This window comes from Providencia sp. AGC89 (genome assembly GCF_053543535.1).
The window spans coordinates 1-104,025 of sequence record NZ_JBIXLP010000004.1 but is presented as its reverse complement, the minus strand read 5'-3'; the positions used below and the strand labels follow the sequence as shown (position 1 = coordinate 104,025).

At 40.3% G+C, this 104,025-nt stretch carries 86 protein-coding genes, 1 tRNA gene, 1 other RNA gene and 1 pseudogene; 45 read left to right on the top strand and 44 right to left on the bottom strand.

Features of this window, described 5'->3' with window-relative positions:
- Window positions 1-420: 420 nt before the first annotated feature.
- The 3 genes from ACIPUA_RS01655 to panE form a co-directional block, all read right to left on the bottom strand.
- Window positions 421-564, bottom strand: coding sequence for a Hok/Gef family protein (locus ACIPUA_RS01655; RefSeq protein WP_004914564.1), 144 nt, complete (start codon window positions 562-564; stop codon window positions 421-423).
- A 268-nt stretch (window positions 565-832) separates the two neighbouring features.
- On the bottom strand, window positions 833-1,426 hold the full coding sequence (gene yajL, locus ACIPUA_RS01650) for a protein deglycase YajL (RefSeq protein WP_042846926.1): 594 nt from the start codon (window positions 1,424-1,426) through the stop codon (window positions 833-835).
- Window positions 1,389-2,300, bottom strand: coding sequence for a 2-dehydropantoate 2-reductase (gene panE, locus ACIPUA_RS01645; RefSeq protein WP_042846925.1), 912 nt, complete (start codon window positions 2,298-2,300; stop codon window positions 1,389-1,391). Before panE ends, yajL begins: the two co-directional genes overlap by 38 nt.
- 189 nt (window positions 2,301-2,489) lie before the next feature.
- Between panE and ACIPUA_RS01640 the strand changes: the two genes are divergently transcribed.
- Window positions 2,490-2,981 carry a YajQ family cyclic di-GMP-binding protein gene (locus tag ACIPUA_RS01640; protein WP_042846924.1) on the top strand — a complete coding sequence of 164 codons (492 nt, stop codon included), beginning with the start codon at window positions 2,490-2,492 and terminating at the stop codon, window positions 2,979-2,981.
- A gap of 61 nt (window positions 2,982-3,042) precedes the next feature.
- Here the strand turns inward: ACIPUA_RS01640 and ACIPUA_RS01635 are convergent, their stop codons facing one another.
- The 9 genes from ACIPUA_RS01635 to ACIPUA_RS01595 form a co-directional block, all read right to left on the bottom strand.
- Window positions 3,043-4,407 carry an MFS transporter gene (locus ACIPUA_RS01635; RefSeq protein WP_042846923.1) on the bottom strand — a complete coding sequence of 455 codons (1,365 nt, stop codon included), beginning with the start codon at window positions 4,405-4,407 and terminating at the stop codon, window positions 3,043-3,045.
- Window positions 4,408-5,489: 1,082 nt separating this feature from the next.
- Window positions 5,490-6,377: a heme o synthase gene (gene cyoE / locus ACIPUA_RS01630; RefSeq protein ID WP_042846922.1), complete on the bottom strand. Its 888-nt coding sequence runs from the start codon at window positions 6,375-6,377 to the stop codon at window positions 5,490-5,492.
- Between the two features lie 12 nt (window positions 6,378-6,389).
- The gene (locus ACIPUA_RS01625) at window positions 6,390-6,722 is read right to left on the bottom strand and encodes a cytochrome o ubiquinol oxidase subunit IV (RefSeq protein ID WP_042846921.1); all 333 of its coding nucleotides are present in this window, start codon (window positions 6,720-6,722) and stop codon (window positions 6,390-6,392) included.
- A complete protein-coding gene (locus tag ACIPUA_RS01620; RefSeq protein ID WP_042846920.1) occupies window positions 6,723-7,337 on the bottom strand; it encodes a cytochrome o ubiquinol oxidase subunit III in 615 nt (204 codons plus the stop codon).
- Window positions 7,327-9,318: a cytochrome o ubiquinol oxidase subunit I gene (gene cyoB, locus ACIPUA_RS01615; RefSeq protein WP_042846919.1), complete on the bottom strand. Its 1,992-nt coding sequence runs from the start codon at window positions 9,316-9,318 to the stop codon at window positions 7,327-7,329. The genes ACIPUA_RS01620 and cyoB overlap by 11 nt, the downstream gene beginning before the upstream one ends.
- Window positions 9,319-9,322: 4 nt before the next feature.
- Window positions 9,323-10,294 (bottom strand): cytochrome o ubiquinol oxidase subunit II, encoded by a 972-nt coding sequence (gene cyoA / locus ACIPUA_RS01610; protein ID WP_042846918.1) that lies wholly within the window; start codon window positions 10,292-10,294, stop codon window positions 9,323-9,325.
- 428 nt (window positions 10,295-10,722) lie between these two features.
- Window positions 10,723-11,493: a nucleoside-specific channel-forming Tsx family protein gene (locus tag ACIPUA_RS01605; RefSeq protein ID WP_042846916.1), complete on the bottom strand. Its 771-nt coding sequence runs from the start codon at window positions 11,491-11,493 to the stop codon at window positions 10,723-10,725.
- A gap of 272 nt (window positions 11,494-11,765) precedes the next feature.
- The gene (ampG, locus tag ACIPUA_RS01600; protein WP_042846915.1) at window positions 11,766-13,268 is read right to left on the bottom strand and encodes a muropeptide MFS transporter AmpG; all 1,503 of its coding nucleotides are present in this window, start codon (window positions 13,266-13,268) and stop codon (window positions 11,766-11,768) included.
- A gap of 145 nt (window positions 13,269-13,413) precedes the next feature.
- Complete coding sequence (locus ACIPUA_RS01595) at window positions 13,414-13,995, bottom strand: YajG family lipoprotein (protein ID WP_042846912.1); 582 nt, start codon at window positions 13,993-13,995, stop codon at window positions 13,414-13,416.
- A gap of 265 nt (window positions 13,996-14,260) precedes the next feature.
- Between ACIPUA_RS01595 and bolA the strand changes: the two genes are divergently transcribed.
- From bolA to ACIPUA_RS01550, 9 genes are all read left to right on the top strand, one after another.
- Complete coding sequence (gene bolA, locus ACIPUA_RS01590; RefSeq protein WP_042846910.1) at window positions 14,261-14,599, top strand: transcriptional regulator BolA; 339 nt, start codon at window positions 14,261-14,263, stop codon at window positions 14,597-14,599.
- A 350-nt stretch (window positions 14,600-14,949) separates the two neighbouring features.
- Window positions 14,950-16,254: a trigger factor gene (gene tig / locus ACIPUA_RS01585; RefSeq protein ID WP_042846908.1), complete on the top strand. Its 1,305-nt coding sequence runs from the start codon at window positions 14,950-14,952 to the stop codon at window positions 16,252-16,254.
- Between the two features lie 695 nt (window positions 16,255-16,949).
- Window positions 16,950-17,570: an ATP-dependent Clp endopeptidase proteolytic subunit ClpP gene (gene clpP / locus ACIPUA_RS01580; RefSeq protein WP_042846907.1), complete on the top strand. Its 621-nt coding sequence runs from the start codon at window positions 16,950-16,952 to the stop codon at window positions 17,568-17,570.
- 116 nt (window positions 17,571-17,686) lie between these two features.
- Entirely contained in the window at window positions 17,687-18,964 is a 1,278-nt protein-coding gene (gene clpX, locus ACIPUA_RS01575; protein WP_042846906.1) for an ATP-dependent protease ATP-binding subunit ClpX, read from the top strand.
- A gap of 205 nt (window positions 18,965-19,169) precedes the next feature.
- Entirely contained in the window at window positions 19,170-21,608 is a 2,439-nt protein-coding gene (gene lon / locus ACIPUA_RS01570; protein ID WP_042846905.1) for an endopeptidase La, read from the top strand.
- A 226-nt stretch (window positions 21,609-21,834) separates the two neighbouring features.
- Window positions 21,835-22,110: a nucleoid-associated protein HU-beta gene (gene hupB / locus ACIPUA_RS01565; protein WP_004914513.1), complete on the top strand. Its 276-nt coding sequence runs from the start codon at window positions 21,835-21,837 to the stop codon at window positions 22,108-22,110.
- 175 nt (window positions 22,111-22,285) lie between these two features.
- Window positions 22,286-24,157, top strand: a complete 1,872-nt coding sequence (gene ppiD / locus ACIPUA_RS01560) for a peptidylprolyl isomerase (protein ID WP_042846904.1) — start codon at window positions 22,286-22,288, stop codon at window positions 24,155-24,157.
- A 144-nt stretch (window positions 24,158-24,301) separates the two neighbouring features.
- Complete coding sequence (locus ACIPUA_RS01555) at window positions 24,302-24,673, top strand: ComEA family DNA-binding protein (protein WP_042846902.1); 372 nt, start codon at window positions 24,302-24,304, stop codon at window positions 24,671-24,673.
- A gap of 195 nt (window positions 24,674-24,868) precedes the next feature.
- On the top strand, window positions 24,869-25,297 hold the full coding sequence (locus ACIPUA_RS01550) for an acyl-CoA thioesterase (RefSeq protein ID WP_129466855.1): 429 nt from the start codon (window positions 24,869-24,871) through the stop codon (window positions 25,295-25,297).
- A gap of 41 nt (window positions 25,298-25,338) precedes the next feature.
- Here the strand turns inward: ACIPUA_RS01550 and queC are convergent, their stop codons facing one another.
- The gene (gene queC / locus ACIPUA_RS01545) at window positions 25,339-26,040 is read right to left on the bottom strand and encodes a 7-cyano-7-deazaguanine synthase QueC (protein WP_042846900.1); all 702 of its coding nucleotides are present in this window, start codon (window positions 26,038-26,040) and stop codon (window positions 25,339-25,341) included.
- Window positions 26,041-26,318: 278 nt separating this feature from the next.
- Between queC and ACIPUA_RS01540 the strand changes: the two genes are divergently transcribed.
- The 5 genes from ACIPUA_RS01540 (at window position 26,319) to amtB (ending at window position 32,187) form a co-directional block, all read left to right on the top strand.
- Complete coding sequence (locus ACIPUA_RS01540; protein WP_042846899.1) at window positions 26,319-26,780, top strand: Lrp/AsnC family transcriptional regulator; 462 nt, start codon at window positions 26,319-26,321, stop codon at window positions 26,778-26,780.
- Window positions 26,781-26,855: 75 nt separating this feature from the next.
- Complete coding sequence (locus ACIPUA_RS01535; protein ID WP_042846897.1) at window positions 26,856-28,601, top strand: SmdA family multidrug ABC transporter permease/ATP-binding protein; 1,746 nt, start codon at window positions 26,856-26,858, stop codon at window positions 28,599-28,601.
- Entirely contained in the window at window positions 28,598-30,382 is a 1,785-nt protein-coding gene (locus ACIPUA_RS01530) for a SmdB family multidrug efflux ABC transporter permease/ATP-binding protein (RefSeq protein WP_042846896.1), read from the top strand. The genes ACIPUA_RS01535 and ACIPUA_RS01530 overlap by 4 nt, the downstream gene beginning before the upstream one ends.
- Window positions 30,383-30,554: 172 nt before the next feature.
- The gene (locus ACIPUA_RS01525; RefSeq protein WP_042846895.1) at window positions 30,555-30,893 is read left to right on the top strand and encodes a P-II family nitrogen regulator; all 339 of its coding nucleotides are present in this window, start codon (window positions 30,555-30,557) and stop codon (window positions 30,891-30,893) included.
- Window positions 30,880-32,187: an ammonium transporter AmtB gene (gene amtB / locus ACIPUA_RS01520; RefSeq protein ID WP_306804624.1), complete on the top strand. Its 1,308-nt coding sequence runs from the start codon at window positions 30,880-30,882 to the stop codon at window positions 32,185-32,187. The genes ACIPUA_RS01525 and amtB overlap by 14 nt, the downstream gene beginning before the upstream one ends.
- A 140-nt stretch (window positions 32,188-32,327) precedes the next feature.
- Here amtB and tesB read toward each other — a convergent pair whose 3' ends face one another.
- Window positions 32,328-33,194: an acyl-CoA thioesterase II gene (gene tesB / locus ACIPUA_RS01515; RefSeq protein WP_042846893.1), complete on the bottom strand. Its 867-nt coding sequence runs from the start codon at window positions 33,192-33,194 to the stop codon at window positions 32,328-32,330.
- A gap of 239 nt (window positions 33,195-33,433) precedes the next feature.
- On the opposite strand from tesB, the gene ACIPUA_RS01510 reads away from it, so the two are divergent.
- On the top strand, window positions 33,434-33,892 hold the full coding sequence (locus ACIPUA_RS01510) for a YbaY family lipoprotein (protein WP_042846892.1): 459 nt from the start codon (window positions 33,434-33,436) through the stop codon (window positions 33,890-33,892).
- A 143-nt stretch (window positions 33,893-34,035) separates the two neighbouring features.
- Window positions 34,036-34,132: signal recognition particle sRNA small type (gene ffs, locus ACIPUA_RS01505), an RNA gene on the top strand.
- A gap of 343 nt (window positions 34,133-34,475) precedes the next feature.
- Here ffs and ACIPUA_RS01500 read toward each other — a convergent pair.
- The 4 genes from ACIPUA_RS01500 to gloB form a co-directional block, all read right to left on the bottom strand.
- Window positions 34,476-34,679, bottom strand: a complete 204-nt coding sequence (locus tag ACIPUA_RS01500; RefSeq protein ID WP_042846891.1) for an HHA domain-containing protein — start codon at window positions 34,677-34,679, stop codon at window positions 34,476-34,478.
- 74 nt (window positions 34,680-34,753) lie between these two features.
- On the bottom strand, window positions 34,754-35,122 hold the full coding sequence (tomB, locus tag ACIPUA_RS01495) for an Hha toxicity modulator TomB (protein WP_042846890.1): 369 nt from the start codon (window positions 35,120-35,122) through the stop codon (window positions 34,754-34,756).
- A gap of 529 nt (window positions 35,123-35,651) precedes the next feature.
- Window positions 35,652-37,022, bottom strand: coding sequence for a murein transglycosylase D (gene mltD, locus ACIPUA_RS01490; protein ID WP_048608373.1), 1,371 nt, complete (start codon window positions 37,020-37,022; stop codon window positions 35,652-35,654).
- Window positions 37,023-37,103: 81 nt separating this feature from the next.
- Entirely contained in the window at window positions 37,104-37,856 is a 753-nt protein-coding gene (gene gloB / locus ACIPUA_RS01485) for a hydroxyacylglutathione hydrolase (protein ID WP_042846888.1), read from the bottom strand.
- Window positions 37,857-37,889: 33 nt separating this feature from the next.
- Here gloB and ACIPUA_RS01480 point away from each other — a divergent pair, with 33 nt between their 5' ends.
- Window positions 37,890-38,624 (top strand): class I SAM-dependent methyltransferase, encoded by a 735-nt coding sequence (locus tag ACIPUA_RS01480; protein WP_042846887.1) that lies wholly within the window; start codon window positions 37,890-37,892, stop codon window positions 38,622-38,624.
- Here the strand turns inward: ACIPUA_RS01480 and rnhA are convergent.
- A complete protein-coding gene (gene rnhA / locus ACIPUA_RS01475; protein WP_042846886.1) occupies window positions 38,621-39,091 on the bottom strand; it encodes a ribonuclease HI in 471 nt (156 codons plus the stop codon). The two genes, ACIPUA_RS01480 and rnhA, sit on opposite strands and share 4 nt — an antisense overlap.
- Window positions 39,092-39,145: 54 nt before the next feature.
- Here rnhA and dnaQ point away from each other — a divergent pair, with 54 nt between their 5' ends.
- From dnaQ to fbaA, 12 genes are all read left to right on the top strand, one after another.
- On the top strand, window positions 39,146-39,907 hold the full coding sequence (dnaQ, locus tag ACIPUA_RS01470) for a DNA polymerase III subunit epsilon (protein WP_449059217.1): 762 nt from the start codon (window positions 39,146-39,148) through the stop codon (window positions 39,905-39,907).
- 152 nt (window positions 39,908-40,059) lie between these two features.
- Window positions 40,060-40,136, top strand: a tRNA-Asp gene (locus ACIPUA_RS01465).
- A 1,015-nt stretch (window positions 40,137-41,151) separates the two neighbouring features.
- Window positions 41,152-41,472, top strand: a complete 321-nt coding sequence (locus ACIPUA_RS01460; protein ID WP_042846884.1) for a helix-turn-helix domain-containing protein — start codon at window positions 41,152-41,154, stop codon at window positions 41,470-41,472.
- A 131-nt stretch (window positions 41,473-41,603) separates the two neighbouring features.
- Window positions 41,604-42,209 (top strand): common pilus major fimbrillin subunit EcpA, encoded by a 606-nt coding sequence (ecpA, locus tag ACIPUA_RS01455; protein WP_042846883.1) that lies wholly within the window; start codon window positions 41,604-41,606, stop codon window positions 42,207-42,209.
- A gap of 91 nt (window positions 42,210-42,300) precedes the next feature.
- Window positions 42,301-42,984 (top strand): EcpB family pilus assembly chaperone, encoded by a 684-nt coding sequence (locus tag ACIPUA_RS01450; protein WP_042846882.1) that lies wholly within the window; start codon window positions 42,301-42,303, stop codon window positions 42,982-42,984.
- A gap of 18 nt (window positions 42,985-43,002) precedes the next feature.
- On the top strand, window positions 43,003-45,501 hold the full coding sequence (locus ACIPUA_RS01445; RefSeq protein WP_449059216.1) for a TcfC E-set like domain-containing protein: 2,499 nt from the start codon (window positions 43,003-43,005) through the stop codon (window positions 45,499-45,501).
- 7 nt (window positions 45,502-45,508) lie between these two features.
- Window positions 45,509-47,125, top strand: coding sequence for a fimbrial protein (locus tag ACIPUA_RS01440; RefSeq protein WP_253941475.1), 1,617 nt, complete (start codon window positions 45,509-45,511; stop codon window positions 47,123-47,125).
- Between the two features lie 34 nt (window positions 47,126-47,159).
- Window positions 47,160-47,849 carry a fimbria/pilus periplasmic chaperone gene (locus ACIPUA_RS01435; RefSeq protein ID WP_449059215.1) on the top strand — a complete coding sequence of 230 codons (690 nt, stop codon included), beginning with the start codon at window positions 47,160-47,162 and terminating at the stop codon, window positions 47,847-47,849.
- A gap of 603 nt (window positions 47,850-48,452) precedes the next feature.
- A complete protein-coding gene (gene tkt / locus ACIPUA_RS01430; protein WP_042846880.1) occupies window positions 48,453-50,447 on the top strand; it encodes a transketolase in 1,995 nt (664 codons plus the stop codon).
- Window positions 50,448-50,938: 491 nt separating this feature from the next.
- Window positions 50,939-51,967, top strand: coding sequence for an erythrose-4-phosphate dehydrogenase (epd, locus tag ACIPUA_RS01425; protein WP_449059214.1), 1,029 nt, complete (start codon window positions 50,939-50,941; stop codon window positions 51,965-51,967).
- A gap of 96 nt (window positions 51,968-52,063) precedes the next feature.
- Window positions 52,064-53,227 carry a phosphoglycerate kinase gene (gene pgk, locus ACIPUA_RS01420; RefSeq protein WP_048608323.1) on the top strand — a complete coding sequence of 388 codons (1,164 nt, stop codon included), beginning with the start codon at window positions 52,064-52,066 and terminating at the stop codon, window positions 53,225-53,227.
- A gap of 60 nt (window positions 53,228-53,287) precedes the next feature.
- Window positions 53,288-54,364 carry a class II fructose-bisphosphate aldolase gene (gene fbaA, locus ACIPUA_RS01415; protein WP_042846877.1) on the top strand — a complete coding sequence of 359 codons (1,077 nt, stop codon included), beginning with the start codon at window positions 53,288-53,290 and terminating at the stop codon, window positions 54,362-54,364.
- 64 nt (window positions 54,365-54,428) lie between these two features.
- Here the strand turns inward: fbaA and ACIPUA_RS01410 are convergent, their stop codons facing one another.
- On the bottom strand, window positions 54,429-55,304 hold the full coding sequence (locus tag ACIPUA_RS01410) for a LysR family transcriptional regulator (protein WP_042846876.1): 876 nt from the start codon (window positions 55,302-55,304) through the stop codon (window positions 54,429-54,431).
- Window positions 55,305-55,585: 281 nt separating this feature from the next.
- Here ACIPUA_RS01410 and ACIPUA_RS01405 point away from each other — a divergent pair, with 281 nt between their 5' ends.
- On the top strand, window positions 55,586-56,806 hold the full coding sequence (locus ACIPUA_RS01405; RefSeq protein ID WP_048608321.1) for a sodium/glutamate symporter: 1,221 nt from the start codon (window positions 55,586-55,588) through the stop codon (window positions 56,804-56,806).
- Window positions 56,807-56,844: 38 nt separating this feature from the next.
- On the top strand, window positions 56,845-57,810 hold the full coding sequence (locus tag ACIPUA_RS01400) for an agmatinase (RefSeq protein WP_048608319.1): 966 nt from the start codon (window positions 56,845-56,847) through the stop codon (window positions 57,808-57,810).
- Window positions 57,811-57,861: 51 nt separating this feature from the next.
- Here the strand turns inward: ACIPUA_RS01400 and ACIPUA_RS01395 are convergent, their stop codons facing one another.
- Both ACIPUA_RS01395 and ACIPUA_RS01390 read right to left on the bottom strand, forming a co-directional pair.
- The gene (locus ACIPUA_RS01395; RefSeq protein ID WP_071547725.1) at window positions 57,862-58,230 is read right to left on the bottom strand and encodes a nuclear transport factor 2 family protein; all 369 of its coding nucleotides are present in this window, start codon (window positions 58,228-58,230) and stop codon (window positions 57,862-57,864) included.
- 2 nt (window positions 58,231-58,232) lie between these two features.
- Window positions 58,233-59,087: a LysR family transcriptional regulator gene (locus ACIPUA_RS01390; RefSeq protein WP_048608316.1), complete on the bottom strand. Its 855-nt coding sequence runs from the start codon at window positions 59,085-59,087 to the stop codon at window positions 58,233-58,235.
- 83 nt (window positions 59,088-59,170) lie between these two features.
- On the opposite strand from ACIPUA_RS01390, the gene ACIPUA_RS01385 reads away from it, so the two are divergent.
- Genes ACIPUA_RS01385 through ACIPUA_RS01375 form a run of 3 tightly spaced genes read left to right on the top strand, consistent with a single transcriptional unit; the run spans window position 59,171 to window position 61,505 of the window.
- Window positions 59,171-59,857, top strand: a complete 687-nt coding sequence (locus tag ACIPUA_RS01385; protein WP_042846869.1) for an ankyrin repeat domain-containing protein — start codon at window positions 59,171-59,173, stop codon at window positions 59,855-59,857.
- Window positions 59,857-60,321, top strand: coding sequence for a nucleoside deaminase (locus ACIPUA_RS01380; RefSeq protein ID WP_042846867.1), 465 nt, complete (start codon window positions 59,857-59,859; stop codon window positions 60,319-60,321). The genes ACIPUA_RS01385 and ACIPUA_RS01380 overlap by 1 nt, the downstream gene beginning before the upstream one ends.
- Complete coding sequence (locus ACIPUA_RS01375; protein ID WP_449059213.1) at window positions 60,321-61,505, top strand: cyanate transporter; 1,185 nt, start codon at window positions 60,321-60,323, stop codon at window positions 61,503-61,505. The genes ACIPUA_RS01380 and ACIPUA_RS01375 overlap by 1 nt, the downstream gene beginning before the upstream one ends.
- Window positions 61,506-61,525: 20 nt before the next feature.
- Here ACIPUA_RS01375 and ACIPUA_RS01370 read toward each other — a convergent pair whose 3' ends face one another.
- The 17 genes from ACIPUA_RS01370 to ACIPUA_RS01290 form a co-directional block, all read right to left on the bottom strand.
- Window positions 61,526-61,924: a hypothetical protein gene (locus ACIPUA_RS01370; RefSeq protein ID WP_042846863.1), complete on the bottom strand. Its 399-nt coding sequence runs from the start codon at window positions 61,922-61,924 to the stop codon at window positions 61,526-61,528.
- A complete protein-coding gene (locus ACIPUA_RS01365) occupies window positions 61,921-62,463 on the bottom strand; it encodes a LemA family protein (protein ID WP_071547726.1) in 543 nt (180 codons plus the stop codon). Before ACIPUA_RS01365 ends, ACIPUA_RS01370 begins: the two co-directional genes overlap by 4 nt.
- Before the next feature lies 1 nt (window position 62,464).
- Window positions 62,465-63,505, bottom strand: a complete 1,041-nt coding sequence (locus tag ACIPUA_RS01360; RefSeq protein WP_173424827.1) for a hypothetical protein — start codon at window positions 63,503-63,505, stop codon at window positions 62,465-62,467.
- 30 nt (window positions 63,506-63,535) lie between these two features.
- Window positions 63,536-64,093, bottom strand: coding sequence for a LemA family protein (locus tag ACIPUA_RS01355; RefSeq protein WP_071547727.1), 558 nt, complete (start codon window positions 64,091-64,093; stop codon window positions 63,536-63,538).
- Between the two features lie 227 nt (window positions 64,094-64,320).
- A complete protein-coding gene (gene hpaC / locus ACIPUA_RS01350) occupies window positions 64,321-64,839 on the bottom strand; it encodes a 4-hydroxyphenylacetate 3-monooxygenase, reductase component (RefSeq protein WP_042846858.1) in 519 nt (172 codons plus the stop codon).
- Window positions 64,840-64,858: 19 nt separating this feature from the next.
- A complete protein-coding gene (gene hpaB, locus ACIPUA_RS01345) occupies window positions 64,859-66,421 on the bottom strand; it encodes a 4-hydroxyphenylacetate 3-monooxygenase, oxygenase component (protein WP_042846857.1) in 1,563 nt (520 codons plus the stop codon).
- 513 nt (window positions 66,422-66,934) lie between these two features.
- Entirely contained in the window at window positions 66,935-67,825 is an 891-nt protein-coding gene (gene hpaA, locus ACIPUA_RS01340; protein ID WP_042846856.1) for a 4-hydroxyphenylacetate catabolism regulatory protein HpaA, read from the bottom strand.
- A gap of 189 nt (window positions 67,826-68,014) precedes the next feature.
- Window positions 68,015-69,382: a 4-hydroxyphenylacetate permease gene (gene hpaX, locus ACIPUA_RS01335; RefSeq protein ID WP_042846855.1), complete on the bottom strand. Its 1,368-nt coding sequence runs from the start codon at window positions 69,380-69,382 to the stop codon at window positions 68,015-68,017.
- 163 nt (window positions 69,383-69,545) lie between these two features.
- On the bottom strand, window positions 69,546-70,352 hold the full coding sequence (gene hpaI, locus ACIPUA_RS01330) for a 4-hydroxy-2-oxoheptanedioate aldolase (protein WP_042846854.1): 807 nt from the start codon (window positions 70,350-70,352) through the stop codon (window positions 69,546-69,548).
- A 9-nt stretch (window positions 70,353-70,361) separates the two neighbouring features.
- The gene (gene hpaH / locus ACIPUA_RS01325; RefSeq protein WP_042846853.1) at window positions 70,362-71,165 is read right to left on the bottom strand and encodes a 2-oxo-hept-4-ene-1,7-dioate hydratase; all 804 of its coding nucleotides are present in this window, start codon (window positions 71,163-71,165) and stop codon (window positions 70,362-70,364) included.
- A gap of 192 nt (window positions 71,166-71,357) precedes the next feature.
- Window positions 71,358-72,821, bottom strand: a complete 1,464-nt coding sequence (locus ACIPUA_RS01320) for an NAD-dependent succinate-semialdehyde dehydrogenase (RefSeq protein WP_042846852.1) — start codon at window positions 72,819-72,821, stop codon at window positions 71,358-71,360.
- Window positions 72,818-74,044 carry a Bcr/CflA family multidrug efflux MFS transporter gene (locus ACIPUA_RS01315; RefSeq protein ID WP_080750906.1) on the bottom strand — a complete coding sequence of 409 codons (1,227 nt, stop codon included), beginning with the start codon at window positions 74,042-74,044 and terminating at the stop codon, window positions 72,818-72,820. Before ACIPUA_RS01315 ends, ACIPUA_RS01320 begins: the two co-directional genes overlap by 4 nt.
- A gap of 40 nt (window positions 74,045-74,084) precedes the next feature.
- Entirely contained in the window at window positions 74,085-74,468 is a 384-nt protein-coding gene (locus tag ACIPUA_RS01310) for a 5-carboxymethyl-2-hydroxymuconate Delta-isomerase (RefSeq protein WP_042846851.1), read from the bottom strand.
- A 9-nt stretch (window positions 74,469-74,477) separates the two neighbouring features.
- Complete coding sequence (gene hpaD, locus ACIPUA_RS01305; RefSeq protein WP_210790629.1) at window positions 74,478-75,359, bottom strand: 3,4-dihydroxyphenylacetate 2,3-dioxygenase; 882 nt, start codon at window positions 75,357-75,359, stop codon at window positions 74,478-74,480.
- Window positions 75,360-75,582: 223 nt separating this feature from the next.
- Window positions 75,583-77,049: a 5-carboxymethyl-2-hydroxymuconate semialdehyde dehydrogenase gene (hpaE, locus tag ACIPUA_RS01300; protein WP_042846849.1), complete on the bottom strand. Its 1,467-nt coding sequence runs from the start codon at window positions 77,047-77,049 to the stop codon at window positions 75,583-75,585.
- On the bottom strand, window positions 77,049-77,828 hold the full coding sequence (locus ACIPUA_RS01295; protein WP_042846848.1) for a fumarylacetoacetate hydrolase family protein: 780 nt from the start codon (window positions 77,826-77,828) through the stop codon (window positions 77,049-77,051). The genes hpaE and ACIPUA_RS01295 overlap by 1 nt, the downstream gene beginning before the upstream one ends.
- Complete coding sequence (locus tag ACIPUA_RS01290; protein WP_042846847.1) at window positions 77,828-78,457, bottom strand: fumarylacetoacetate hydrolase family protein; 630 nt, start codon at window positions 78,455-78,457, stop codon at window positions 77,828-77,830. Before ACIPUA_RS01290 ends, ACIPUA_RS01295 begins: the two co-directional genes overlap by 1 nt.
- Before the next feature lie 428 nt (window positions 78,458-78,885).
- Between ACIPUA_RS01290 and hpaR the strand changes: the two genes are divergently transcribed.
- From hpaR to ACIPUA_RS01270, 4 genes and pseudogenes are all read left to right on the top strand, one after another.
- Complete coding sequence (hpaR, locus tag ACIPUA_RS01285; protein WP_042846846.1) at window positions 78,886-79,341, top strand: homoprotocatechuate degradation operon regulator HpaR; 456 nt, start codon at window positions 78,886-78,888, stop codon at window positions 79,339-79,341.
- Window positions 79,342-80,294: 953 nt separating this feature from the next.
- Window positions 80,295-80,498: pseudogene (locus tag ACIPUA_RS01280) on the top strand (DUF637 domain-containing protein); the annotation flags it as partial.
- A 24-nt stretch (window positions 80,499-80,522) separates the two neighbouring features.
- Window positions 80,523-81,626 (top strand): hypothetical protein, encoded by a 1,104-nt coding sequence (locus ACIPUA_RS01275; protein WP_449059212.1) that lies wholly within the window; start codon window positions 80,523-80,525, stop codon window positions 81,624-81,626.
- A complete protein-coding gene (locus ACIPUA_RS01270; protein WP_048608298.1) occupies window positions 81,623-82,228 on the top strand; it encodes a hypothetical protein in 606 nt (201 codons plus the stop codon). Before ACIPUA_RS01275 ends, ACIPUA_RS01270 begins: the two co-directional genes overlap by 4 nt.
- 98 nt (window positions 82,229-82,326) lie before the next feature.
- On the opposite strand, the gene ACIPUA_RS01265 is transcribed toward ACIPUA_RS01270, so the two are convergent.
- The 4 genes from ACIPUA_RS01265 to ACIPUA_RS01250 form a co-directional block, all read right to left on the bottom strand.
- Window positions 82,327-84,333: a BCCT family transporter gene (locus ACIPUA_RS01265; RefSeq protein WP_042846844.1), complete on the bottom strand. Its 2,007-nt coding sequence runs from the start codon at window positions 84,331-84,333 to the stop codon at window positions 82,327-82,329.
- Window positions 84,334-84,752: 419 nt separating this feature from the next.
- Window positions 84,753-85,019, bottom strand: a complete 267-nt coding sequence (locus ACIPUA_RS01260; RefSeq protein WP_042846843.1) for a DksA/TraR family C4-type zinc finger protein — start codon at window positions 85,017-85,019, stop codon at window positions 84,753-84,755.
- Between the two features lie 71 nt (window positions 85,020-85,090).
- Window positions 85,091-85,534 carry a GNAT family N-acetyltransferase gene (locus ACIPUA_RS01255; RefSeq protein ID WP_071547730.1) on the bottom strand — a complete coding sequence of 148 codons (444 nt, stop codon included), beginning with the start codon at window positions 85,532-85,534 and terminating at the stop codon, window positions 85,091-85,093.
- Between the two features lie 215 nt (window positions 85,535-85,749).
- Window positions 85,750-86,073 carry a hypothetical protein gene (locus tag ACIPUA_RS01250; protein WP_042846841.1) on the bottom strand — a complete coding sequence of 108 codons (324 nt, stop codon included), beginning with the start codon at window positions 86,071-86,073 and terminating at the stop codon, window positions 85,750-85,752.
- A 308-nt stretch (window positions 86,074-86,381) separates the two neighbouring features.
- On the opposite strand from ACIPUA_RS01250, the gene ACIPUA_RS01245 reads away from it, so the two are divergent.
- Window positions 86,382-87,068 carry a DUF421 domain-containing protein gene (locus ACIPUA_RS01245; protein ID WP_042846840.1) on the top strand — a complete coding sequence of 229 codons (687 nt, stop codon included), beginning with the start codon at window positions 86,382-86,384 and terminating at the stop codon, window positions 87,066-87,068.
- A 44-nt stretch (window positions 87,069-87,112) separates the two neighbouring features.
- Here the strand turns inward: ACIPUA_RS01245 and cptA are convergent, their stop codons facing one another.
- Window positions 87,113-88,822 (bottom strand): phosphoethanolamine transferase CptA, encoded by a 1,710-nt coding sequence (gene cptA, locus ACIPUA_RS01240; protein WP_042846839.1) that lies wholly within the window; start codon window positions 88,820-88,822, stop codon window positions 87,113-87,115.
- A 329-nt stretch (window positions 88,823-89,151) separates the two neighbouring features.
- Here cptA and ACIPUA_RS01235 point away from each other — a divergent pair, with 329 nt between their 5' ends.
- The 5 genes from ACIPUA_RS01235 to ACIPUA_RS01215 all read left to right on the top strand — a co-directional run.
- Window positions 89,152-90,330 (top strand): ion channel, encoded by a 1,179-nt coding sequence (locus ACIPUA_RS01235; RefSeq protein WP_042846838.1) that lies wholly within the window; start codon window positions 89,152-89,154, stop codon window positions 90,328-90,330.
- A gap of 29 nt (window positions 90,331-90,359) precedes the next feature.
- On the top strand, window positions 90,360-90,992 hold the full coding sequence (gene ccmA / locus ACIPUA_RS01230) for a cytochrome c biogenesis heme-transporting ATPase CcmA (protein ID WP_042846837.1): 633 nt from the start codon (window positions 90,360-90,362) through the stop codon (window positions 90,990-90,992).
- Complete coding sequence (ccmB, locus tag ACIPUA_RS01225) at window positions 90,977-91,642, top strand: heme exporter protein CcmB (protein ID WP_042846836.1); 666 nt, start codon at window positions 90,977-90,979, stop codon at window positions 91,640-91,642. The genes ccmA and ccmB overlap by 16 nt, the downstream gene beginning before the upstream one ends.
- A gap of 453 nt (window positions 91,643-92,095) precedes the next feature.
- Window positions 92,096-93,805 carry a ShlB/FhaC/HecB family hemolysin secretion/activation protein gene (locus ACIPUA_RS01220; RefSeq protein ID WP_042846835.1) on the top strand — a complete coding sequence of 570 codons (1,710 nt, stop codon included), beginning with the start codon at window positions 92,096-92,098 and terminating at the stop codon, window positions 93,803-93,805.
- Between the two features lie 11 nt (window positions 93,806-93,816).
- The coding region (locus tag ACIPUA_RS01215) for a two-partner secretion domain-containing protein (RefSeq protein ID WP_449059211.1) at window positions 93,817-104,025 on the top strand (10,209 nt) is incomplete at its 3' end.

Below are 104,025 nucleotides of genomic sequence, written 5' to 3'. Positions count from 1 at the left end.
CACAACACCGTAAGACACACGGTAACTAGCCCCAGAAGGGCAATTTTGGCCATTCCTCTTGACTCCTTTTCTAAAAGGAGACAGAATCAAATTGTGAGGGTTTGAGACTGCCTCGGATTAAGATTAACATCTAAATTCGGGGCTTTCGTCTTTTTGGCTTTGGCAAATGCTTGAACCAAAATGATCCAAGCACCCACGGCAATCATAGCAAAGATCCACTCGAAATAAATCTATTTACAGTCAGTTTTTATAATAAAAATATTTAAATTCAATTGGTTATAATGATTTTGATATCATTGGTATTATTATGATTATTGATTGAACTGAAGTAAGAATGGCAAAGAGTGTAGATTCAAAACAGGGTGCTTGTATCACCAACGCACAATTAGAGAGAAATGTGGGGGAAATTCCCCCACAAGACTAGTTATCGCAAGATAACGTCGCTTGAACCAGCGTGCTTCCGCTGCTGATACTGAAAGAGCATAGCCTTTCTTGCATTAACAATGAAAAACACAACACCGTAAGACACACGGTAACTAGCCCCAGAAGGGCAATTTTGGCCATTCCTCTTGACTCCTTTTCTAAAAGGAGACAGAATCAAATTGTGTGATTTGGAAACTGCCTCGGATTAAGATTAACATCTAAATTCGGGGCTTTCGTCTTTTTGGCTTTAGCAAATGCTTGAACCAAAATGATCCAAGCACCCACTATGATAATAGCAAAAAAGGGCTATAAACGAAGTCTTTTTACTGATGATTTTATTTGATAATCATTATTATTCAGTGGGTTAATGTTAGCTGATAACCTATTATGCGATGTTATAAATTTCCATTTAATCTTCTAAATAATCGTTGATCCCATTCGGCAAAACTAGCTGGCTGGCAACATTCCCTGCAATTTCACGACCAACTAAGAGTTCGATTAATTTTAAGGCGAAATCAAAAGATGTTGCGGGACCTTGGCTCGTTAGCAAATTAACTCGCTCATCAAAATAAACTCGGCGGTCAACCCATTTATTGGCTGAAATTTTATCTTTCATGGCAGGATAACCCGTCATATTGCCAAGTGGGAATAGTTGATGGTACTCCAATACAATGGCTGGCGCTGCACAAATAGCTGCGACAATTTTGCCATCAAGATGCATGCGGCGAACCTTTTCGACAACCAGAGGGCTATCACGGAAAGTCTCAGCGCCAGCAAGCCCTCCTGGAAGTACGATTGCGTCAAAAGGTTCATCTGCGACTTTAATTAATGGTGTGTCTGCGACAATTTTCATTCCTCTAGAAGCAGTAACCTGTAAGGAGCTATCCTCAGTTACACTGGCTAAAGTAACATTAATACCGGCTCTGACTAATAAATCTGCGCTAGTCACGGTTTCTATTTCTTCACTACCATGAGCGATGCAAATTAGAACGGAAATCGTCATATTGTTGTTCTCTATTTTTGACTAAATGATAAAGGCGGTCATTTTCAGGAGTACTAAGCCCATGAGCTCGCGCTTGTTTGATTAAAAAACCCGTAATGTAATCAATTTCGGTACGGCGGTTATTGCGCACATCTTGCAGCATAGAAGAATAGTTAGCCGAAGTATTATAAATAATGCTGTATATATACTCAGTTAGCTCTGATTTATCGGTATGTAGCCCTTCTGCTTCCATAACAGCGCAGATTTCATCTATGATTTGTGAAATTTGTTTTGGGTAATCAATTAGCTGCCCATTTTTACAGTCATATTCAACCGTAAGCGGGTTAATCACGCAGTTTGCGATAAGTTTGCGCCAACAGGTTGTTTGAATATGGTTATGCCAAGCGACGTCTGGTAAAGCTTCATGTAAAATATCTGCAATTGGGTAGTAAGCTTGTGCTTGTGAATTAATTGCACCGATATGCGTAATACCATGAGCGACATGGAATACTTGGTTATTTTTTTGCCAAGCAGCGTGTGTTGTGACACCCGCTAAAATTGGGTGGCGTATAGGGGCGAGTTCTTCGATTGTCCCCATTCCATTGTGGAGCAATAAAATTGGCGTATTCTCAGGGATATTACCAAGTAAGGGGAGTAGGGCATCGGAAACTTGCCATGCTTTTAAACACACGATAACAAGCTCACTTGTTTGCAGATGGTTAATATTATTGCAAGGAATAAGTTCTCGGAAAGTACGCCCACTGGGGTCATTAACATCGACAAATAAATCAGACTGAGCAACACGTAACCAACCTTGTGTTTCGTGCCCTTGCAAGGTTAGTGAGGAAAGCCACAATTTACCTATTGCACCACAACCAATTAGGGTTATTTTCATTGTTTCCCCTTTCATATCGGATCTCTAACGTCTTATAAGGTAAGGCGGAAGTGATTTTTTCTTAGTATATACTGTTAATACGTTGAGTTGTAGTAAACGAAATCTAGTGGTCCTTGATAACTTGAAGTAGGGGGAGCAAAGACGGTATTATGCGGGCAACCTAAAAAATAATTAGTCGAGGTTTTAGTTATGCCATCGTTTGATATTGTATCTGAAGTTGAAATGAATGAAGTGCGCAACGCAGTGGAAAATGCACAGCGTGAGCTAACAAGCCGTTGGGATTTCAAAAATGTTGAAGCCAGCTTTGAACTAAATGACAAAAATGAGTCAGTGAAAATCACCAGTGAGTCTGATTTCCAAGTACTTCAGTTAGTCGATATTTTAAGAGAAAAAATGGCAAAACGCGGTATTGATGGTGCGGTATTAAATGTACCAGATGATATTGTACATAGCGGGAAAACCTATAGTGTTGAAGTGACATTCAAACAAGGGATAGATGCTGCTATTGCTAAGAAGATAATAAAATTGATCAAAGACAGCAAGCTAAAAGTACAAGCGCAAATTCAAGGCGACCAAGTTCGTGTGACAGGTAAAGCTCGCGATGACTTACAATCGGTTATGGCGCTCGTGCGTGGTGGTAATTTAGGTCAACCTTTCCAGTTTAATAATTTTCGCGATTAATTATTGTGAAACTTACATGTTAAATAGTTAGCCCATTTATTATGGGCTAACTATTTATTGCTTATTGTGAGTTGATAATCGCTTCGAGTTGTTCCCTGTTAATAATCTTTCTATCAACTTTAACGTAAGCACTTAACTCTTCATCTACAACGAGCGCTTCCATGACTCCATTTTGTGCCTGTAATTTTTGCTCAAGAGCGCGACTATCTTCAATGTGTTTTGGTAATTCGATGCGAATACTGCTGACATAAGGCGGTTGTTGCATTGTTAAGCTAATAACAAACCAGATAACCGTTAAAATTAAGCCACCAATAAAGACAGTGCTTGCCCCTTCAAAATTGTATAACCACCCACCGACAATACCACCGATAGCGACACCTAAAAATTGGCTAGTGGAGTAAACACCCATTGCGGTTCCTTTGTAACCAGCGGGAGCTTCCTTACTAATCAGTGATGGTAAAATGGCTTCCATAATATTAAAGGCAATAAAAAACAGTTGAATACCTAAGAAAATAACCCATAAGTGATTACCTGAAAGCCATAATGTCACTTCAGCAGCAGCGAGCAGTACGATGCAAAATAGAAAGACTTGCTTCATCTTGCGGTATTTTTCAGCATAAATAATGAAAGGCAGTACTGTTACAAAGGCAATTAGCATGGTAACTAGGTAGGCTTTCCAATGATCGGGGGCTAAAAAACCAGCTTTTGTCATAATGAGTGGCAAGGCAACAAAACTCGACATTAACAAGGTATGTAAACATAAAATACCTATATTCAATTTCAGTAATTGTGGCTGAGCAAGAACGGTTTTTAAGTTACCTTGAACAAAGGCTGACTCACGGTTTAAAACATGGGTATTGGTGTCTGGAACAACAAAAATAGTGAGTGCGATAGCGCCGACAGCGAGAAGTGCGATCCCCCAGAATAGGCCATTTAACCCAATCATATGGGTAATAATAGGGCCCAAAACTAATGCGATGGCAAATGTTAAGCCAAAGCTAATGCCTAGAAATGCCATAGCCTTGGTTCGATTTTGTTCGCGGGTTAAGTCAGAAAGTAATGCCATTACAGCCGCAGAAATCGCCCCAGCTCCCTGAAGGGCCCGACCGATAATAATTCCCCAAATAGAATCACTTAATGCAGCAATAATGCTACCGAGAATAAAGATCACTAACCCAATAATAATGAGTGGCTTACGGCCTATTTTGTCTGACATTAAGCCAAAAGGAACTTGGAAAATGGCTTGGCTAAGGCCGTAAATACCGATAGCAACACCAACTAAAAATTCGCTAGCGCCCTGTAAATGCATCCCATAGCTGGTCAAAATGGGTAAAACCATAAACATTCCAAGCATGCGCAAGGAAAAAACAGAACCTAACCCCCAAGTGGATCTAAGCTCTGTGGATGTCATTTTATTATCATTCATTTTTATTCTTCATATTTCGTGCTGTAGCGGTGTTGGCTTCTCTCGGCTCCTTAGGTCACATACTGATGTATGCTCCCTAAGATATCCTCGTTTGCCGCCTTGCTACAACACGAACTATTTTGAATAAAAAAGTGATGTTGTAGCAAAATAATTTAAACCAAACTATCAGTATGTTAGCTGTAGCGGTGTTGGCTTTTCTCGGCTTCTTAGGTCACATACTGATGTATGCTCCCTAAGATATCCTCGTTTGCCGCCTTGCTACAACACGAACTATTTTGAATAAAAAAGTGATGTTGTAGCAAAATAATTTAAACCAAACTATCAGTATGTTAGCTGTAGCGGTGTTGGCTTTTCTCGGCTTCTTAGGTCACATACTGATGTATGCTCCCTAAGATATCCTCGTTTGCCGCCTTGCTACAACACGAACTATTTTGAATAAAAAAGTGATGTTGTAGCAAAATAATTTAAACCAAACTATCAGTATGTTAGCTGTAGCGGTGTTGGCTTTTCTCGGCTTCTTAGGTCACATACTGATGTATGCTCCCTAAGATATCCTCGTTTGCCGCCTTGCTACAACACGAACTATTTTGAATAAAAAAGTGATGTTGTAGCAAAATAATTTAAACCAAACTATCAGTATGTTAGCTGTAGCGGTGTTGGCTTCTCTCGGCTCCTTAGGTCACATACTGATGTATGCTCCCTAAGATATCCTCGTTTGCCGCCTTGCAATAATATTCTTCATATTTCGAGTTGTAGCGGTGCTGGCATCTCTTAGCTACCTAGGTCACATATTGATGTACGTTCTCAAGGATATCTTCGTGTGTCGCTTTTCTATAATTCAATCTATTTTGAATCTTTATAAGTAGAACTGATATTTTTAATGTATAAAATCAATGGATTATAGCTTTTAATAGTGCGTTTTATATCTAGCTTATAATAGCAAGGGGCTATTTAACCATAAAATTGCGTCATAAGGGTAGGCAGAATAAGTAAAAATGGGTCATTAACGCAAGGAATGGTAAATGAAAACGGCGGGGGAAACCCCGCCGTTTAGGCATAGTTATCATCAGTAACTAGAAAAGTTATCTGACGAGAGCTATAACAGTATCGCTTGAAACAATAGGATCAACAGACATCATCACGCTCAATGAGGTTATAGCTACGATTGAGAAGATGAATAATTTTCTAGCCCAAACACGGTCGTCATTTTCGGTTTTAAAACCGGAAATAGCCATACCGAGCCACCACAGGCTAACTGCTGCACCTACGATTAAATACTTATAGCCCGCATATCCACTGATAGCTAACATTAGTGTTGCGACCATGAATGCTAGGATATATAGGAAAATATGTGTCTTAGCGACAGATATCCCCTTGATAACCGGTAACACAGGAATGTTTGCGGCTTTATAATCCTTGAAGCGGAAAATAGCAATGGCATAAGAGTGAGGCATCTGCCACAAGCTGAAAATTAATAGCAGGATCAATGCACCTGTATCAAATTCATTTGTGACAGCGCAGTAGCCGATAACTGGTGGTGCTGCACCAGATAGACTACCAATCAACGTGCCATAAACTGATTTACGTTTCATATAGAGGCTATAAACGCCTACATAAACAATGAAACCGATAACTGCAAGTAGCATTGCCAAAGCATTGGCTGCTACAAGTAGTAGCAGCATACCCGCAATACCTAATACAGTTGCGTAAATCAGGCTAACTTTCGGGTCAATCAGCCCTTTAACTAACGGGCGATTCTTTGTTCTTTCCATGATACGGTCGATATCACGGTCGATGTAGTTGTTAAAAACACAACCAGAAGCCACGACCAGTGATACACCCAGCAAAGTCGCAACGAACAGCGGGTAATCTATCGAGCCTTTAGAGGCTAATAAAAAACCGCCGATCACAGAAATCAAGTTTCCGAATATAATTCCTGGTTTGGTCACTTGCAGGTATTGCTTAAACATATCGGCAACTCTTTAGTCGAGCATCATATTGATGTTCAGGTTGTACATAATCCACAGCGAGCCGACAACAACAATGCCGACAATTAGCATGGTGAACAGAAATGCAACCAGGTTCCAACGCTCATCTGATGAGGTATTCATATGTAAGAAACATACTAAGTGAACCAGTATTTGCACAACTGCCATGCCAACAACAGTCCAGAGGATTGTTGATGTTGACGCCGTGCCTTCCATCACCATCCAGAACGGAATGACGGTCAGGATAACTGATAGAATAAAGCCAATCAGGTATGTTTTAACGCTACCGTGGCTTGCTCCAGTGTGAGCATCTTTTGCATGACTCATTTAAATAGCCCCCAGAAGATAAACAACGGTAAATACACAAATCCAAACCACGTCTAAGAAGTGCCAGAACAGGCTTAGACAATTCAAACGTGTTTTGTTTACATCAGTCAGTCCACGACGAGTAACTTGGATCATCATGATAATAATCCAAATGAGACCCGCAGTTACGTGTAAACCATGCGTTGCAACTAGTGCAAAGAAGCCAGATAAGAAACCGCTACGGTCAGGACCAAAACCTTCAGCAATCAGCTCATGGAATTCATAAACTTCCATGATAACGAAGCCAAGACCTAACAAAAACGTTGCAAACAGCCATAAGTTAACGGCAGCAATCTTACCTTTATGCATCGCAATCATTGCGAAGCCGTAAGTGATACTACTTACCAAGAGTAAGAAAGTTTCGCCTAATACGAACTTCAGACTGAAGATATCTTTACCAGCTGGACCGCCAGCAGTTCCATCGGCCAAAACAACATAGGTAGCAAACAAACAAGCAAACAGAATCAAGTCGCTCATGATATAGAGCCAGAAACCGAATACTTTTGTTCCACCTGCATCGTGGTGCCCATGCTCAGCATGGGCGATATTTTGGTTAGTCATTGTATTAGTTGACATCGTTCACACCTGCCTTACGTAATTCTTCAAAGTGCTTATTCTCGATTTCTTCGATTTCAGCCACAGGTACGTAGTAATCAACATCTTCGTCGAAGCTTTTTGCAATCCAAGTTACGATCATTCCACCGAAACCAATGATTGCCATCCACCAGATGTGCCAAATCATTGCGAAACCTAAAATCAAGCTAAATGCGGCGATAATAACGCCTGCGCCTGTATTTTTCGGCATATGAATTTCTTCATATGAAGTTGGTTTCTTATGAGCAAGACCTTTTTCTTTTAGATCCCACCAAGCATCACGAGTTTGAACATGTGGCTCAATCGCGAAGTTATAGAATGGTGGTGGAGAAGAGGTTGCCCACTCAAGAGTACGTCCACCCCATGGGTCACCAGTTAGATCACGGTTTTCATGGCGGTCACGGATACTCACAATGATTTGGATAACTTGACATGCAATACCGAGTGCGATTAAAGCAGCACCGCCTGCGGCAACGACTAACATTGTATGATAAGTCGGGTCAATATTCTGGCTTAAGCGACGGGTCATACCCATAAAGCCCAGAATGTATAACGGCATAAAGGCTAAGAAGAAACCGATGATCCAGAACCAGAAGGCACGAACACCCCATTTCTCATTCAGCGTGAAGCCGTAAGCTTTCGGGAACCAGTAAGTCATACCTGCGAAGCACCCGAATACTACACCACCAATGATAACGTTATGGAAGTGGGCAATCAGGAATAAGCTGTTGTGCAGAACGAAGTTTGCACCAGGTACGGCTAACAGAACGCCGGTCATACCACCTACAGAGAAGGTGATGATGAAACCGATAGTCCACAGCATTGGAGATTTATATTCGATACGGCCTTGGTACATAGTAAACAGCCAGTTGAAGATCTTAACCCCTGTTGGGATTGCGATAATCATCGTGGCGATACCGAAGAAGGCGTTAACGTTCGCGCCTGAACCCATCGTAAAGAAGTGGTGCAACCAAACGATAAAGGACATAACGGTGATAACGATTGTTGCCCAAACTAATGAGGTATAACCGAATAAACGTTTTTTCGAGAAAGTTGCTGCAACTTCAGAGAATACACCGAACACAGGCAGAACTAGGATATACACCTCAGGGTGACCCCATGCCCAAATCAGGTTGATGTACATCATCATGTTGCCGCCCATATCGTTGGTGAAGAAATGGGTACCTAAATAACGGTCTAACGTCAGAAGAGTCAGCGTCACAGTTAAGATAGGGAATGCAGCAACAATCAATACGTTAGTACATAACGCAGCCCAGCTGAATACAGGCATTTTCATCATCGACATACCCGGCGTACGCATACGGATAATAGTTGCGATGAAGTTAACCCCTGTTAATAGTGTACCAATACCGGATATCTGGAGACTCCAGAGCCAATAATCGACCCCGACCCCCGGATTGTACTCCAAGCCAGATAGTGGCGGATAAGCTAACCAACCTGTTTGTGCGAATTCACCTACCCCTAAAGAGATGTTGATAAGAACAACACCGACTACAAAGAACCAGAAGCTCAATGAGTTAAGGAATGGGAAGGCAACGTCGCGTGCACCAATTTGCAGAGGTACAACGAGGTTCATCAGACCGACAACAAATGGAGTTGCCATGAAGAAAATCATGATAACGCCGTGTGCGGTAAAGATTTGGTCATAGTGATGAGGGTTTAAGAAGCCCTCTTGGCCAGCAGAAGCAAGTACTTGCTGACCCCGCATCATAATCGCATCCGCAAAGCCACGGAACAACATGACCATAGCGACAATGATGTACATGACACCAATTTTTTTATGGTCAACAGAAGTCAACCATTCTTTCCACAACCATTTCCACTTACCAAAGTATGTAATCGCACCGACCAGTGCGAGTCCACCAAGGACAATACCAATCAGTGTGACAACGATAATTGGCTCATGGAGCGGAACTGCATCTAGTGTTAATTTTCCGAACATGCCCTTATTCCTCAGCGCCTGCTGCATGAGCACTGTGGCTCATTTGCATTGAATTGCCTGTAGTTTCTTTATGATCAGTCATTGAATGACCTTCATTTTCTACAGGAGCGTGACCTTTATGGTGCTCATGACCAAACTTCAGAACGATATCTTCATAAAGTTTAGGTTTCACGCTTGAGAAGTAGGTAACAGGAACGTTCATGCTTGGCTTAGCGACTTCGTCGAACGCCTGCATGGTATCCATTGTTTTAGGAGAAGCTTTTACCTTTTGTACCCACTCATCAAAACCTTGGCGGTCAGGAGTTGCAATAGCATTAAACTTCATATCAGAGAAGCCATGGCCACTATAGCTTGCAGAGAAGCCTTTATAAGTACCTGGTTCATTAGCGATTAAGTGAAGCTTAGTTTGCATACCCGCCATCGCGTAGATTTGGCCACCTAATGATGGAATGAAGAAAGAGTTCATCACCGAATCTGACGTGATTTTGAAGTTGACTGGCACACCCGTAGGGAATGCAATTTCGTTAACTGTAGCAATACCTTGCTCTGGATAAATAAATATCCATTTCCAGTCAGCCGAAATAACTTCGATTGTGACAGGTTCCTGATCACTAACTAATGGCTGATATGGGTCCAGCTCATGTGTTGTTTTCCAAGTAATAGTACCTAGAATAATGATAATGATGATAGGAACAGTCCAGCAGACTAACTCTATTTTATTTGAGTGAGCCCAGTTTGGACGGTACGTAGCTGACTTGTTGGATTCACGATATTTCATAGCGAAGATGATCGTCATGAAAATAACAGGAATAACAACAAGAAGCATTAAGCCAATTGCAATAAGAATTAGCTCTTTTTGTTTAACGCCAACGGCGCCTTTTGGATCCATCAACACCATATCGCACCCACCTAATAATAAGGCAGCTACAACGAGTGAGATTGCTCCGATACTTTTTTTGTAGTTCATAAGTCTCATCCACGACCCCAAATGACAAAGATTCTAATTGTCGTTTCATCAGTGCGGGCATTTTACGGTAAGGTTATGCGAGTGTAAATGATTGTAAGGCAAAGAAACGGAATTGTTAGCTCTTTATGTTAATATGATCACATGTAAAGAACTTATAAAGAAAAAGTTAAAATTGATACGTATTATAAGTATATATTGATAAAAGCCCGCTAATACTAAATTATCTTAGTAATTATTCAAAGAAAAATATATACAAAAGAAGCATAAAATCAAGCGAACTGATATGAATGATAAGTAAAATGCTAAGGGAAGTTACGGTTTTTATTGCTGATAAAACCATTTTTATGGTTTTATCAGCAAAACAGTAAAGAAAAATTATTACTTTACTGATAAAAAAAGAAAAATAATTAAATGCTAATGCAATTTTCTGGAGCGCGTTAGAATGTATACTTTAATGTATAAATGATTGCATCTTGGTAAAAAGTATCCCCTAACTTATTGTCAGCATAGCGATATTGCACACCCGCAGATAAGTGCTTGGTTGCATTCCACCAAAAAGCGACCGCCCCATTTATGCCATCGCGTTTGCCACCGTTATAGCGTTTATTTCTTGCAAATTCCATTTCGTGCCAGTTGGTGATCATAAAGTTTTCTTCTAACACGTTGAAATTATAACCGGCAACCCAACCTGCGACATAGCCATTATTTCCGGAATAGAATGTTTGGTCTGTATAATTCAATGCGATAAACGGTTTAAACCACAAGTCACCAAATGCGGTGTTATAACCGATACCATATAGCGTATTGACGTCATGGAAGTTGCCACCATATTTAGCTCCCGGCAATGACCAAGTTCCATAAACATGACCATACAAATTAAAACCCGTATCACCTAAATAGTAACGACCAGTTGTTTTAATGGTATAGCGGCGATTACGTCCGGAATCGGTGTGCTGAGAGTGGAACGGGTTTTCTAGATCAAAAAAACCATATAATTCACCCCAATTAAAATTAGCTCCTCCCTCTAATTCAATATAAGCAAAGTCTTTTTTACGCGTAGTCGTTTCTGTTTTTGTTTCAGTACGATGTGACCAATCTAAATAGTTTACATTGATATCAGCAAAGCCATTTTGATAGCCAATAAAATCGTCAGAATATGCCGTTCCGGCTATAGATGCTAAGGTTGCTATGCAAATGATTTTTTTCATAATAGATTATTTTCGTTTAATGATTAATAAGGTTGGGTTGTACGCTATCTGTTAACGCATTAGACAGTCCGCCTTTAACTTGTGATATATTAGTCTTTAAAATTGCAATTAAGAAATATATTTCAGTGTTATGGTGATCGTAATCACGATATTGAATTGGATTTAGTTAAATTTGCTATTTGGGTCTAATTTAATCAACAGATCAGATTCCCTAAACTAATAAGTTCTATTTAGGGAATTGATTTAATGGATGAGGGGGATTTAATGAAGGACTAGGATTGAGACGTTTTACGGACAGCTAGAAAATCTAAGCTACCACCTATAATTAAACTGATAGCGCCAATACTAATACCTGTATTAAATATTAGATTTTGATAACTAGGGAGAGCCAACCAAAACTCAATTTGTGTTGTAAATAAATACAGTTTCATGCCACTAAATGAGAACACAAGTAGCGAAAGCAGCCAAATAGATAGAAAACTGACCGCAGTAATTAGAGCATATACGGCAAAGCGATAACCTTTGGCATATAACTCACGGCGCTGAAATAAGCCTGTAGTCTGTGTGTAAACCAAAGAGGTTCGGCAAGCTAATAATAGTAAAACCCCAGGAACAGCCACACCAATTGAAATTAGGTAGAAAAGCGGCCAGCCATAATTACTGACAAAAATACTAGCAATTGGCCCAATATATACACGCCCTACAGCAGAAAGCGCTGAAAGCAGTGCAAATTGCGTTGCTGACAATGATTTATTACACAATGTCATTAACAGGGCAACAAATGCAGCTGTTCCCATACCAGAGAAAATATTTTCAAGAAAAATAATTGAACCCATGGTGAGAATGTGTGGAGGTGTGATTGCTAAAAACCAATACCCTATATTTGACCCGCCTTGCAGTAACCCAAAAAGAAACAGAGCCTTAAATAAGCTCATGTTTTTCATTAGGTACCCACCTAAAAGCGCCCCAATAATGGTTGCTGCCATCCCAACCGTTTTATTGACAGTGCCAACCTCACTTAAGCTAAAGCCTAATGCATTCAATAAAAAGTTAGTATTCAACGCCATTACAAAGGCATCGCCGAGTTTATAAAACACTAACAGTAATAAAATCAGCCAAGCATTGTTGCGGCTAAAGAATTCAGCTAAGGGTTCGTAGATGGCTTTTTTTAGGGATGTGGGAGGAGCAGTATCTTCTTCAGGTTCTTTGGCTAGCAGTGTTGCGATAACACCAATAACCATTAACCCTGCCATCAGTAGGTAGAGTTGTTTCCAGGTTAAAAACTTATCGGCTAACCAAAGTGCAAGCCCACCAGAAACGAGCATGCTGATCCGATAGCCCATCACAGAGGTCGCAGCGCCAATTCCACGTTCTTCTGCACTGAGTAAATCGGTTTTATATGCGTCAAAAACAATATCTTGGGAGGCAGAGCAAAATGCAACAGTGACAGCTAACGCAGCAAGATACCATAAGTGTTCAGAAGGATTCATGAAACCCATCGCGGCAATACTGATAATTAACAAAATCTGAGTTGTTAATAACCACCCACGGCGTCGGCCGAGGAATGGCGGGGTATAGCGATCCATCATAGGGGACCACAGAAACTTCAATACATAAGCTTGACCGACTAATGAAAAGAAACCAATGGTTCTGATATCAACATTTTCAACAGTTAACCAAGCCTGTAAAGTACCCGCAGTAAGTGCTAAAGGCAGCCCTGAGACAAAGCCTAAAAGAATTAAAGTAATATTATTGGGTAGTGTAAAACGAGGCATAATCCCCTCTAGGCCTAATGTTATATTGCTGCAATACATTGACTGGGGAGACATTGCACTGCGGAGCTAGTCGCCGCGCTAGGCTACCCAAGTCATGGTGATTAAAACTTGGATAGCTTAATACGTTATAGTGTAGATTGCCCGATTAATAGCGTGAATTCTGTCTGATAAAATCGGTGATTTCTTGGTCTGTAGCCATATCTGCAATTAAATCAGCTAATGCACTATTGATAGCAGTTTCTATTTTGGCATTACTCGCAGCCAACAATTCTTGCGTATTAAAGTTGCGCGTGAATGAACGCGTTTTGGTCGAACCATTCGGTGCTGTAGCTATAATACTAACGCTAGAGTTGACGGTAATATTGTGGCGTAAACTGCCTTCAGCAACTTTAGTCTCTAATTTATTCAATTGAACCACTAAATTCACATTTGCAGGCGATGTCACCATGAAGCCGCGCGCTGCCATTTGTTTTTCTACTGCTTCTTGCATGAGGTAACGCGGGTCACGCGATGGGTTAAGCACGACTAAGCTACCATTACGATTCACTTCTGCTAAGGACTTATTAGTGCGGTTATCAACACTACTGACACTAATCGATGTTGCATTTAATGTCGGGTTTTTAGCAGGTAAAGCAATTTTCGGTTCAAGTGATAGCGTGTTGCTGCTAGTTGCACATCCAGCGAGCAGGAACAACGCAACAAGTGGAAAACACAGTTTTTTTAACATAATTTTTCCCAGTTCATCTTTCCTAATTGAAAATGTTTCGTTATGGTGCGGGTAGCCGTTATACAATATAGAATGTTGTGGTTTATTTTCCCTGAACGGTTAGACAACATTTTTAAAAAAAATTCGCACTAACGTATCGCTATCATAACATTGCCAAATCATAATCGGGTATTTCTATAATAAGAAGACAACATTAATTAAGATGTGCAATATAGTTTACTGAACTTACCAATACTAGAGAGAATCACAATTTAAGGAGTATTTTATGGTCGCTAATGCATTGCAAAGTATGCAAGATCGAGTGAGCCAAAAATTACAAACTGCTTTTGAACCTTCACATTTAGATGTGATCAACGAAAGTCATCAACACAATGTATTACCGGGTTCAGAAAGCCATTTTAAGGTAGTTTTAGTCAGCGATAAATTTGAGAATAAACGAATGCTTGCTCGTCATCGTGAAATTTATGCTATTTTAGCCGATGAATTAGCGGGGGGCATCCATGCTCTTGCTTTGCACACTTATACACAAAAAGAATGGGATGAGCTTGCCAATACGGCATTAAAATCGCCAGCCTGTCGTGGTGTTGGTGGAGTAAACCGGTAATTTTTAGTTTCAGTTAATAGACTGAAACTATTCTTTTGATAATTTATCATTCCTATGATGGGTTTGATGAGTATTTTTTCTTCAAATTTTGAAGGGAAATAAAAAATTTAGTCAGAAAAGTCACAAATAAAGAGGAAAAATCGCTTCTTTTCTCAGCTTTTCTCGACTCAGGGCGCATGCATCGGTATAATGCTGCGTCTAATTTTCAGTAAGGTTTCGGGACGCTTCTGATATCAGGGATGACCGTTATGAAAGTAACGCCCCCGGTTCTGGAAGGGAGACAGCCAATATGATTTAATGGCATAACTCTGGAGTAGACCGATCACTAAGATTTATTTTGAGGTAAGAAGATGCAAGTTTCTGTTGAAACGACTCAAGGCCTTGGGCGTCGTGTAACAATCACCGTTCCTGCCACTGATATTGAAAAAGCAGTAAATAGCGAGCTAGTCAGCGTTGCTAAAAAAGTGCGTATTGATGGTTTCCGTAAAGGGAAAGTACCAATGAACATTGTTAAACAACGTTACGGTGCGTCAGTTATGCAAGACGTTCTGGGCGATGTTATGCAACGCAACTTCATTAACGCTATTATTGAGCAAAAAATCAACCCAGCGGGTGCGCCTAGTTACAAACCAGAGCAACTCGAAGACGGTAAAGATTTTGTCTATTCAGTTGAATTCGAAGTTTACCCAGAAATCGAATTAACAGGTTTAGAAACGATTGAAGTTGAAAAACCGGCTGTATCTGTAAAAGATGAAGATCTGGAAAGCATGTTAGAAACTCTGCGTAAGCAACAAGCGGAGTGGAAAGAAGTTGAAGCAGCAGCAGAAGCTGATTCTCGTATCACTATCAACTTCACTGGTTCTATCGATGGTGAAGAGTTTGAAGGTGGTAAAGCAGAAGACTTCGCATTAGTTATGGGTGAAGGTCGCATGATCCCAGGCTTTGAAGAAGGCGTTGTTGGCCACAAAGCTGGCGAAGAGTTTGAGATTGAAGTTAACTTCCCTGAAGATTACCACGCTGAAAACCTGAAAGGTAAAGCAGCAAAATTTGCTATCGTTCTGAAGAAAGTAGAACAGCGCGAATTACCTGAATTCACTGAAGAATTCATTAAGCGTTTCGGTATCGCTGATGGTTCTTTAGATGGTCTGCGTGCAGAAGTTCGTAAAAACATGGAACGTGAACTGAAAAATGCAGTTCGTAACCGTGTGAAGGCTCAAGTATTAGAAGGTCTGATCAAAGCTAATGACATCGAAGTTCCAGCAGCGGTTGTTGATGGTGAAATCGATGTTCTGCGTCGCCAAGCTGCACAGCGTTTTGGTGGTGATGAAAAACAAGCGATGGAATTACCACGTGAACTGTTCGAAGAACAAGCTAAACGTCGCGTTGTTATCGGCCTGCTGTTAGGCGAAGTGATCAACAAAAATGAGCTGAAAGCTGACGAAGATCGCGTTAAAGCGCTAATCGAAGAGATGGCATCTGCATACGAAGATCCAGCTGAAGTTATCGAATACTATAGCAAAAACGAAGAGTTAATGAACAGCGTTCGTAACTTAGCTTTAGAAGAACAAGCCGTTGAAACTGTACTGGCGGTTGCTAAAGTGACAGAAAAAGAAACTAACTTTACTGAGCTGATGAACCAAGTTCAAGCTGGTTAATTTTTTTCTTGCTGTAGAAAATAAAAAACCCGTAGTGTGTTACTGCGGGTTTTTTGTCAATTAAAGCCGTTAAATTAACACTTTTGTGAATTTAGCTAGGTTAGCCTTGAAAATCACATTTAAACCCTAATTATATTATCTATACTTCAAGTAGCATGAATGTGCTCACTATACTTCAAGCTGTAATGTGGTTGATTATGTTTATACATACTAGTTACATACAAATGTGCACTCTAAGAGGCTGATTGGCTTGTGGTCTAGCTACCACGTGAATGATTTAGAGTATAGTTTTTGATTTGCGAAAAGCTTTAATTGAGATTTGATTTATTTTAAATAGCTTAACATTGAAGAAAGTGCTGATATCAGCCTAACGGGTTATTTCGCAAATTTTGAAAATCAGGTAAGGTTTTCTAATGGGATAATCCGTGTAACCTAATTAACTTGTGTTAAACTATTTTCAACAGCGTCTTGTTTACTGCAGCATATTTAGCTGCATTTTCTTCTTAATTTTTATCTGTGACGCGGTTAAATTTTAGCTAAACTAAAAATAAGAAGATCGCAACAGGTTGCAGGCACGGTCTTTTTTTAAGGCAGATGTTTTAAAGACAGTTGTTTGTGGCACGATCTCTGCTCTATATAGCGGACAGAAAGCAAATTAGGCGCAAGCACCAGAACGTTTTTAATAGGAGATTTCGATGTCACATTTTGGCAGTCAGGAACAATTAGCATCCCAAATGGCACTTGTGCCAATGGTCGTAGAGCAAACCTCCCGTGGTGAGCGCTCATATGATATTTACTCACGTCTATTAAAAGAACGGATTATCTTCCTGACAGGTCAAGTGGAAGACCATATGGCGAACTTAATCGTCGCTCAAATGTTATTTCTTGAAGCAGAAAACCCTGAAAAAGATATTCATCTGTATATTAATTCACCTGGTGGTGTGATTACAGCAGGAATGTCAATTTATGACACAATGCAATTTATCAAGCCTGATGTGAGTACTATTTGTATGGGGCAAGCATGTTCCATGGGGGCTTTCTTATTGACAGCAGGTACGAAAGGTAAACGTTTTTGTTTACCTAACTCACGAGTCATGATCCACCAACCATTGGGTGGCTACCAAGGCCAAGCGACAGATATTGAAATTCATGCTCAAGAAATCCTCAAAGTGAAAGCACGTATGAATGAGCTAATGGCTCAACATACTGGGAAATCTATTGAAGAAATTAACCGTGACACGGAGCGTGACCGTTTCTTATCGGCTAATGAAGCAAAAGAATATGGTTTAGTCGACCAAATTTATAGTAGCCGTTAATGGGTCAACTTTTGGTATAATTAGTTTATACCATAAACTATTTTAAGAAATTGCGGCTTTGTTTTTAGCTTTAATTAAGAAAAACAAAGCGGTATAGATAAAAGTGAGGTCAACTGATGACAGAGAAACGCAAAGAGGGGACAGGCAAACTGCTTTACTGTTCTTTCTGCGGAAAAAGTCAGCATGAAGTTCGTAAGCTGATTGCCGGTCCGTCAGTCTATATTTGTGATGAATGTGTAGATTTATGTCTCGACATCATCCGTGAAGAGATCAAGGAACTTGCACCGCATCGCGAGCGTAGTGAATTGCCGACTCCACATGAAATTAGGCAACATCTTGATGACTATGTTATTGGCCAAGAAAAGGCAAAAAAAGTCTTAGCTGTTGCGGTATATAATCACTACAAGCGCCTACGTAATGGCGATAAAACCAGTGATGGTGTTGAACTAGGTAAAAGTAACATTTTGCTTATAGGGCCAACAGGTAGCGGTAAAACTCTCTTAGCTGAGACATTAGCTCGTTACTTGGATGTACCGTTTACAATGGCTGATGCAACAACATTAACTGAAGCTGGTTATGTTGGTGAAGACGTTGAAAACATCATTCAAAAGCTTTTGCAAAAATGTGACTATGATGTTGAAAAAGCACAGCGTGGAATTGTATATATAGATGAAATTGATAAAATTTCACGTAAATCAGATAATCCATCAATTACTCGTGATGTTTCCGGTGAAGGTGTGCAGCAAGCGTTACTGAAACTTATTGAAGGGACGGTTGCGGCGGTACCACCACAAGGTGGTCGTAAGCACCCTCAACAAGAGTTTTTGCAAGTTGATACATCAAAAATCCTGTTTATCTGTGGTGGTGCATTTGCCGGTTTAGACAAAGTCATTGGGCAACGTTTAAACACGCGTTCTGGTATTGGCTTTGCTGCGGAAGTTAAAGGTGAATCAGAGAAAGCAACGGAAGGTGAATTGCTGACTCAAGCAGAGCCAGAAGACTTAATTAAGTTTGGCTTAATTCCTGAATTTATTGGCCGTCTGCCAGTTGTTGCAACGCTGACAGAACTAAGCGAAGAAGCATTAATTCAGATTCTGCAAGAACCAAAAAATGCCTTAACCAAGCAATACCAAGCGTTATTTAGCCTTGAAGGGACTGAACTCGAGTTTCGTGAAGAAGCATTAAAGGCAATTGCGAAAAAAGCAATGGCACGTAAAACGGGTGCACGTGGTTTACGTTCTATTGTTGAAGCGGCATTGCTGAATACTATGTATGACCTTCCTTCAATGAGTGATGTTGAGAAAGTTGTTGTCGATGAAAATGTAATTAACGAACAGTCTGAACCTTTGTTGATTTACAGTAAACCTGAGGCTCAAGCTTCTGGCGATAACTAATCCTTAATAAACGTTCAATAATTAATCAAACAAAATGAGGGGTTTCCCTCATTTTGTTTTTTATGTTCAACTAGCTATTGAATGCTAAAATCTTGTCCCCATATAGTTTATATTCTGAGGTGTGGTTTCCTTGTTTTAGAAAGTAATTTTAGAATAAGAAACAGAAACCCTTAAACTAGCGTGAGCTAAACGAAGAGAGAGCTTTATGAATCCTGAGCGTTCCGAACGCATTGAAATACCAGTATTGCCTCTGCGTGATGTAGTGGTATACCCACATATGGTGATCCCACTGTTTGTTGGACGTGAAAAATCCATTCACAGTCTGGAAGCAGCGATGGATCATGACAAGCAAGTGATGCTGGTTGCGCAAAAAGAAGCCTCGACTGATGAGCCAGGGGTGAATGATTTATTTGCTGTAGGTACTGTTGCATCCGTTATTCAGATGCTGAAACTACCTGATGGCACCGTTAAAGTCCTCGTTGAAGGGCTAAAACGCGCACGTATTACGAGCTTGACTGATAATGGCGAATATTTCTTAGCACAAGCGGAATATTTAGCCCCAGAACAAGATACACAAGCTGAAAACGTAGTTTATGACGAAACAACCGCGGGCTCTCAGTCATCAAGTGTACTTGATGAAAAAGAAAACGAAGTTTTATATCGTACTATTGTTAGTCAGTTTGAAAGCTACATAAAACTAAATAAGAAAATACCACCTGAAGTACTAACGGCATTGCATGCGATAGAGCAAGATCAGCTAGATAAACTAGCGGATACCATTGCGTCTCACATGCCATTGAAATTAGCTGATAAGCAGCGTGTTTTGGAAATGGCAAATATTGCTGAACGCGTTGAATTCTTGATGGCAATGATGGAATCAGAAACTGAATTGCTGCAAGTAGAAAAACGTATCCGCAATCGCGTTAAAAAACAGATGGAAAAAAGCCAGCGTGAGTACTATCTGAATGAGCAAATGAAAGCTATTCAGAAAGAGCTTGGTGAAATGGACGATGCGCCAGACGAGTATGAATCGCTAAAACGTAAGATTGAAGAAGCGAAAATGCCAAAAGAGGCACAAGAAAAAGCCGAAGCTGAGTTGCAGAAGCTGAAAATGATGTCTCCGATGTCTGCAGAAGCTACAGTTGTTCGTAGCTATATTGATTGGATGGTACAAGTACCATGGAATAAGCGTAGTAAAGTTAAAAAAGATTTAGTTAAAGCGCAAGAAGTGCTAGATACCGATCACTACGGCTTAGAGCGCGTGAAAGATCGGATTTTAGAATATCTGGCAGTACAGAGCCGTGTTAGCAAAATTAAAGGGCCAATTCTTTGCTTAGTTGGGCCTCCGGGCGTTGGTAAAACGTCATTGGGCCAATCCATTGCGAAGGCAACAGGCCGTCAGTACACTCGTATGGCTTTAGGTGGGGTACGTGATGAAGCAGAAATTCGTGGTCACCGCCGTACTTATATTGGTTCTATGCCGGGCAAACTTATCCAAAAAATGGCTAAAGTTGGGGTGAAAAACCCGCTATTCCTATTGGATGAAATTGACAAGATGTCATCTGACATGCGTGGCGACCCTGCTTCTGCATTGTTAGAGGTCCTTGATCCAGAACAAAATATTGCATTTAATGATCACTATTTAGAAGTCGATTATGATCTGTCCGATGTTATGTTTGTTGCGACGTCTAACTCGATGAATATTCCGGCGCCATTATTAGACCGTATGGAAGTTATTCGTCTTTCTGGTTATACAGAAGATGAAAAACTGAACATAGCGAAAAAACATCTATTGTCTAAGCAAATAGAACGTAATGCTTTGAAAAAGGGTGAGCTTACTATTGATGATAGCGCCCTAATGAGCATCATTCGTTACTATACTCGCGAAGCTGGTGTACGTGGTTTAGAGCGTGAAATTTCAAAACTGTGCCGTAAGGCAGTTAAAGCTTTATTAATGGATAAAAAGCTTAAGCATATTGAAATTAATGCAGACAACCTGAAAGACTATCTGGGCGTTCGTCGCTTTGATTATGGCCAAGCAGATACTGAAAACCGTGTAGGGCAAGTTACTGGTCTTGCTTGGACTGAGGTTGGTGGTGACTTACTTACCATTGAGACCGCCTGTGTTCCAGGTAAAGGTAAGTTAACTTATACCGGTTCTTTAGGTGAAGTGATGCAAGAATCTATCCAAACGGCATTAACCGTAGTTAGAGCTCGTGCAGAAAAATTGGGTATTAATAGCGATTTTTATGAAAAACGCGATATTCATGTCCATGTTCCTGAAGGCGCGACACCGAAAGATGGTCCAAGTGCGGGGATTGCCATGTCAACGGCATTGGTATCTTGCTTAACGGGTAATCCTGTTAGAGCAGACGTGGCTATGACAGGGGAAATTACATTAAGAGGGTTAGTTTTCCCAATCGGTGGCTTAAAAGAGAAACTATTGGCGGCACACCGTGGAGGGATTAAAACCGTATTAATCCCTAAAGAAAACGAACGTGATTTAGAAGAAATTCCTCAAAATGTGATCGCTGATCTGGAAATTCATCCAGTAAAAACTATTGAAGAAGTGCTTTCTTTGGCTTTAGTTAACCCTCCATTTGGGGCTGAAGTTGTAAAAAATAAAGCTAAAAGAGTGAGCTGAATCAAGAAGTTTGTATAAAATTAAGGCTGATAGCTAATTTAGGGCTTGTCAGCCTTTTTTTTCATAGCTACTTTAGCGATGATTCTGATAATTGTTTGTATGTAATCTGTTCTCTTGCCATTGGTAATCAGGATTGATATAACGACTGCATCATTAATTAACTATACTAATAACCGTTAGAGTTAATTAAGAGATTTATAGTCCAACTAATATGGGGATGATAAGAGTGAATAAAGCTCAACTGATTGATCAAATCGCTTCTGATGCGAATATTTCTAAAGCTGCAGCAGGTCGTGTTGTTGACGCGTTCGTCGCTACTGTAACGGGCTCTCTTAGTAAAGGGGACGATGTTGCTCTAGTTGGCTTTGGTACTTTTTCTGTTCGTGAGCGTGCAGCACGTACAGGCCGTAACCCTCAAACGGGTAAAGAAATTAAAATCGCTGCGGCGAAAGTTCCAGCTTTCCGTCCAGGCAAGGGTCTTAAAGACGCTGTTAATAGCTAATTAGGTATTTAAGTTTGTCTTTCTTGCATTTTTGCGAAAACTCAAACTGACGGAATGTCTTTAATCAGCTAATATATAAGCGCACCATGTAAATGGTGCGCTTTTTTTTCTTTCTGAGTTAAGATTAGCGTATTATCAGGAAATTGAATTCAACAAAGCGGAGTTAAGCCTTTTTATGATGGAAAATTTACGCACAAAGGCAAATAGTCCTTTGCTCAAAATAATACTAGCGCTGATAATCCTTTCATTTGTGTTAGGTGGCGTTATGATGGGCGGCATCGGAGGCAATAGTGCAAATAATGCAGCCGAAGTTAACGGTCAGCCAATTAGCAGGGAACAGTTGCAGCAGGCCTTTCAGCAGGAACGTCAGTCATTGCAAGAATATCTGGGAGATAAATTCTCAGAAGTGGCTAGTAACGAAGAAAGCATGAATTTGCTGCGCCGCCAAGCACTTGATAACTTGATTAACAATGAATTGATTAATCAATATGCTAATGAACTAAACCTGTCAGCAAGCGATCAGCAAATTGAGCAATCTATATTCTCAATGCAAATTTTCCAAACAGATGGTCGATTTGATAGCGAAAAGTACCGTGAGATTTTACAGCGTTACAATATCAATGCAGATAGCTTTGCAGCACAAATTCGCCAAGACCTTACACGCGCACAGTTAGGTAAAACCTTTACCGGTACAGATTTTGCTTTGCCATCTGAGGTTAAAGCATATGCACAACTGTATATGCAAGAACGTGAAATTCGTACGGCAACGTTACCTTTAGCTGATGTTCAAGGTAAACAAACCGTTTCAGACGATGAATTAAAAGCTTATTACGATGCTAACCAAGATAGCTTTATTTCACCTGAAAAAGTGAAAGTAAGCTATGTTGAAATGGATGCGGCATCTATGCCAGCAGCAACAGTATCTGATGAAGATGTGAAAGCATATTATGAGCAAAACCTGAAAAACTATACTCAGGCTGAGCAAAAACAATATAGTATGATCCAAGTAGCTTCAGAAAAAGAAGCAAATGATATCCTAAATGAACTAAAAGCAGGGGCTGATTTTGCTGCCATTGTAGCTGAAAAGTCGACGGATATATTCAGCGCTAAACAAAAAGGTCTTATTGGTTGGATGGAAGCATCATCAACACCAAGTGAGATTGCTGATGCAAAATTAACTGAGAAAGGCCAACTTTCTGCCCCAATCAAGTCACAAAATAACTATATTATTTTCCGCTTAGATGATATTAAGCCAGAATTAACTAAGCCTTTTGAACAAGTTAAAGAAAGTATCAAAAACAGTTTACTGCAAGATAAAAACATCAAACAGTTCTATGACTTACAACAAAAGGTTAGTGAAGCAGCAACAAATGATATGGAATCATTAGTTTCAGTTGAATCTGTTTCAGGTTTGAAATCAATCACAACGGATTGGTTTGACCGCAATAATCCTCCGGCGGCACTTAACTTCCCGAAAGTGATTAACGAGGTATTTAGTGATCGCTTAGTTGATAAAAATGGTTCTAAAGGTATTAACTCAGACGTTATTAACGTAGAAGGTGACCGTGCATTTGTTGTACGTGTTACAGAGTATAAGCCTGAAAACATTGAACCTTTTGACACTGTTAAGCCTGAAATAGAAGCTTTAGTTAAACGTCAAAAAGCAGAAGCAGAACTTAAAGCAACGAGTGAGAAACTACTGGCTGAGCTGAAAGCAGGTAAAGGCGAAGAAGCTCTGAATGCAGCAGGCATTAAATTTACGGATGTTCAAACAGTTTCACGTTTGATGCCACAGACTGCGATTATCAATGCATCAATGGAAATGGCTGAACCGGCTGAAGGTAAACCAAACTATGCCATTGCACGTGATGAATCTGATAATTATGTGATTATTCAGTTAGATAAAGTCACTTTAGGCCAACCAACGGAAGATGAGTTAAAACAGCTGTCACGTGAATACCAAGGGGCGATGAGCTCTGCGGTTAACGAAGCTCTGATGCTTAACTTACGTGAAAATGCAAAAATTGAAGTGTTGAATATGGAATAATTGCGAGAAGCTTCGCAATTTAATTTGCAACATTATAAATGAAAGGTCACCTTTGGGTGGCCTTTCGCATTTAAATAACCCTCTGAAAGATTTCATTGTTTTTCTTTGTCATTGTTACTCCTCAACACACACAGGAGAATCATTATGTTATGGAATACAGTGATGAAACATGGGGCTAATACCGTACTTCTTCTTTCTCTATTAGGGGCTTTTACTTCTTTTTCTTTAGCGAAAAAGATTGAAGCGGAAAAAACCACAACAGCACTTGTGCAAAAAAAAGCGTCAAATGAAAACTCACAACTCATATCTTCAGAGCAATCAGACAAAGTCAATATTAATTCAGCAAGTGTAGATGAGCTAGCACAAAAGCTGAGTGGCATCGGCAAGCAAAAAGCGAAAGCAATTGTTGAATATAGGCAAAAGTATGGGGCTTTTAATTCAATTGAAAATATTCTAGAAGTTCAGGGGATAGGGCCCGCATTTTTAGAGAAAAATAAAGATAAAATTGTACTGTAGTTGAATATTCCCCATACATTGTGGTTCATTCAATTGTATGGGGATACCATTTTAATGGTGGGTAATTGAGCTGTAATATTAATTTATTGTAAATAATTTGGGAGCTAGATCTTATTTCTGGTATTCATTCAGCATATTTTCCGTACATTTGTTATTTTTATGTTATCTAAAATTAAACTGGTCGGAGTAGTTAGAATGACAACACATGTCAAGATCCATGGTTACCATATTGATGTTTTCCAACATGTTAATAATGCACGTTATTTGGAATTTTACGAAGCAGACCGTTGGGAATGGATGAATAAGCGTAATTTCATTAATTGGGCGATAAAAAATAATCTAACTATGGCTGCGGTGAATATTAACGTAAATTATATCCAAGGAGTACTGTTAGGTGATGAGCTTACTGTTGTAACGCGTATGGATAAAATAGGCTCTAAGAGTGCGGTGTGCTATCAGCAAATTATCCGTAATAACGCGGGGGGAGCAGAAGTGGTATCTGACGCTTATGTTACGTTTGTTTTTATCGATAATATAACTAATAAAGCCATTGTTATAGATGATGAGTTACGTGAAAAACTAGCATCGTTCAAATCAGGGACTGATGATTTCATTCAGAACTAGCCTACCTAAAAAGTGGTTAGGCAGGCGTATCTCTGTTCGGTTTAGTTTGTTTTTTGTTGCTGCTGTTTTAGAGAGAGCATGACAGCTTCTTTGTCATCTAAATATTCATGTAAGCCTTTGCTTCGTAGGTGGCATGCAGCACATTCACCACATCCGTCACCTTGAATCCCATTATAGCAAGTGAGTGTTTGCTTCCTAATGGTCTCAAGGTGGCCATAACTGTCGGCAAGAGCCCATGTTTGGGCTTTATTCAGCCACATTAATGGGGTTTCAAAACGTATATTTTTAGCGAGCCCAAGGTCAACCGCGTGGTTAAGGGCTTTGACAAACTCATCTCGGCAATCAGGGTAACCGGAAAAGTCAGTTTCACAAACACCAGTAATGACGGCTTCAGCTTGTACTTGGTAAGCATATATTGCCGCTAATGTGAGAAATAAAATATTACGACCGGGTACAAAAGTACTTGGCAGACTGCTCGATTCGCTTTCTGTAAAATCAGGCACAGGGATATTATCCCGAGTTAAACTACTGATCGCTAACTCATTGAGTAAGGTCACATCTAAAACCTTATGAGCATTGGCACCAAGTGATACACTTAACTTTTGTGCAACTTCGATTTCAAAGCGATGACGCTGCCCGTAATCAAAGGTAACACAATGCACTTCGTCATAGTTTTGTAAGGCCTGAATGAGGCAGGTTGTTGAGTCTTGCCCTCCGCTAAAGACCACCACTGCACGTTTCATAGGGACTCCTTGGTGATATCACGTTGCTTAAAAAGAGTATTAATTCTCTGCTTTCATGTTAGCGACACTGTAATTTAATTAACAGTTCTATTTTTATAAATTTCCATTGATTAGCGTGCTATTTGTACTCTTATTTGGTTATCTGGGTAAAATTCTTCTATAATAATGTCAATTGGTAACATTTTTATTGTTTTTAAATGATGAGATTTTGCTTAATATTGGTAATTCAAATAATAGAAAGATAAAAGAGCATTTCCACCTAAGCCATGAGGGCAATTATGTTAGATAAAATAGACAAAAAACTGCTTTTTTTATTACAAAATGACAGTAGTCTATCTTTAAATACCCTGGCAGAAGCTGTCAATTTAACCTCTACACCATGCTGGAAAAGACTAAAACGACTCGAAGATGATGGTTATATTCGGGGTAGAGTAACGTTATTAGATGGTGAGAAACTTGGGTTAGGTTTAACTGTCATCGTAACAATTAAAACACAGCACCATAATAGTGAATGGTATGAACAGTTTGTGTCTTTCGTGAGTCAACTTCCTGAAGTGCTAATGTTTTATCGCATGGCTGGTGAATATGACTATCTTATGCAGGTAGAAGTTCACGATATGAAATCCTACGATTTGTTTTACAAAAAACTGGTTAATGGGGTACATGGCTTAATTGATGTAACGTCCAGCTTTGCGATGGAAAAAATTAAATATACTACGGTGCTGCCAATCCCCGATTAGCGCAATTTTGTTGGTAAACGACACGAGCGTTTCAGTTATGTATAAATAAATTAACATTATCCAAGGCAGTAATACGTGCGATTATTTTCACAACTAAGTTGGTATTTTTTGAGCGAATGGAAGCGCTATTTTGGCGCAGTTTGCTTTTTAATTATTATTGCAATTCTACAACTGGTTCCGCCGCGCATCGTGGGTGTCGTGGTTGATGGCGTAAGTAAAGATACTATGCCTAAAAAACAGTTGGTGACATATATCTTATTAATGCTGCTTATTGCATTGGTTGTTTATGGCCTGAGGTACGTTTGGCGACTATGGCTATTTGGGGCATCTTATAAGCTGGCAGTTCAATTGCGCCAAAAATTTTATCGACAATTAAGCTTACAAAATCAACAGTTTTATCTTAAATATCGAACTGGGGATCTAATCGCTCGTACAACAAATGATGTGGATCGTGTGGTATTTGCTGCTGGAGAGGGTGTTTTAACGCTAGTAGACTCATTGGTTATGGGGTGTGCAGTATTAATCATGATGAGCGTTGAAATTAGTTGGCAGCTCACATTGCTTGCGCTTATTCCGATGCCGATCATGGCAATGGTTATTAAGCGTTACGGCGATCAGCTCCATCATCGTTTCAAGCACGCTCAAGGTGCGTTTTCATCTTTGAACAATCACGCACAAGAGAGCTTAACCAGTATTCGTATGATCAAAGCGTTTGGCCTTGAAGATCATCAGTCGAATCAATTTGAACAAGTGGCAACGGAAGCGGGGCGTCGTAATATGCATGTTGCGAAAGTCGATGCTCGTTTTGATCCAACAATTTTTTTAGCGATAGGCATGGCAAATTTGCTCGCTATTGGTGGCGGAAGTTGGATGGTGCTAAATGGCACTTTGACTTTAGGTGAGTTAACTAGTTTCGTGATGTATTTAGGGTTGATGATTTGGCCAATGTTAGCCCTTGCTTGGATGTTTAACATTGTCGAACGAGGAAGTGCGGCTTACAGCCGTATCTTAAGTTTATTAAATGAGCCTCTCGTTATTCAAGATGGTTCCCATTCATTACAGCCTGAAAAAGGGCCGTTGGATGTGAACATAATAAGGTTTAGTTACCCAGAAACAACGCGAGTCGCATTACATGATATTCAATTTAACCTGCAACCAGGGCAGTTTTTAGGTATCTGTGGGCCAACGGGGGCGGGGAAATCAACATTGCTGGCATTATTACAACGTCAGTTTGATATCACTGAAGGGGCTATTTGTTATCAAGGGCAGCCCTTGTCTGAAGTATTACTAGATGAATGGCGCGCAAGGCTATCGGTAGTAAACCAATCTCCATTTTTATTTTCAGAAACTGTCGCAGGGAATATTGCTCTAGGAAGACCAGAAGCTAGCCAAGAAGAAATAGAGCAGGCGGCTCGGATTGCTTGTGTACATGATGATATTTTACGTCTGCCTGAGGGGTACTTAACCCAAGTCGGTGAGCGTGGAGTGATGCTTTCTGGAGGGCAAAAGCAACGGATCTCAATAGCACGGGCTATCTTACAAAATGCAGAAATACTTATATTGGATGATGCGCTTTCAGCAGTAGATGGGCAAACAGAGTTTACTATTTTGCAAAATTTAAGCCGCTGGCGACAAGGGCGAACCTTAATTATTAGTGCTCATCGCTTATCTGCATTGGTTGAAGCCGACAATATTATAGTGTTATCCCAAGGAGCTATGGTTATTCAAGGTAGGCATGAGGCGTTAATTAGCCAGACTGGTTGGTATAAAGATATGTATCATTATCAACAAATTGAAGCTGCTTTGGATGGTGATTTATGAGCCAGAAAAAACCACTTTGGCCAGCATTGAAGCGCTTATTATCTTATGGCAAAGCATACCGGGGTACAATGGGAATTGCCATTGCTATGCTATGGTTAGCCGCGATTGCAGAAGTCAGTGGGCCGCTATTGATCAGTTATTTTATTGATAATATGGTCGCGAAAAAGCAAATCATTATGCCATTGACGTTATATATGGCTATTGGCTTTATATTGCTTCAAGTTATTGCTGCGTTATTACATTATTATCAGATTATTTTATTTAACAAAGCATCAGTGGGGGTTGTGCAAACATTACGAACTGATGTGATGAATGCTGCCTTGCGACAGCCACTAAGTGCATTTGATAAACAGCCTGTTGGCCAGCTAATTTCACGAGTGACTAATGATACCGAGGTGATTAAAGACCTGTTTGTCATGGTCGTGCCAACGGTTTTTCGCAGTTTAGCACTGATTTGTGCCATGTTAGTTGCGATGTTTTCATTAGAATGGAGAATGGCATCTATTGCTGTGATGATTTTCCCTGCTGTATTTGTGGTGATGATTGTTTATCAGAGGTTGAGCACACCGATAGTACGTCGTGTTAGGTCTTACCTTGCTGATATTAACAACGGTTTTAATGAAGTGATTAATGGAATGACCGTTATTCAGCAGTTTCTACAGCAAGCAAGGTTCGGGGCAAAAATGCAAGAGGTCAACCAAGACCACTATTTTGCACGGATGAAAGCTTTAAAATTAGATGGTTTGTTACTAAGACCATTACTGAGTTTATTTTCTGCATCAGTATTGTGTGGGTTGTTACTACTGTTTGGGTTTGAAGGAACAACGACGATTGGTGTTGGTGTTTTATATGCATTTATTAATTATTTGGGGCGATTAAACGAACCATTAATTGAATTAACCTCTCAACAATCCATGCTACAGCAAGCGGTTGTATCAGGTGAGCGAGTTTTTGAATTAATGGATAGCCCACAACAGGGTTATGGCGAAAGCCTTGTCCCATTGCAAGGTGGCTCAATTACCATTAACCACCTATCTTTTGCCTATCGTAATGACAAAATAGTGTTGCAAGATATCAACTTACACGTACCTGATAATAATTTTATAGCTTTAGTTGGTCACACAGGAAGTGGTAAAAGTACTATTGCTAATTTAATTATGGGTTATTACCCATGGCAAAAAGGTGAGATCCTATTAGATGGGCGAGATTTAAATTCATTGTCTCACCATGTATTAAGAAATGGTATTGCGATGGTACAGCAAGACCCTGTCGTACTTGCAGCTTCATTTTTTGACAATGTGGCGCTTGGGCGTGATATTAATCAAGAGAAAGTCTGGGATGTTCTTGAAATTGTTCAACTTGCAGAGTTAGTTCGCACTTTACCTGAGGGGTTAGACACAGTATTAGGTGAACAAGGAAATACCTTATCTGTAGGTCAAAGGCAGTTATTAGCGATGGCTAGGGTGCTGGTGGTGACCCCGAAAATTTTAATCCTAGATGAAGCAACTGCAAATATAGATTCAGGGACAGAGCAAGCGATACAAAAAGCGCTTCGAGTGATCCGTCAACATACAACACTGGTGGTGATTGCCCATCGTTTATCAACGATAGTTGATGCCGACCAAGTTGTTGTGTTACATCGTGGTGCAATTGTTGAGCAAGGTCAACATCTACAACTTTTACAACAAAAAGGGCGTTATTATCAAATGTACCAGTTACAACAAGTTGGGGAGTCGTTGAATGCCCTCAGTGATGCTGAAAAGGAAGTTGTAACCAGTTAATTATTCTGCACCATTATAATGCACACCTTAAAACCACTCAGCCGAGTGGTTTTTTATTTTGTCTTTTCTTTTTGATTTTTAAGCAAAAAAACATTTTGGCATAAGTTTTGCTCTGACGTCAGTACTGCTCGCTAAATTGAGTGGGTTATTGGTATGACTTATAGGAGTAAATATGAAATACATCATCGCAATTATTAAGCCATTTAAATTAGATGAGGTTCGAGAAGCGCTATCTGATGTTGGTATTCAAGGGCTTACCATTACTGAAGTTAGGGGGTTTGGGCGGCAAAAAGGGCACGCAGAGTTATATAGAGGAGCTGAATATACTGTTGATTTTTTGCCCAAAGTACGAATGGAAATAGCGGTGTTAGATGAACAGTTAGAGCAGGTCATTGAGACCATTGAGGGTGTTGCTTGTACCGGACAGGTAGGGGACGGAAAAATATTTGTTTTGCCTCTAGAGCAAGCTGTACGGATCCGTACGGGTGAAAAACAAGATGAAGCACTGTAGGAGAATGACGATGCGTAAATGGTTCCTAGTCGTATATATATGGGTATTAATGGGTTTTCCAATGAGTGTGTTTGCTTCGCCAAAAGAAGTCGATAAAGCCGATAATGCTTTTATGATGATAGCTACTGCATTGGTTATTTTTATGATTGTACCGGGTATTGCACTGTTTTATGGTGGGTTATTAAGAAGTAAAAATGTGCTTTCTTTAATGGCGCAAACAACGGTGATCTTTGCATTGGTATCTGTTATTTGGATTGTTTATGGTTATAGTTTGGCTTTTAGTGAAGGAAATGCTTTTTTTGGTGGTTTTAACCAAGTGTTACTTAAAAACATTTCAGTAGAAAGTTTATCCGGTTCAATTCCCCAGTTTGTGCATGTGGCGTTTCAAGGTGCATTTGCATGTTTAACTGTTGCATTAGTTGTTGGCGCATTAGGAGAACGCATTAAATTTTCTGCCATTCTCATTTTTACCGTTATTTGGACTACATTTGCTTACTTACCTATGGCTCACATGGTCTGGGGAGGCGGTATTCTTTCTCAAGATGGTGCGCTTGATTTTGCAGGGGGCACTGTTGTACACATTAATGCCGCTGTTGCAGGTTTAGTTGGTGCTTACTTACTTGGGCATCGAACAGGATTAGGAAAGGAAGCAATTAAACCTCATAACTTACCGATGGTATTTATGGGGACATCTATTTTATTTGTTGGGTGGTTTGGCTTCAATGCAGGGTCGGCGGGAAGTGCAGATGGTATTGCTGCTCTGGCATTTATCAATACGATTGCGGCAGCGGCTGGAGCAATCCTGTCTTGGACATTTGCCGAGTGGATTTTTAGGGATAAGCCCTCATTGTTAGGTGCTTGCTCTGGTTGCTTAGCGGGGTTGGTTGGTGTGACTCCTGCCGCAGGAACTGTCGGGGTTGGTGGGGCGCTAATCATCGGTTTGCTTTCTGGGATCGCCGGCTTATGGGGCGTGGTCATTCTTAAACGTTGGTTAAAAGTAGATGATGTTTGTGATGTTTTTGGTGTTCATGGGGTCTGCGGTATCTTAGGGTGCTTGTTGACAGGGGTATTTACTGCCAGCACATTAGGCGGAAGTGGTTATGCAGAAGGAATTACTATGATGAAACAAGTTGGTATTCAAGCTGTTAGCATTTTAGTCTGTGTGGTTTGGACTGCGATTGTTGCCTTTATTGCTTTTAAGATAGCAGCTAAAACATTCGGTCTAAGAATTACAGTAGAGAAAGAAAGGGAAGGTTTAGATATAACTTCTCATGGTGAAAGTGCTTACAATTAAACAAGTACGGCACGATATGATAATGCTGAAAACAGGATAAATACTGTGTTCTATTCGAATTGATAATGGCAGTTTATTGTTTGCTGCCATTACCTTTTCTTTTTTAGTCTGTAAGTATTCACTTACTTTTTTACTGCGGATTAACGAGGTTGCCTGTGACGTATCACACCTTCTTGAACCGCTGTTGCGACTAGCTCCCCTTGGGGACTATAGATTTGGCCTTTTACAAAACCTCTCCCACCTGATGCCGAAGGGCTTTCTACGGCATATAACAACCAATCATCAATCTTAAATGGGCGATGAAACCACATTGAGTGGTCGATAGTCGCTACTTGTAAGTCGCGTTCCATAAACCCTCGACCGTGTGGCTGTAAAGCGGCAGGTAAAAAGTTATAGTCAGAAGCATAGCCAAGTAAATAGCTATGTAGAGAGGGTAAGTCGGGCAATTGCCCTTTGGCTTTAAACCAAATATAGCGAAATGGCTCCTGAGGTGGTGCATCAAATGGGCTATAAAATTCCACTGGACGGAACTCAAAAGGCGTTGGGCGAAGGGCGTATTTCTTAACTGATTCGGGGAGTTGATCCGCTAAGCGCTGTATAATATCGTCTTGAGAAATTAATTTTTCTGGTGGTGGAACGTCTGGCATTAGGTTTTGATGATTATAGCCTGTTTCCTCAGACTGGAATGAGGCAGTCATAAAGAAGATTGGTTTTCCATTTTGGATAGCACTGACACGTCGGGCGCTGAAGCTTCCACCATCACGCAGTATCTCAACATCGTAGATAATAGGGCGCGAGCTATCACCAGGGCGTAGAAAATAGCTATGGAAAGAGTTAATAGCTCTATCTTCTGGTATGGTTTGCTTCGCAGCATACATAGCTTGTCCGACAACTTGTCCGCCAAAAACTTGTGGTAAACCAAGGTCTTCACTTTGTCCTCGAAAAATACCTTCTTCAATCTTTTCAAGCTCAATTAGGCTAATTAAGTTCTTTAATTCTGGGCTCATAGTTATCTTCGGTTCACTTGGACATAATTAGATATTGGTATTTTCCCATTATTTACTTTAAATAGGTAGGATGATTGTGCGTAGAAAATTTTAATTCACTTAATGTTACATTTTGAAATATTAATTTATTATTTTATTTATATTGGTTATACTTCACCCTATTCCCATATCTAAAAATGATGTGTTTATTTCTCTACCATAAATGTTTTAAATAAAACATAGGCTTACAGGTAATATCTATGAGTTTCTTTCGCCATATAGTTAGCTTATTGGTCGTTTTGACGTTGATTGGCTGTGAAGGGAATAGCACAAAGCCAAGCGCAAAAACACTTAATGCTAAAAGTAGCCACAATAACCAAACGGTTGATTCAGGGAAAATTGAAGGGCGAGTGGTGATTTTGCAAGATTCTGTTTTACCAGAAAGTGCGATTGTCACGGTAACTCTTGCAGATACATCTGTTGTAGATCTGCCTGCATTGATATTATCGCAGAAATATTACAATTCATTGAATAATCGACCGACAATTCCATTTGAGCTAACTTATCTCAAAAATGAAGTTAGACAAGAGGGTACCCTGACCGTCAATGCGACGATTAAAGCTGACGGGAAGCTATTATACATTGCTGATTCTGATGCTGAAGTTATCAATAATGGTATAACTAAAGATGTAGAGTTGCTGATGGTACCAGCGAACTAATTTGATGGCAGCTAATTTTCAGTATTCTATCTCTTATGTTGGTTCTTGTGTAATAAACCAGCACTTGGCTGTGGCTTTCTTGCTATTTTAGTGACTATCAAGCATAATGCCCCTGCTTTGAAAGAAGCAATCAATGGGGGCTCTGTTGGTTCTCCCGCAACGCTAACTTGTTAACTTGGTCAGGTCCGGAAGGAAGCAGCCATAGCAGGGGTCGTGTGTGCCGGGATGTCGCTGGCAGGGCTCCCACCCAATTTATCCCACTGCTTTCATCTAAACTAGAAAAAATCCCCTTATTTTTATATCAAATTAATTGGCTAGTTTTGTGTTCTGTATTTAATTGTATTTATAAATATGAAGTTTATTTTTATTCTTTAAAATAATATCTAATATTAAAATAGAATAAAGTTAAAAATATCGCATTAATTGTTAATTATAATGGTGATAAAAAACAGAAGGCAGGGAAATTAGAAATAAAAAACCTACTAGCACTATATTAGTGCTAAAAATAAAATTGTATTAAGTTCAGCCGATAAGTGGATTTACCGGCTATAACCATTCACTATCTGCGCGTGTTAATACAGTATTATCTAACAAACTTCCATACAGAAGGTGGAATTTTATCGTAGAGCTTATTCATAGTGAGTTCAGCAAGACGATGATCTGCCGCTGAGTAGAATAACTCTAGTTCATCATCAGATAGTTCATACTTGTTTTTTTCAATGACACGCTCAAGTGTTTCAATTGTTGTGCATTTTCTCAAACGCATCAGATAATCAGATTTGGTCATAACGCCCTTTCTTTATATGGAATATAACTTAGTAACATACGATGTTATTGTTTGATTAAAGATAAATAATGATTTTATGTTTTGCTGGTCAGACATTTTAGGTCATCATCCAGCACTGAAACTAGATTTTGATTCATAGTTTCCCAATCTATAATTTCACTTAATGTGATGACTGGGCTACCAAATAAGTCATAAGTCTCATCGAGGTACTCTTCAATTAATGATATAACGAGATTTTCTTTTGGATATTTGATCTTAAATCGCCAGACAAAAGCTGCGATATGTTCAATGAGTTCATTTAGAGCTGCACTTTGTGCAGAGCTTAGATCGTTAATCCAATGTGTGTTGGTTTTTTGCAAACTTAAGATAGCGTCTCTATTGAGACTGTTACATAAGTATTTTAGTTCTGCTATATCATGTCTTTTGGGTGAGTATTCATCCATAATCACCTCCGCGGGCGAATCTGACTTTTGCTATGTGTATTGTTATATCAATAATAATGTCACGTTAACTAATTAAAAGCACCTATGTTCAATATACATATATAAAGCAGTAATATATTGAAAAATATAAAGTTATTGCTAGTTCGTTAAGTTTTCGAAGATTATTAATATTATACATAAGTGACATTCGAACACGGACTGGCAGCTTGGACTAGTTTAGCCACGATATAATAATAGCATTATTATTACATAAGTCACCACCAATCAACTACTTTTTTCATTTTTATTAGTAAGTGACTAAAATAGAGCTATAAATGCTCGACTTAAACTCAATTTTATAAAATGTTTAAATTACGTTTAACCATTTGGTTATTTTAGTACGGCTAATATGAAATGTTTACACAAAAGATGTTATAAAAAGTATTACTCCATTCAGAGTATTTAAATAGTTTAATTTTACCAATGAAATAAGATAATTAAATAAGAAAAAACCTCGACCAAAATTGGGGAGGTTTTTCATGGAGGTAACTTAGAGGTAAAGGTTTAAGGTTACCCCTGGTTTTAAATCAGCCATTTTTACGCCTGAGTTCCAAGTCATTAAATCATTGAGCTTGATACCATGGCGTTTTGCAATACTATAATAGGAATCGCCTTTTCTGACTTTATAGGTTTTCGTTTTACGATTGTTTGCTGCCGATATTGGACTAGAAACTTTTAATGTTTGCCCTGGCATTATCACACTCGCCGTTTTTAACCCATTTAGCTTCTGAATATTTTTGGCTGTGGTATTAAACTTTTTAGCAATACTGGCGACTGATTCCCCTTTACGTACTTTATAAGTCGTAATTTTTGCTCGGTTTTGGCGAGCTGTTGAAATTGCCGTCGGTTGTGCCGTTTTAATTTGTTGATTTTGTATTGCGGCAAGGCGGATGGTTTCTAAAACGTCTTGATCAGATAACGATGTTTTAAATTGCTCCGCTTTTGCTGTTGGTAACATAATATAATGTGGGCCTGTTGGCGATGTGATGCCTCGAGTATAGCCTGAATTATAGGTTTTCACTGATTCTACAGTAAGCCCTGCTAGCTCAGCGGCTTGGGATAGTGTAATTTGCTGGCCTACATCAATTTGAGTTAACGCCCTATTTTTATTACTGGTTGGCAGGTTAACTTGGTACTTTTCTGGTGTTTTCAGCACTTGGCTGAGAGCTAGAATTTTGGGTACGTATTGTTTAGTTTCTTTTGGCAAAGAAAGGGACCAGAAATCAGTCGGCAACCCAGCAGCCTCATTCTTTTTAATAGCATTTAGCACACAACCTTCACCACAATTATACGCAGCTAACGTGAGCTCCCAATCATGGCCAAACATGATATTTAGGTTTTCAAGTAAATCAAATGCAGCTTTAGTTGATGAAACAACATCTCTACGTTCATCAACCCATTGGGTTTGTTTTAGCCCATAAGAACGCGCTGTAATTGGAACGATTTGCCACAGGCCTGCGGCTTTTGCTGGTGAAGTTGCTTTAGGGTTGAAAGAACTTTCAATAATCGGAATTAATGCTAATTCCATCGGCAAGTTACGTTCGTTAATTTCGTCTACGATGAGGTACATATAGGGCTCTGCTCTTAATGCCACATCGTAGACAAAACGTTGTTTGTTTAGGTAACTGTTAGCCATTTCCCTGATTTGTGGGTTATCAGGTATATCCATTTTTAGCTCATCACTGATGTAACCCCAAAGGTCATAATCTACCTTTGGAAGTTGTCTACTTGCTGCTTGGTTGTGAGAGGCAACAGTTTCAATTGTGTGATTGGCTGAAGGTTTGTTCTGCTTAACATTTTTTGGGGCGGTTTGGCATCCTGCCAGCAGAACAATGGCGATAAGTGTCGCGATTTTCTTCATTTTATTCTATTGTTCTTCGTTGCAATGTTTAAAAGTCGAACAATAATACTTATCCCACCCCATGATGACAATCATTAAACTTTAAAATTGATCTTTTAATTGACGTAAAAGGGTAAAAACTGCTCTCAAAGGGGGATTTTGCATATTAATTTCGAGTTTTTTTTGTAATTGTTGATTGTCGCATTGCAAGAAAATATTTATTTTCTTCTCATCTTTCAATAGGGTAGGAACTGTTGCTTGATGTTTGTCACGCATTTGCGTTATTTTTTGTAAATATTGTGTAATCGCTTCATTTTCAGGCCAGATATGGTGAGCAAATTTAAGGTTCGACAAGGTATATTCATGGGCGCAGCATATTAATGTTTCGTCTGGGAGCGCTGCAATTTTTTGAATAGATTGCCACATTTGTTCTGGTGTACCTTCAAAAATACGCCCACAACCAGCTGAAAATAAAGTATCACCGCAAAACAAATAAGGCGCTTGGTAAAAACCAATATGCCCAAGGGTATGCCCAGATAAAGCAATTACTTGGAATTTAAATTGGTTAATAATGACAGTATCACCTTCTTCGACTAATTCTGTTGCACCTTTATTTTCAGTTTCTTTAGGTCCAAAAACAGGTAGCGATGTAAATTTGTTTAAAATGCCTTTTACACCACCGGTATGGTCATTATGGTGGTGAGTTAAGAGGATAGCGACTGGCGTTAAATGTTGTGCGGTAATTATTTCGAGCACAGGCTCTGCCTCCGCAGGGTCAACAATGATACACTGCTGGTTATCAGCTAAAACCCAAATGTAGTTATCATTTAAAGCTGGGACTCGAATTAACTCCATAACGACCTCGATACTTGTTAATAGGGGAATTTCATGAAGCCTGCACGTATTGATAAAAAGCTCCAAATGCCCGTTAGTTGGTGTGATATTCCTTTTGGAGAGCAATACCGGCAGTCTATAGAAAACCAATTAAGGCCTTGGTGGCCAAAGATATTTGGTTTTCATCTCCTTAAGTTAGGCCATTTAAGTACTGAAATCCAGACCCAAGAGTGCCTAATTTCTCATCAGTTCAATGTTGGGAATAATGACCCGCGGTTTAATCTTATTGCTCAACCGGGGGCGTTGCCCTTTACTGAGAAATCAATTGATGCATGCTTAATGGCTCATTGTTTAGCCTATGATAGCGACCCACATTGGCTTCTAAGGGAGGTCGACCGTGTATTAATTGATGATGGGTGGCTAGTTATTTCAGGGTTTAACCCCTTTAGCTTAGCAGGGTTAGCAAAGTTAGTACCTGTTCTACGTAAACGGCAACCTTATTGTAGCCGGTTTTTTCCTGCTTTAAGGGTATTTGATTGGCTAAGTTTATTAAACTATGAAGTTTTATATCATCGTAATTGTCATGTTATCCCTTGGATGAATTCACACAGACGGATTAATAAACATGGCGGTGGTATAGGGGTACTAAGTGTTATTGTGGCGCGAAAACGGACTTATCCGCTCACGCCAACGCCGTTAAAATTTAAGCAGCCGAAAGTTAAAATAGGCACGGCTTTAGGTGCGGCAAAAGAGCTGAGTGAACGCACTAAAGTTAACCATAATCGTTAATCTTGTGCAGGTTGGTAGCCGGTATCTTCTTTGGTTGGAGATGACGCCGCCGCGCGAGCAAGCTCATCGCATTTTTCGTTTTCTGGGTGACCTGCGTGCCCTTTAACCCAGCGCCAGTCGATAGTGTGACGTTGGATAGCTTCATCGAGGCGCTTCCATAAGTCTACATTGACAACGGGAGACTTATCCGCTTTACGCCATTGTCTGCGTTTCCAACCGTGGATCCATTGGGTGATCCCTTGGCGGACGTACTGGCTGTCAGTGGTTAATATGATATCACAAGGCCGTTTCAGTGATTCTAGGGCGACAATAGCCGCAAGTAGTTCCATCCGGTTATTTGTGGTTAAAAAATACCCATCACTCAACGTTTTTTCATGCTGTTGATAACGTAGAACAACACCATATCCCCCCGGGCCAGGGTTACCCAAACAGGAACCGTCCGTGAAAATTTCTACCTGCTTTGTCATTTCTGTTACACTCTATATTATTCGTTCCTTTCTAGTTTGACACAAAAAAACATTATGAGCACGGTGATAACCAGACAAATTGTTCTTGATACTGAAACAACCGGTATGAATAAACTCGGTGTTCATTATGAAGGGCACAATATAATTGAGATTGGTGCAGTTGAAGTGATTAACCGCCGACTCACAGGGCGTAATTTTCATGTGTATATTAAACCCGATCGCTTAGTGGACCCTGAAGCATTTGAAGTGCATGGGATCAGCGATGAGTTTTTGCAAGATAAGCCCGTTTTTGCAGATATTGCGGATGAATTTATTGAATTTATTCGTGGCGCTGAATTAGTCATTCATAATGCCCCCTTCGATATCGGGTTTATGGATCATGAATTTCGTAAGCTCAATAAAGGTATTCCACCAACGGCTGACTTTTGTACGATCACGGACAGCTTGGTTTTAGCTCGTCGCCTTTTCCCCGGAAAGAGAAACAACTTAGATGCATTGTGCGATCGTTATCTAATTGATAACACTAAGCGTACTTTACACGGGGCATTGCTCGATGCGGAGATTTTATCTGACGTCTATTTAGCAATGACGGGTGGGCAAACATCGTTGTCATTTTCGATGGAGTCTGAGTCCGCCGATAATGAGCAACCCAATGAAATACAAAGAATTGAACGACCGACAACAGGCTTGAAAGTACTCTATGCTTCCGATGAAGAGGTCATTGCCCACGAAGCGCGATTAGACATTGTCGATAAGAAAGGGGGAAAACCTTGTCTTTGGCGGCAGTCTTCTGATGAGGCTGAAAATTTACATTGATATATAGAATGTATTGGTACAAATGATGGCATGCAAATTAAGTGTGCTATTTAAGGCTAAAAACTGCTCAACTGCGCGATTTCCCAAGAAAAAGTATTGACGGGGCTGCAAAGTATTCGTAATATGCTTGGCGTTCCCAGAAGGGAACATCCGGAGCGGTAGTTCAGTTGGTTAGAATACCTGCCTGTCACGCAGGGGGTCGCGGGTTCGAGTCCCGTCCGTTCCGCCAAATATTAAAGCCCTGAGTTTTTAACTCGGGGCTTTTTTTTGTCTCATCATCTCATCTTGTCAAAATAGTTTTATTTCATTATCAGTTGCTTAACCATCTGTATATTAGACTAAAAAAGTTTAATTTTAGACCTTTGTTCAATCGGATGGAGAGCTGTCACTATCAACTGCGCTGTATCATTGAAAGGCTAAATGACTAAGTAGATAACAATCAGTTTATTAATAAGAGCTGTTTTTTAGCAAATGGTTACCTATTTTGTGGTAGGTTAATCAATTTTTTACTGAAACTATTTTATTTGGTTATTAATTTAATGGGCTAAACTAGGTCGATTTTTACGCTGTATTTGACGAATTGAGGGTGTGTACTTTTTATATCATTGATGAATTGTTTCGGTTACGATTGTTATTCTAGTTATTATTTTATTTTTTTAATTCTTCAAAAGAGCAAAATTAATTGAATACATTTTTGATTTACATCAATAAATATATCGTACTCGATCTTAACGCTAAATAATGATCTCTTCGTAGAGATTAATCCTTAATACTCATATTATGTGTTATTGTAATAATCTATTTATACATTACATGCCAAATTGTAACAAAATGAAAAATAGTATTAATTTAAATGTCTATTAAATATATTATGTTTTAATTAAAATAATTTTCGTAACTTATTTTACCAATATAAAAAACAATATTTTCACATCAAAAAATAATTTACTTATCACATAGTTACTTATCATTTTTCTACTCTGACTACGTGTTTTATCTAGTGATAAAACTGAAATGTAGTTCATAAAAAACACCTAAATAGAGTTAATCTATTGATTTTCTAGCATTGATAGGTTTAAACATTTTTACACGTTTTTTAATCAATTTATATTATTAAGCATAAATTAATAGTCAGAAAATTATTATCAAATAATTTATTCTATTAAATATAAATATATTAATGATTATCATTTATTGAATGATTTTACTTGAATTTTGTCATCGGGAAAATTTTGGAAATGCTTATGGAAGTAAATAACTTAAGTTATTATGCGGGGGTTTTTTTACGAAAGTCCAGAAAAGAAAAAAATCTAACGGGAAAGCAACTAGCAAAGTTAATGCATGTCAGCCAGCAACAAATTTCACGCTATGAAACTGGAAAAACATCTTTGACCATAGATCAACTAAGTCAACTTTTGAATATACTCGATAAAAATTGGGTTGAACTAATAATGTTTGTTCAAAATGAACATGACTTTGATATAAAAATGGCTAAGGAAGAATCTAATAAAAAAAATTACTTGTTAAGTAATTACTTAATGGATAATTTTTTAAATAAAAAATAATAATAAAAATATTTTTTAATTACATTTTTAGTGGTCAAGATTATATTTTATAAAAAACACAACTAAAAGTGTTTTTTATACTATGTAATTTTTATTTGGTATGTATTTAATTTTAATTAGAGAGAATAACAATGTTTAATAAAAGAATATCGTCTGTACTATTATCTGGGATTATTGCTGCTTCTTTTGCTACTGTTGCGAATGCGGATACGCGCACTGCACAAGCGACCGCAACATGGCAAGCAACCGCAATTAAAGATACAACAAGTATGTTAGTTGTTACTCCGTTAAAAAGCCTGACATTTAATTATGCCGAAGGCCAACAAAGTTTTAATCAGCAAAATGGGGCATTTGATGTTGCTATTCAAGGGCAGTCAGGTGCTACAGATTTTAAATTAACCTCAAAAGTGATTGCTAATACATTATCAAGAACTACTGATAACTCCACATTAAAAGTGGGTGTTAAATGGAATGGAACTGACTTAGATACGGCAACGGAGACAACTTTAATTGATGTTGCTGGTGGTTTAACGTCTGGTTTAGATAATTTAGCTGCTGATGGTGTTTATAATGGTTCTGACCGCGCAACAGACCGTGGCGAATTTACGTTCGTTATTGCAAGTGCAGAATCTGCAGGTGCGGCAGCTGAATTTAAAGATCTTGCTGATGGCGTTTGGGATGGTGATGTAAAAGTTCAATTTACTGCAAATTGGGAAGGAACTTTTGTTACACCATAAGTTATTTCACTAATTAAATAACAAATCCTTTATTACGATAAAGATAATATAAGGAAATAGTATCTTTATCGTCTTTTATTTGAGTTTTATTATGAAAAAAACAATTCTTGCGCTCATTTTATTATCAATTATTCCACTGGAAAATAGTTTGGCTGTTAATGTTGGGAATATAACAGAAATTATTTCTTCTGAAGAAAACACCTTGTCAAAGGAAATTGAAAATACGGTCGATGCAGCAAGGTTGGTAAATTTAAGCATTGAAAAAATAGATTCTCCTTTAGAGAATGGAAAAGTTATTCCCGTTAATGACCCTAATGAGATATTGTCAACACCAGCGAATATTATTCTTCCGGGCAAAGCAAGAGACATATTTAAAATTATTTATAATGGTCCTAAAGATGATCAAGAACGTTACTACCGATTAAATTGGAAAGATGACCCAATAAGTGAAAGCGGAATAACGAAAAGTTCAAAATCAGCCTCTGCAACAACATCAGCGACGATAAGCACGATACTTGTTGTCGCTCCTAGGGTGGAAAACTTTCGATATCAATATGAAAAATACCAAGTTGCTAATTTAGGAAATACTTCTTTCCGTGTTGTTGCATCAGGCCCTTGCTTAACAGAAAAAATAACTTTTGGAATTGAAGGTATATGTCGAGAGCGTTATTACTTGATGCCAAACTTGGCAGTGAAACTTCAATTAGTCAATGTAAATAATAAAAAAACAAGTATTGGTATTTGGCACAAAGGGAATTTCATTGTTGTCAAATAGCAGGGTTAGGGCTTAATTATGCATAAAAGTATTATTACGTTATCAATAATAAGCTTTATTTTTTCAAATGCTATTTATGCTAGTGACATAAAGCGTATTAAAGTTGGAGGGTATATTATTCCTCCTGCTTTTGTTATTGCGTTGGAAGAAGGTATGTCTGTCCCAGTATTTTTACGTCTAAATAGCGATATAGAGAAGAATCAAAGTGAAGATAAGATAGCAGATGCTATTATAGTTGTAGAACAAGGAAAGATTAAGCTTGCGAACATTCATTTAGTTGATGCTAGTCAAGGACCAAAATTAAACCAATTATTAATTGAAAAATTAGAAAGTAAGAAAGAGTCATTCTTCAATGAGTCAAATAATATTGAAGTTGATAAAAATGCATGGTTACAACTTGATGTATCCTCATTTAACTTATCTTTAGATGTGGATAGTGATGCATTTGCTCCTCAGGAAAAAATACGCCAATTTTCTCTTGGAGATTCGTCTGTTGATGCTTTTTCTACCGTTGTTAATTATGACTTAGGTGTTTTTCAGAGTCAGGTAAAAAAAGGTAAAAATTCATCTAGTAGTTATTTTAATTTAGATACCCTATTTGCGATCGCAGAGCATCATATCAATATTAATGGTTCGGCGTACAGTATTGGAAAGTCAAACTCTAATACTGAGCTCTATCGAGCAATGTATGAGCGTGATTTTAATGGGTTACGCTTCGCTCTTGGGTTAATGAGTACATGGAACTTACAGTCTATCGCTAGTTTAACAACGTTAAATAGCAGCAAAATTTATGCAGTTTCAGTTGGTAATAATGCTTCGAGTGTCGTGGTCAATTCTAAATATTCGTTAACCCCTATTTACGTCTTTTTGAATAGCCCTGGTGAAGTACGTATATATCGCGATGGAAAATTATTAAACATTCAAAATTTCCCAATGGGAAGCTTTGAAGTAGACACCAGTATTCTACCATTTGGTATCTATGACGTTACTATTGAAACGGTTGTGGATGGCAAGATTGTGACAACTCAACATCAAACTATTAATAAATCTTTTGGGGGAAGAGGTGTCAATTTTGACAAACTCAACTGGGAGATTTACGGGGGATATGTTGATTTTGATAAGAAGCGTTATGTGAGAGGGAAGTACACTCAACGTGAGCCGCTCAAGCAAAGTTATTTATTCGGGGTTTCTGCAGCAAAAAGTTTCCCTGTCTTATCTGGGGTTAACATTCAGATGTCTAATTACGGCTATGATGATTTTTTGATTAATGAAAGTAGCATTAACCTTTCTTTAAATCAGTATATCTCATTGTCTTGGCAGGGGATGTTTGAGAATCATGGTAGTCATCGAAATATTGCTACCCTATCGTCAAGTATTCCTGATGGTTACGGTTCTATTTGGGCATCAAAAGAAAAAGCGGTAGTAAAAGGCGAATTACCTATCTATGACTCAAATAGTTACTCTTACGGTGCAACATTAAATATTGATAAAGTCTTTGAGCGAGCAGGGTCATTTACCATTAGTCGTACAACAGATAAACGTATTGGCGGTGATTCTATCAACTATGAGTATGCAAATACGCTATTTTCAGGCCGCTATGGTACGGTTGGTTTAAGAACAGGCGTACAGCGTTACCACTATGATGACCAAAAAAGTATGAATGAAAAATTTATTAGCCTTGATTTTTCATTACCTTTATCAACATGGTTAAGCACTGGGCTTTCATCAAGTAATGGCAACATGAAAGCAAATATTTATGCTAATAAAAATTTTGAAAATTCGGCAATTACGAATATAGGCGGCTCAGTTTCTAAGTTGGTTAGAGATAAAAATAATGGGGAGTCTGATTTCTCAACCATGGGTTATGCCTCTTATGAAACTAAATATAACTCGGGCATGGTGACTATTAACCGACCTGACAGCGATAGAATAAATGGTAATTTTACCTCAAGAGGTGCTGTTGCATATAGCAATGGAACAGTTATGCCGAGCGGTCAACAAGGGAAGTCGGGTGTTATTATCCATTCGGATATACATGGCGCGGGGAGTATGACAGCTCGTGTTAATGGGCAAAGTTATCCAATTAGTGGTACGAACACATTTATCCCATTATCACCTTATTCTGATTATGACATTCAATTAATGAATGACGCTAAGTCTAAAGATAGTTTTGATATTGTCTCTGGACGAAATAAATCTGTCACTTTATACCCTGGAAATATCGCTTTTTATAAACCAGAGGTCAGGCAATTAGTCACGGTATTTGGTCGCCTTAAATCCCCTGATGGTGAGTTTATAAAATATGCATCAATCCGCAATCATATTGGCCGAACAAAAACGGATCATAATGGCGAATTTTCAATGGATGTCGATATTCGTTACCCCGTTATTTCTCTTTTACAAGAAGATGAGCAAACAATTTGTGAAGCTGATTTGAATTTAGAGGGAGCCAGAGGGGCGTTATGGTTAGGTGATGTAACCTGTGATCCACAGAAAACCGTCGCATTAAGACAATGAGAATTTTATGATAAATAAAATAATGTATACATTACTTCCGGTGTTAGCATTGCTTAGTGGCTTTTATAGTTCCTCTGTCATAGCGATAGCCCTTAGTAATTCCTATGTTTTTATTGAAAATGGGATAGATGATGAATACTTTGTTACTCCCAGATCATTAGACCCACGATTTACAGGGGCGAATAAGTTTTCCCGTTATTCAGCAAAATCACAGGAGAGCTTAGGTTATATGGGGTATACCAATACTGCCATTAGAGCAAACCAAAATGTAGATATTTGGTTTGAAAACTCCCCCATCGACAGCCCGTTTATTGGTAACCGCTGTATGCGTAATTACTGTCATCGTGATAGTGGTTATTGGCCAGCTCAATATATTGGAAAAAACGGTGCATATAAGATAGTGCAATCTGACACCTTAGGTGAAGGCATTTATGCTCGAGGTATATTTAGTGAGTCGACTTACCAATATTTTCAGAAACTCCCTGTTGGTGCGGTTGAGACATATAGTTATCGTGCCTGTATGACAAATATTGATTATGACCCTTCTAAGGGTGAGACTTGCCAAGGAGTCGGTGGAAATATTATTGCTTCTCATGAATTTACGATGACGAAGGCAGGGCATATAAAGTTGAGCTCAACAGGTGCGATGCAAGAGGTTTATATTGATAGCAATGGTAATCCAAGTTTGGGGCCAGGGGCTCAATTTTGCCGGATTGGCATTGTTGCTAATGTGAATGGCTTGATATGCCAAGTTGTTAAGCATGAGACATCAGGGGATATTTTTGCAAATATCTTATTGAGTTTAAAAGTTAACTCAACGTTAATTCCATTTACGCCTGCGAGCGCATCAATAAAAATAGGTCCTGATGACGGGTCAAATATTTGGTGGAATTATAATTCTACTTACGCAGCAAACACTTATTTCAAAACTTCGAATGATTCCGTATCTATCTTTTTTTCTAATACGTTTTTTAAGCAGTTAATTACGAACAACGTCGATTTTACTAATAGCCAGGATTTCTTTACTTTTTCATTTACTAACCCAGCTGCAGCGCCACAATCGGGATATTATGAATTTACCCCCTCAAATCAGTTAGTGATTAAGCCTCGTGACTATAGTATCAGTATTGTTCCTTCTGATTTTATTCCAAATCCGTCAAAAACAGGTAAAGTTGGAGCCAATGAACCTGCAATTGAGTTTAATTATATTGTAACAACAAGTGGTCCAAGGCAGGCCGACTCAATTACCGCTAGAGTAGAGGGGCCTACGGTTAATGTGAGTGGGCAAGCTTACTGCTTATTTAGTTCGGATGATGATAAGTTCCATGTCCCTTTTCCAGCTTACCTTTCGTTTAAGAACGCATCGGGAGTTGAGGGGTCTTATCGTTCAAGTTGCGATGGCACGGAAGTCTCTATGGATAATGCATTATGGACGGAAACTCCATGGGATATTCCCAATCAAGATTTAGGCTCTTTTTATCGTACCAACTTAGATTTACGGTTCCCAATGAATGATTCAAACTCTTTGTTTACGTTAGATGGTATTGATTGGCTAGGAACGGTATCGGCAAGTGGAACTGTGGCTGTAAAAGCGACTTGGACGGGACCAGATGTACATTTGTAATATTAAGTCGATGCTCCTGTCTGCTAATATAATAATGAAAGTACGTAGAAAACAATTATTCAGTAGCTTGTTGTTACTATTGCTTTTATTTTTTGGAAAGGCATATGCGCTTTATTTGAGTTCGGATATTTCTTCATTAGAACCTAATAATAGTTTTTTTTCAAAGCCGTATGTTAATGATACGAAAAAGGTAAATTTATATACTTTTAGTGCTTATCAAATTGATAAACCAAACGAAAAAGAACAAGGAAACGCGATTAAGGATGGGGAAATTATTTTCACTCCATTGAAAAAAGTCCTACTACCAGGAGAACAGGAATATTTTAAAATTTTTTATCGTGGTCAAGAAGATAATAAAGAACGTTACTATAAGATTGTGATTAGTGAAACAGCTCTTGATGTTCAAAGTGATAGCAGGCAAAACCGACAATCTTTATTTTATCCAACAGTCAGTTTGGAAACTTACTTTGTGGTAAGGCCTAAAAATATTGATTTTAAATATGAAATAAATAGTGATAGTGGCGTATTGAAAAATACAGGAAATACTTATTTTCGTGTATTGATTCATCAAAGCTGTGAGGTTGATGAAAATGAGGTGCCATTAATGCTGTATCTACTACCTCAGCAAGAGTTTCATGATAGTAGTATGAAAAAGAAAAGCCGTAAGTATATCGTTATTTTTAATAAATATTATTCAATTGGTAACTGCGAAGGGGCTAAGTAGAGTAAGAAAGCCACTCATCAAGCGGGCTATTTTTCAGTATGGGTCAATGATAAGCCAGAGATTAGCCAGTCTCTGGCTTTTTTCTTATGATTTGAAATATAACCCCTTTTGGAGCCAACCTTGCTTAGGTTTACACTCGGAAGCAGTCGGTAGTTTTTCATACTTTTTTTGCCTAAAACTTTGCCTATTATCACTATTGTGGCAGCTAAATGCTTAAGATGGATAAATCACCTTGATCCCAGACCGTGAACTCAGGTTTAATAAGACTAGTCAATTGCGCAAAAATGTAAGCCCTAAGGGATATTTTGCGCAATGGAATGGATTCAGCTTTGCAGCAGTTTAATTTTTTTCGATCTGCTGCCATGAACATAGCAAATATTGCGGTATGAATGGAATTACGTTACTTTCAATCACTCTGCTCATAATATTCAAGTTGTCATGTGTAAGCTCTTGTGGCTAATGGTATCAGTTAAAAGACTGAAAAAGTTGTTATGCATTGATAAACTGAATGGTTGGTGTGTAGGTGTTAATAGAAGTAGAAGTATTTATATCGCGTTGTAAAAATTGGTTTAAGTACGTTTTTATCCTACCTGGAGTATACTGATGACGACTCGTAAAACCCTTGCTAATGCTATCCGCTTTCTAAGTATGGATGCGGTTCAAAAAGCAAAATCAGGGCATCCTGGCGCGCCAATGGGCATGGCTGATATTGCTGAAGTGCTGTGGCGTGACCATATGAATCATAACCCAGCAGACCCACACTGGGCGAACCGTGACCGCTTTGTATTATCCAATGGTCATGGCTCTATGTTAATTTATAGCTTGTTGCATCTTGCAGGTTATGATTTACCTATTGAAGAGTTAAAAAACTTCCGCCAATTACATTCAAAAACACCGGGTCACCCTGAATATGGTTATACTCCAGGTGTTGAAACTACGACAGGTCCTTTAGGGCAAGGCATTGCAAATGCAGTCGGTTTTGCTATCGCAGAGCGCACATTAGCAGCGCAATTCAACCGTCCTAGCCATGATATTGTTGATCACCATACTTATGTTTTCATGGGTGATGGCTGTATGATGGAAGGTATCTCTCATGAAGCCTGTTCTTTAGCGGGTACTCTCAAATTAAATAAACTGATCGCTTTTTATGACGACAACGGCATCTCGATTGATGGTGAAGTTGAAGGTTGGTTTACTGATGATACAGCAGCACGTTTCGAATCTTATGGCTGGCATGTGATCCGTGATATTGATGGTCACGATGCAGCGCAAATCAATGCGGCTGTTAATGAAGCGAAAAACCAAACAGACAAACCAACGCTGATTATGTGCAAAACCATTATTGGTTTTGGTTCGCCAAATAAAGCGGGTTCTGAGTCTGTCCATGGTGCACCTTTGGGTGATGCAGAAATTGCAGCAACACGTGAAGCATTAGGTTGGAACTACGGCCCATTCGAAATCCCTAAAGATATTTATGAAGCTTGGGACGCGCGTGTTGCAGGTAAAGAAAAACAAAGCGCATGGGATAAAAAATTCGCAGCGTATACCGCTCAGTTCCCTGAGTTAGCGGCTGAGTTTACTCGTCGTATGAACGGTGAATTACCAGCAAACTTTGATGTTGAAGCGAAACAGTTTGTTGAAAACCTACAACAAAACCCAGCGAACATTGCAAGCCGTAAAGCATCACAAAATGCTTTAGAAGCGTTTGGTAAAGTATTACCTGAATTTATGGGTGGGTCTGCGGACTTAGCGCCAAGTAACTTGACCATGTGGTCAGGTTCGAAAGCATTGAATGTTGACCTTGCAGGTAACTACATTCATTACGGTGTACGCGAATTTGGTATGTCAGCTATCATGAATGGTATTGCATTACATGGTGGTTTCATCCCTTACGGTGCAACATTCCTGATGTTTGTTGAATACGCACGTAATGCTGTTCGTATGGCCGCGTTAATGAAAATTCGCAGCATCTTCGTTTATACACATGATTCTATTGGTCTGGGGGAAGACGGTCCAACTCACCAACCAGTTGAACAGTTAGCTAGCCTGCGCGTTACTCCAAACCTCAGCACATGGCGTCCTTGTGACCAAGTTGAATCTGCGGTTGCATGGAAATATGCCATTGAGCGTAAAGATGGCCCAAGCGCACTGATTTTCTCTCGTCAGAATTTAGAGCAACAGCCACGTACTGCTGAGCAACTAGCGAATATCGAGAAAGGTGCTTACATCCTGAAAGATTGCGCGGGCACTCCTGAGCTAATCTTTATTGCGACAGGTTCTGAAGTGGAATTAGCGGTTAAAGCGGCAGAACAACTGTCAGCAGAAGGCCGTAAAGTTCGTGTTGTATCCATGCCTTCTACCGATGCATTCGATAAACAAGATGCGGCTTACCGTGAAGCGGTATTACCTGCAAATGTTAGCGCACGTGTTGCTATTGAAGCTGGTATTGCCGATTACTGGTTCAAATATACAGGCTTAAATGGCGCCATCATCGGTATGCATTCTTTTGGTGAGTCTGCACCGGCTGAAGAGCTATTCAAAGAGTTTGGCATTACCGTAGAAAAAGCGGTTGAAGCGGCTAAGTCTTTATTGAAATAAAAATGTTAAGGAATTAGCAGGGGTTTACGGCTAATTCCGGTTATGTGACTTAACAACGCCTGACGATGAGTTGGGCGTTGTTTTTTTGTGCATGAATATCTGCTTTTCTATTGCGTTCTGTAAATATATCCCTTAATCTAACTCTAGATAAGCTGAAGCGTTTCAGTTGAGTAGCGTAGAATGAAAATTTTTTCAAAAAATGTCGGTTGTAGCACATTTTTGATGTTTGACTGTTAAAATGAGCAGTAGAGTTAATGTGAGTCAGTTATCCTTATGGCCTGCTGAAGTTCTCTGGTTATTTTAGTGACTCACTTCAGGTTTGAATGTAGTAAGTGCTTATGTTTTATACTAAATAGTTAGCAGCTAATGACTTCAAATCACAGGTTTAAATATCATGACTAAAGTCTGTTTACGGGGTAAGTTGAAAATAAACTCACATGCGTCAGCAGTCTTTAGCAACCGTATGATTTTGCTTATATACAAGGTACGCAATGGCTATCAGGGTAGCAATTAATGGCTTTGGCCGAATCGGTCGCAGTGTATTACGGGCGTTATATGAAACTAGCCGCCGAGCCGAAGTTCAAGTTATCGCAATTAATGAACTCGCTGAACCGGAAGGGGTTGCGCACTTGCTAAAGTATGACTCTAGTCATGGGCGGTTTGCGTGGGATGTAAGGCTTAGCGGTGAACTTTTACAGGTTGGTGATGACAACATTCGCTTATTTCACCAAGCCGATATTGGTGAGCTACCTTGGAAAGAATTAGGCATTGATATCGTTCTTGATTGTAGTGGGGTTTATGGCTCGCGAGATGATGGCTTGCAACATTTAACCGCAGGGGCAAAAAAAGTATTATTTTCACACCCCGGTACGGATGACCTTGATGCCACGATCGTGTATGGGGTTAATCATGAAAGCTTAACGGCAAGCGATAACATTGTTTCTAACGCGTCTTGTACGACAAATTGCATTATCCCGATTATCAAATTACTGGATGACAGCTTTGGCATTGAATCGGGCACTGTGACCACTATCCACGCCTCCATGAATGACCAACCCGTTATCGATGCTTATCATAAAGATTTACGCAGAACACGTGCGGCAAGCCAGTCGATTATTCCAGTTGACACCAAATTAGCTGCGGGGATTACCCGTATTTTCCCTAAATTTAAAGATCACTTTGAAGCGATTTCCGTCCGTGTACCCACGACCAATGTGACAGCGATTGATTTGAGTGTTACCGTACATGACGATGTTTGCATCGAAAAAGTGAACCAACTATTGCGAAGCGCTGCACAAGGGCATTTTCGTGGTATAGTGGACTACACAGAATTACCGCTCGTGTCGATGGATTTTAATCATGACCCGCACAGTGCTATCATTGATGGTACGCAAACGCGAGTTAGCGGAAAACATTTAATTAAAACCCTGGTTTGGTGTGATAACGAATGGGGGTTTGCTAACCGGATGCTAGATACTACACTAGCGATGGCAGCCGTCGGTTTCGGCGAACAGGTTTAAACTAATTGGCTACTGACAGACAACGGACACTATCCTAGATAGCTTCCGCGCAGTAGTTAATAGCAACTTTATAGAGAATCAACAAGAGGATTCACCATGTCTGTAATTAAGATGACCGATTTAGACTTAGCGGGTAAACGTGTTTTCATCCGTTCTGACTTAAACGTCCCTGTAAAAGATGGCAAAGTTACTTCTGATGCACGTATTCGTGCTTCATTACCAACCATTGAAGCTGCTCTTAAACAAGGCGCTAAAGTCATGGTCACTTCTCACCTTGGTCGCCCGACCGAAGGCGAGTACAACGAAGAGTTTTCACTGCAACCTGTTGTTGACTATCTGGCCGACAAAATTGATTACCCTGTTCGTTTAGTTAAAGACTACTTAAACGGCGTCGAAATCGCAGATGGCGAATTAGTTGTTCTGGAAAACGTTCGCTTTAATAAAGGCGAGAAAAAAGACGATGAAACGCTATCAAAACAATATGCAGCACTATGTGATGTATATGTCATGGATGCATTTGGTACGGCTCACCGTGCGCAAGCGTCAACTCATGGCGTTGCAAAATTCTCTCCAGTTGCTTGTGCGGGTCCACTGTTAAGCAATGAACTGGAAGCGCTGGGTAAAGCGTTGGATAACCCTGCACGTCCAATGGTGGCGATTGTGGGTGGCTCTAAAGTATCCACTAAACTGACAGTATTAGATTCTCTGTCTAAAATTGCTGACCAACTGATTGTAGGTGGGGGGATTGCAAATACCTTCATCGCAGCTGAAGGGAACAATGTTGGTCGCTCTTTGTATGAAGATGATTTAATCCCAGAGGCGAAAAAACTACTGGCTAACTGCCAAATTCCAGTGCCGACTGATGTCCGTGTTGCAACCGAGTTTTCAGAAACCGCAGAAGCAACATTAAAATCAAGCACTGAAATTAAAGATGACGAGCAAATTCTGGATTTAGGTGATAAGTCAGCAGAGCGTTTGGCCGAAATCCTCAAAAATGCAAAAACCATTTTATGGAATGGCCCTGTTGGCGTGTTTGAGTTCCCTAATTTCCGCAAAGGAACTGAAATTGTGGCGAGAGCAATCGCAGATAGCGACGCATTCTCTATCGCAGGAGGTGGTGACACCTTAGCAGCTATCGATTTATTCGGTATCGCTGACAAAATTTCATATATCTCTACGGGCGGTGGTGCTTTCCTTGAGTTCGTTGAAGGTAAGAAACTCCCTGCCGTTGTGATGCTAGAAGAACGAGCTAAATCGTAATTAATTTTTTCATACACAACAGGCAGCGTAGGCTGCCTGTTCACCACAGGACCTTTTCACATGTCTAAAATTTTTGATTTTGTTAAACCGGGTGTTATCACGGGTGATGATGTACAGAAAGTTTTCGCAGTTGCCAAAGAAAATAACTTTGCATTGCCAGCAGTGAACTGTGTTGGTACTGATTCAATTAATGCGGTACTTGAAGCAGCAGCAAAAGTACGTGCACCAGTTATCGTTCAGTTTTCAAATGGTGGTGCTGCATTTATCGCAGGTAAAGGCCTGAAAGCAGAAGGGCAACAAGCAGCAATTTTAGGTGCAATCTCAGGTGCTTATCACGTACATCAAATGGCAGAACATTACGGTGTTCCAGTTATTCTGCATACTGACCACTGCGCACGTAAATTACTGCCATGGATTGATGGTTTACTGGATGCAGGTGAAAAACACTATGCGAAAACAGGTAAACCACTGTTTTCTTCCCATATGATTGACTTATCAGAAGAATCTTTAGAAGAAAACATTGAAATCTGTTCTAAATACTTAGCGCGTATGGCTAAAATCGATATGACTCTGGAAATCGAATTAGGCTGTACTGGCGGTGAAGAAGACGGTGTTGATAACACTGGTATGGATAGCTCAGAACTGTATACTCAACCAGAAGATGTTGCATACGCCTATGAGAAACTGAGCGCAATTAGCCCTCGTTTCACTATTGCGGCTTCATTTGGTAACGTCCATGGTGTTTATAAACCAGGTAACGTACAGTTAACGCCAAAAATTCTGCGTAATTCACAAGACTATGTTTCTGAGAAATATAACCTGCCACACAACAGTTTAGATTTCGTATTCCATGGCGGTTCAGGTTCAAGCGCTGAAGAAATCAAAGAAGCTGTAGGCTACGGTGTGATCAAAATGAACATCGATACTGATACCCAATGGGCTACTTGGGATGGTATCTTACAGTACTACAAAAAGAACGAAGGCTATTTACAAGGTCAGTTAGGTAACCCTGAGGGTGCTGATAAACCTAACAAAAAATACTATGACCCACGTGTATGGCTGCGTAAAGCACAAGATTCAATGGTTGTTCGTTTAGAGCAGGCATTTAAAGAATTAAACTGTATTGATGTTCTATAATTGATACTGATTTAATTTTTAATAAACCCCCGGTAAGGTGACTTATTGGGGGTTTTTTATTTGTTTAATCAAGTTGTTCACCTGAATGTGAGAGTAATTTTAAAAATAATGACTCACTTTGTGTGAGGGGTTTGCTGGCTTCAGTGATAGCACAAATTCGGTTATGAAAAACGGGAGAGTGTTCCACTTCTATAAGGGAATGGCGAAAATTAATTTGAGATGCGTAATTTTCAGGCAATATTCCGACATAGTGACCTGATGCAATAAAGGTTGCGACAGCTTCAAGCCCCGCAGCTTCAGGGCCTTTATTAAATTCACCTGAAGCTAGAATACTTTCTGTGAATGGGTGAGGGCGGTAGACTAATGCTAGATTGTGCTTATTTGGAGCGCTTTTAGCCGAAATATACAGCTTATGTTTTTCAATAAATAAAAATTGGTAATTAAAACGGCTATTTTCATGATATTGCCCCCTAATACCAATATGAATAGTTCTATCACTAAGTGCTCGGTTTAATTGGTTATGGTTGAGTATAATCAGCTCTAATTTAACGTTGGGAGCCGCTTGGGTGAATTGAGAAATGGTGGATGAAAGGTGGCAAAGTGGGTCAATCAAGATATGTTCAATAACACCAATCACAAGTGTCCCAGATAAAATTCCATGTAACTCATCTACTTCTGTCTTAATATTATCCAAAGCTGTCAAGGCCATGTTAGCTTTTTCAATCACTAACAAACCCGATTCTGTGAGTTTAAAGCCTGCAGGGCCCCTTTCACAGAGCTGTACTCCCAATTTATCTTCAATTTCACGGATATGACGGCTTATTGAGGCTTTAGACATACTGAGTTTTTTCTCTGCGATAGAAAAGCCCCCCGCCTCAGCAACGGAAATAAAAACCCGCAATGATTTTAAATCTTTTTCAGTTAATTTTTTATTATGCATATTTATACCTATTACGTGAAATCAATCACTAATTGTTAATTTAACTTACTTTCTATTGAGACACAAATAACATAATTGATATGTTTTTATTTTAATTTTTAAAATTATTTTTTATTTCAGAAAAGGTTTCATTTTATGAAACCATAGGATCAAAAATATCACTTTTATTCTTAGCAGATATGTATATCTTAAAGTTGTAGTTGTTAATAAATTATTACCAAAGTGGCGCCACAAAATAATAATTAATCCAAATATATATAAATACAAAAGGATTCTAATTTATGGTCACAGATGAAATGTTAACAATAAAACTGGATATGATTACATTTACAGCATTAGGGGCCTTATTATTAATTGCGAGCAATGTAATTATAAAAAAGTTTCCATTTTTTATGAAGTATTCGATTCCTAGCCCTGTTATTGGCGGGTTTATATTTTCCGTCATTATGTGGTTAGCATACCAATTTAATATTGTAGAACTAAGTTTTGATAATACATTATATGATTTATCTATGTATGTGTTTTTCGTCACTATCGGTTTGATGACGGGGGTTAAATTACTTGTTAGTGGCGGTAAGATATTATTATTGTATATGGTTATTTGTTGGGGGCTAGCGTTCGCCCAAAATGGTGTTAGCCTTGGCTTATCTTATGTTTTAGATATCGAACCATTAATTGCGATGATGGCGGGTCAAGCCTCCATGCAAGGTGGCCACGGTATGGCGGCTTCTTTGGCTCCTCTTATCGAATCTTTTGGCTACGACCAAGCACTGAATGTCGGACTCGCCGCTTCAACATTTGGGCTGATCGCCGGCTCAATATTAGGTGGGCCAGTAGGAAACTGGTTGATAAAAAGAAATAACTTAAAAATTGAAACCGATCATATTGATTTGGATGACTTAACTGAAAAGGAAAGTAAGGAAGATAAGGTCACGCCTCAGCAGTGTATCGTCACAGGGGCCGTTATTTTATCAATACTTGCTATTGGTATGCCAACAGCTAAATGGATCAGTGAAGCTACAGGGTTTACTATTCCAGGACATATTTTTAGTTTATTTGTTGGTGTTATTTTCCATTCATTTAATGAAAGAAAACCAATTATCAAAATATCGCGTAGTACAGTGGTATTAATTTCAACAATATCGTTAGAAATGTTTTTAGTTATGGCGATGATGAAATTAAAGCTTTGGGAACTTTACGAATTAGCATTGCCATTAACCATAATATTAATCACTCAGGTTATTGCAACAGTGCTCGTTGCTATATTTATTGTTTATCGTGCATTAGGGCGAAATTATGATGCTGCTGTCATGTCTGCAGGGTTTATTGGTCATGGGTTAGGTGCGACACCAAATGGGTTAGTCGTAATGGATGCAATTTGTAATAAATATGGGCTGTTTTCGCGAAAAGCCTTCATCATTATCCCTATTGCCGGAACGGTATTAACAGATATTGTCGGAGTTCCATTATTTGTCTTTTTAGCCAATACATTTGGCAGCTAATTAAGAAATAAAAATAAATTTAATAAGGATTATGTTATATGAAAAAATTAACGACACCTCCTCATGTTGGTCATAAAACATTTTTATATTCAGAGCTTGTGACTGACTTGACCAATATTGAAGCGGATATTGCCATACTAGGGATGCCATTTAGCTCAGCTTACAGTGCCCATGCTTTTACCAATGATCAGTCGAGGGCTCCACAATATCTACGTGATATGAGTGATAGGATTGTGAGACACCCAGATCATTATGATTTTGATATTGACGGACCATTATTACAAGGGCGGGAAGACATCAAATTTGTCGACTGCGGTGATGTCATCCCTGACTTATCAAAACCATTGGGAGAGCATCACCAACGAGCAGCACAAGCTATTCGGCAATTATTAAGAGCAAATGCACTACCGATTGTTTTAGGTGGAGACCATGGAATTACCACGCCTATTTTGCAAGGTTTTGACGAGGTAGGCCCTGTTACTTTGGTTCATATTGATGCTCATTTAGATTGGCGCGAAGAAGTTAATGGGGTAGATACTGGCCTGTCGAGCCCTATTCGTCGCGCATCTGAAATGAAACATATTGGTGAAATATTCCAAATTGGTTTGCGTGCTCAAGGAAGTGGTCGTCCCGCAGATTACCAAGCTGCCAAAGACCATGGAGCCCATGTTATTCCTGCCTACGAATTGCATGAAGTGGGGATGCAGGCAATTTTAGACCGTATTCCAGATAACTCAAATTACTATATCAGTATTGATGCTGATGGTATCGACCCAAGCATTATGCCGGGGGTTGATGGCCCTGCACCGGGCGGGGTGACTTACTTACAAGCGCGTAGCTTAATTCACGGCTTAGTGAAAAAAGGCCGAGTTGTGGGGATGGATATCGTCGAAATCACCCCAGCTAAGGATATACCCTCGAAATTAACAGGGGTGACAGCGGGGCGTTTTGTCGTGAATTTAATTGGCGCATCGATTCGAGCAGGGTATTTTGATAAGAAATAACTCAACGAACTAATATCGTACTCATCATAAAGTGGGAGATATTTTCCCACTTTATTGACCGCCCGTCGGCGTCCCTTGATGAAACCTTAATTGCCATTGGTTTTTTGAGTTTTTCAGCCAAATAGATGAGCGATGAGTTAACTTTATTTTAATATTTTGTTGTCGCTCAAAACTGGTATAGGTCATTAGCAGCGTATTATTACTCAATAACGTGCAATGATAATCTTCTGAATAAATTGTTTTAGGCTGTTCATCAACAAGTACGGATAAAGTATTGGTCTTATTTGTCGTCCCCCCTGAGCGTCCAAATTCAAAAAAATCCTCATGTAGCACCTCACGAAGGAAATTAATATTCTGCCGGTTAGCTGAAAGATGTAGCTTTTTTTCTACATCAATTAATTTATTAAATAATGCTTCCATAGCTAGCGCTCCCCTAATTGTTGAGCCAGTTTTTCGGCTAATTGATTAATTATATCGGAGGTATTAGTGTGAAAATGCATGGCGATTTCCATTTCTTGAGCAACAGGAAAACCTTCTTCTTCTGTTAAAACCCGATGTTGCGGGAGTTTCGCACGTAGAGGTAATAAACTAACGCCTAACCCATCAGCAATAGCGCTCTGGATACCAGCAAGGCTGGAACAGGTATAGGTAATGTGCCAAGGGCGTTGTTCACTATCCAATAATTTAAACATATCATTGCGGTATAGGCCATTTTCAGGGAAAACCACCAGTGGCACGGAGTCAATATTTAACCGTTTTGCTTGGCTGCTGGTTAACCAACATAAAGGCTCTGGCCAGTGATAGTCGCTTTTAAACTCGCCTTTTTTTTGCTTAACAATGATCAAATCCAGTTCACCATGTTGGTAACGTTGGTGTAATTGGCGGCTTAATCCACTAGTGACTTCTAAGCGCACATTCGGGTTTGCCTGCATAAAAGCAGCTAAAGTGGGAGTGACTTGCCCTGATGCTAAATCTTCAGGGAAACCTAGCCGAATAGTTTGGATGACGGCATTACCTGTTATTTTCATAAAGAAAGTATCATTTAGGGCTAAAATATTTTTAGCGTAGCTAAGTAGGATCTCCCCTGTTTCTGTGAGTGTGAGTATTCGATGCCCACGTATAAATAAAGGGTGCTCCACAAGTGCCTCTAAACGTTGTATTTGTTGACTTAATGTTGACTGCGTCGAATTTAGGTGCTGTGAAGCAACAGTAAAATTCCCTGTTTCAGCAACCGTTACAAAGGTTTTTAATAATACAAAGTTGAGTAGTGGATTCATTTTTTTAATACCTATCATTAAGTTATTTAATTTTTAAATAGCATATTTTTTGAGTAGATTAAAGGGCTTATAGGAGATAAATCATGAAAATAACTTTTTTATCTATTAAGTGGTTGGTTTCTTTACTGGGTATTTTGACTATTTCTTTGATATTTATGGTGAAAGGGATGGCAAACCCACAACAGAGTCCACTTGTCGCACTTGCGGAGCAAGGCGACCTTCATCAGTTGCAATCTTTGGTCGAACAGGGGGCTGATATTGAACAGCGAGATCTGCGTCAGCGTACACCATTGATGGCAGCAACACATAAAAACCAAATTGCAGTTGCTCGTTACCTGATTGAACAAGGTGCAAATGTGAATGCACGGGATGCAATGCAAGATTCCCCTTATTTATATGCAGGTGCCCGCGGCTTGCAGGAGATTTTGTTATTAACCTTACAAAATGGGGCTGATTTAACGAGTACCAACCGTTATGGTGGTACGGCGCTGATCCCAGCGGCAGAGCGGGGGCATGTGCAGACAGTTAAGACGTTGATTGACGCTGGTGTGGATGTTAACCATGTTAATCGCCTAGGATGGACTGCTCTAATTGAAGCTATTATTTTGGGTGATGGTAGTGATAAGTACGCGCAGATTGTGACACTATTGATTAACGGTGGCGCGGATGTCAATTTAGCGGATAGTACGGGTGCATCGCCGTTGACGCTGGCAAAAAGTAAAGGGTATCGTAACCTTATTGAAATTCTTGAAAAATCAGGAGCTAAATAATGTCAGATAGGCAATTTTTACAGCAAGCTATCACTTTAGCGGCAGAAAATGTACGGGCTGGTGGTCGCCCATTTGGTGCTGTCGTGGTGTGTGACGGGCAAGTGGTGGCGACTGGTGTGAACCAAATGCTTGAATTAAGTGACCCAACAGCACACGCCGAATTGATGGCTTTGCGACAAGCAGGGAAAATATTGAACCGCGTTAAACTGGAAGATTGTGTGGTCTATGCCAGTGGGCAACCTTGTCCTATGTGCCTTGCCGCTATGCGAATGGCAGGGGTTAGCCGGGTTGTGTACGCTTATTCAAACCAAGATGCAGAGCCCTTTGGGCTTTCAACAGAAGGGATTGCCAAGGCTTTGCGGGTTGAACCTGAACACCAATCCGGTTTGCGTTTTGAACAGTTGAAACCTGATAATGACGCTTGTTCTTCACTGTATCAGTTATGGTCGGAACAACAGAAATAATGGGTAAAACAGCCTCATCCTCTTTTGCCTTGATACTCACTATTGTGTTAGTGGGGGTCAATTTACGGCCATTCATGACCGGCCCAGGGCCCGTTATTGATAGTATTATGCAAACGACAGGGATGAGCTATCAAAGTATTTCTTTGCTCACTTTATTACCTATGTTGTTGATGGGCATTGGCGCATTAATTGCACCTATCTTAAATCAACAGTTAGGAGAACGGTTAGGGATTAGTGCAGCGATGTTATTGCTGCTCGTTGGCTCATTAGGGCGCTATTTTGTAGAGGATGGCACCTCTTTACTGTTCACGGCCTTTTTATGTGGTGTAGGGGCGGCGTACATTCAGTCGGTATTTCCGGGGCTTATCAAAGCTAACTTCCCACAAAAAATGGCGATGATGACAGGGCTGTATTCTGCAACCTTAATGGCTGGTGGTGCGATCGGGGCGCAATTAACGCCACTATTAGAAAATGCAACGGGGCATTGGCAAACGGCTTTAGCTTGGCTTGCATTCCCTGCGCTGTTGGCTTTGGTTGCTGTTTTTCTGAACATTCGTACGGCTCGTACGCCAAAAGCCGAGCAGGTTTCTTTATGGCGCTTTTTACGTAAACCCAGAGCTTGGTTGTTAATGGCTGGGTTTGGGCTTATCAACGCAGGCTATGGCACTGTGGTGACTTGGTTGGCGCCATTTTTCCAACAACAAGGGATCAGTGCTGCACAAAGCGGTTCTTTTGTTGCCATATTAACGGTGTTTCAAGTGTTATCTGCATTGATGATCCCTGTACTGGCTTCACATAATATTGATCGGCGATTTTGGCTAATGGTAACGCTTAGTAGCCAAGCAATTGGATTTTTAGGGTTAATGTTATTCGCGAATGCTTTCCCGTTGTTATGGGTTGCTTTGCTTGGCCTAGGGCTTGGTGGGTGTTTTGCACTGAGTATTATCACTGCATTAGACCATATATCGCACCCTGTTAGTGCTGGGGCTCTTACGTCTTTAATGCAAGCGGGGGGCTTTATTATTGCCGCATTTGGCCCGCTATGTGCAGCTTGGTTACATCAAGTCAGCCATAATTTTACATGGGTGTGGGCAATGCATATTGCATTTGTATTAGTGACATTGTTGCTTTATTTACGTTTAAACCCTAAAAATTACAGTAAGATTTTTGCATTGAAACCATAAAAAGGACTTTTATTTGTCCTCTATTTTTTGTTTTTCCGTTTGGATTTTTGTTTTTTGGTTTCTTTTTCAATTTTATTTTCAATGGAATTAAAATAGATCTCCAAATAATGTCGGTTACTTAAAAATGAAATTAGGCAACTGGCAACAATAATGACCCAGATAAGTTGTAACTTGATTGAGTCTTCAATACTGAAAAGCAGTAATAGTGGGATCATCACAATCATGCTAATAAAAACTGAGCAAAATAAAGCCCCTGAAATATAGAGTGAGAGTTTTTTTAACCCGAGTATATTTAGTACGACAAGGGTGGCAATAGATAAAAACAATGTGCCGAACGTGGCAAACATAATGACTAACCCAGCTTCTTGTTCAAGAAGCCAATCAGTAAAACCAAACCAAGAAAAAGGAATGCTGATCATTGTGAAGGCTCCTGTTTACCGTATAGTAGAGGAATAGCTTTAAAGCGAAATAACGCTGCAAAAATTAGGTTTGGAAAGATGTGAATATCGGTATTGTAGAGTGTGACCGTTTGGTTGAAAAATTCTCGTCTGTCGGCAATTTGCTCTTCAATATGCTTTGCTTGTGTTTGTAATTCCAATAGTACCGCCTTACTGATAAGCGCGGGATAGTTTTCTGCGATAGCAATTAATGGCTTTATTTTTGGCGATAGTTGGTTTGCAGTATCAATTTTGATTTCAATGGACGTATTGGATAAATAGCGCTGTCGGCTTTCAACTATTTCATTAATAAGCTGTTTTTCATACGCGATAGCTTTATCTGCCACTTGAGTCAGCGCTGGTATTAACTCAATTTGTTTCATTAATAGCACATCAATATTGGCAAATGCTTTGAGGCAATTATTTTTCAAAAAGACAATATTGTTATAAATATTAATTAGATAGCGAATGATTATATAGCCAATGATAACAATAATAATGAAGAAAATAAGCGTTTCCATGCTAGTTATCACCGAATAATGATATTTTGTCAAAATACAGATTTAATTGCCCATTACGGTAATTTATCGGGGTAACCAAAATAACCCCAATCAATAACAGTGCAATAATGGCGGTAATGGATAAATTCCGACGTAACGGCCCGGTTTTATTCCAACGTACAACATAGTCAGCCGGAGAAACACCTAATAGCATATGAGGAGCTTTGCGGATAATAACGGGCTCACCTTTTTCATTCGCGTCAGCGGTGCCAATCAGTAAATAACGGGTTTTTGGTTCAAGCAAATATTCAGTATAACGACGGTTGCCTTGCTCAATATCCATATGCGCTTGTAGCCCTGGATAAACAAAGTAATCGGGGTCACATTCTACCTTTACTGACCCTGTATCATCGGTCAGGATAAAACTCTCCATACGGCTTTTACTATTTTGTAATGTATAACTTTTTTTACCATCTTTATCTTTCGATATGGAATACTCAAAATAAAAGGAGCCATAGCAGGTTTTATTACCTAACTGGCTTTTAATTTCAGTACCTGTGGTTATTTCACCTTCAACTTCGACAAGCCCCATAGCTATTGAGCGTATTTTGGATGTCGCGAGGTTTTTTTGAAATTTTAAGAAGCGCTTGGTTGGTGTATTTTCAATAAACTTAAATACGAAGGCTAAGACAAATGCGATGAAAAACACTCGCATGTCGATAAAAAAGCCTACAAATAAGCAACTTGCTAGTAAAGTCCCCACGAGTACTTTAAGAAAAGCGCTAAACTTTGATGAACCTTCATTTTGTAATCGCTGATACCGCTGAAAGCCGGCTTTACTGGCTTTGACGATATGACGAATAATAAAAAAGGAAATGGTCAATATCACAATATAATAAATGATACTGCCGTAATCCCCTTGAGTAGGTGATAGCGAGTACCACATACCGCAGGCAATGCTGATAAAAGGGATGATCCCCCAATTTACTCTTTTATTTATCGAAAACTTATTATCGATAAATAAAATTAAAGCACCAATCGCTGCCCCGAGTAAAAAATACATATTCACAGACTAATACCCTTTACGTTGATATTATTTAAACTGGATACCATGATATTTTTTATCATCTTCAGAAATATCAAGTAATGGTAATTGTGTAAAACGAAAGGCATTAGCAATCAGGTTGTCAGGGAACATTTGTATTGCAGTATTATACTCTGTTGTTGCATCGTTAAAACTTTCACGGCGTTGGGCTATTTTATTTTCAACATCGCTTAGGGCTAATTGTAATTGTGTGAATTGCTCACCAGAAATGAGGGTAGGGTAATTTTCTGCGATAGCTATAAGGTTACCCAGTGCGCGGTTCATTTTATTTGAAGCGGTGATCTTGTCCGCCATATTTTGGGCACTAAAGTAGCTTTGGCGTGCGTCACTTAATGAGATAAAAAGGCTTTTTTCATGTTCCATTGCTTTTTCTGTAATAGTGACCAGTTGTGGAATTTGATCGGCACGCTGCTTTAAAACCACGTCGATATTAGCAAATTGGTTATTCACTTGGTTACGCGCATTGATTAAGCGGTTATAAATAGATATCCCCCAGCCAACAGCCAATAATAATAAAACAGCTACAACGATAAGAGTGATGGTCATATTAATGCCTTTTAGTCAGCGGTTTTTATTTAATTTGATTTTAGCTAAACGTATAAGAGTCTTATTAATTATGCAATCAGAAAAGAGTGAAAGGGAATGTAATATAAAAAGAAAAGGAATATCGTAAAGTGTTTCTGTAACAGTTTAGTATATATAACAAAATAGCCTCTTAAATTAGAGGCTATTTCAGTCAGATATACTCGTTATATTTCAAGTTGTATCGCTACTTACGCTGTTGGTTCAAGTATTTGGTGCATAACAGGGTGGAACTTGCGTTTAAAGTAAACCAGACCATGCCCTGTGTCATTGACAATGATTTGTTTCATTTCAACCATATACACTGAGTGAGTACCAATATCTTGGACTTGCGTAATTTCACCTTCGAGGTTGGCAAGGGCATTTTTCAGTAAAGGTTGTTGTAAAATACCGTTGTCCCACACATTCCAACTAAAACGCTCTTCCATGGTTGAACCTTTCATACCTGCGAAGTGGCAGGCGAGTTCTTCTTGATCATGGCTTAGTACGTTTACACACAGGCGGCCATTCTTTTGAAATACCGCATTCATGGCGCTATTGCGGTTGACACATACCATCAAAGTTGGTGGCGTATCTGTAACTGAACAGACTGCGGTTGCGGTGATCCCACAGCGACCTTCAGTACCATCCGTGGTGACTATGTTAACTGCTGCACCAAGACTTGCCATCGCATCTCTGAAACGCAGGCGATGTTCATTTTCTAAAGACATTTTGACCTCCTGCTGCCGATTATTTTAGCAGCGAATCTAACTGATTAATATCATTGTTGTTATGCAGGTGTGGACGTTTCCATCCGTGCTGATCGTAATCGGATAAACAACGATCAACCATATCTGTCATGGCTTTCATATTGCCAGAACCGTATGAATGACGCAGACATTGCAGGCGAATTTCATCTTGGCTACCTGCATAGTTAATTTCATACAGCTCATGACGGCCACCAAATTCACTGCCGATTGCATCCCACATAAGTTTTAAGATCTTAATACGTTCAACATGATCCATACCGTTGGAGCCACGAACATATTTTGCTAAATACTTATCAATCTCTGGGTTATTCATGTCACGAACGCTAGATGGTAGATAAATCAGGCCGCTGGTGACGTTACTTTCTATTATATTTTTGATTTTGGTGTAGGCCATTGGTGCCATAACACGATACGTTTGAATTGCTTGAGTATCAGGTAAGAATGCACCGCCTTCCCAAGCTTTTGCTTCAGAGGTCATTGCATCAGTTAATGACCAGAACAAATTGCGCCATGCAACCACTTCACCTAAGTCTGCTTGTACACCACGGAAGTCGATAACACCAGTACACTCCAAGCTTTTTTGCAGAAGACCGGTGATGAAATCGAGTTTCACCGCTAAACGTACACAAGCTTGTAACGGGAACAGGCGAGCGAAACCACCTTGTACTGCCCAGTTACGAGCGCGATCAAAGTCGCGGTAGATCAACACGTTTTCCCATGGAATTAACACATGATCCATCACGAGGATTGCGTCATTTTCATCGAAACGGCTTGATAATGGGTAATCAAATGGTGCGCCAGTAGCTCCTGCGACTAATTCATAAGATGCACGTGAAATCAGTTTCACGCCATCAGCATCCATAGGGGCGACAAACATCAGTGCGAAATCAGGGTTGTCACCCATGACTTGCGCAGAGCCAAAACCAATAAAATTGTAGTGCGTTAACGCAGAGTTAGTTGCAACGACTTTTGCACCGCTGACGATAATACCTGCATCAGTTTCTTTTTCTAGTTTTATATAAACATCTTTTACTTCATCTGCGGGTTTATGGCGGTCGATAGGTGGGTTAACAATAGCATGGTTAAAGTAAAGCCCACTTTCTTGAATGCGTTTATACCAGTTACGGGCGTTATCAGCAAATTGGCCGTAATATTCTGGGTTAGCACCTAAACAACTGGCGAATGCCGCCTTATAGTCTGGAGTGCGTCCCATCCATCCATAGCTCTGGCGTGACCAATCTGCGATTGCATCGCGCTGTTGGCGCAATTCATCTGCACTTGTGGCGAAACGAAAGAACTTATGTGTGTATCCCCCATTACCGGTGTCAGTGTTCCAGCAAAGTTGGTCATGAGTCGTTTTATCATGAAGCGCATCATATAATTGTCCTATAGAAGCGGCGGAGTTACGAAAAGCAGGGTGAGTGGTGACATCTTTCACACGCTCGCCATAAATATAGATTTCACGGCCATCTTGTAGGCTTTTTAGATATTCCTGGCTATTAAAAGGGCGTTTAGCATCTGAACGAAAATCTTCTGGTTTCATGTCTACCTCGTTATCTCACAATGAGGGCTTGCAATGATAGGGGTACAAAGGTTGCAAGCTAAATTATGTTAATTTTATGTTTCTTTTGTGTTTATTAATTGAATCGCTTTCTGAGTAAGTTTTAAAGAGACTTTTTAAAGGTTAACGGGTACTTTTCGTTGTAAATGGTTTTTTATGAAAGAATTGTGATCACTTCGATGTTTTGATGTTAATGTAATTATCAGATTAAACATAAAAACAATGCATATCAATTAATTATGCTTTATTTGTATATTAATATATATTTATTATTTTGGTTTCAGGTGGTTATTTTTTAATCTTGACATTCACTTTTTGTTAATCAGTTTGACATTGTTGATAATGTTGAAACAAAATCAATAAAACATCAAAATGTTTTTAAAATGTAAAATAAAAGTGTGGTGGTGGGAAAAGATAGGCTATCAGGAAGCATGAAAATGTATTGCATTCTTAATATGCAATACATGTGTTATTTTTGTGATAAAACTACCCGTACTAGTGGATATTTTGTTCGCGCCATAAACTTGGGGAACAACCCACTAATCGGTTAAAAAAGCGGGCAAAATAAGCGGGGTCTTTAAAACCAAGCTGGTAGGCAATTTCAGAGACTGGGCTATCAGAAAATAGCAGCATACGTTTTGCTTCCCTTAATATCCTATCAAAAATGAGCCGTTTAGGCGGCCTATTCGCGAAACGGCGGCACATATCTTTCAATCGAGATTCAGTGACCCCGAGTTTTTTTGCATACTCAGGTACTGCTAGGTGCTCATGATAATGTAAGTCAATGAGTTGATTAAAGCGTTGGAATAAACGATGCTCCCCTCGAACACCTGTGGTCGGGTGCTCATCAAGAGGGATTGACCTTAGTAGAAAAGCAAAAAAAGCCTGTGCTAAAGAGGATAAAACCTGATCTTTCCCTACAGCGTTATTTGCCGATTCACGAGCCATTAGCGCCCAATAATGATTGAAGGTGTCAATATCTTCGGGTTTGTCTGCAACAGATAAACAAATTGCTGGAATATTGACTAAGTCAGGGTTAGCAGGGTAAAGCGAACCCAATAGTGGGCTAATTAAATCTTGCCGTACAGTTAGTACGTGGCCATCAGTGTCTTCTTGGGTAAAGAAGGCATGGGCGACAGATGGGGGCGTTAGAATAAATAAAGGTGCCTGAACCGAATAACGAGATTCATCAAGTTGTAGGGTGATATGACCAGTAACCAAATAGTGTAATTGGAAAAAACCGTCATGGCGATGGGCTTGCATATCACGGCCAAAGAAAGCCGCCATGTTACCAAAGGTTTGGTAGTGAACGTCATCGTTACCTTGGGTTTCGTCGTAGTCTGTACTGATGTCGATATTCGTAATTAAAGTTGAGTTACCCTTCATTCTTCGGCTCGCAGCGTTGTTGGCCTCACAAGCCAACCCTAGTCACATACCGCAGTATGTTCTTAAGGGTTAACTTGCTTGCCGCCTAGCTGCAAACCAAATTATTTTGGGTAACACCCTTTAATAATTATTTGCAGCATAAATTATTAAAACATTCAAAACCTTCAAATCATTCAAACCATCAAAATATTAAGGTGTTGCTCTTGGTCTTGAGTTCTTCATTGGGATAGCGATAACTAATAGTGCACCGACGACCAGCAAACCTGCCACAAAATAGAGGCCTGAATTAAAGCTACCTGTTTGGTCTTTTAGCCAACCTATCAATAGTGGACTGACGGCTGAGCCTATATTACCCGTTGCATTGATAACCGCAATACCGATAGCTCGAGCACGTAAACTAATGGATTGATCAGGGGTCGTCCAGAATACGGCCATGGCAGTGAAAGAACCTGTCGAGGCCATGATAATCCCAATCAATTGGATAATTGGGTGACTCGTCATGGCAGCAAGTACCCAGCCTGCGGCGGCGAATAAATACGGTAAGGCAGTATGCATTTTCCGTTCTTGCAAACGGTCTGACCGCCGACTCCAGTAGATCATCCCTAAGATGGTACAAAATTGTGGGATTGCAGTTAACAGGCCGATCATGGCATTACTACTGCCTTCATTGAAGCTTTGCATGATCTGAGGTGTCCAGATGTTAATTGCGCTTAATGTATTGGTTAAACAGAAATAAGCGACGGTATACATCAAGACAACAGGGGTGAATATTTCTTTCCATAAACTGGTATTTTGCATTGCTGTATGGCTTTTTGAGCCATGGGGTTGCACTAATTCCAGTTGGTCTTGGTCCATCATTTCTTGAAGCGTGTCTTTATCTTCTTGGGTCAGCCATTTGGCTTTTTTCGGAGAATCATCCAGATAGAACCAAACGAGTACCCCAAGGATCACTGATGGGAAACCTTCTAGTAGGAACAACCACTGCCAGCCTTTTAAGTTTAAAACGCCATCTAAACCAAGGATATAGCCAGATGCGAGTGAACCAAATGCCATGGTAACTGGCATGGCTATCATAAATAAGGCATTAGCACGAGCGCGGAAATAAGCGGGGAACCAGTAGGTTAAATACACTAAAATGCCCGGTAGGAAACCTGCTTCTGCTATCCCAACTAACATCCGTAAGATGTATAAACTGGTTGGCCCGGTCGCAAACATGGTTGCGGTTGAGGCAATTCCCCAAAGCACCATGATGGTGGCTATCCAACGGCGAGCCCCCACAATACTGAGCATGATATTGCTTGGAATACCAAAAATAACATAAGTGACATAAAATAAGGTTGCCGCTAAGCCAAACATGGTGGAAGTGAGGCCGATATCTTTTCCCATAGTTAGGCCGGCAAAGCCGATATTAATCCGGTCTAAGAATGAAAACACAAATAGTACGAATAAGAATACTATCAGCCGTTTGAATAGTTTATTAATTACCCGTTGCTGTGGCTCAGTTAAATTTTTATGTTGCTCAGCAGGGTTAGTGCTTGCAAGTTGTTGATTACTCATATTGTAGGGCCCTCAATTCTTTCTTTTGAAGATTTTATAGGTACAAGGGACTAGTAGGCAGTCATGGTGCTGTCTGCCCTATATTGTGATATTGCTTTTTTATTTAGCTAAATAGGGTAATTGTCTGTAGGGTTAAAATTGACCTATGTAGCGATACTTATTGTTAATAAACGCTTGGTGTACTTGGAGTGACCTCTGAGGCGGTTTTGCCAAATTTAGCTGCCAGCGCTTCTGCGGTACGAGCAAGTAATGTGGTATCCACACCTACTGCCACAAACAGGGCACCGAGTTTCAGGTAGTGTTCGGCAACGTCTGGTGCCGCCATTAAGATCCCAGGGGCGATACCGGCTTCACGAATTTGTACAATAGCTTTTTCTATTGCGGCTTTAACTTCTGGGTGATTAGGGTTACCAGAAAAACCCATATCGGCACTGAGATCTGCTGGGCCAATAAATACGCCATCCACCCCTTCAACGTTTAAAATTTCAGGCAGGTTATTCATTGCTTCACGAGTTTCTACTTGCACGATTACGCACATTTCATCATTTGCACGAGTTAAATAATCGGGGATACGGTTCCAGCGTGACGCACGCGCTAATGCACTACCAACACCGCGTATTCCCGCTGGTGGATAGCGAGTCGCACGGACGGCTTGTTTTGCTTGTTCAGCATTTTGCACCATAGGTAATAAAAGTGTCTGAGCACCAATATCCAGCAATTGTTTGATGATCACCGGGTCATTCCACGGTGGGCGGACGACTGGCTGTGATGGATAAGGGGCTATTGCTTGTAATTGAGATAATATAGTTTGTACATTATTCGGTGCATGTTCACCGTCAATCAATAGCCAATCGAAGCCAGCACCAGCAACAAGTTCAGCACTGTATGGGCTACATAACCCAAGCCATAACCCAATTTGCGGTTGACCACTTTTTAAGGCTTTTTTAAATTTATTTTCTAACAGATCCATAGTATTTCCTTATACAAAACGGCAGCTAATAGAACCCATATTGCCGTAGTCGACGTGGAACACATCGCCTTTACGTGCAGGAACAGGTCGGGTAAATGAACCACCAAGAATGATTTGGCCCGGTTCAAGTTGGACATTATGCGGCGCTAATTTATTGGCTAACCAAGCAACACCGTTAGCGGGATGATTGAGAACTGCGGCAGCGACACCAGACTCTTCAATCACGCCATTGCGATATAACAGTGCGCTAATCCAACGCATATCTAAGTCGCGTGGTTTGATAGGTCTGCCGCCTAAAATTACTGCACCATTAGCCGCATTATCCGAAATTGTGTCGAATACTTTACGGGGACGGTTAGTGTCTGGGTCTATGTTATGGCAACGTGCGTCAATTAGCTCAAGAGCAGGGATCACATAATCAGTTGCGTTATAGACATCAAAGATGGTGCAGTTGGGGCCGCGTAAGGGTTTTGCGAGAACAAAAGCAAGCTCTACTTCAATACGAGGGACAATAAAGCGGTCAGTGGGAATATCACAACCGTCATCAAAAAACATATCGTCAAGTAGCGCGCCATAATCAGGTTCATCTATTTGTGAGCTTGCTTGCATTGCTTTGGAGGTTAGCCCAATTTTATGGCCTTTGAGTATACGTCCTTCAGCAATTTTCAAACCAACCCATTCTTTTTGGATGGCATAAGCATCGTCAATCGTCATCTCTGGGTGATCCAACGAAATCTGGCGGATCTGCTCACGTGATTTTTCAGCCTGATTAAGGCGTTGGGCTATTTGCAATATGACATCTTTTTGTAACATCTTATTCTCCTTTTGCACCTCAGCTCGTCATACTTCGAGCTATAACTGCGTTAGCTTCACGATAGGCTTGCGCCTATCCCCTAGTCACACGGGTATGCTCCTAAGGGATTAGTCTCATTTGCCGCCTTGTTCTAACTCGAATTATTTAGAGCTAAGATTTTAAAAGCGAATACCGCCAGTTAATGTGTCTTTCTAATTAGAAAGACCACCGAAACAGAGGTATTTCACTTCCAGATAATCTTCAATTCCGTAGCGTGAGCCTTCACGCCCCAGACCAGACTGCTTAATGCCACCAAATGGGGCCACTTCATTTGAAATAATGCCTTCATTAATACCGACCATTCCGCTTTCTAAAGCCTCAGCAACACGGTAGATTCGACCGATATCTTTTGAATAGAAATAGGATGCCAAGCCGAACTCAGTGTCATTCGCTAGTGCAATGGCTTCTTGCTCATCACGGAATTTGAATAAAGGCGCGAGTGGACCGAATGTTTCCTCTTTAGCGACTTTCATGGATTCGGTTACACCGGTGATCACTGTAGGTTCAAAGAACAAACCACCCAACGACGCTGGTTTACCACCTGCAATCACTTTCGCACCATGAGAAACAGCATCAGCAATGTGCTCTGTCACTTTATCGACAGCGGCTTGGTTAATCAGCGGGCCTTGCTGTGAATCTGCTTGGGTTGATGGGCCAATTTTTAGTTCATTTACAGCTTTTGCTAAGCGAGCGGCGAATTCATCATAGACACCTTCTTGAACTAAGATGCGGTTAGCGCATACACAGGTTTGCCCGCTGTTACGGAATTTTGCGGCTAAAGCCCCTTGTACTGCTGCGTCTAAATCCGCATCATCAAAGACAATAAATGGCGCATTACCACCTAACTCAAGGGACATTTTTTTCACAGTATTAGCGCATTGTTCCATCAATAATTTGCCAACACGGGTAGAACCTGTGAAAGTCAATTTACGGACAATAGGGCTGGAGGTCATTACCCCGCCAATGGCTTGGGCATCTGTGCCTGGGACGATGTTAAATACGCCAGCAGGGATACCTGCTTGTTCACCTAATGCCGCGAGTGCAAGCGCAGAGAGTGGTGTTTCTGCGGCGGGTTTTAGTACCATTGTACAACCGGCTGCTAGAGCTGGACCGACTTTGCGGGTGATCATCGCATTAGGGAAGTTCCAAGGCGTAATTGCCGCAACCACACCGACAGGTTGTTTTATTGTTACAAGGCGGCGACCTGGGAGTGGTGACGGAATAGTTTCACCGTAAATGCGTTTACCTTCTTCAGCAAACCATTCAATAAAACTGGCTCCGTAGGCAATTTCTCCCATCGATTCGGTTATCGACTTGCCTTGTTCTGCACTGAGCAATTGCGCTAATTCTGTTTGGTTTTCCATCATCAAATGGAACCATTTATTTAAAATCTGGCTACGTTCTTTCGCAGTTTTAGCTCTCCATGCTGGGAGGGCTTTTTCAGCAGCTTCAATAGCCTGCTGGGTTTCTAACGCCCCTACATTACTCACTTTGGCGATAACGTGGTTATTCGCAGGGTTTGTCACTTCAAACACGTTGTTGTTTTGTGCGTCAACCCATTGACCGTTGATATAAGCCTGTTGGCGGAATAATGTAGAATTGGTATTTATGCTCATTTTTCGTTTTTCTCCGAAGACACTGATTGCACCTGTGAGTGGGGATTTTTAGCCGATAAATATTGGCTTGTGAAACTTAACCCAGCACAGATAGCCATAACGAGTGTCATAGCAAATGGGGATTCATCCTGTAATACAGAAACTGCAACACTAGCCAGAGCAGCCAATGCAAATTGAATTGAAATTGCGAGTGCACTGGCGCTACCTGCAATTTTTCCGCGATGTTGCAGTAACAGTGACAAACTGTTAGTGCCGATAGCATTTACCATCGATAGGAACAGTACCACCAGAATAACAATTATGGAGAGGCTTTGTTGATAAAAAAGTAACAACAATAAGCCAAACGCAAGTTGAAAACCGCTTTGCATGGTCAATATACGCGTCAAACTATAGGTTTTTAGCAACTTAACATTGAGTAACAGCATGACAATCATCCCCAAGATGTTGCAGCCGAATAACAGGCCATAATGCTGTTCAGAAACACCAAAATAGCTGATGTAAACAAATGGTGAGCCACTAATAAAGGCGAACATCCCTGCGAAAGAGAACGCCATGGTACCGATAATACTCAGTGCTTCTTTGTCGCTGAGCACCTGAGCGTAGTTTTTAAAAGCAACGCAAATAATATTCTCAGTGCCCCGCTGGTGGCGTAATGTTTCAGGGAGCAAGAAAAAAATTGCCGCCACGGAAGATAGGCCAATCAGCGCCAACAAATAAAAAATAGCTTGCCACTGAAAGTGGATAAGTAGAAAACCACCTAGTAATGGGGCAAGTAATGGAGCAATCATGGTGACGAGTGTCATTAATGACAATACTTTAGGTAATTCATTTGCGGGATACACATCCCTAGCAATTGCCCTCGCCATCACGATTGCAGCACCGCTGCCAAAAGCTTGTAGCGCCCTGAAAATAATTAACGTATTGGCATCAGAGGCTTGAGCACATAATAAGCTTGCTACGGTAAAGATTGCCAAGCCACTTAACAACATTTTACGGCGGCCCAGCAAATCGCTCAGTGGCCCGTAAAACAGCATCCCGACACAAAAGCCAGCAAAAAAAGCGCCTAGTGTGTACTGCATTTGCCCCTGAGAGGCTTGAAGAGCAACCCCCATCTGAGGTAGGGCAGGAAGATACATATCGATAGACAATGGGCCGAATGCCACTAATGACCCCAATAATGGGATTAGGTAGTGCGGTATGTGTTTATCGAAACTTTTAACCATCTTGCCCTCTCAATACAACGATTAGTTACTGCCTAAACCCTCACCCTTTAAATAGGGCGTGCACATTGTTTTGTTTGTAATTTAATACAGGGTCTAGCTCTTCCATGGTGAAAGATAGTGCTAAGTAGCGTTTTGCCATTAAATCAGCAAAATGGTTTTTGATGAGGTCGAAAATCATTTCCCCTGTTTTTTGCTTATCTTCAAGGGAACGACCAGCACCAATTTTTAACGTCATATGGACAAACGCATAGTCGTGCTTACCATCGGCCATTTGCCAAGTATCTAGCCAAATAGCGCGACTACGAATTCCAGCTAGTGGGAAAATACCCGTCTCAGCAAGGGCATCATTCACTTTAGCGAATAACGCTGGGAGCTCGGCTTCATCACGAATGTTTTCTGTGCATTCTGCATAAAAATGAGGCATAACAATTCCTTATACAGTAGCAGTTTGTTTTTCAATAATATAACTTGGAAGAGGGAATACGGCGTTAATTTGCCCTGTCCCCGAGCTGGCGAATAAATCCGTTAACACTTCCACTTTTTCCGCGTATTTATCCCAACCCAGCATGCCTAATAGCATTACCGTATCGTGCATATGCCCTTCGCCATAGCAATAATCAGCATATTCAGGCAGCATTTTGCAAAACTCTTGGAAACGACCTTCACGCCATAGTTTCACAACACGTTTGTCCATTTGCTCATCAAATTCGCGGGTGTAACTATTCATACCATCTTCGGCTTTTTGGTCATCAATAAAACGGTGTGATAAAGAACCACTAGCCAATACAGCCACGGTGCCATCGTATTTTTCGATCGCGGTCAGTACGGCTTCGCCTAATTTCCGGCTGTCTTCAAAGCTGTGAGAAGTACAGAATGCGGAGATAGAAATCACTTTAAAGTGGCGGTCGCTATTCATATAGCGCATAGGAACTAAAGTCGCATATTCGAGAGTTAAGCTTGGAATTTCATGAGCTTGAGCTCGAACACCTAATTTGCGCGCTTCTTCGCCGATCATTTGGCCTAGGACTGAGTTTCCATCATATTCATATTCCATATCACGAATAAAATGAGGGAGTTCATTACTGGTATATATACCTTTAAAATGATCGGCGCAGTTGATGTGGTAAGCACTATTGACCAGCCAGTGCGTGTCAAAAACAATGATGGTATCAACGCCTAATTCGCGACAACGACGGCTAATTTCTTTATGACCATCGATAGCGGCTTGGCGGCATCCATGATTTTTACCCGGTAGTTCTGATAGGTACATGGATGGGACGTGTGTTATTTTTGCGGCGAGTGCCAACTTACCCATTTCCTTCCTCCTTCGCTTATCCGTCATACTTCGCGCCGTAGCGTTGTTGGCTTCATAAAGTTACCCTAGTCACATACTTCAGTATGCTCCTAGGGATAACTTCACTTGCCGCCTAGCTACAATACGAATTATTTAGGATAAGTAGCCAAATTAATTATCATTGATTCAAAATTACTTAGAATAAAGAATGGTGTAGCTTGCTACTGAATAATTTTGCTTTTTATTACACACCCCAGCGAGGGATGTTATGGTCTCCGTAGGAGATACAGACGTTCTTCATTTCCGCGAAGACTTCGAAGCTATACTCGCCACCTTCACGGCCAACACCGGATGCTTTAACACCACCAAATGGCTGACGTAGGTCACGTACGTTTTGGGTATTAACAAACACCATACCGGCTTCGATATTACGAGATAAACGTAAGATTTTGCTCACATCTTGTGTCCAAATATAGGAAGCTAAACCGTATTCGATATCATTTGCCATGCGTAAACCGTCTTCTTCTGACTTAAACGGAATTAAGCAAGCAACTGGACCAAAAATTTCTTCCTGTGCGACACGCATGCTGTTATCAACATCGGCCAGAACAGTTGGGCGTAAGAAGTTACCGTTTCTTAGGTGTGCAGGTAAGTCAGTTGGTTTATCTGGGCCACCAGCTAATAGGGTCGCACCTTCTTCCATACCTAAGCGAATGTAACCAGATACTTTGTTCCAATGTTGTTCGCTGATTAATGCACCGACTTGTGTTTTTGGATCGTTCGGGTCGCCGACGATGAGGCGGTTTGCACGTTCAGCAAAGCGTTTTACAAACTCAGGGTAAATGCTTTCTTGAATGAAGATCCGAGAACCTGCGGTACAACGTTCACCATTTATTGAGAAAATAGTGAACAGTGCGGCATCTAATGCGCGTTCAATGTCTGCATCTTCAAAAATCAGAACCGGGGATTTTCCGCCCAATTCCATTGAGTATTTTTTCAAGCCTGCATTTTGCATGATGGTGCGGCCAGTGGCGGTACCCCCTGTGAAGGAAACCGCGCGTACATCATGGTGTTTAACTAACGCGTCACCGGCAGTACTACCGTAACCTTGAACCACGTTAAGAACACCCGCAGGGATACCTGCTTCAAGTGCCAGTTCCCCAAGGCGGTTAGCGGACAATGGTGATAATTCAGACATTTTCAACACAGCGGTATTACCCAGCGCTAAACAAGGGGCTGTTTTCCATGTTGCCGTCATAAATGGGACGTTCCATGGGGAAATCAGTGCGCAAACACCAACAGGTTGAACTAAGGTATAGTTCATCATTTTGTCGTCAACTGGGTAGGTACGACCATTCATTTGCTGGCAAATTTCGGCAAAGAATTCAAAGTTATGTGAGGCACGAGGGATCAACACATTTTTAGTTTGATGAATAGGTAAACCAGTATCTTGGGTTTCCATTTCCGCTATTTGAGGGACGTTTTCATCAATGAGTTCACCAAGGCGACGCATTAAGCGAGCGCGCTCTTTCATCGGGGTATTGGCCCATTTAGGAAAGGCATCTTTTGCAGCAGCAACGGCTTGGTTGATTTCATCTTGCCCACCAGCCGCGACTTCAGCCAATACTTCGCCAGTTGCTGGGTTGGTGGTTTGAAAATAGTCTTTGCTAGCAACGTTTTTTCCGTTGATCCAATGGTTAATCTTAGTCATTACACTCGTTCCTCATATTCTTTTTCGCTGATAATGGTATTGACTAGTCTGCCAACACCTTCAACTTCAACAATGACTTCGTCGCCCGGTACCACATCAGACAGCCCTTTTGGTGTCCCTGTGGCAATCATGTCACCCGGTTGCAGTGTCATAAAGTCACTGAGGTAAGCAATTAAAAATGGAATATCGAAAATTAGGTCAGCAGTTGTCCCTTTTTGGCGAAGTTCACCATTAACATAGGTATATAAAGCTAGGTTATGAGGGTCTTTAACTGCGCTTTTATCGACAATCCAAGGACCAATTGGTGTTAAGGTATCGCGGCTTTTAACACGTAAATTTGGGCGATAATAGTTTTCAAGATAGTCGCGGATCGCATAGTCATTACACACGGTGTAACCTGCGACATAATCCATCGCGTCTTCTTTCGATACTTTATGGGCAGCTTTACCAATTACGACCACTAATTCAGACTCATAATGCATATATTCAACATTATCTGGACGGACTGAGACTTGGCGGTGGCCCGTTAAGCTATTTTCAGCTTTAATAAAAATTAGCGGCTCTTCAGGTGGCTTAAACTCTAATTCTGTTGCGTGATCCGCATAATTCAAGCCTAGGGCAAATAAAGTCCCTTGTGCAGGAGGTAACCACACGATATCGGAAGAATCACCAGCAATAACATCCCCGTTTGGTAAGGTTATTTCTTCGTTGTCGCCAACAGTGACGGAATATTCAGTGCCTTTAAACAGAACTTTTGCGCGTTTAGTGATAGTAGACATTATTTTCCTCCTGCTGCCACAACGGTGTTTTTCAGGCTAGGGAAGCCTTCTGCTAGGATGACCACTTCGTCACCCGGTTTGATAGTGACACGTTGTTGTGGCGTGCCTATTAGGATCACGTCCCCTTGTTTTAGGGTGGCAAAGTCGCTTAGTGCTGCCACTAACTCGCTAGCATCGCGGATCAGATCTTTTGTTGACCAACGATCCACTTCCTTACCATTTACTTGAGTGATGATATCGACAGGAGCATTTAGCGAAGTTGTCGCCATTTCACCTATTGGGCAAAAGGTGTCGCGACATTTAGCTTTAATGGCAGGACGATAGAAGGTGTCTTCTGGCAAGCTCACTTCGTTTGCTAGTGCAAACCCTGCAATAAACTGATGTGCATCGGTTTTACTCACTTTACGTGCTTCTTTACCAATGACTAGCGCTAGCGTTGCACCACTTTGAACTTCTTCTCCAATAGGATGGATGATTGGCTCACCTGAGTTAATACGCGTATTACGCGGCTTAATAAACCACACTGGTGTTTTAGGTGGGGTTTTATAAGGGGCTTGCTGGAATGCCTCTAGCCAGTGATTAAGCTGGCTTTGGTGGTTGAGGGCAACGGCAAAAACAGTGCCTTTCATTGACAACTCCTTATGAAAAGAATTTAACTTTCGAGTAATTATTAATATATTAATAAAGTATAATTTTAAAATTAGCAATAGGTTTATGGAAATGTTAATTTTAATTGTGATCGTATTAACATAATCAGATAGCAATGATGCAACCCATTGTTATTGTATGGTTTATTATTTTTGCTATTTTTTATGGTTTACAAATATTTAACTTGTATGTTGTTTTTTAAATTATTTACTCATTAATATTTTAGGGTTTTTCTTTGAGATTGTTATTTGACCGTGCTACTCTTGGTAATAAGTAAATTGGTCGTGTAAAAGTCAGTATAGACAGTGTGCGATTGAACAAAATAACGTCCAATACAGCAAAATGGTAGTCACCGTGAAGCACCTAAATTGGATTAAATAACTTTAATTGAGTGGTGAGTTTTAAGCTTATGCATGAATCATTGACAATTGCATTGTTGCAGGCAAGGGAAACCGCAATGGGGTTCTTTCGGCCAATATTGAAGTCGTATAATTTGACTGAACAGCAATGGCGTATCATTCGGGTTTTAGCTGATAAACGTTCAATTGATTTTCATGAATTATCAGTCCAAACCTGTATTCTTCGTCCAAGTTTAACGGGGATCTTAACCCGTATGGAACGTGAGGGCTTAATTTTCCGCTTAAAACCGTTGAATGACCAACGTAAATTGTATGTCTCTTTGACGCCCGCAGGGCAAGAGTTATATGACAAAGCGCGCCAAGAAGTGGAAGAGGGTTATCAAAAAATAGAGCAGGCCTTTTCTCAGGAAAAAATGCAACGTTTAACCGAGCTATTAGATGAGCTAATTGCATTAGAGAGCCCAGATTATAGTAATATTTCTGCTGATAAGAGAAAGAGCGCCTAAATTTTCGTCATATTTCGAGCTCTAGCTGTGTTGGCTTCTTTCGGCTATTTGGGTCACATACTAATGTATGCTCCCCAAACTATCCTCAATCGCCGCCTTGCTAGAGTTCGAACTATTTAGAAAATTAATTTGTACTCGTTATATTTCGAGCTCTAGCTGTGTTGGCTTCTTTCGGCTATTTGGGTCACATACTGATATATTCTCCCCAAACTATCCTCAATTGCCGCCTTGCTAGAGTTCGAACTATTTAGAAAATTAATTTGTACTCGTTATATTTTGAGCTCTAGCTGTGTTGGCTTCTTTCGGCTATTTGGGTCACATACTGATATATTCTCCCCAAACTATCCTCAATCGCCGCCTTGCTAGAGTTCGAACTAGTTAGAAAATTAATTTGTATTCGTTATATTTCGAGCTCTAGCTGTGTTGGCTTCTTTCGGCTATTTGGGTCACATACTGATATATTCTCCCCAAACTATCCTCAATTGCCACCTTGCTAGAGTTCGAACTATTTAGAAAATTAATTTGTACTCGTTATATTTTGAGCTCTAGCTGTGTTGGCTTCTTTCGGCTATTTGGGTCACATACTGATATATTCTCCCTAAACTATTCTCAATTGCCACCTTGCTAGAGTTCGAACTATTTAGAAAATTAATTTGTATTCGTTATATTTCGAGCTCTAGCTGTGTTGGCTTCTTTCGGCTATTTGGGTCACATACTGATATATTCTCCCTAAACTATTCTCAATTGCCACCTTCCTGCAATTTGAATTATTTAGATACTTAAATGATTCACTTTCCCTGTAGATTCACTGAAGTCGAACTTCACTGATACTTATTAGATAGGTAGTCAATTCCTCACTGTCATGTTCTTTTTTGCAATTGTGAAATTACCTCGATGGCTCTACTTACTAGTGCCAAACTCATCAGTAAAATCACTATCAATAAAATCAATCGATTGATTGTCAGCATATAACAATAATTTTTACCGTTAACTTTAAGACTGCCTTACTCAGTAATATTGGAAATCAGATTAATGCTGAGGGTGCTCGACTTATTGGCGACAATGGGGAGATTCTAGGCCATACAGGAAAACTATTAAGTCACTCTGTTGTTTCGGGTGTAAGTGCTGAAATTGCTGGTGGAGATGCGAAAGGTGCAGTTGTTGGTGCACTAGCAGCAGAGTTGGCTGCAATAACATTAAACAGTAAATTGTTTGAGCCAAAATATATCAATGAGCAAGAAAGACAACTCGCATTACTACAAGATGCTATTAAGGGGAATGATGCCAAAACTCAATTCACTAAAGTATTAGGTGGATTTGCAGGGGCATTAATTACCCATAAGCCAGAAGGGGCTTTTTCTGCCGCTAATTCTGCTGAGCTGGTTTATACGTACAATTATACAGAGCATCAACTACAGCAAATAATTATAGAGAACAATCTGGATATGATGGCAGCAGCTAAAGGAGATAAAGCTGCCGCACAAAGAGTTGCTGCAAGAGAACAAGCAGCTGGAGTAGTGGGTTTAGTTGCCGTCGGCGGGGTTGTCATCATACTCGGAGGTGAAATAGTTGTTGCCGCGACTCCACAAATTGCGGAAGGGTTAAAATTAGGTTTTGCTGGATGTAAAGCTAGCGTCAGTTTCTGCGCGACTAAGCTAGGCTTGGTAGCAGCCGATATAGCAGCACCTGAAGCTGCTATATCGACAACCGCAATTGGAGGAGCGGGCTATAAAGTCGTAGTGAATTCTGAAGAGGCACTTAAATCATTAAAAAATATAATACCAACCACCTCAAAAGAGCTATTGACTTCAGGTAAGCTTAATATCTCGAAATTAACCCCCATCATAGAAAAAGAGCAGTTGCACGCCTCTGCGACTAACAAACTGATCGCAGAGATTAATAGACTCCCGTCTAAGACTCAGGCTGCAAATACAGCCACCATGATAGGTGCGTATGATCCTGTGACGGGGAAGATAGCTATTGGATATAGCGATGGTAAAATTTCAGCTGAAATGCTGAATAAGGACACTGTAATTTATGTTGAGAACCAACTCGGTGTTAAAATAGGTGAATATACAACATTTTGTAAAAATACAGTTGGCTCTTGTGCTGAGGTATCAGCCGCGGACTCGTTGATTCGCCAAGGAGTTAAGCCAGAAAATATCCGATTTACCCAAGCAGTCAGGCCAAGAGAGGTTTGGGGAAAAGATACAATTCCGCTAAAAGCAATAAAAGAAACATGTGATAATTGCTTAGTTACATGGCCAACAGGAGTAGATAAATGAGTATGTTAGATATTAATTGGAAACCTAGCTTTGGTTCGGTTTTTACTTGGTTTGCCATGGATAAAAATGGAAAAATCGCAGTCATGATTAATAATGGTTTTGGTGATTTACCTAAATCGTTACTGGCGATTAGTAATGTTACAGAACTATTGAATAATTTAAATGAATTTATGTGGGAAGAATCAGCAACTTTTGTAAACTATCCCCTTGATAAAGGTGGCTTAGCTATTTTAGATTTATATTCATCATGTCTTTATCGACATCTATCTTCGAAAAAAGAAGTTGAAGAGTGCATAGAAAGCGAGTTAATGACTTCGGGGCATTACAGTGATACTAATCTGTCAGTCAATAAAGGCTTTTTTATTTATCAAGCTATAGAAGGCAATAACCCTGGAGATGATTACCCTGTCGGCTATGATGGTGAAACTAAGATGGGAGATTATTTCCGTTATTTGATGCCGACTATTTATGCTTCAGTTGAAGACTTTCCCAAAGAGTTGCGCCATGGAATTGCGGTATCTGATACCATTGATTTCACTGTAGACCAGTTATTCGATAACGACAAAATTAGTGAATATTTTCCTCGTATGTACCATGATTAAAGTTAGGAAAGTATTATAAATAACCGCCATCTTTACGTAAAGATGGCGGTTACTGCGGTATAAACTTTAGTCTCTAATGACTAAGTTCTTTTTTAATGCTACTTACCCAATAAGTGTAAGAAATGAATATGTTTTTCATATTGGTCAAGAATATCGTGAATGATTTGTTCTTTAGCCCAACCCATCACATCATAATCTTGCCCACCTTCTTTTAGATGGATTTCAGCACGGTAGTAACGTTGTTCTTCATTTTTCTCTTCATCAATTTCATCCCCCATACCTGCTAAGGCAAAAGACGGTTGAATATAGTAACGAAGGCGAACTTCATATAAAAAGTTCATATCATTACCTAAATCCACTTCAAACCCGATCCGGTCATCTCTGTCGGTGTGGATATGGCAAACCGTCCCTTGCTTCTCGAGTTCCTCTGATACCATTTCCATTGAAGGTTTCACGGATTCCTCGATAAAACGCTTAACATGTGAACGCTTAGGGAAATAAACGATATTACGTAAGCGACGCTGCCACGGTATAGGATTACGGCTTGCTGTAGGAGCGATCGTTGCGAGCTGTTGGCTATCGCGTTTGTAGGCATCGACACGCAATGCTTTAAACAAACCATAAATAGAGACTAACAAGACCATAGCAAATGGTAATGCACTCGCAATCGTCAGCGTTTGCAAGGCTTGTAAACCACCAGCGAGTAGCATAGTGATAGCAACAATACCCATCAGGGCTGCCCAGAAGATACGCTGCCAAATAGGGGTATTTGAATCACCACCTGAGGCAAGGGTATCAACAACCATTGCACCTGAGTCCGCCGAAGTCACAAAGAACACAATGACCATCAGCATGGCGCAAAATGACAATACAGTAGAAAAAGGAAAGTAAGTTAAAAATTCAAATAAGGCGAGAGAAACATCAGATTGTACTGTTTCCGCTAACTTAGTAGCTCCCTGATTTTTAATTAAATCAATCGCAGTATTACCAAAGAACGTCATCCACATTAAAGTGAAACCGGCAGGAACAAACAGTACTCCAGTAACAAATTCACGGATAGTACGCCCACGAGAAATACGAGCGATAAACATCCCTACAAATGGAGACCATGATAACCACCAACCCCAATACAAGAGAGTCCATCCCCCTAACCAACTACTTGATTTGGGTTCATAAGCGTAAAGATTAAAGGTTTTAGTGACGATCTCTGATAGGTAGCCACCTGTGTTCTCAACAAACGATTTCAACAGTAATACTGTTGGCCCTAAAATAAGAACAAGGAGCAACAATAGGAAGGCTAAACCAAGGTTGAGTTCAGATAAAATACGGATACCTTTATCTAACCCTGAGACCACCGAGATAGTCGCTAAGCCTGTAAAAGCAATAATTAACCCAACTTGCACCATTTCATTAACGGGCAGACCAAATAAGTGGTTCATCCCCGCATTGACTTGTAAAACACCAAAACCGAGCGATGTGGCGACACCAAATACGGTACCGACAACCGCAAAAACATCGACAGCGTGACCAATTGGGCCATAAATACGCTCGCCAATAATAGGATAAAGAGCGGAGCGTAAAGTAAGAGGAAGCCCATGGCGATAGCTAAAAAAGGCTAAAATTAATGCAACTATGGCGTAAATCGCCCAAGCGTGTAACCCCCAATGGAAAAAGGTTAATCGCATGGCATCTTTAGCGGCTTCAACGGTTTGGGGATCACCAATAGGTGGGTTCAGATAATGCATTACTGGTTCAGCAACACCAAAGAACATCAAACCAATACCCATACCAGCGGAAAATAGCATGGCAAACCATGAAACATAGCTAAAATTTGGCTGTGCGTGATCCGGTCCTAATTTTATTTGCCCATAACGAGAGAGTCCCAGATAAGTCACACTCAATAGAACAATCGCAACAGCAAGGATATAGAACCAGCTGGCGTTATTAAATAAATTTTGTTGAAGATGACTTAGATGAGATTCTGCAACTTGGGGCATTAAGGCAGCAAAGCCAACAATGACCAAAATAACAATTGCGGAGCTATAAAATACTGGGGGACTAATTTTGGAGCGAACTTTTTTAGAATCATCATTTATTTGACTCATAACAACCTTCTTTTGTTTTATTTTATTTTTGGCATACCAATAGAGACAAAGTATGCAACCTGCTGTCCTTCTTAATGAAACAATGGATAATTGTGAAAGGTTTCCTAAGGAAACAAAGTAGAAAGAACAATAAATACATCGTGTTAATAGCAGTAAAAACGGCTAAAAGTAGTGATTAATTTTGAGCCTTGAACCCTCTTTAGTGTAAAAAATCAGGCGGACATACTGCCACGATATGGATAAATGATCAACAACAGCGGGAAATAAAATAAGGATGTAATAAAAATATCATGTTAATTATCATATTATTAATAAGTTATAATGTAATATTTACATTCTTTATGGAGAAGTTAATCGAAATAGATAAAACAAGCGGTTTTTTACGTAAAAACGATAAGTTAGCAGTGAGATTAACAGAATTATCGTAGCTGGCTGTCTTTACTTCCACGGCGGTTATAGCCGCTATACGCAGCATTTTTTTTATCCAATTCATTTTGGCAGCTGATACACAACCTGACCCCTGGTAAGGCTAAACGACGGGCTTCAGGGATGGTTTCGCCGCACTCTTCACAAATCTCAGCACTTTCACCTGAATGTAACTGGCTACGAGCTTTGGTGATTGCGTCATCTAATGTTGCATCAATTTGTTCTTGAACGGCATTTTCATTTGCCCAGCCATTCGCCATAAGAAACCTCGGTTTGTTTAATTATTGACCTAATATTAATATAGAGGCGAGAAAATTAAATTCAAGGTCAATTATTGCTCTAAAGAGCGAGTCATATAGATGTGGTCCACTCCGTCTTCATCGTACATTTCCCCCTCTGTTTGGTACTTTAAAGAGTGATAAAACTCGATGGCAGTATGTTGTGCAGAAAGGCCTATTTTTTTGAAATGATGTTGTTGTGCGTAATGCTCAACAAATTTCATGAGTTCGCGGCCTAGCCCTTTTCCTCTATGCTGTTTTTGTACCGCAACACGGCCCACTTTGACTAACCCGGTCTCTTCAAACAGAATGCAACGTAACACTGCTGCTGGGTGTTGATTAAGGTACAAAACGACATGCAAGGCAGTATCATCATATTCATCAACATCGATGTCAGCAGGGAAGCCTTGTTCGTGGGTAAAGACTTGTTGGCGTAGGTCAAATGCATCTTCCACGAGTTTGGGGCTTGCATGTCCAAGGCTATATTTAATTTGCATGAAAAATCCTGATATCGACGTTATAAAAGAAACCCCACTATATAACGAGATAACCATTAAGTAAGGAAGGTTTTAGTACTTTTATTGTTACGAAAAATAAAAAATGGGAAATGCAGGCATTAAGCCTGCATTTAAGGTTGCAGATAAGGTGAGAGTATAGGCGTTTGATTTATTGATTAATCTAAGCTTATTCCTGTTTTTAGCGTTACTAAAACTTATTTCTCATCTGTTTTAGCATCGTTTTCGGCTTTGAGTGACTCCGTTTTCTCTTTCACATCGGTGGCCATTTCATCCGCTTTATTGATAGCATCTGTTTTGACTTCTTGGCCAAACTCAGCCGTGTTTTGCTTTAATTCCTCGGTCTTATTTTTTACATCTTCAGAGAGTTCATTTGCTTTTTGCTGACCATCTTCTTTTAGCTGTTGGGCTTTTTCTTCAGCTTGCTTAACCGTATCATTCCCTTTGGATGCGTCATCACAGCCTGCTATGGCCGTCATAATGCCAGCAAAAAATAGTGAGGCGATAACTTTCGTATTCATAAACATATCCTTAGTATTAAAGGGGTGATTGAAATCATGCAAATGCATTAATCATAATGCTCATATTTAAATATAGTTGAAAGTAAAATTGTTATAAAAAAAATTAATGATTTTTTGAAAGGTTAATATAAATTAGGGTAGATAAAGAGACTTGATGGCCGACTTGGTTGAAAGGCAAATAAAATATTTTAATGGTTAAGTCGGTCATGTAGACATATAAGTAAGCAAACCAGCTAAAATGATGAATAGCTGTCGGTTTACAAACGATAAAAATATATTTTTAATTGAGATAATAGAGGGATAGCAATATGACGTACTATTATTCGTTTATCATTTTGAAGTTTATTATTGGTTTCGCTATTGTTATCACACATATGAATTTATCAGGAAAGACTCAGCTTTCCCAGATGACACCAATTGATTTTATTGGCAATTTTGTGCTTGGGGGAATAATTGGTGGGGTCATTTATAGTGATACTATCCCTCTTTATCAGTATATTACTATTTTAATAATTGGTGTTTTATTTATTAGCTCTTTGAATTTTCTAACAAAAAAGTTTAATTTTTTTCGTAATGTTGCAATTGGTAATCCCATACCAATCATCAAAAAAGGGCAGTTCATTATGGAAAATATCTTAAAAAAAGGAAATAAAATCGACATTATTAATATTTCTTCACGGATACACGCCCAAGGTATTCACTCATTTCAAGAAATTTATTATGCACAAATAGAGCCTGATGGGCAGCTAACGGTTATTTGTGATGAAAAAAATATGCCTTCGGTGATCTTGATGAAAGATGGCATAGTTAGAAATAGCGAGTTAGATTCTATTGAAAGGGATGAAGAATGGCTAATGCAGCAAATTGAATTACAAGGAATTGCTTCTGTCGATGATATTTTCTTAGCTGAATTTTGGCGCGGAGAAGTTAGTTTTATTTTACGAGATGGTAAGATAAACCGTAAAAATAGCCATGAATTAAAAATTATTGCATAAAGCAAGTAAGTAGATGAAGCAAACCTCATCTACTTACCCTCATATTATTTCTTCAAATCATCATAAAGCATCAGTGATGATTTATTTTCAGGGTCGCCTATATAACGGGGTTGCGGTTTAAACTCATTGTTAAATAAGCTTTTTTGAGATTCAAACCCAGTATAATTTAACCCAGCTAAGTCAGACCATGCATAGATAAAATCCATAGTACTAAATGGGCGAGTTGTTTTATCATTTAAATCAAATTGATGGGTATTCAACCACTCAGGGGACTGCCAAACAAGGAAAGGAACATTGTAAATGACTTTACTTGGTTTGCCTTCACTACGCCCTAGCATTTTGTGTGGCGGTGTATCGTAGACATCTTCACCGTGGTCGGAGAAAAAGACTAAAAAGCCATTTTCTTTTGAAGAATCAAAGTCTTTAATTAATGTTGAAACAACATAATCATTATAATGTTGTGCATTATCATAAGCGTTATAATCGTTTACTTCATCTTCATTAAGGTTTTTGGGGACAACATCGTCTTTCCCTTTAAATATGGCTTTTTCTTCCGGATAGCGGAATTCATAGCGCATATGCGTCCCTAATAGGTGTACAACAATGAATTTTTTCTCAGCAGGGTCAGCGAGCGCTTCTTTAAACGGAGCAAAGACCACGTCATCGTATATACGCGAGCTTTGTGCCATATCATTATTGAGGTAATACTGTTTATCCGTTTGGCGAGAGAACGCTGTAAGTAACGTATTACGCTCGGTCATCGTTTGCTGATTGGTGATCCAGAACGTTTTAAAACCTGCTTGTTTCATCATGTTCATGATGGAAGGGCGGGAATTAAATAGCTCCGGTTCTGTTTGAGTTGCAAAGGTGAGAATTTGTTGTAATGCTTCAATGGTGTAAGGACGCGATGTCACGACATCATTAAATACTGACAAATTTGTTGGGTAATCCCTAGCGAGCTCATCTAATTCAGGCGTTGTTGGGCGTGTGTAGCCGTATAAACTCATTCTATCACGGCTGGTGGATTCACCGATAACCAACACAAATGTCCGAGGAGTGTTACCATTCGCATCGACGAAGTTTTCTAATGGTGGGATCTTGCTATTATCGCGAATGAGCTCTTCCATATTCGCAAGTTGGTTCTTATATAATAAGTAACCACTCACAAACTGCCATGGAGCTGCGTATGCCAGTTTACTATTCACATAAGAGGCGACATTGGCTATTGGGCGGTCTTGCTTAATTCCTTTATTATAATAAGGGATACCAAACAGAATAATTAAAATCAGTAATGAGATACCGATTCGCCCTGATTTTGGAAGTGTAACTGGTTTTAGGCGTGTCCAAAGAAAAATAGCAACGACAGTATAAGCCAGTATTACACCAACCACTTTGAAACTAAAATATTGTTTAAGAAACTCCCCAGCTTCATTGGTGTTGGTTTCAAACATCACAAACATAACACTTTGTGATATTTGGTGCCCATAAACAACAAAATAGGCGAGAGCAACCACAGAAGATAGCCACAGGACGATACCTATCAGCCCTGCAACCAGCTTAATTTTTTTTGGAAAAAGTAAGGCGGGGATTAGCCAAAGGGAGCTGTAAAGTAATGAGTCCCTTAAGCCGATAGAGTTGCTTTGCCCAGTAACAAGCACATATAGCTGTAATAATGACGAAAAATACCAAAAGTAGATTAATAACCAGAACAAAGAGATCCAGCTAAATCTTGCAGAGCGTGTAGTGTTAACCATAGTTTTGTAAACTCTTGTTTTCTATTATCGTTAAGTCACATTGAAAAATAATTGGGAAATCGGTGTTTAGATAAAAAGGTGTAAATTAAGTTCAAAAATATGTTATCTATCAATAAGGATTTCTTAATTTTTCTTTGTTTTTTTCATGTTAGCAAATAGCCAAATAAGGTGACATTCAATTATAGACGATGTTTTATAGGTTATTATAGAAATACTATGATGACGGATAATTATGTGTTATCGCATTTAGCGAATTGATATTATCCTTTGATATATTTATGGTATATCAAAAATTTGCAAATTTTATCAATAAAGGGTGAGAGCAACTCATGTTAGACAACTCATTTGTGGCTTTTCTGAAATCATCCTTATCAATCAGGGTATTACTTTCTTTACTGATTATTATTGATGGTGCAATGATTTTAAAACCTGTTTTAAGCGCTTATACAGACTACATTGATTGGCGTGAATCCGGGCTAACACAGTGGTTAAAATCATTAGGCTTTATGAAATTACTGGATATCCCGCGTTTCCTATTGGGGATTTCATTGATTTTCCTTTCGTTATTTATGGTCAATGGTGCGCGGATCGCCTGGGTGTTTTCGTTGTTTTTACTCGGGATCATTTCATTTGTTGATCTAAAATTAGTGCAAGAAAATATTCACCAAGGCTATTTCTCCCTCGCTTTGTTAGTGGCACTTTGCGTATTTTGGAAGCTATATCATCACCATAGCTTAACCAGTGCAGGGTTCGTGGCCATTACCTGTATCATTGCATTATTGCTCTATTCAATTTTTGGTACTTTGTATATTGGTGATGAATTTTTACCTGTCGTTAAAGATGGCACGACCGCTTTTTATTTTGCTTTGGTTTGTATGACAACAGTCGGTTTCGGCGACATTGTCCCAGTCACCGTGGATGCACGGATATTTACAGTGACAGTCATTCTTTTAGGGATCACGATTTTTACCACTTCAGTGGTTTATATCGTTGGGGTATTAGCGAAAGGCACAAAAGAAATTGTGCGTAAGAGGTTTTCTTATATGAAAAATCATTATGTGGTGATTGGCAGTACCCCAATGGCTGTGAATGTTTACCAAAGCCTGAAAAAACGTGAATTACCTGTTGCAGTTATTTGCCAAGAAAACCATCGAAGTCACTATCCAGAAAAAGATAACATTGTAACTGGGGACCCAACGAGTAGTGAATTACTCGCTGCAGCCAATGTAAAGCATGCTAAGTGTGTGCTGATTATGACAGACAGTGATTCACTCAGTACATTTGCTTTATTGGGCGTGAAAGAGTTAGCAGGGAGTGATAACCCAGTTAAAACTGTGGTTTTGATCAACCAAGAAAACAATATGGATAAAGTTCGTTTATTGAAGCCGGATATGCTGTTTTCATTATCGACTCTAGGCTCTGAAGTTTTGATGCAAGTGCTTTGCGGTGACGCAATATCCAATGACTCGATTAGTGATATGCTGTTGAATAAAGTTGCAAAAAGCTAACCTCTAAATCAAAACAGGAATTCTGCTTCATGCTAAGTGCTCAACAGGTGAGTTGCCATCGGCAAAATAGAGTGTTATTTCACCAGCTAGATTTTACGGTGCAGCCCAGTGAAATTTTACAGGTCGAAGGGCCAAATGGGGCGGGGAAAACCACCCTTTTACGCATGGTGGCTGGGCTATTAAAACCTGATGAGGGGGCTATTTGTTGGAATAATCAGCCGATTGATAAACTTAAAGAGGAGTTTACCCGTCACCTACTTTATTTAGGGCATAAACCGGCAGTTAAATCCTTATTGACCCCTTACGAAAACCTAAAGTTTTATCATCAAATGCATCATAAAGGGGATGCTGGAGAGCAGATTTGGTCTGCTTTAGAGGAAGTTTCTTTAATTGGTTATGAAGATATCCCTGTTAGCCAACTGTCAGCAGGGCAACAGCGCCGAGTGAACTTAGCTAGGTTATGGCTAAGTGATGCACCATTATGGGTATTAGATGAGCCGTTTACTGCGATTGATGTAGCTGGTGTGGAACGCTTAACAGAGCGTTTTCATCAACATGCAAAACAGGGGGGCATCATTTTATTTACCTCTCATCAAGCCATGTCGGGGCAATTTGGGTCACTAAAACTGACTGGTGGGGTTGAATCATGTTTTGGTTATTAATTAATAGAGAACTCAAAATTGCATTTCGTGGTTTTTCTGAACTGATGAACCCGTTGTGGTTTTTCTTAATTGTTATCACATTATTTCCGCTAAGTATCGGGCCTGAGCCCCAGTTATTAGCGCGTATCTCCGTAGGGGTGTTTTGGGTGGCTGCAATTTTATCGTCACTCTTATCATTAGAACGCTTATTCAAAGACGACTATCTTGATGGTTCCCTTGAACAGTTGTTACTCGCACCACACCCCTTATTTATTAGCGTATTCGCTAAAGTTATCGCCCATTGGTTAGTGACTGGTCTGCCGTTGATCCTGTTATCTCCCATTGCCGCATTAATGCTGTCTTTCAGTGCTGATACACTTTTAGTGCTTGTGGGGACGTTACTATTAGGGACACCAGTGCTGAGTTTTATTGGGGCGATTGGGGCCGCATTAACGGTTTCATTGAAGAAGGGCGGTGTTTTAGTGAGCCTGCTAGTTCTTCCTTTATATATCCCAGTACTTATTTATGCGACAGGGACGATGGAAGCCCATAGTTTTAAAATGCCATTAGATGGCTATTTTGCTATTTTAGCGGCTTTATTCGCTGCGAGTATCACTTTTTCCCCTTTAGCGATTGCTGCGGCATTAAAAATCAATATCAGTAATAGCTAACTGGTTTATCTCATCTATATTCATCAAAAAGCCCTCTGAAACCTTCGTCTTTTTAGTTCGAGGGGAGAAAAGAGGGTTTTAAAAACTCGAATAAGTTTTTTCCTCCTTCCTGATAAAAAAGTGTAACAAACTATTTTAAATGTAATTAATTAGATTCTCTTTACCCTCTAATTGAGTGTACCTTGCAACTATTTGATTCTAATTTACTTAAATTTTCATTCTAAGTGCATTTACTTGGGGTTAACTAAGCCGAAAATTTATATTGAATACAACTATCATGGATATTGTATTTGCTATCCATTTGATAAATTTATCTTTGTAAGAAAATTCTGTATTTACATTTTAATTAAATAATTAACATTAAATAATAAACATTAGGATTGTCATTTAAACAAAAAAATGTAAAGTTACGTATATTGACTTAACTTAAATGTAAATAATTAAAAAAAGCTAATGATTAATGTACGTACCTTACTACTCGGAACTCTTTTTTCTACCTTTTGTTTTCCTGTTTTAGCAAAAGAACAGTTATTGAAGCCGGATAACACCGATAACTTATTCAATCGCCAAACGCATCAACAACAAACTTTACAACAACAGTTTGATGCGAAATCCCCTGATGTAAATTTATCCGCGGCTATAGCAAAAACACGGTTAAAATTTCCGCAAGAGAATCCCTGTTTCTTAATTGAACGAGTTGCTGTCAGTGGGCAAGAGGCGTTTCCCCATTGGGTGCCTATTGAAAGGCTAGCGAATCAGGCAGTGGGTCACTGTATTGGTATTGATGGCATTAATTTATTAGTGACAGATGTCCAAAATAGATTAATTAGCCATGGCTGGATCACCAGTCGCGTATTGGTTCCCGAACAAGATTTATCGACTGGCGTTCTCCAGTTGGTTGTGATGCCCGGAAAAGTGCAAAAAGTCATATTTACGGATGACTCATCACAATACAGTACGCTGTATACCGCGATGCCAGCACATTCAGGTAATTTATTAGATTTGCGTGATATCGAGCAAGGTTTAGAAAATCTACAACGTTTACCTACTGTGCAAGCCTCAATGGAAATGGTGCCGGGGGATGGCCCAGGGGAAACCCAAATCGTAATTAATCGGCAGCAGTCACGCTATTGGCATGCAGGTGCGTGGGTGGACAATACCGGCTCAAAAAGTACCGGTAAAAACCAAGCAGGGGTGATGTTGGCACTGGATAACCCGACTTCGCTTAGTGACCTTTTCTACATTACGGCAACGCGGGATTTAAGTTTTTCCAGCGATAAAGATACTGCCAACTACAGCGCTCATTATTCGGTACCCTTTGGGTATTGGCAATTTGCCACTACCGCAAGTGATTATGAATACACCCAAACCATCGCTGGTGCAAACAGTGATATTGAATATCGCGGTAAAAGCAAAAGCCTGAACCTGCAACTGAGTAATGTGCTGTACCGTGATGCGACGGCTAAAACGACCGCCACCTATGATGTGAATTTGCGTGAAACCCGTAACTTTGTACAAAACACCGAAATTGAAAACCAAAAGCGCCGCACTACCGCATGGAAATTGGGCTTAAATCACCGCCAATATGTGGGGCAATCAACTATTAATTTAGGGGCGAGTTATCAACACGGTACGCGTTGGTTTGGTGCGATGCCTGCTTTTGAAGAGTTTCGCAGTAAAGACTCCCAAGATTATGCGACGGCACTGGCCATTATTATGCAGTTTTCAGCCTCAGCGAGCGTGCCTTTCAGCGTAGCTGACCAAACCTTGCGTTTTGATACGCAATATTTACGCCAACGGAGTGACCGGCCGCTGACCCCCCAAGACCAATTCAGTATTGGTAACCGTTGGACAGTCCGTGGGTTTGATGGCGAACGTACTCTCAGTGCGGATGAAGGCTGGACGCTACGTAACACATTATCATGGGCATTACCTGTCCCCGCTCAAGAGCTATATGTGGGCGTCGATTATGGCAAAATTAGCGGGCGTGGAACTGACATTAATTTAGGTACACACCTTGCAGGCGGCGCGATTGGCCTACGTGGTGCAATCAACCCTGCCAACTTAAGCTATGACCTTTCAATTGGCACCCCATTCTCTAAACCCGATGGTTTTAAAACAGACCCTGCTACATTTGCGTTTTCGGTTAACTGGAATTATTAAGGACTCTCAGGATGAACAAGTTATTTTATCGCTTAATTTTTAATACTGCCCGCCAAATGGTGATGGTGGTGGCGGATATTACGCGCAGTCATCGTGCGGGCCCTGCCTGTTCAAGTGAAAACCGTGTTGAGAAAACCGCAAATAATCGCGTACGTTGGTCAATCAAGCCGATTGTCACTTCCCTATGGCTAACATTGGGAATGGTGAGCTTTAGCGCTTCTTCGTCAACGATTGTTGCGGATAGTAAAGCGCCGGGTAACCAGCAACCCACTGTCGTGAATACACAAAATGGTTTGCCACAAGTCAACATTCAAGCGCCAAATCGCGATGGTGTATCTCGTAACCAATACAGCCAATTCGATGTTGATCATAAAGGGGCGATCCTCAACAACAGTAGTACCAACGTCAATACGCAACTCGGTGGCATGATCCAAGGCAATGATTGGCTCGCCAAAGGGGAAGCTAAGATCATCCTTAATGAGGTGAATAGCCGCGACCCTAGCCAGCTCAATGGCTTTATTGAAGTTGCAGGGAAAAAAGCCGATGTGATCATCGCCAACCCAGCAGGGATCACCTGTAATGGTTGTGGTTTTATTAATGCGGACAAGGCGTTACTTTCTGCCGGTAAAACATTGATTGAAAATGGCAAAATTAAGGGCTTTGACGTTGATAAAGGCAGTATCAATATTGTCGGTAAAGGCTATAACGGCAATGGGACTAACTACACAGCGTTGATCGCTCGCTCAGTGAATATTAATGCCAAATTACATGCGAAAGATTTAGCGATTACGACAGGAAAAAATACTGTTGCGGCGGATGGGAAAACCATTCTTAAAACGGATAACTCCTCTACTGATGATAAGCCTGAATTTGCTCTAGATGTGGCTGCATTAGGGGGGATGTATGCCAATACCATCAAAATGCGTGGTACAGAACATGGTGTTGGGGTACGAAATGCAGGGCATATTGGTGCAGAAGCCGGGGATATTACACTTTCTGCTGATGGTAAAGTGGGTAACTCTGGGGTGATCACCGCCAGTCACAATATTGCAATAAATAGCCAGAAAGCTATCAATAACACAGGCACCGTACTGGCGCAAAATGATATCCAACTTAAGGCGAAACAGGTAATAACCAACACCGATAAAGGCCAAATCGTCGCAGGGCGCGATGCAACGCTAAGTGCTGAGCAAATCAATAGTGACCGTACCGCATTATTAGCCGCGGGGGTCGATAGTAAAGGTAAGCTTACATCAGCGGGTTCATTAACGGTTAAAGGCGAGAAAGAAATAGCATTACAAGGGGATATTGTTGCTAAAGACTCATTAACAGTAACAGGCAGCGGGGTAGATCTATCCCATTCCAATACCCAAGCCAAAAATATCGCGCTGACGTCTACCGCAACGGATATTCGCACCCAAGAAGCGCATTTACTGGCAACGAACAACGCGACATTGACTGCTAAACGCGGCATTGATAACCAAAAAGGGGAGATTGTTGCTCATCAACTCACCTTATCTGCTCCCGAGTTTATCGACAACCAACAGGGTAAGCTCGTTCAAAAAGGAAATTCAAAAAATACCTTACACACTAAGGTATTAGGTAATCAACAAGGTGAGGTCAATCTAGCGGGAGAGACTTCCGTTATCACGCAACAGCTGAATAACCAATCGGGTCAGTTATTAAGCCGTGATGGCAAAATGGATATTCAAAGCCAAAGCCTGAACAACCAGCAAGGCACGTTGTTAGCCTCTGGTAAGCAAGGGCTAACTATCAAAGCGGATTCACTAGATGGGCAAAAAGGGGAGATCCTCACCAATGGTGCATTGAATTTAACCGCACAATCAGTGAATTTAAATAACGCCACCACCCAAGCAGAGCAAATCACGTTACAAGCGAATACATTATCTCACCGTCAAGGCAATATGTTGCAGACGGGGAGTAAAGCCATGGGGCTTAATGTGACTAATGAGCTTGATAATTACCAAGGAAGTATCACATCCAAAGGTGATTTACGCTTACAGGCAGAAAAAGTCGACAATACAGACGGTAAATTACTAACGGGGGCGAACCATCGCTTAGATGTTACGTCTGCAAAGGTGTTTGATAACACCCGTGGTGTTGTCCAAACCGATAAGTATTTGATGATCAAAGCGGATAAACTGATTAACCAACAAGGTAAAATCAGCAGTTTATCGGGTGCAGCTTTATTGACAGCAAATAGTTTAGACGGTGCACAAGGCACTATTTTTGCGAAAAACACATTAGGCATCGAAAGCGCTGATATCAACTTAAACCAAGGTTTAACCCAAGCGGATCAAATTTCTATTTTAGCCAATAACTTCATCCATCAGAGCGCAACCTTATTGCAAACAGGGGAAGGAAAAACCAAGCTGCATATTCAAAATCAATTTGATAACCAGAAAGGGGAAATCTCCAGTAATGGTCAAGTTGATATTGTGGCAAACGAGTTGAATAACCAAGAGGGGAAAATCATTGCCGCCAAACAGGGGCAATTGACACTGAGTATTCAACAGGCGCTGAATAATACGCAAGGAATATTATTAGGTAATCAGGGGGTTCAGCTCGCAGTAGAGCATTTAATTAACCAATCGGGCAAAGTTATTGCCAGTTTTGGTGATAATCATCTGGCGTTAAAACAACTGGATGGTGAGAAAGGGGAAATCCTTTCGAAAGGTAAACTCGCCTTAACAGGAGATAACCTGAACCTCAATGATGCAGTGACACAAGCCGATAATATCCAAATTGATGGGCAAAGCCTTTCCCATCAACGTGGACAAATGCTACAAACAGGTAGTGAAAAAGGGGAAATTAAACTAGCTCAACACCTTGATAACCAATCAGGAAATATTAGTAGCCAAGGCACATTAAGCTTGGATGTGGCTAAGCTTTCTAACCAGCAAGGTGTGGTAGTGGCATCAAAAGTAGGGGCTTTGATCTTAAATGCAAAGCAGGGCATAGATAACACCCAAGGGACATTGTTTGCCGAGCAAAATTTTATGCTCAACACGCTCTCGTTCACGAATACCGATGGGAAAGTGATTAGTAAACAAGGCAATATGTCGGTTTCGACTGAAAACCTGCAAGGCCAACGTGGGGAGATGGTTGCACAAGGTGACTTATCACTTAATGGTAAAGACATTGACCTAAGTGCAGCGACTACGCAAGCACAACACATCCAATTGACAGCGAATAATTTAACGCATCAACAAGGGACGATGACCCAACTGGGTGAGCAGCAAGGTACTATTAACCTATCCCAACATCTTGATAATAACACAGGGGATATCAGTGGTAATGGTTCTTGGCTGATCAAAGCCAATACCCTTGATAATCAACAAGGTCACATATTCAGCGCAAAAATGGGTAAGTTAGACTTACAAATTCAGCATGCTCTGGATAACACAGGTGGAACGCTAACAGGCCGACAAGGCGTGTTTATGGAAGCCCAATCGTTGATCAACCGTACGGGAAAAGTGATCGCCAGTATGGGGAATGTGACATTAAACAGCCAGTCACTGGATGGCGATAAAGGCGAAATACTGGCCGCAAATACGTTGAATATTCAAACGGGTGCTGTTTCACTGAATCAGGCTATCACTCAGGCTGAACAAATCTTAATAACGGCAAATACCCTTGACCACCAAGGTGGGAAATTATTGCAAACTGGCGATACAGCAGGGGAAATTACGTTACAAGGTTATTTGAACAATCAAGCGGGTGAAATAGGGAGTAACGGTAATTTTACTCTACAAGCTGATTCTTTGAATAACAACGATGGGCAAATTATTACCGCGAAGAACGGTGAGCTCACTATTAATTTGCTGAGTGAGTTATTGAACCAACATGGGGCTATTGTTGGTGAAAATAACCTGAATATTAGCGCAGATAGCGTTGATAACCGAGAAGGTAAGCTGGTTGCTCGTCATGGTAATGCAAAACTGAACATTACTAATAATATCAATAACCAAGCTGGGTTAATTGCCGCAGAACGCCTTTTACAGATGCGCAATCAGGCGCTGCAAAACCAGTTGGGCTACTTACAAGCCAATGCTATCAATATTAATACCCATAACCAGCGGTTTGATAATACACAGGGCTCACTGTTAGCTCAGCAAACACTGGTATTAAATAGCGGCCAACTAGACAACCAGCAAGGCTCAATTCAATCAGGCAGTGAGATGCTGATTGATACCCATGGTGAGCAACTGATTAATACCCAAAGCGGTGATGACAAAGGGATTTATGCGCAAGGGGGTTTAACCCTAACTACCGGTAAGCTCAATAATGAGCAGGGCCGTATTGTGGCAAAAAATGCACTGACATTGAACAGCCAAGGGGTTAATAACCAGCAAGGTTTGGTGGGAAGTCAGTCCGAGCTGACAATGAATATCCAACAATTGGATAACAGCGAAGGGGTGATCAAAGGGCAATCCATTAATATTGATACCCAAGGACAGCGTTTAACTAACCTAGCTAAAACAGATGAACAGGGGATTTTTGCTAGCCAAAATTTAGCATTAACCATTGGAGAGTTAATTAACCGCCAAGGGAAAATTCAAGCTAGTCAAATTTCACTCAATAGCCAGAAAAAGCGTGTTGATAATAGCGAAGGTGAAATTCTTGCCGCCAATGATTTAACGGCGAATACGGGAGCGCTGGATAATCAACAAGGCCGACTGCAAGCAGGCCATCAGCTGACTCTGAATTCCCATGGTGAAGTGGTGAATAATAGCCACACGCAAAAAAATGGTGGCATATTAAGTGGTGGAGGCTTATCCATTGACAGTGGCAAGCTTCTTAACCAGCAAGGACAAATTCAAAGTTCGGAAGCGGCATCGCTCACCACCACAGGTATTGAAAACCAGAATGGCCAAATTTTTGCGGGTCAGTCAATGGATATCAATACCCAGCAACAGGTGTTATTAAACCAACAGGGCACATTAGCGAGTAATGGCAAGCTCGAACTGAATACAGGGGATTTAACTAATACCCAAGGTACTGTTCAAGGAAAACTTGGACTTACCGTGAATGCTGAGCAGATTGATAATCAAAAAGGGTTATTACTGAGCCAATCGGCGTTAAACGTGACAGGAAAGAACCTCGATAATACTCAAGGGGTTGTTCAGTCACAGGGAAATGCAACGCTGGATATTCATCAACGGATTGAAAACCAGCAAGGGCAGCTTTTGTCTGGTCAAAACCTGAACGTGAATACGCAACAGCTCAATAATGCGAGTGGTGTTATTCAAGGCCTCAATAATGTTGAATTGGCAGTAAAACAGCAAATTGAAAACCAACAAGGCTGGATCAAGGCTAATGAAAACCTCGATATTTCAGCTCAATCTATTGATAACAAAAATACAGCTAAAACAGGTAAAGGTTTGGAAGGGCAGAATATCACCCTGAAAACCACGACATTAGATAACCAAAGCGGTGCACTCCGTGCAGGGCAAGCCATTGAAGCGAATGTGGCACAAAGCTTGAATAATATTCAAGGGATGCTCTCAGCGGGAACTCAGTTGAATGTAACTGATAATGCCCAAGGTAAAGCCTTAGTATTATCGAACCAACAAGGGGTGATGGTTAGTAATGGCTCAGCCGCTATTTCTGCGGACCAATTAACGGGCGAAGGCAAGGTGATTGCACAAAAAGCATTATCACTGACACTTAACCAGTTATTTGAAAATACAGGGCGCATTCAAGCTGGCGAGAACTTAACCGCGAATTTTGCACAAGGCTTTACCAATAAAGGGTTATTTTCTAGCCTTGGCGAACTGGCGTTAACCACTACGGCCGTTATCAACCAACTTTCCGGTGAGATCAGTGGGCAAAATACCCGAATTAAAGCCAGCGGTCAGGTGCTTAATACTGGGCTTATAGACGGTGTATTAACTCACATTATTGCGAATTCTTTAGATAATCTAGGCACAGGGCGTATTTACGGAGATTTCCTAGCAATAGCGGTCAATTCCCTCTTGAATGATAAGCAAGGGGATAAAGCGGCCGTTATTGCAGGGCGTAAAGAGGTTAACCTTGCGGTTTCTGAGCTATTAAACCGTGACCATGGTTTGATTTACAGTGACGGTGATTTAGTTATCGGTAAGCAATTAAATGACCAACTACAAGCCACTGGTCATGCCAAAAGTGTGAAAAACCACAGTGCAAATATTGAAGCGTCAGGCAACCTCACACTGAAAACTGATTTACTTGAAAACAAAGATATCCATTTGCAACTAACTGACGATGCAGTGGAGGTCAGTCGTGAGCACTTTGATTGGTATGATGCGGGTAATGGTAACCGTTATAAGTTGCAACCAAGAAATGGTAATCAAACTCGTTATGCGATTAATGAAGATGGCACGCTCAATAAAGAAGTGGGTATTCATTATGAAAAATCCAATCGCTGGCGGATGTTTGAATACGGAAACTGGACAAAATATTTTTATGAATATGATTACGACCGTATTATTTATGAAACACAAGTTATCAAACGCGATGCAGCACTGATCACCAGTGGTAAGCATTTGACGATTGATGGGCAGCAACTGAACAATGAAAATTCACGTGTTGTGGCAGGGCAAAACCTGATCTTAACAGGCTATGAACTAAACAACGAAGAAGCGCAAGGTGTTCGTCGTATTTTTGAGGATGGAAACACGATTTATCGCTATAAAGGCGGTAAAAAATGGAAAACGCGTACTAGCACGTCAAAATACCAAGGGGTTAATAGCGAAGAAGATTTAGCATTACATTTATTAGAAGTCACCGAAAATGCGGGTGGTATCAATAAAACTCAGCTCGATTCAGTGAAAGTGAATAAACTTGACGGGCAAGCGGAGGGGGTTTCTGCTGCAAGCCTACAAGATAACCAAGGTTCAGCTATCACTGAACAAACGCTAAAAGAGGGTAAAAATACGCCATTAGACTTGTTACCAGGTCAACAAATGGAAGTGACGCAATTACCGTCGATTTCAGCCAAAGTGGATGTCAAAGATGACAAATCAGTTGACTCATCATTGCAAGTCGAAAATGCCAATGTGGGTAACGGCACTGACATTCAAGGGCAAAATGACGCTGGTAAAGGGGAGAACATCACAGCAGAGACTGGCTCTCAAGGTAAAGATAACCTCGATACAGTGATCAGAACCGTTGGACCAAATACCCAATTACCCGACAACAGTCTATTTAATCTAACACCTAACAGTGATAGCCAATTCCTGATTGAAACAGACCCACGCTTCACTAACTATAAAAAATGGTTGTCGAGTATTGATATTGTCACGAATGAACAGCTGCATAAGCGGTTAGGTGATGGTTACTATGAGCAGCGTTTAGTGCGTGACCAACTGATTGAAACTACTGGGCAGCGTTTACTGGGTAACTACAGTAGTGACGAGGAACAGTATCGTGCACTGTTAACCAATGGTGTGGCATTCGGTAACCAATTTAACCTGACACCGGGTATCGCCTTAACGCCAGAACAGATGGCGAATTTAACCACAGATATTGTGTGGATGGTGAATAAGGAAGTCACGTTGCCGGATGGACGTGTTGAACTAGTGAGTGTCCCGCAGGTGTACGTTCGTGCTCGCCAAGGGGATCTAAACGGCAATGGAGCATTACTGGCGGGGCGCAATGTTTCTGCGAATATGACTGGCAATATCCTTAATAGCGGCGAAATTAGTAGCCGTGAATTGACGGACTTACGTGCTGAAAATATCGAAAATAGCGGCCGCATTCAAGGCAAAGACATACAGCTTGATGCCCTAAAAGATATTAAAAATGTTGGTGGGGAAATCCGTGGTTTAGACAATGTTTCGTTATCAGCGGGGCGCGATATTCTCAGTGAAACGGCGCAGCGTGGGGATGGCAAATCACAATGGCTCGATCGTCCTGCCAGTATCTATGTCACGGGTGATAATGGTCAGCTTACCTTAAAAGCGGTGCAAGATATAAACCTAATCGCGACAGATATCGGCAACTTAGGGGTTGATGGCAAAACATCGATAATTGCAGGGCGTGATATTAGTTTAGAAACTCGCGATGTTAGCTCGGCATTTGATTACACCCATAATTCAAGCAATTACTATCGTGGCGCTAACAGCACAGAGGTTGGCACACAAATCCAAACTCAAGGGGATTTAACCTTATCTGCGGGGCAAGACCTGTCTGCCCGTGCAGCAAACGTGAGTAGCGGTGGGGAGTTAGCGATCAATATTGGGCGTGACATCAATATTACTTCCGGTATTGAAACAAGTGATTATGCGAAACACACCAAACACAAGGATAAAGGCTTCTTATCAAGTACCACCAAAGAAACCCATGATGAGGTGAATGAGCGCACAGCCATCAGTAGTACATTCAGTGGCGATAGTGTGAAAATGACGGCAGGGAATGACGTGAATATCGAGGGGAGTAATATACTCGGAACTAACGATGTTACCGTCAATGCTGGCAATCAATTGAATGTAACCACTTCTGACGAAGCACTGCATGAAACTCATGTGTCGAAAACCAAAAAATCAGGGTTAATGAGCAGTGGCGGTTTAGGTTTCACGGTTGGTTCAACTTCACAAAAAGTGACTACCGAAACCGATAGCAACCAGAAAAAAGGCAGTGTGATTGGCAGTACGGCGGGAGATGTAAACTTAACCGCTGGTGGCAGTGCAAATATTCACGGCAGTGATGTGATTGCGGCGAAAGATATCAATGTAACGGGCAGTGATGTGAGTATCACCGCGGCTGAAAATAGCCGTACGGATATCACCACGGTGGAAAGTAAATCCAGTGGGTTGACGGTATCGTTAGGCGGTACAACGGGTAGCCTGTTAGATGGTATGGCGCAGACTGCAAAATCAGCGAAACAAGAAGATGATGGTCAGTTAGCTGCACTTAAAGGAATGAAAGCGGGCTTACAGGGTGTACAAGCTCAGCAAGCCGGTGAGTTGGCTGGACTGAAAGAAGGTGGTAGTGTGGCAGATGCCTTTGGCGTCAATGTGTCTTATGGCAGTAGTTCTTCAAAAACCACCACGAAAACACAGCAAAATACCGCATCAGGTAGCAGCTTAAGTGCTGGGGACAATGTCAACCTTACAGCCACAGGTAAAAAAGAGGGTAGCCAAGGCAACCTGACGGTACAAGGCAGCCAAGTGGATGCAGGTAAAAACATAACCTTAACTGCGAAAAATGATATTAACCTGACCAGTGCCACCAACACTCAAACCGTGAATGGTAAGAACGAAAGTAAAGGCAGTTCAATCGGTGCAGGTATTAGTACGGGCGGTTGGAATGTTAATGCGAGCGTGAATAAAGGCAATGGTTTTGAGAAAGGCAATAGCCAGTTCTATACCGATACAGAGGTTAATGCGGGTAAACAACTGACGCTGAACAGTGGCAAAGACACCACGCTAACCGGTGCGCAAGTGAGCGGTGAAAGCGTTAAAGCCAATGTGGGTGGGGATTTGACCCTATCTAGCCAACAAGCGACGGACAAATATGACTCGAAGCAACAAAGTGGCAGTGTATCTGGCAGTATTGGGTCAAGGTTGAATACCACAGCTTCCGTGAATGCCAATAAAACCGAAATGCACAGCGATTATCAATCGGTAGATAAGCAAACGGGTATCAATGCAGGCAAAGGCGGTTTTGATATTACGGTGGGTGAGCATACACAACTTGATGGTGCGGTCATAAGCAGTACGGCAGAGGCGGATAAAAACACATTGGATACAGGTACTCTGGGCTTTGGTGATATTAAAAACAAAGCGGAGTACAAGGTGGATAGCCAAAGTGGTGGTTTCAGTACAGGAGGCACACCATTTGAAGACCAGTTAATGGGGAATGCAGCGGGTTCACTGCTGACCAATGTGAATAACAAAGGGAAAGACAGCAATACCACGCATGCTGCGGTATCGGAGGGTAACATTGTTATTCGCGATAAAGACAATCAGAAACAAGATGTCAGCGAATTAAGCCGAGATACAGACAATGCTCATGAAAAACTCAATACGATTTTTGATAAAGAGAAAGAGCAAAAGCGGATAGAGAAAACGCAGTTAGTGGGCGAGTTAGGTAAGCAGATTACTGATATAGCGGTGACGAATGAAAGGATAGAAGCCACTAAGAACGAAAGGAAAAACTTTGATAAAACGCCAATGACAGACGATGAGCGTAAGAAAGCCATTGCTTCTATCAAA

Coding starts and splice junctions, on each gene's coding strand:
- epd (WP_449059214.1), top strand. CDS start 50,939: ATGGCTATCAGGGTAGCAATTAATGGCTTTGGCCGAATCGGTCGCAGT.
- ACIPUA_RS01655 (WP_004914564.1), bottom strand. CDS start 564: ATGGCCAAAATTGCCCTTCTGGGGCTAGTTACCGTGTGTCTTACGGTG.
- clpX (WP_042846906.1), top strand. CDS start 17,687: ATGACAGAGAAACGCAAAGAGGGGACAGGCAAACTGCTTTACTGTTCT.
- ampG (WP_042846915.1), bottom strand. CDS start 13,268: ATGCCTCGTTTTACACTACCCAATAATATTACTTTAATTCTTTTAGGC.
- ACIPUA_RS01635 (WP_042846923.1), bottom strand. CDS start 4,407: ATGAATGATAATAAAATGACATCCACAGAGCTTAGATCCACTTGGGGG.
- hpaE (WP_042846849.1), bottom strand. CDS start 77,049: ATGACTAAGATTAACCATTGGATCAACGGAAAAAACGTTGCTAGCAAA.
- hpaH (WP_042846853.1), bottom strand. CDS start 71,165: ATGTTACAAAAAGATGTCATATTGCAAATAGCCCAACGCCTTAATCAG.
- cyoB (WP_042846919.1), bottom strand. CDS start 9,318: ATGTTCGGAAAATTAACACTAGATGCAGTTCCGCTCCATGAGCCAATT.
- dnaQ (WP_449059217.1), top strand. CDS start 39,146: ATGAGCACGGTGATAACCAGACAAATTGTTCTTGATACTGAAACAACC.
- ACIPUA_RS01365 (WP_071547726.1), bottom strand. CDS start 62,463: ATGGAAACGCTTATTTTCTTCATTATTATTGTTATCATTGGCTATATA.
- fbaA (WP_042846877.1), top strand. CDS start 53,288: ATGTCTAAAATTTTTGATTTTGTTAAACCGGGTGTTATCACGGGTGAT.
- ccmA (WP_042846837.1), top strand. CDS start 90,360: ATGCTAAGTGCTCAACAGGTGAGTTGCCATCGGCAAAATAGAGTGTTA.
- ACIPUA_RS01445 (WP_449059216.1), top strand. CDS start 43,003: ATGCATAAAAGTATTATTACGTTATCAATAATAAGCTTTATTTTTTCA.
- ACIPUA_RS01260 (WP_042846843.1), bottom strand. CDS start 85,019: ATGGCGAATGGCTGGGCAAATGAAAATGCCGTTCAAGAACAAATTGAT.
- ACIPUA_RS01620 (WP_042846920.1), bottom strand. CDS start 7,337: ATGTCAACTAATACAATGACTAACCAAAATATCGCCCATGCTGAGCAT.
- pgk (WP_048608323.1), top strand. CDS start 52,064: ATGTCTGTAATTAAGATGACCGATTTAGACTTAGCGGGTAAACGTGTT.
- ACIPUA_RS01270 (WP_048608298.1), top strand. CDS start 81,623: ATGAGTATGTTAGATATTAATTGGAAACCTAGCTTTGGTTCGGTTTTT.
- ACIPUA_RS01540 (WP_042846899.1), top strand. CDS start 26,319: ATGTTAGATAAAATAGACAAAAAACTGCTTTTTTTATTACAAAATGAC.
- ACIPUA_RS01315 (WP_080750906.1), bottom strand. CDS start 74,044: ATGGTTAAAAGTTTCGATAAACACATACCGCACTACCTAATCCCATTA.
- ACIPUA_RS01380 (WP_042846867.1), top strand. CDS start 59,857: ATGTCAGATAGGCAATTTTTACAGCAAGCTATCACTTTAGCGGCAGAA.
- cyoA (WP_042846918.1), bottom strand. CDS start 10,294: ATGAGACTTATGAACTACAAAAAAAGTATCGGAGCAATCTCACTCGTT.
- ACIPUA_RS01360 (WP_173424827.1), bottom strand. CDS start 63,505: ATGTATTTTTTACTCGGGGCAGCGATTGGTGCTTTAATTTTATTTATC.
- ACIPUA_RS01410 (WP_042846876.1), bottom strand. CDS start 55,304: ATGCATAATAAAAAATTAACTGAAAAAGATTTAAAATCATTGCGGGTT.
- ACIPUA_RS01510 (WP_042846892.1), top strand. CDS start 33,434: ATGAGTTTCTTTCGCCATATAGTTAGCTTATTGGTCGTTTTGACGTTG.
- lon (WP_042846905.1), top strand. CDS start 19,170: ATGAATCCTGAGCGTTCCGAACGCATTGAAATACCAGTATTGCCTCTG.
- rnhA (WP_042846886.1), bottom strand. CDS start 39,091: ATGACAAAGCAGGTAGAAATTTTCACGGACGGTTCCTGTTTGGGTAAC.
- ACIPUA_RS01250 (WP_042846841.1), bottom strand. CDS start 86,073: ATGAATACGAAAGTTATCGCCTCACTATTTTTTGCTGGCATTATGACG.
- tomB (WP_042846890.1), bottom strand. CDS start 35,122: ATGGATGAATACTCACCCAAAAGACATGATATAGCAGAACTAAAATAC.
- cptA (WP_042846839.1), bottom strand. CDS start 88,822: ATGGTTAACACTACACGCTCTGCAAGATTTAGCTGGATCTCTTTGTTC.
- yajL (WP_042846926.1), bottom strand. CDS start 1,426: ATGACGATTTCCGTTCTAATTTGCATCGCTCATGGTAGTGAAGAAATA.
- ACIPUA_RS01395 (WP_071547725.1), bottom strand. CDS start 58,230: ATGGAAGCATTATTTAATAAATTAATTGATGTAGAAAAAAAGCTACAT.
- ACIPUA_RS01530 (WP_042846896.1), top strand. CDS start 28,598: ATGAGCCAGAAAAAACCACTTTGGCCAGCATTGAAGCGCTTATTATCT.
- hpaI (WP_042846854.1), bottom strand. CDS start 70,352: ATGGATCTGTTAGAAAATAAATTTAAAAAAGCCTTAAAAAGTGGTCAA.
- ACIPUA_RS01435 (WP_449059215.1), top strand. CDS start 47,160: ATGAAAGTACGTAGAAAACAATTATTCAGTAGCTTGTTGTTACTATTG.
- ACIPUA_RS01390 (WP_048608316.1), bottom strand. CDS start 59,087: ATGAATCCACTACTCAACTTTGTATTATTAAAAACCTTTGTAACGGTT.
- ACIPUA_RS01355 (WP_071547727.1), bottom strand. CDS start 64,093: ATGACCATCACTCTTATCGTTGTAGCTGTTTTATTATTATTGGCTGTT.
- tig (WP_042846908.1), top strand. CDS start 14,950: ATGCAAGTTTCTGTTGAAACGACTCAAGGCCTTGGGCGTCGTGTAACA.
- hpaX (WP_042846855.1), bottom strand. CDS start 69,382: ATGAGTAATCAACAACTTGCAAGCACTAACCCTGCTGAGCAACATAAA.
- ACIPUA_RS01370 (WP_042846863.1), bottom strand. CDS start 61,924: ATGATCAGCATTCCTTTTTCTTGGTTTGGTTTTACTGATTGGCTTCTT.
- hpaD (WP_210790629.1), bottom strand. CDS start 75,359: ATGGGTAAGTTGGCACTCGCCGCAAAAATAACACACGTCCCATCCATG.
- queC (WP_042846900.1), bottom strand. CDS start 26,040: ATGAAACGTGCAGTGGTGGTCTTTAGCGGAGGGCAAGACTCAACAACC.
- bolA (WP_042846910.1), top strand. CDS start 14,261: ATGGTCGCTAATGCATTGCAAAGTATGCAAGATCGAGTGAGCCAAAAA.
- ACIPUA_RS01295 (WP_042846848.1), bottom strand. CDS start 77,828: ATGTCTACTATCACTAAACGCGCAAAAGTTCTGTTTAAAGGCACTGAA.
- hpaA (WP_042846856.1), bottom strand. CDS start 67,825: ATGAAGGGTAACTCAACTTTAATTACGAATATCGACATCAGTACAGAC.
- hpaC (WP_042846858.1), bottom strand. CDS start 64,839: ATGTCTTTAGAAAATGAACATCGCCTGCGTTTCAGAGATGCGATGGCA.
- ACIPUA_RS01625 (WP_042846921.1), bottom strand. CDS start 6,722: ATGAGTCATGCAAAAGATGCTCACACTGGAGCAAGCCACGGTAGCGTT.
- tkt (WP_042846880.1), top strand. CDS start 48,453: ATGACGACTCGTAAAACCCTTGCTAATGCTATCCGCTTTCTAAGTATG.
- ACIPUA_RS01555 (WP_042846902.1), top strand. CDS start 24,302: ATGTTATGGAATACAGTGATGAAACATGGGGCTAATACCGTACTTCTT.
- ACIPUA_RS01605 (WP_042846916.1), bottom strand. CDS start 11,493: ATGAAAAAAATCATTTGCATAGCAACCTTAGCATCTATAGCCGGAACG.
- ACIPUA_RS01235 (WP_042846838.1), top strand. CDS start 89,152: ATGTTAGACAACTCATTTGTGGCTTTTCTGAAATCATCCTTATCAATC.
- ACIPUA_RS01400 (WP_048608319.1), top strand. CDS start 56,845: ATGAAAAAATTAACGACACCTCCTCATGTTGGTCATAAAACATTTTTA.
- ACIPUA_RS01245 (WP_042846840.1), top strand. CDS start 86,382: ATGACGTACTATTATTCGTTTATCATTTTGAAGTTTATTATTGGTTTC.
- ACIPUA_RS01320 (WP_042846852.1), bottom strand. CDS start 72,821: ATGAGCATAAATACCAATTCTACATTATTCCGCCAACAGGCTTATATC.
- ecpA (WP_042846883.1), top strand. CDS start 41,604: ATGTTTAATAAAAGAATATCGTCTGTACTATTATCTGGGATTATTGCT.
- ACIPUA_RS01385 (WP_042846869.1), top strand. CDS start 59,171: ATGAAAATAACTTTTTTATCTATTAAGTGGTTGGTTTCTTTACTGGGT.
- clpP (WP_042846907.1), top strand. CDS start 16,950: ATGTCACATTTTGGCAGTCAGGAACAATTAGCATCCCAAATGGCACTT.
- ACIPUA_RS01290 (WP_042846847.1), bottom strand. CDS start 78,457: ATGAAAGGCACTGTTTTTGCCGTTGCCCTCAACCACCAAAGCCAGCTT.
- ACIPUA_RS01375 (WP_449059213.1), top strand. CDS start 60,321: ATGGGTAAAACAGCCTCATCCTCTTTTGCCTTGATACTCACTATTGTG.
- gloB (WP_042846888.1), bottom strand. CDS start 37,856: ATGGAGTTAATTCGAGTCCCAGCTTTAAATGATAACTACATTTGGGTT.
- mltD (WP_048608373.1), bottom strand. CDS start 37,022: ATGAAGAAAATCGCGACACTTATCGCCATTGTTCTGCTGGCAGGATGC.
- ACIPUA_RS01255 (WP_071547730.1), bottom strand. CDS start 85,534: ATGCAAATTAAATATAGCCTTGGACATGCAAGCCCCAAACTCGTGGAA.
- hpaR (WP_042846846.1), top strand. CDS start 78,886: ATGCATGAATCATTGACAATTGCATTGTTGCAGGCAAGGGAAACCGCA.
- ACIPUA_RS01595 (WP_042846912.1), bottom strand. CDS start 13,995: ATGTTAAAAAAACTGTGTTTTCCACTTGTTGCGTTGTTCCTGCTCGCT.
- ACIPUA_RS01500 (WP_042846891.1), bottom strand. CDS start 34,679: ATGACCAAATCTGATTATCTGATGCGTTTGAGAAAATGCACAACAATT.
- cyoE (WP_042846922.1), bottom strand. CDS start 6,377: ATGTTTAAGCAATACCTGCAAGTGACCAAACCAGGAATTATATTCGGA.
- panE (WP_042846925.1), bottom strand. CDS start 2,300: ATGAAAATAACCCTAATTGGTTGTGGTGCAATAGGTAAATTGTGGCTT.
- ACIPUA_RS01640 (WP_042846924.1), top strand. CDS start 2,490: ATGCCATCGTTTGATATTGTATCTGAAGTTGAAATGAATGAAGTGCGC.
- ACIPUA_RS01460 (WP_042846884.1), top strand. CDS start 41,152: ATGGAAGTAAATAACTTAAGTTATTATGCGGGGGTTTTTTTACGAAAG.
- ACIPUA_RS01450 (WP_042846882.1), top strand. CDS start 42,301: ATGAAAAAAACAATTCTTGCGCTCATTTTATTATCAATTATTCCACTG.
- ACIPUA_RS01525 (WP_042846895.1), top strand. CDS start 30,555: ATGAAATACATCATCGCAATTATTAAGCCATTTAAATTAGATGAGGTT.
- amtB (WP_306804624.1), top strand. CDS start 30,880: ATGAAGCACTGTAGGAGAATGACGATGCGTAAATGGTTCCTAGTCGTA.
- ACIPUA_RS01310 (WP_042846851.1), bottom strand. CDS start 74,468: ATGCCTCATTTTTATGCAGAATGCACAGAAAACATTCGTGATGAAGCC.
- hpaB (WP_042846857.1), bottom strand. CDS start 66,421: ATGAAACCAGAAGATTTTCGTTCAGATGCTAAACGCCCTTTTAATAGC.
- ACIPUA_RS01405 (WP_048608321.1), top strand. CDS start 55,586: ATGGTCACAGATGAAATGTTAACAATAAAACTGGATATGATTACATTT.
- ACIPUA_RS01265 (WP_042846844.1), bottom strand. CDS start 84,333: ATGAGTCAAATAAATGATGATTCTAAAAAAGTTCGCTCCAAAATTAGT.
- ACIPUA_RS01440 (WP_253941475.1), top strand. CDS start 45,509: ATGATAAATAAAATAATGTATACATTACTTCCGGTGTTAGCATTGCTT.
- ACIPUA_RS01550 (WP_129466855.1), top strand. CDS start 24,869: ATGACAACACATGTCAAGATCCATGGTTACCATATTGATGTTTTCCAA.
- tesB (WP_042846893.1), bottom strand. CDS start 33,194: ATGAGCCCAGAATTAAAGAACTTAATTAGCCTAATTGAGCTTGAAAAG.
- ACIPUA_RS01480 (WP_042846887.1), top strand. CDS start 37,890: ATGAAGCCTGCACGTATTGATAAAAAGCTCCAAATGCCCGTTAGTTGG.
- ccmB (WP_042846836.1), top strand. CDS start 90,977: ATGTTTTGGTTATTAATTAATAGAGAACTCAAAATTGCATTTCGTGGT.
- ACIPUA_RS01220 (WP_042846835.1), top strand. CDS start 92,096: ATGATTAATGTACGTACCTTACTACTCGGAACTCTTTTTTCTACCTTT.
- ppiD (WP_042846904.1), top strand. CDS start 22,286: ATGATGGAAAATTTACGCACAAAGGCAAATAGTCCTTTGCTCAAAATA.